General features: G+C 59.5%; 116 protein-coding genes and 3 tRNA genes (2 of these 119 running past the window's edge). 38 read left to right on the top strand and 81 right to left on the bottom strand.

The genetic code is table 11. From position 1 onward, the window contains the following. From QA648_RS05935 to QA648_RS05875, 13 genes are all read right to left on the bottom strand, one after another. Positions 1-530, bottom strand: partial view of a peptidoglycan DD-metalloendopeptidase family protein gene (locus QA648_RS05935; protein ID WP_283050193.1) — the 5' end (the start) only. It extends 1246 nt beyond the left edge of the window; only the first 530 of its 1776 coding nucleotides appear in the window; the start codon lies at positions 528-530; its stop codon lies off the left edge, out of view. 170 nt (positions 531-700) lie between these two features. Further along, positions 701-1354 carry a protein-L-isoaspartate(D-aspartate) O-methyltransferase gene (locus QA648_RS05930; RefSeq protein ID WP_104822932.1) on the bottom strand — a complete coding sequence of 218 codons (654 nt, stop codon included), beginning with the start codon at positions 1352-1354 and terminating at the stop codon, positions 701-703. Beyond that, complete coding sequence (gene surE / locus QA648_RS05925; RefSeq protein ID WP_104822931.1) at positions 1351-2124, bottom strand: 5'/3'-nucleotidase SurE; 774 nt, start codon at positions 2122-2124, stop codon at positions 1351-1353. Before surE ends, QA648_RS05930 begins: the two co-directional genes overlap by 4 nt. A 72-nt stretch (positions 2125-2196) precedes the next feature. Further along, the gene (serS, locus tag QA648_RS05920) at positions 2197-3480 is read right to left on the bottom strand and encodes a serine--tRNA ligase (protein ID WP_283050192.1); all 1284 of its coding nucleotides are present in this window, start codon (positions 3478-3480) and stop codon (positions 2197-2199) included. A 100-nt stretch (positions 3481-3580) separates the two neighbouring features. After that, complete coding sequence (gene tatC / locus QA648_RS05915; protein WP_104822929.1) at positions 3581-4408, bottom strand: twin-arginine translocase subunit TatC; 828 nt, start codon at positions 4406-4408, stop codon at positions 3581-3583. Beyond that, a complete protein-coding gene (gene tatB / locus QA648_RS05910; RefSeq protein WP_283050188.1) occupies positions 4405-5094 on the bottom strand; it encodes a Sec-independent protein translocase protein TatB in 690 nt (229 codons plus the stop codon). Before tatB ends, tatC begins: the two co-directional genes overlap by 4 nt. Before the next feature lie 55 nt (positions 5095-5149). After that, positions 5150-5353, bottom strand: a complete 204-nt coding sequence (locus tag QA648_RS05905) for a twin-arginine translocase TatA/TatE family subunit (protein ID WP_104822927.1) — start codon at positions 5351-5353, stop codon at positions 5150-5152. A 235-nt stretch (positions 5354-5588) separates the two neighbouring features. Next, positions 5589-6287 (bottom strand): SMC-Scp complex subunit ScpB, encoded by a 699-nt coding sequence (gene scpB, locus QA648_RS05900; RefSeq protein WP_104825081.1) that lies wholly within the window; start codon positions 6285-6287, stop codon positions 5589-5591. 40 nt (positions 6288-6327) lie between these two features. Continuing rightward, positions 6328-7173, bottom strand: coding sequence for a ScpA family protein (locus QA648_RS05895; protein WP_104822926.1), 846 nt, complete (start codon positions 7171-7173; stop codon positions 6328-6330). Between the two features lie 123 nt (positions 7174-7296). Then, a complete protein-coding gene (nagZ, locus tag QA648_RS05890; protein WP_283050185.1) occupies positions 7297-8310 on the bottom strand; it encodes a beta-N-acetylhexosaminidase in 1014 nt (337 codons plus the stop codon). Positions 8311-8423: 113 nt separating this feature from the next. Further along, positions 8424-11291: an SPOR domain-containing protein gene (locus QA648_RS05885; protein WP_283050183.1), complete on the bottom strand. Its 2868-nt coding sequence runs from the start codon at positions 11289-11291 to the stop codon at positions 8424-8426. 62 nt (positions 11292-11353) lie between these two features. Then, positions 11354-13114, bottom strand: a complete 1761-nt coding sequence (argS, locus tag QA648_RS05880; protein WP_104822923.1) for an arginine--tRNA ligase — start codon at positions 13112-13114, stop codon at positions 11354-11356. A gap of 54 nt (positions 13115-13168) precedes the next feature. Then, complete coding sequence (locus QA648_RS05875) at positions 13169-14386, bottom strand: deoxyguanosinetriphosphate triphosphohydrolase (protein WP_283050180.1); 1218 nt, start codon at positions 14384-14386, stop codon at positions 13169-13171. Positions 14387-14701: 315 nt separating this feature from the next. On the opposite strand from QA648_RS05875, the gene erpA reads away from it, so the two are divergent. Together erpA and xth are read left to right on the top strand one after the other, a co-directional pair. Then, positions 14702-15034, top strand: coding sequence for an iron-sulfur cluster insertion protein ErpA (erpA, locus tag QA648_RS05870; protein WP_104822921.1), 333 nt, complete (start codon positions 14702-14704; stop codon positions 15032-15034). Positions 15035-15165: 131 nt separating this feature from the next. Further along, positions 15166-15957: an exodeoxyribonuclease III gene (gene xth, locus QA648_RS05865; protein WP_104822920.1), complete on the top strand. Its 792-nt coding sequence runs from the start codon at positions 15166-15168 to the stop codon at positions 15955-15957. A gap of 9 nt (positions 15958-15966) precedes the next feature. On the opposite strand, the gene exoR is transcribed toward xth, so the two are convergent. The 6 genes from exoR to QA648_RS05835 form a co-directional block, all read right to left on the bottom strand. Beyond that, positions 15967-16770 carry an exopolysaccharide production regulator ExoR gene (gene exoR / locus QA648_RS05860; protein ID WP_283050177.1) on the bottom strand — a complete coding sequence of 268 codons (804 nt, stop codon included), beginning with the start codon at positions 16768-16770 and terminating at the stop codon, positions 15967-15969. A gap of 706 nt (positions 16771-17476) precedes the next feature. After that, positions 17477-18730 (bottom strand): OmpP1/FadL family transporter, encoded by a 1254-nt coding sequence (locus QA648_RS05855; protein ID WP_104822918.1) that lies wholly within the window; start codon positions 18728-18730, stop codon positions 17477-17479. A gap of 411 nt (positions 18731-19141) precedes the next feature. After that, a complete protein-coding gene (locus tag QA648_RS05850) occupies positions 19142-21985 on the bottom strand; it encodes a valine--tRNA ligase (RefSeq protein ID WP_283050175.1) in 2844 nt (947 codons plus the stop codon). Between the two features lie 121 nt (positions 21986-22106). Beyond that, a complete protein-coding gene (locus tag QA648_RS05845) occupies positions 22107-23036 on the bottom strand; it encodes a DUF2497 domain-containing protein (protein ID WP_283051232.1) in 930 nt (309 codons plus the stop codon). Between the two features lie 242 nt (positions 23037-23278). After that, positions 23279-23950, bottom strand: coding sequence for a protein-L-isoaspartate O-methyltransferase (locus QA648_RS05840; RefSeq protein ID WP_283050174.1), 672 nt, complete (start codon positions 23948-23950; stop codon positions 23279-23281). Between the two features lie 213 nt (positions 23951-24163). Then, positions 24164-24237, bottom strand: a tRNA-Cys gene (locus tag QA648_RS05835). Positions 24238-24631: 394 nt separating this feature from the next. On the opposite strand from QA648_RS05835, the gene QA648_RS05830 reads away from it, so the two are divergent. Together QA648_RS05830 and QA648_RS05825 are read left to right on the top strand one after the other, a co-directional pair. Next, complete coding sequence (locus QA648_RS05830) at positions 24632-25735, top strand: porin (RefSeq protein WP_104822916.1); 1104 nt, start codon at positions 24632-24634, stop codon at positions 25733-25735. Positions 25736-26179: 444 nt separating this feature from the next. Further along, positions 26180-26335, top strand: coding sequence for a hypothetical protein (locus tag QA648_RS05825; protein WP_283050171.1), 156 nt, complete (start codon positions 26180-26182; stop codon positions 26333-26335). Positions 26336-26506: 171 nt separating this feature from the next. Here QA648_RS05825 and QA648_RS05820 read toward each other — a convergent pair whose 3' ends face one another. Further along, positions 26507-26689 carry a hypothetical protein gene (locus QA648_RS05820; RefSeq protein WP_283050170.1) on the bottom strand — a complete coding sequence of 61 codons (183 nt, stop codon included), beginning with the start codon at positions 26687-26689 and terminating at the stop codon, positions 26507-26509. A 178-nt stretch (positions 26690-26867) separates the two neighbouring features. Further along, positions 26868-27071, bottom strand: coding sequence for a hypothetical protein (locus QA648_RS05815; protein ID WP_283050168.1), 204 nt, complete (start codon positions 27069-27071; stop codon positions 26868-26870). 416 nt (positions 27072-27487) lie between these two features. On the opposite strand from QA648_RS05815, the gene QA648_RS05810 reads away from it, so the two are divergent. Further along, positions 27488-28141, top strand: a complete 654-nt coding sequence (locus tag QA648_RS05810; protein WP_283050166.1) for a DUF4145 domain-containing protein — start codon at positions 27488-27490, stop codon at positions 28139-28141. Positions 28142-28441: 300 nt separating this feature from the next. On the opposite strand, the gene QA648_RS05805 is transcribed toward QA648_RS05810, so the two are convergent. Further along, positions 28442-28516 (bottom strand) — tRNA-Asn (locus QA648_RS05805). 117 nt (positions 28517-28633) lie between these two features. Here QA648_RS05805 and QA648_RS05800 point away from each other — a divergent pair. After that, entirely contained in the window at positions 28634-28948 is a 315-nt protein-coding gene (locus QA648_RS05800) for a hypothetical protein (protein WP_283050164.1), read from the top strand. Positions 28949-28958: 10 nt separating this feature from the next. On the opposite strand, the gene QA648_RS05795 is transcribed toward QA648_RS05800, so the two are convergent. Both QA648_RS05795 and QA648_RS05790 read right to left on the bottom strand, forming a co-directional pair. Then, a complete protein-coding gene (locus tag QA648_RS05795; RefSeq protein ID WP_283050162.1) occupies positions 28959-29516 on the bottom strand; it encodes a sugar O-acetyltransferase in 558 nt (185 codons plus the stop codon). A gap of 97 nt (positions 29517-29613) precedes the next feature. After that, positions 29614-29739: a hypothetical protein gene (locus tag QA648_RS05790; protein ID WP_283050160.1), complete on the bottom strand. Its 126-nt coding sequence runs from the start codon at positions 29737-29739 to the stop codon at positions 29614-29616. Positions 29740-29979: 240 nt separating this feature from the next. Between QA648_RS05790 and QA648_RS05785 the strand changes: the two genes are divergently transcribed. The 3 genes from QA648_RS05785 (at position 29980) to QA648_RS05775 (ending at position 33336) form a co-directional block, all read left to right on the top strand. Next, entirely contained in the window at positions 29980-31332 is a 1353-nt protein-coding gene (locus QA648_RS05785) for an extracellular solute-binding protein (protein WP_104822910.1), read from the top strand. A gap of 197 nt (positions 31333-31529) precedes the next feature. Further along, positions 31530-32414 carry a sugar ABC transporter permease gene (locus QA648_RS05780; RefSeq protein ID WP_104822909.1) on the top strand — a complete coding sequence of 295 codons (885 nt, stop codon included), beginning with the start codon at positions 31530-31532 and terminating at the stop codon, positions 32412-32414. Between the two features lie 7 nt (positions 32415-32421). Continuing rightward, a complete protein-coding gene (locus QA648_RS05775) occupies positions 32422-33336 on the top strand; it encodes an ABC transporter permease subunit (protein WP_283050157.1) in 915 nt (304 codons plus the stop codon). Between the two features lie 244 nt (positions 33337-33580). Here the strand turns inward: QA648_RS05775 and QA648_RS05770 are convergent, their stop codons facing one another. Continuing rightward, positions 33581-34693, bottom strand: coding sequence for a sn-glycerol-3-phosphate import ATP-binding protein UgpC (locus QA648_RS05770; RefSeq protein WP_104822907.1), 1113 nt, complete (start codon positions 34691-34693; stop codon positions 33581-33583). Between the two features lie 248 nt (positions 34694-34941). Here QA648_RS05770 and QA648_RS05765 point away from each other — a divergent pair, with 248 nt between their 5' ends. Further along, positions 34942-36399 (top strand): deoxyribodipyrimidine photo-lyase, encoded by a 1458-nt coding sequence (locus QA648_RS05765; RefSeq protein ID WP_283050154.1) that lies wholly within the window; start codon positions 34942-34944, stop codon positions 36397-36399. Between the two features lie 4 nt (positions 36400-36403). Here the strand turns inward: QA648_RS05765 and QA648_RS05760 are convergent, their stop codons facing one another. Next, positions 36404-37234 carry an SDR family NAD(P)-dependent oxidoreductase gene (locus QA648_RS05760; RefSeq protein ID WP_283050153.1) on the bottom strand — a complete coding sequence of 277 codons (831 nt, stop codon included), beginning with the start codon at positions 37232-37234 and terminating at the stop codon, positions 36404-36406. A gap of 295 nt (positions 37235-37529) precedes the next feature. Here QA648_RS05760 and QA648_RS05755 point away from each other — a divergent pair, with 295 nt between their 5' ends. From QA648_RS05755 to QA648_RS05735, 5 genes are all read left to right on the top strand, one after another. Beyond that, on the top strand, positions 37530-38570 hold the full coding sequence (locus QA648_RS05755; RefSeq protein ID WP_283050152.1) for a cysteine synthase A: 1041 nt from the start codon (positions 37530-37532) through the stop codon (positions 38568-38570). A gap of 4 nt (positions 38571-38574) precedes the next feature. Further along, positions 38575-39312: an alanyl-tRNA editing protein gene (locus QA648_RS05750; RefSeq protein WP_104822904.1), complete on the top strand. Its 738-nt coding sequence runs from the start codon at positions 38575-38577 to the stop codon at positions 39310-39312. Between the two features lie 53 nt (positions 39313-39365). After that, positions 39366-40223 (top strand): 3-mercaptopyruvate sulfurtransferase, encoded by an 858-nt coding sequence (gene sseA / locus QA648_RS05745; protein ID WP_104822903.1) that lies wholly within the window; start codon positions 39366-39368, stop codon positions 40221-40223. 59 nt (positions 40224-40282) lie between these two features. Then, positions 40283-40795: a GNAT family N-acetyltransferase gene (locus QA648_RS05740; RefSeq protein ID WP_104825077.1), complete on the top strand. Its 513-nt coding sequence runs from the start codon at positions 40283-40285 to the stop codon at positions 40793-40795. A 71-nt stretch (positions 40796-40866) separates the two neighbouring features. Further along, positions 40867-41376: a DUF1203 domain-containing protein gene (locus QA648_RS05735; protein WP_283050150.1), complete on the top strand. Its 510-nt coding sequence runs from the start codon at positions 40867-40869 to the stop codon at positions 41374-41376. Positions 41377-41393: 17 nt separating this feature from the next. Here QA648_RS05735 and ald read toward each other — a convergent pair whose 3' ends face one another. Then, on the bottom strand, positions 41394-42512 hold the full coding sequence (gene ald, locus QA648_RS05730) for an alanine dehydrogenase (protein ID WP_283050148.1): 1119 nt from the start codon (positions 42510-42512) through the stop codon (positions 41394-41396). Between the two features lie 150 nt (positions 42513-42662). Between ald and QA648_RS05725 the strand changes: the two genes are divergently transcribed. Further along, a complete protein-coding gene (locus tag QA648_RS05725; RefSeq protein WP_283050146.1) occupies positions 42663-43124 on the top strand; it encodes an Lrp/AsnC family transcriptional regulator in 462 nt (153 codons plus the stop codon). A gap of 16 nt (positions 43125-43140) precedes the next feature. On the opposite strand, the gene QA648_RS05720 is transcribed toward QA648_RS05725, so the two are convergent. Then, complete coding sequence (locus QA648_RS05720) at positions 43141-43950, bottom strand: endonuclease/exonuclease/phosphatase family protein (protein ID WP_283050145.1); 810 nt, start codon at positions 43948-43950, stop codon at positions 43141-43143. Positions 43951-44124: 174 nt separating this feature from the next. Here QA648_RS05720 and QA648_RS05715 point away from each other — a divergent pair, with 174 nt between their 5' ends. Further along, positions 44125-44484 carry a PilZ domain-containing protein gene (locus QA648_RS05715; RefSeq protein WP_104822899.1) on the top strand — a complete coding sequence of 120 codons (360 nt, stop codon included), beginning with the start codon at positions 44125-44127 and terminating at the stop codon, positions 44482-44484. Positions 44485-44621: 137 nt separating this feature from the next. Further along, entirely contained in the window at positions 44622-46610 is a 1989-nt protein-coding gene (locus tag QA648_RS05710; protein ID WP_283050142.1) for a bifunctional 2',3'-cyclic-nucleotide 2'-phosphodiesterase/3'-nucleotidase, read from the top strand. Positions 46611-46645: 35 nt separating this feature from the next. Here QA648_RS05710 and QA648_RS05705 read toward each other — a convergent pair whose 3' ends face one another. After that, entirely contained in the window at positions 46646-47614 is a 969-nt protein-coding gene (locus QA648_RS05705) for a LysR family transcriptional regulator (RefSeq protein WP_283050140.1), read from the bottom strand. Positions 47615-47750: 136 nt separating this feature from the next. On the opposite strand from QA648_RS05705, the gene QA648_RS05700 reads away from it, so the two are divergent. Next, the gene (locus QA648_RS05700) at positions 47751-48365 is read left to right on the top strand and encodes an FMN-dependent NADH-azoreductase (RefSeq protein ID WP_283050138.1); all 615 of its coding nucleotides are present in this window, start codon (positions 47751-47753) and stop codon (positions 48363-48365) included. A gap of 57 nt (positions 48366-48422) precedes the next feature. Here the strand turns inward: QA648_RS05700 and QA648_RS05695 are convergent, their stop codons facing one another. Beyond that, a complete protein-coding gene (locus QA648_RS05695; RefSeq protein WP_104822895.1) occupies positions 48423-49010 on the bottom strand; it encodes a TetR/AcrR family transcriptional regulator in 588 nt (195 codons plus the stop codon). 106 nt (positions 49011-49116) lie between these two features. On the opposite strand from QA648_RS05695, the gene QA648_RS05690 reads away from it, so the two are divergent. Continuing rightward, complete coding sequence (locus tag QA648_RS05690; protein WP_283050136.1) at positions 49117-49893, top strand: SDR family oxidoreductase; 777 nt, start codon at positions 49117-49119, stop codon at positions 49891-49893. 186 nt (positions 49894-50079) lie between these two features. Here the strand turns inward: QA648_RS05690 and QA648_RS05685 are convergent, their stop codons facing one another. The 3 genes from QA648_RS05685 to ilvA all read right to left on the bottom strand — a co-directional run bounded on the left by QA648_RS05685 (position 50080) and on the right by ilvA (position 53961). Then, on the bottom strand, positions 50080-52086 hold the full coding sequence (locus QA648_RS05685) for an ABC transporter ATP-binding protein/permease (protein WP_283050134.1): 2007 nt from the start codon (positions 52084-52086) through the stop codon (positions 50080-50082). A 248-nt stretch (positions 52087-52334) separates the two neighbouring features. Continuing rightward, positions 52335-52673 carry an HlyU family transcriptional regulator gene (locus tag QA648_RS05680; RefSeq protein ID WP_104822891.1) on the bottom strand — a complete coding sequence of 113 codons (339 nt, stop codon included), beginning with the start codon at positions 52671-52673 and terminating at the stop codon, positions 52335-52337. A gap of 37 nt (positions 52674-52710) precedes the next feature. Next, entirely contained in the window at positions 52711-53961 is a 1251-nt protein-coding gene (gene ilvA / locus QA648_RS05675) for a threonine ammonia-lyase (protein WP_283050131.1), read from the bottom strand. A gap of 448 nt (positions 53962-54409) precedes the next feature. Here ilvA and QA648_RS05670 point away from each other — a divergent pair. Then, positions 54410-54495: transfer RNA gene (locus QA648_RS05670), tRNA-Leu, on the top strand. An 81-nt stretch (positions 54496-54576) separates the two neighbouring features. Here QA648_RS05670 and wrbA read toward each other — a convergent pair. Continuing rightward, complete coding sequence (gene wrbA, locus QA648_RS05665) at positions 54577-55176, bottom strand: NAD(P)H:quinone oxidoreductase type IV (RefSeq protein ID WP_104822887.1); 600 nt, start codon at positions 55174-55176, stop codon at positions 54577-54579. 242 nt (positions 55177-55418) lie between these two features. Between wrbA and QA648_RS05660 the strand changes: the two genes are divergently transcribed. The 4 genes from QA648_RS05660 to QA648_RS05645 all read left to right on the top strand — a co-directional run bounded on the left by QA648_RS05660 (position 55419) and on the right by QA648_RS05645 (position 62501). Continuing rightward, a complete protein-coding gene (locus QA648_RS05660) occupies positions 55419-56192 on the top strand; it encodes a competence/damage-inducible protein A (protein ID WP_260303849.1) in 774 nt (257 codons plus the stop codon). A gap of 116 nt (positions 56193-56308) precedes the next feature. Continuing rightward, positions 56309-57151, top strand: a complete 843-nt coding sequence (locus tag QA648_RS05655) for a universal stress protein (RefSeq protein ID WP_104822884.1) — start codon at positions 56309-56311, stop codon at positions 57149-57151. Positions 57152-57431: 280 nt separating this feature from the next. Further along, positions 57432-57929: a xanthine phosphoribosyltransferase gene (gene gpt / locus QA648_RS05650; RefSeq protein WP_283050128.1), complete on the top strand. Its 498-nt coding sequence runs from the start codon at positions 57432-57434 to the stop codon at positions 57927-57929. A 768-nt stretch (positions 57930-58697) separates the two neighbouring features. Beyond that, positions 58698-62501, top strand: coding sequence for a vitamin B12-dependent ribonucleotide reductase (locus tag QA648_RS05645; RefSeq protein ID WP_283050126.1), 3804 nt, complete (start codon positions 58698-58700; stop codon positions 62499-62501). A gap of 124 nt (positions 62502-62625) precedes the next feature. Here QA648_RS05645 and QA648_RS05640 read toward each other — a convergent pair whose 3' ends face one another. After that, positions 62626-63564 carry an alpha/beta fold hydrolase gene (locus QA648_RS05640; RefSeq protein ID WP_283050125.1) on the bottom strand — a complete coding sequence of 313 codons (939 nt, stop codon included), beginning with the start codon at positions 63562-63564 and terminating at the stop codon, positions 62626-62628. A gap of 420 nt (positions 63565-63984) precedes the next feature. Between QA648_RS05640 and QA648_RS05635 the strand changes: the two genes are divergently transcribed. Continuing rightward, positions 63985-65607: an ABC-F family ATP-binding cassette domain-containing protein gene (locus tag QA648_RS05635; RefSeq protein ID WP_283050124.1), complete on the top strand. Its 1623-nt coding sequence runs from the start codon at positions 63985-63987 to the stop codon at positions 65605-65607. 24 nt (positions 65608-65631) lie between these two features. Here QA648_RS05635 and QA648_RS05630 read toward each other — a convergent pair whose 3' ends face one another. From QA648_RS05630 to QA648_RS05615, 4 genes are read right to left on the bottom strand one after another with little or no spacing between them, the layout of a single operon-like run. Continuing rightward, complete coding sequence (locus QA648_RS05630) at positions 65632-66645, bottom strand: OmpA family protein (protein ID WP_283050123.1); 1014 nt, start codon at positions 66643-66645, stop codon at positions 65632-65634. Further along, positions 66639-67664, bottom strand: a complete 1026-nt coding sequence (locus tag QA648_RS05625; protein ID WP_283050121.1) for a hypothetical protein — start codon at positions 67662-67664, stop codon at positions 66639-66641. The genes QA648_RS05630 and QA648_RS05625 overlap by 7 nt, the downstream gene beginning before the upstream one ends. Further along, on the bottom strand, positions 67664-68482 hold the full coding sequence (locus tag QA648_RS05620; RefSeq protein WP_283050119.1) for a hypothetical protein: 819 nt from the start codon (positions 68480-68482) through the stop codon (positions 67664-67666). Before QA648_RS05620 ends, QA648_RS05625 begins: the two co-directional genes overlap by 1 nt. Next, entirely contained in the window at positions 68460-69908 is a 1449-nt protein-coding gene (locus QA648_RS05615) for a hypothetical protein (RefSeq protein ID WP_283050118.1), read from the bottom strand. Before QA648_RS05615 ends, QA648_RS05620 begins: the two co-directional genes overlap by 23 nt. Positions 69909-70221: 313 nt before the next feature. Between QA648_RS05615 and QA648_RS05610 the strand changes: the two genes are divergently transcribed. From QA648_RS05610 to QA648_RS05585, 6 genes are all read left to right on the top strand, one after another. Continuing rightward, the gene (locus tag QA648_RS05610; RefSeq protein WP_283050116.1) at positions 70222-71238 is read left to right on the top strand and encodes a 2-dehydropantoate 2-reductase; all 1017 of its coding nucleotides are present in this window, start codon (positions 70222-70224) and stop codon (positions 71236-71238) included. A gap of 174 nt (positions 71239-71412) precedes the next feature. Further along, positions 71413-71640 carry a hypothetical protein gene (locus tag QA648_RS05605; protein WP_104822808.1) on the top strand — a complete coding sequence of 76 codons (228 nt, stop codon included), beginning with the start codon at positions 71413-71415 and terminating at the stop codon, positions 71638-71640. Positions 71641-71667: 27 nt separating this feature from the next. Beyond that, positions 71668-72573, top strand: coding sequence for a 4-hydroxy-tetrahydrodipicolinate synthase (dapA, locus tag QA648_RS05600; RefSeq protein WP_283050114.1), 906 nt, complete (start codon positions 71668-71670; stop codon positions 72571-72573). A gap of 161 nt (positions 72574-72734) precedes the next feature. Then, a complete protein-coding gene (locus tag QA648_RS05595; protein ID WP_283050112.1) occupies positions 72735-72932 on the top strand; it encodes a hypothetical protein in 198 nt (65 codons plus the stop codon). Between the two features lie 30 nt (positions 72933-72962). After that, complete coding sequence (locus QA648_RS05590) at positions 72963-73232, top strand: hypothetical protein (protein ID WP_283050110.1); 270 nt, start codon at positions 72963-72965, stop codon at positions 73230-73232. 110 nt (positions 73233-73342) lie between these two features. Next, complete coding sequence (locus tag QA648_RS05585) at positions 73343-73675, top strand: DUF1883 domain-containing protein (RefSeq protein ID WP_104822805.1); 333 nt, start codon at positions 73343-73345, stop codon at positions 73673-73675. Positions 73676-73683: 8 nt separating this feature from the next. Here QA648_RS05585 and QA648_RS05580 read toward each other — a convergent pair whose 3' ends face one another. Both QA648_RS05580 and QA648_RS05575 read right to left on the bottom strand, forming a co-directional pair. Next, a complete protein-coding gene (locus QA648_RS05580) occupies positions 73684-75000 on the bottom strand; it encodes a replication-associated recombination protein A (protein WP_283050108.1) in 1317 nt (438 codons plus the stop codon). Continuing rightward, entirely contained in the window at positions 74997-76400 is a 1404-nt protein-coding gene (locus QA648_RS05575) for a DegQ family serine endoprotease (protein ID WP_104822803.1), read from the bottom strand. Before QA648_RS05575 ends, QA648_RS05580 begins: the two co-directional genes overlap by 4 nt. Positions 76401-76575: 175 nt before the next feature. Between QA648_RS05575 and QA648_RS05570 the strand changes: the two genes are divergently transcribed. Next, on the top strand, positions 76576-76923 hold the full coding sequence (locus QA648_RS05570) for a lysozyme inhibitor LprI family protein (protein WP_283050106.1): 348 nt from the start codon (positions 76576-76578) through the stop codon (positions 76921-76923). Positions 76924-77048: 125 nt separating this feature from the next. Here the strand turns inward: QA648_RS05570 and ilvD are convergent, their stop codons facing one another. Beyond that, entirely contained in the window at positions 77049-78887 is a 1839-nt protein-coding gene (gene ilvD / locus QA648_RS05565; protein ID WP_104822802.1) for a dihydroxy-acid dehydratase, read from the bottom strand. 342 nt (positions 78888-79229) lie between these two features. Between ilvD and msrP the strand changes: the two genes are divergently transcribed. Then, positions 79230-80180 carry a protein-methionine-sulfoxide reductase catalytic subunit MsrP gene (gene msrP, locus QA648_RS05560; RefSeq protein ID WP_283050104.1) on the top strand — a complete coding sequence of 317 codons (951 nt, stop codon included), beginning with the start codon at positions 79230-79232 and terminating at the stop codon, positions 80178-80180. Beyond that, positions 80177-80833, top strand: a complete 657-nt coding sequence (gene msrQ / locus QA648_RS05555) for a protein-methionine-sulfoxide reductase heme-binding subunit MsrQ (RefSeq protein WP_283051229.1) — start codon at positions 80177-80179, stop codon at positions 80831-80833. Before msrP ends, msrQ begins: the two co-directional genes overlap by 4 nt. Before the next feature lie 52 nt (positions 80834-80885). On the opposite strand, the gene QA648_RS05550 is transcribed toward msrQ, so the two are convergent. The 5 genes from QA648_RS05550 to QA648_RS05530 all read right to left on the bottom strand — a co-directional run bounded on the left by QA648_RS05550 (position 80886) and on the right by QA648_RS05530 (position 85308). After that, positions 80886-81779, bottom strand: a complete 894-nt coding sequence (locus tag QA648_RS05550) for an HlyD family secretion protein (RefSeq protein WP_283050102.1) — start codon at positions 81777-81779, stop codon at positions 80886-80888. Further along, entirely contained in the window at positions 81776-81985 is a 210-nt protein-coding gene (locus QA648_RS05545; RefSeq protein WP_092844950.1) for a DUF1656 domain-containing protein, read from the bottom strand. The genes QA648_RS05550 and QA648_RS05545 overlap by 4 nt, the downstream gene beginning before the upstream one ends. A gap of 4 nt (positions 81986-81989) precedes the next feature. Next, positions 81990-84062 carry an FUSC family protein gene (locus tag QA648_RS05540; protein ID WP_283050097.1) on the bottom strand — a complete coding sequence of 691 codons (2073 nt, stop codon included), beginning with the start codon at positions 84060-84062 and terminating at the stop codon, positions 81990-81992. Next, entirely contained in the window at positions 84059-84535 is a 477-nt protein-coding gene (locus QA648_RS05535) for a MarR family transcriptional regulator (RefSeq protein WP_104822798.1), read from the bottom strand. Before QA648_RS05535 ends, QA648_RS05540 begins: the two co-directional genes overlap by 4 nt. 146 nt (positions 84536-84681) lie before the next feature. Continuing rightward, entirely contained in the window at positions 84682-85308 is a 627-nt protein-coding gene (locus QA648_RS05530; protein ID WP_349254301.1) for a TetR/AcrR family transcriptional regulator, read from the bottom strand. A gap of 70 nt (positions 85309-85378) precedes the next feature. On the opposite strand from QA648_RS05530, the gene QA648_RS05525 reads away from it, so the two are divergent. Continuing rightward, positions 85379-85897, top strand: a complete 519-nt coding sequence (locus tag QA648_RS05525) for a DinB family protein (protein WP_283050095.1) — start codon at positions 85379-85381, stop codon at positions 85895-85897. Positions 85898-85901: 4 nt separating this feature from the next. Here the strand turns inward: QA648_RS05525 and QA648_RS05520 are convergent, their stop codons facing one another. Continuing rightward, positions 85902-86222 (bottom strand): DUF2809 domain-containing protein, encoded by a 321-nt coding sequence (locus QA648_RS05520; protein ID WP_283051226.1) that lies wholly within the window; start codon positions 86220-86222, stop codon positions 85902-85904. Between the two features lie 297 nt (positions 86223-86519). On the opposite strand from QA648_RS05520, the gene QA648_RS05515 reads away from it, so the two are divergent. Next, positions 86520-87389, top strand: a complete 870-nt coding sequence (locus QA648_RS05515) for a DUF817 domain-containing protein (protein WP_283050093.1) — start codon at positions 86520-86522, stop codon at positions 87387-87389. Between the two features lie 94 nt (positions 87390-87483). Here QA648_RS05515 and rplQ read toward each other — a convergent pair whose 3' ends face one another. The 31 genes from rplQ to rpsL form a co-directional block, all read right to left on the bottom strand. Beyond that, positions 87484-87906: a 50S ribosomal protein L17 gene (gene rplQ, locus QA648_RS05510; protein WP_104822795.1), complete on the bottom strand. Its 423-nt coding sequence runs from the start codon at positions 87904-87906 to the stop codon at positions 87484-87486. A gap of 47 nt (positions 87907-87953) precedes the next feature. Beyond that, complete coding sequence (locus tag QA648_RS05505; protein WP_028753958.1) at positions 87954-88964, bottom strand: DNA-directed RNA polymerase subunit alpha; 1011 nt, start codon at positions 88962-88964, stop codon at positions 87954-87956. A gap of 103 nt (positions 88965-89067) precedes the next feature. Beyond that, on the bottom strand, positions 89068-89457 hold the full coding sequence (gene rpsK / locus QA648_RS05500) for a 30S ribosomal protein S11 (protein ID WP_004118426.1): 390 nt from the start codon (positions 89455-89457) through the stop codon (positions 89068-89070). A 133-nt stretch (positions 89458-89590) separates the two neighbouring features. Then, positions 89591-89959: a 30S ribosomal protein S13 gene (gene rpsM / locus QA648_RS05495; RefSeq protein ID WP_004118424.1), complete on the bottom strand. Its 369-nt coding sequence runs from the start codon at positions 89957-89959 to the stop codon at positions 89591-89593. Between the two features lie 209 nt (positions 89960-90168). Further along, a complete protein-coding gene (locus QA648_RS05490) occupies positions 90169-90828 on the bottom strand; it encodes an adenylate kinase (protein WP_104822794.1) in 660 nt (219 codons plus the stop codon). Beyond that, the gene (gene secY / locus QA648_RS05485; RefSeq protein ID WP_104822793.1) at positions 90825-92165 is read right to left on the bottom strand and encodes a preprotein translocase subunit SecY; all 1341 of its coding nucleotides are present in this window, start codon (positions 92163-92165) and stop codon (positions 90825-90827) included. Before secY ends, QA648_RS05490 begins: the two co-directional genes overlap by 4 nt. A gap of 224 nt (positions 92166-92389) precedes the next feature. Then, complete coding sequence (rplO, locus tag QA648_RS05480) at positions 92390-92860, bottom strand: 50S ribosomal protein L15 (protein ID WP_104822792.1); 471 nt, start codon at positions 92858-92860, stop codon at positions 92390-92392. Between the two features lie 16 nt (positions 92861-92876). Continuing rightward, positions 92877-93089, bottom strand: a complete 213-nt coding sequence (gene rpmD, locus QA648_RS05475) for a 50S ribosomal protein L30 (protein ID WP_007690786.1) — start codon at positions 93087-93089, stop codon at positions 92877-92879. Positions 93090-93102: 13 nt separating this feature from the next. Then, a complete protein-coding gene (rpsE, locus tag QA648_RS05470) occupies positions 93103-93672 on the bottom strand; it encodes a 30S ribosomal protein S5 (RefSeq protein WP_283050088.1) in 570 nt (189 codons plus the stop codon). A 128-nt stretch (positions 93673-93800) separates the two neighbouring features. Continuing rightward, the gene (rplR, locus tag QA648_RS05465) at positions 93801-94163 is read right to left on the bottom strand and encodes a 50S ribosomal protein L18 (protein WP_028753963.1); all 363 of its coding nucleotides are present in this window, start codon (positions 94161-94163) and stop codon (positions 93801-93803) included. A gap of 12 nt (positions 94164-94175) precedes the next feature. Next, positions 94176-94709 carry a 50S ribosomal protein L6 gene (gene rplF / locus QA648_RS05460; RefSeq protein ID WP_104822789.1) on the bottom strand — a complete coding sequence of 178 codons (534 nt, stop codon included), beginning with the start codon at positions 94707-94709 and terminating at the stop codon, positions 94176-94178. Positions 94710-94751: 42 nt separating this feature from the next. Further along, complete coding sequence (gene rpsH / locus QA648_RS05455) at positions 94752-95150, bottom strand: 30S ribosomal protein S8 (protein WP_104822788.1); 399 nt, start codon at positions 95148-95150, stop codon at positions 94752-94754. A gap of 12 nt (positions 95151-95162) precedes the next feature. Further along, positions 95163-95468 (bottom strand): 30S ribosomal protein S14, encoded by a 306-nt coding sequence (gene rpsN, locus QA648_RS05450; RefSeq protein ID WP_028753966.1) that lies wholly within the window; start codon positions 95466-95468, stop codon positions 95163-95165. A gap of 33 nt (positions 95469-95501) precedes the next feature. Next, positions 95502-96059: a 50S ribosomal protein L5 gene (gene rplE / locus QA648_RS05445; RefSeq protein ID WP_004118404.1), complete on the bottom strand. Its 558-nt coding sequence runs from the start codon at positions 96057-96059 to the stop codon at positions 95502-95504. Further along, on the bottom strand, positions 96052-96360 hold the full coding sequence (gene rplX / locus QA648_RS05440) for a 50S ribosomal protein L24 (RefSeq protein ID WP_104822787.1): 309 nt from the start codon (positions 96358-96360) through the stop codon (positions 96052-96054). The genes rplE and rplX overlap by 8 nt, the downstream gene beginning before the upstream one ends. Positions 96361-96371: 11 nt before the next feature. Continuing rightward, positions 96372-96740, bottom strand: a complete 369-nt coding sequence (gene rplN, locus QA648_RS05435; RefSeq protein WP_003573790.1) for a 50S ribosomal protein L14 — start codon at positions 96738-96740, stop codon at positions 96372-96374. A 225-nt stretch (positions 96741-96965) separates the two neighbouring features. Then, positions 96966-97205 carry a 30S ribosomal protein S17 gene (rpsQ, locus tag QA648_RS05430; RefSeq protein ID WP_028753969.1) on the bottom strand — a complete coding sequence of 80 codons (240 nt, stop codon included), beginning with the start codon at positions 97203-97205 and terminating at the stop codon, positions 96966-96968. 12 nt (positions 97206-97217) lie between these two features. Continuing rightward, positions 97218-97418, bottom strand: a complete 201-nt coding sequence (gene rpmC / locus QA648_RS05425) for a 50S ribosomal protein L29 (protein ID WP_007690763.1) — start codon at positions 97416-97418, stop codon at positions 97218-97220. Between the two features lie 11 nt (positions 97419-97429). Beyond that, entirely contained in the window at positions 97430-97843 is a 414-nt protein-coding gene (gene rplP / locus QA648_RS05420) for a 50S ribosomal protein L16 (RefSeq protein WP_004118395.1), read from the bottom strand. Between the two features lie 36 nt (positions 97844-97879). Continuing rightward, on the bottom strand, positions 97880-98605 hold the full coding sequence (rpsC, locus tag QA648_RS05415; RefSeq protein ID WP_104822786.1) for a 30S ribosomal protein S3: 726 nt from the start codon (positions 98603-98605) through the stop codon (positions 97880-97882). Next, entirely contained in the window at positions 98605-98994 is a 390-nt protein-coding gene (rplV, locus tag QA648_RS05410; protein ID WP_004118391.1) for a 50S ribosomal protein L22, read from the bottom strand. The genes rpsC and rplV overlap by 1 nt, the downstream gene beginning before the upstream one ends. A gap of 2 nt (positions 98995-98996) precedes the next feature. After that, positions 98997-99275: a 30S ribosomal protein S19 gene (rpsS, locus tag QA648_RS05405; RefSeq protein WP_004118389.1), complete on the bottom strand. Its 279-nt coding sequence runs from the start codon at positions 99273-99275 to the stop codon at positions 98997-98999. Positions 99276-99290: 15 nt separating this feature from the next. Next, entirely contained in the window at positions 99291-100127 is an 837-nt protein-coding gene (rplB, locus tag QA648_RS05400) for a 50S ribosomal protein L2 (protein WP_104822785.1), read from the bottom strand. Positions 100128-100138: 11 nt separating this feature from the next. Next, complete coding sequence (locus QA648_RS05395) at positions 100139-100432, bottom strand: 50S ribosomal protein L23 (protein ID WP_015339600.1); 294 nt, start codon at positions 100430-100432, stop codon at positions 100139-100141. Next, positions 100429-101049, bottom strand: coding sequence for a 50S ribosomal protein L4 (gene rplD, locus QA648_RS05390; protein ID WP_104822784.1), 621 nt, complete (start codon positions 101047-101049; stop codon positions 100429-100431). The genes QA648_RS05395 and rplD overlap by 4 nt, the downstream gene beginning before the upstream one ends. Before the next feature lie 14 nt (positions 101050-101063). Continuing rightward, on the bottom strand, positions 101064-101705 hold the full coding sequence (rplC, locus tag QA648_RS05385; protein WP_028753974.1) for a 50S ribosomal protein L3: 642 nt from the start codon (positions 101703-101705) through the stop codon (positions 101064-101066). Between the two features lie 39 nt (positions 101706-101744). Further along, positions 101745-102053 carry a 30S ribosomal protein S10 gene (gene rpsJ / locus QA648_RS05380; RefSeq protein ID WP_003547547.1) on the bottom strand — a complete coding sequence of 103 codons (309 nt, stop codon included), beginning with the start codon at positions 102051-102053 and terminating at the stop codon, positions 101745-101747. A gap of 311 nt (positions 102054-102364) precedes the next feature. Continuing rightward, the gene (gene tuf / locus QA648_RS05375; protein ID WP_104822771.1) at positions 102365-103540 is read right to left on the bottom strand and encodes an elongation factor Tu; all 1176 of its coding nucleotides are present in this window, start codon (positions 103538-103540) and stop codon (positions 102365-102367) included. 67 nt (positions 103541-103607) lie between these two features. Continuing rightward, positions 103608-105707, bottom strand: a complete 2100-nt coding sequence (gene fusA, locus QA648_RS05370; RefSeq protein WP_104822783.1) for an elongation factor G — start codon at positions 105705-105707, stop codon at positions 103608-103610. 30 nt (positions 105708-105737) lie between these two features. Continuing rightward, entirely contained in the window at positions 105738-106208 is a 471-nt protein-coding gene (rpsG, locus tag QA648_RS05365; RefSeq protein ID WP_028755233.1) for a 30S ribosomal protein S7, read from the bottom strand. A gap of 77 nt (positions 106209-106285) precedes the next feature. After that, positions 106286-106657 carry a 30S ribosomal protein S12 gene (gene rpsL / locus QA648_RS05360; RefSeq protein ID WP_003507760.1) on the bottom strand — a complete coding sequence of 124 codons (372 nt, stop codon included), beginning with the start codon at positions 106655-106657 and terminating at the stop codon, positions 106286-106288. Between the two features lie 505 nt (positions 106658-107162). Between rpsL and QA648_RS05355 the strand changes: the two genes are divergently transcribed. Next, positions 107163-107456 carry a transcriptional regulator gene (locus QA648_RS05355; protein ID WP_104822782.1) on the top strand — a complete coding sequence of 98 codons (294 nt, stop codon included), beginning with the start codon at positions 107163-107165 and terminating at the stop codon, positions 107454-107456. A 106-nt stretch (positions 107457-107562) separates the two neighbouring features. Here the strand turns inward: QA648_RS05355 and rpoC are convergent, their stop codons facing one another. After that, entirely contained in the window at positions 107563-111774 is a 4212-nt protein-coding gene (gene rpoC, locus QA648_RS05350; RefSeq protein ID WP_104822781.1) for a DNA-directed RNA polymerase subunit beta', read from the bottom strand. A 190-nt stretch (positions 111775-111964) separates the two neighbouring features. Beyond that, positions 111965-113363, bottom strand: the 3' end of a protein-coding gene (rpoB, locus tag QA648_RS05345; RefSeq protein ID WP_104822780.1) for a DNA-directed RNA polymerase subunit beta. Its footprint extends 2744 nt past the window's final position; only the last 1399 of its 4143 coding nucleotides appear in the window; the start codon falls outside the window, past its right edge; it ends in the stop codon at positions 111965-111967.

Genomic DNA, 113363 nt, shown 5'->3' with positions numbered 1-113363 from the left:
GTCGGCGCCTTGATCGTGCCGGTCGACATCGTATCCGGAGCCAGAGCCGGCTCTGCGCGGGACACCGCAGCTTTGCCACGCGATGCGGGGAACGGCTGGGCGAGCGCTTCGCTTTCTCCCCTGGAGGCGACATGCGAGCGAACCGGCGCTGCGGAAGCAGTCGGCGCTGCAAGCTCGGTCCGCTGGATCGCGACGGGAGCGCTTGATACGCGAGCACTCGAATAGGATGGATTATAACGGGCCGGAGAATTCGGATAGGGCCTCGTCACCGGTGCGTTCTGCTGCGAATAATCCTGCTGCTGATAACCGCCGCCCTGGGCGAGATCGGCACGCGGCACGGGATCGCCATCTGCCCCATTCAAGCCGCGACGATTGATCGAGCCGGTCGTCGTCTGATCCGGAGAGCCCGCAAAGAGCCCGCCGAAGCGCGTCGTGTCCGAACTACAAGCTGTCGCGGTACTCGCCAGGAGAACGGCCACCAAGACTTTCCCTGCCGATTTACCGAAGTTTGACGAAAGACTGAAACCCATGACTCGACCCACTTGAGACGCAACCGATTATGGGTCGATTAAAGCGCGTTAATCTTACCATGCGGTTAAAGCACTGGCGTCACATGTGTTTTTTTGAGGAATTGCTAACCATAGAAGATGAAACCCCGCGTTCGCGGGATACCCCCAAGGATTTCAATCTAAATTAGGCCTCAAAGATAAGAGGCGAGCATCGGCACGATCGGCTGATAAGGAACATCGAAGAGTTCCTCGCGCTCGAAGCGACTGCCGGTCTTGGTGAGACGCACCATGCGGCAGACATTGTCTGAAAGTATCAACGGCGCAATCATCGACCCGCCGGAAACCAATTGCTCGGCAAAGAAGCGCGGCATGGTGGTGAAGGCGGAGGTCACCAGGATGCGATCGAAAGTCCCCTCGCCCGGCAAACCGACGCTGCCGTCAGCCTGGCGGATGATGACATTGCGCAGGCCGAGCGTATCCATGCGCTGCTGCGCTGCCGTCGTCAGCGTCTTGTAGCGATCGACCGTCAGCACCCGCTCGACAATGCGGCCCATGACGGCAGCAGTGAAGCCGCTGCCGGTTCCGATTTCGAGAACGCGATGGCCTGGCTTGATCTTCAGGCTATGCAGAATGCGGACGACGAGATCGATGCCTTCCATGAAGGCACCGCATTCGATCGGGATCGTTCGGCTGGAATAGGCATCATCGGCAAATTGCAGCGGCACGAAGGGTAGGCGCGGCGTCTGTTCGACGGCCGTCATCAGATCGATGTCCAATATGCCTTCGGCCCGCAGCCGCAGCACGACGGCTGCAAAGCCTTCCTTCTCGACCAGACGAGATGTCAATCCGCTACTCCGTACCCGAGCGCCCGCGCCACGCGGTCTTGCGCCGAATAATCCGTTAAATCGAGTTTCAAAGGAGTTACCGAAATACGATTTTGTTTCAAGGCATGGATATCGGTGCCGGGGCGAAAGATGCCGCTGCGTTCGCCGAAGCGCAACCAGTAATATGGGAAACCACGACCATCGGCCCGTTCCTCGACCTGGAGATTGAAGGCGAGATTGCCCTGCGCGGTGACTTCTGTGCCCGAGACTTCGTCCGGTTGGCAGTTCGGGAAGTTCAAGTTGAGAAAGGTGCCGTCGGGCATGTCGACATCGATAAGCTTGCTGAGAAGCGCGGGCGCATGCGCCTCCACCACCTCCCAGGGAACGACGCGTGTCCCGTTCTCATGCACATAGGCTTGGCTCAGCGCGATGGAGCGAACGCCCTGCAGCGTACCCTCGATCGCGCCGGCGATCGTGCCCGAATAGGTGACATCGTCGGCAACGTTGGAGCCGGAATTGACGCCTGAGAGCACCAAGTCCGGCTTGATGTCCATGACCTGGCGGATGCCCATGATGACGCAATCGGTCGGCGTGCCGCGAAGCGCATAGTGCTTGTCAGAGACTTTGCGCAGACGCAACGGTTCGGAAAGGCTCAGCGAATGGGCAAGGCCGCTCTGATCCGTCTCCGGCGCCACGATCCAGACGTCATCGGACATGGTGCGGGCGATGCGCTCCAACACGGCCAGTCCTTCGGCATGAATGCCGTCGTCATTGGTCAGAAGTATCCGCATTGCCCCCACCGCTCAAAAACATGATCCCGAATAGCGCGAAGCGGTTTTCGGACAAAATCATGTCCTGTCAAATCAGGCTGCCCGCTCGATTCTCTTCAGACCACCCATATATGGCAGCAGTGCGTCCGGAACAGTGACTGAGCCGTCGTCATTCAGATAATTCTCGACAACGGCGATCAGGCAGCGGCCGACGGCAGTGCCGGAGCCGTTCAGCGTGTGGACGAACTTCGTCGCCTTATCGTCCTTGCCGCGATAGCGGGCATTCATGCGCCGCGCCTGGAAATCGCCACAGACCGAGCAGGAGGAGATTTCGCGATAGGTGTCCTGCCCCGGCAGCCATACTTCCAGGTCGTAGGTCTTGCGGGCGCCGAAGCCCATGTCGCCGGTCGACAGCGTCATGACACGATAATGCAGGCCAAGACGCTTCAGCACTTCCTCGGCGCAGGCGGTCATCCGCTCGTGCTCGGCAATCGAGCTTTCTGCGTCGGTGATGGAAACGAGTTCGCATTTCCAGAACTGGTGCTGGCGCAGCATGCCGCGCGTATCACGACCAGCCGAGCCCGCTTCCGACCGGAAAGACGGCGTCAGCGCCGTGAAGCGCAGCGGCAGCTTCTCCTGATCGAGGATTTCACCGGAGACGAGGTTGGTCAGCGTTACTTCGGCAGTCGGGATCAGCCAGCGGCCATCCGTGGTCTTGAACAGGTCCTCGGCGAATTTCGGCAATTGGCCGGTGCCGAACATGGCCTCGTCGCGCACCATCAGCGGAGAGCTGACTTCGGTATAGCCGTGTTCACCTGTATGAAGGTCCAGCATGAATTGGCCGAGCGCCCGTTCCAGGCGCGCAAGCTGCGAGGTCAGCACGGTAAAACGCGAGCCGGAGAGCTTGGCAGCGCGCTCGAAATCCATGTAGCCGAGTGCTTCGCCGATCTCGTAGTGCTCCTTCGGCGGATGGTTCCAAGTCGGCTTGGCGCCCCAGGCATGCTTGACGACATTGTCGTGCTCATCCTTGCCAACCGGCACGTCGTCGAGCGGAATATTGGGAATGCGCGACAGGGCGTCGTTGAGCTCGGCCGTCAGCACGCGCTCCTCTTCTTCCGCGGCCGGCAGCGACGTTTTGATCTCGGCGACTTCCGCCTTCAGCTTCTCGGCAAGCTCGGTGTTCTTCTGCGCCATGGCCGCGCCGATTTCCTTCGAAGCGGCGTTGCGGCGAGACTGCATATCCTGGACGGATTGGATGACGGAGCGGCGCTTCTCGTCGAGCGCAATGAGGCTTTGCGACAAAGGCTCGGCTCCGCGCTTAGCAAGCGCTGCATCCAAAGCCTCGGCATTCTCACGAATCCATCTGATATCAAGCATCGTCGTTCCAGGTCGTTGCACAAGATGATGACTCCGCCCGAGATTTCGGACGGAGATTAAACCGGCAGAACCTTATGGAAAGACGATGCGGACCTGCCGCTCAGACGCTATCCGTCTTGGCGACATCGGACGTCTCGTCACTCTCCTCGAGCGCTTGCCGGGCACGCTGGCGTTCCACGAGTCGCGCCGCGTAGATGGAAATCTCGTAGAGAAGGATCGTCGGCAGTGCAAGGCCGATCTGGGACATCGGATCCGGCGGCGTCAGCACGGCGGCGACGATGAAGGCGAAGACGATCGCGAACTTGCGCTTTTGCGCCAGCCAAGCCGATGTCAGCAGGCCGACGCGCGCCAGCAGCGTAGTGATGACCGGAAGCTGGAAGACGAGACCGAAGGAGAAGACCAGCGTCATGATGAGGCTGAGATATTCCGAGACCTTCGGCAGCAGCGCAATGCCCACCTGACCATCGGCCGGCGCCTGCTGCATCTTCAGGAAGAACCACATCACCATGGGCGTGAAGAAGAAGTAGACGAGTGCGGCGCCCATCAAAAACAGAATCGGCGATGCGATCAGGAACGGCAGGAAAGCAGAACGCTCGTTCTTGTAGAGCCCGGGCGCGACGAATTTATAGACCTGTGCAGCGATGATCGGGAAAGAGATCACCAGCGCACCGAACATGGCGACCTTCACCTGCGTGAAGAAAAACTCCTGCGGTGCGGTATAGATCAGCTCGGCCTTGGTAACATCGAGATGCGCCCAGACGACAGCCCATTTGTATGGGTAGACCAGATAGTTGAAGAGGTGCTTGGCAAAGGCGAAACAGCCGATGAAGGCAATGAAAAACGCCACCAGCGACCAGATCAGCCGCGTGCGCAATTCCATGAGGTGTTCGATAAGCGGCTGCGGCTTATCGTCGATGTCACCCGTCATGCCTCGTCCTTCTTCTTAGGCGTTGTTTTGCTCGCTGCAGGGCGCTTCCTGGGAGAGGCCGCGGCGGCTGGAGCATCGGCCGTGGCCGCTGCAACCTTGCGGGGCGCCCGCTTCGGCTTTTCCGCGACAACCGACGTATCGACCAGCGCAGCAGCGACCTCGTCCGTCTTGCCCGGTGCTTTTGCCCGAGGCTTGCGAATAGCTTTCGGCTTAGCAGGCGCTTCCCCAGCAACGGCGGCCGGCTGCGGCATAAGCGGCGCGGACGATACGGCCGGTGCGGCCTCGCTAGCTGCCGGAACGATTGGAGACATTTCCGGCAGCCCCATGGACGGCTCGGACACTGGTTCGGCCGGCGTCGATGTTGCCGCGACGGGCTGATCGGCGGTCGTCGAACGCTGCAAGTCGGCCTTGATCTCGTTGCCCATCTGCCGCAGCGGGTTCATTGCTTCTCGCAATGAATTGATCGGATTGAGCTTTTGCGCATCGGAGATCGTCTGGCGCACATCGTCCAGCTCCGCCTCGCGCATGGCCTCATCGAATTGCGCGCGGAACTCGCCCGCCACTTTTCGGGCCCGCGCCGTCATTTTGCCGATTGTCCGCAACGTTGCCGGCAGTTCCTTAGGGCCAATGACCACAAGCGCCACGACGGCGATAACCAGCAGCTCAGACCAGCCTACGTCGAACATGAAAAGGCTCCTGGGCCGACAGCGAGCGTCTCAACTCCCTGCGCACCCGACATGATTATTTCGATTCGTCGGCCTTGTGTTCAACCGTGCGGGACGCTGTCGTCTGAGACGGCGTCTCATCCTCGTCGCTCATGCCTTTTTTGAAGCTCTTGATGCCCTTGGCAACGTCACCCATCAGCTCCGGGATCTTTCCACGGCCGAACAACAACAGCGCGATGGCCAGGACGATAAGCCAGTGCCATATGCTTAGAGAACCCATTGCGATAACTCCCAATTTCAACGTCTTCCCGATGTAAGACGTTTACGGACGTTTTTCAAACACCAAAATGTGCTGCACCGGCACACTTGGGGATAGCGAGCGCCAAAGCCGCAGTCGAACATCTCCAAATGAGGAGAACGGCCTACATATTAGAAGCCGCTAATGGCAAAACCGAGACTTGCTGTCACTGTCTGGAAAAAAGCTTTGCGCGGCCAATCGGCCTGCAACGACCCGCTTATTCGTCCGAAGCGCCGCCTGGCGCCAGAAGGCCGAGTTCCTCCAGATCCAGTTGCGTGATCGGATCTTCGTCCTCGGTCAATTCGTCGCTCATCAGTGGCGACGGAATGTTGAAGTTGGCGGGAATACGGCCCGAAAGCAGCCCTGCCCCCTTCAATTCCTCGAGACCGGGAAGGTCTCGCAGCTCTTCCAGCCCGAAATGATCGAGAAAATCCCGCGTCGTACCCAGCGTCACCGGACGGCCGGGGGTGCGCCGGCGACCGCGAAACCGAACCCAGCCGGATTCCATCAGGACGTCCAACGTCCCCTTGGAGGTCTGCACGCCTCTGATATCTTCAATCTCGGCGCGCGTCACCGGCTGGTGATAGGCAATGATGGCCAGGACTTCGAGTGCTGCACGCGACAGTTTTCGCACCTCGTTGTCATCGCGGCGAATTACGAAGGAAAGATCGGCGGCCGTGCGAAAAGCCCAGGCGCCGTCGACCTGTATCAGATTGACGCCACGCGTCGCATAATCGGCCTTCAGACGCTGCATGATGGAGCGCACATCGATGCCGCGGGGAACGCGATCGGCGATAAAACCTTCGGACACCGGCTGAGCGGAGGCGAAGACCAAGGCCTCGGCGATGCGTTCGGCCTCGCGGATGAGGTGTTCGTCGACGGCCGGCTCTGTCGGCGCAGCCGCTTCATCGTCCATATGGTGGTCGTCGTCCGGGCCGGTCACGCTCACTCCTGCTCTATTCCGCCGCTTCGAGTTCTATATGGTTCGGCCCGCGACGCATATAGAGCGGCTGAAACGCGCCCTCCTGGCGGATTTCCAGCTTGCCCTCGCGCACGAGTTCCAGCGAGGCGGCAAAGGCGCTGGCGATGGCGGTGACACGCTCGCTCGCGCTGGTCATATAGCGCAGCAGATAGTGTTCCAGGGCCGTCCAGTCGGTGATCTCGCCGATCATACGGTTGAGAATCGTCCGGGCGTCGACCAGCGACCAAACGCGGCGACGCTCGATCGTTACCTGCGTGATCGCCTGGCGCTGACGCAGGCCGGCATAGGCAGTCAAGAGATCATAGAGGCTTGCGTCATAGGCCGATTGGCGCCGGTCGGGAATATGTTCGGGCGCGCCGCGGACGAAGACGTCGCGGCCGAGACGATTGCGGTTGACGAGGCCGGTCGCTGCGTCCCGCATGGCTTCCAGACGCTTCAGCCGGAAGGCAAGCGTTGCGGCCATTTCCTCGCCGGTCGGACCGTCTTCCTTGCTCTGCTGCGGGATGAGTAGCTTCGACTTAAGATAGGCGAGCCAGGCGGCCATGACTAGGTAATCGGCGGCAAGCTCGATACGGATCCGGCGGGCACGCTCAATGAACAACAAATATTGCTCGGCGAGCGCCAGCACGGAGATACGCGACAGATCGACTTTCTGGTTGCGGGCAAGATGCAGCAGAAGGTCGAGCGGGCCTTCGAAACCGGCGATGTCGACGACCAGGGCAGGCTCATGCATGCCGCGCTCGGCACTATTGTCTTGCCACAGTTTATCCATCGGCGCCGCCGCCTGCAGGCTGTTCTCCGTGCCGTCCACCTTGTTCACCTTTCAGATCCCTACTGCATAATTCCTTAAATCGGTACCGATTTAAGGAATTATGCAGCATTTCAAAGCGCTACAGCGTCCTTAGCGCGTCTTAAAAGACGCGCGGCGCTGTAGAGTTCGGTCTTACGCCACCGCAAATATCGCGTCGAATTCAGCGCGGATCGAAGCCTCGTCGGTACCGTCGTTGCGGCCGAAGGCTGCCTCGACCGCTTTCGCACGCACCAGAGAAGCTCCGGCCAGCACCGGAACATTACACACCACCTGCTGCATCTCATCCATGACGCCATTGCAGTGCAGCACGATATCGCATCCCCCCGCAACAATATTCGCCGCCCGCTCGCCGATTGTGCCGGCTAGAGCGTTCATCGAGGTATCGTCGGAAAGCAGCAGCCCCTGGAAGCCAATATGGCCGCGAATGATCTCGTCGATGACCTTGCGCGACGTCGTCGCCGGATTGGTGGGGTCGATGTCGGTAAAGACGACGTGGCAGGTCATTGCCATCAACTCGTCCTTGAGCGCCACGAAGGGCGGAAAATCATGCGCCTCCAGCTCCGCACGCGGAACCGTGACGACCGGCAATTCATGATGCGAATCGGCAAAGCCGCGGCCATGCCCGGGCATGTGCTTCATCACCGGCAGCACGCCGCCAGCCTTCAGACCTTCGGCGGCCGCGCGCCCCATCTCCGTCACCGTCGCGGGATCGCCGCCATAGGCGCGGTTGCCGATAACATTGCTCGAACCTTCGACGGGCACGTCGAGCACCGGCAGGCAATCGACGTTGATGCCGAACTTCAGGAGATGGAAGGCATGCAGCCGCGACATCAGCCAGGCGGCGCGGAGGCCCTGTTCGCGATCTTTGCGATAGATATCGCCCAGTGCTTGGCCGGACGGATAATGCGGCAGAATCGGCGGACGGATGCGCTGCACCCTGCCCCCCTCCTGATCGATCAATACCGGTGCATCACGGCCGACGCTATCGCGTAACGAAGCGACGAGATCGGCTATCTGCGCGGGCTCGGAAATGTTGCGTCCAAACAGGATAAAACCCCATGGCTGTTCCGACTGATAGAAGGAACGCTCTTCGGGCGTGATGGAATGGCCGCTACAGCCGAGGATCATGGATTTTGATTCGGTCATATTCGAATCATAAAGGCCACCTCGCGAAATGCGAATAACCTCAAACCGAGATACACAAAAGAAAACGGCGAGCCTCGGCCCGCCGTTTCAACAATCGTTGGGGCCTAGATCTCTTATTTAGAGATCAGGCAGGTGCCGCCTGCGGCGCGGTAACGCTGGCAGATGTCGGCAGCCTCATCCTTGGAGCCGGCGACGACGCGGACGCGATAGTAGGTGCCCTTGCCAGCGATATCGGCCTTGCGAATTTCGAGCGGGTGACCACCGATGACGCTGGCGAACTTGACCTTCAGATTGGCCTGCGACTTCTGCGCTTCCGCCTCGGAAGGCAGCGAAGCGATCTGTACGCCGTAAGCACCGCTTGCACTTGCCGACGCGGCCGGAGCAGCCTGGGCCGCAGCCGGGCTCGCCGACGCGACCTGCTGCGGTTTCGGCTGAGCGGGAGTCGGAGCCGGGTGAGAGGCAGCGGCGTTATTCGTGGCAGCGACGGCGGGGGCGGCCTTGGCCGGCTGCTGCGCCGGACGCGAGGTCGGAACCGGAGTCGTTTTCACGACACGGATCGGCGTGCTTTCGGCGCTGGCTGAGTCGCCATCGTCGGCCTGGTCAGCAGCCGGTTGCGAGGCCTGCGTCTCTGCCGTCGACGGGCGAAGATCGGCGGAGGCGACTTGGTTGCCGACCGGCGGTTTTGCAGCCGGCGTCTTCGGTGTCGAAGCCGGAGAGGCGGCCGTCGTGGTGTTGTCGACAGCCGGCTCCTCGCGGGCAACCAGCGAGCCATCTGGCTTGACGATCATCGTGCGCACCTTGCGCGGCGATACCGACGGAACCTGCGAATCATCGTTGGCGGCCGTATTGGCATTGTTGCCGTTCTGGTTCGGCAACAGCCGCGGATCCTCAGTTTCGCCGACCGGAGTCGGAGTGACCTGATCGTCGCTGCCGTCGTCAGGCGATACAGATTCGGGGATCAGCGTCTTCTGGACGACATCCACCGGCTGCTCATTGGAGGAAACCAGTTCCTTCTGCTTCGGCGCCGCGGTGCTGTCGCCGGCTACGCGGTCGTAGACTGCCTTGTCCTGGTTGGGAACAACCGTACCGCCCGGATTTTCCGGAGCGACCTTGACCGGATCGGCATCGGCCGTGATCACGCGCGGCTCTCCGGAGAAGGTCGAAATCGGCGAACCGTGACGAACCCAGCCGTAGATACCATAGGCGCCAAGACCCAGAACTGCGATGACGGCAGCGGCGGTCGCCATGCCACGGAACGAGCGTGCCGGACGACGGCTGGCCACAGCGGCCGGGTTCAGCGTCATGCGGGCGACGTTCTCGACCGGATTGGACGCTTCACGGTAGCTGCGGCGGAAATCCTCTTCCAACGCCCGTTCGAACTCGTCGAATTCCTCTGCAGGCTGTTTGGCCACAGCAGCAGGCTTTGCTGCCGCATTCTTGGACCAGGATGCGGCCATCGCGGCGCCGCCGAGGGCGGCTGCGGCAGCCGGCTTGATCGGCTCGGGGGCCGCTTCCTTGGCGGGCGTACCGAACAGGCTCGCCATCTCCGAGTCGATGTCGAAATCATATTCCGGCGGTACCACGATCGGCTCTTCCGGCTCGACCGGCGGCAGGTTTGGAACATGCGAGCCTTCGAAGTTCTCGACACGATCTTCAGTATCGGAGATTTCGGACGGATCGAATGGCAGAGCCTGATCGGCATCAAGAGCAGGCGCAGCCTTGCGGGCTATCGGTGCTGTGGCAACAGCGACGGGTTCAGTCGGACGCTGGGGAGCCGGCTCCTGACGCGGAGGCTGCATGACGCTGGGCGCAGGAGCTGCGGCTGTCATCGCTGCCGCAGTGACGACGGGAGCAGTCGGAGGCGGCGCTACCGGGGTTGCCCGAGAGACAATAGGAGCCGGATGCTGCGCAACCACCGGAGCGGGCGCAGGCTGCGGGATCGGTGCGGACTTGTTCGTTTCGGCGAAATCGAGCTCGGCAAGCTCCATCTCGATATCTGCGAGATCGAACTCGAAGTCCTGGCCGGCGAAGGGATCTTCGGCTTCCAGAGCGATCGGCTTCGGCTCTTCGCGCTGCGGAGGCACAGCAACGGGCGCAGTCACAGCAGCGACGGGGGCATCAACAGGTGCTGCCGGTGCCTTGGGCTCCAAGCCGAAAATATCGAAGCTCGGCTCGACCTTCGCCGTCGGCGCGGCACCCCTGGAGGGAACCGGATAGCGGTCAACATCGGCCAGCAGATCATCGATTTCGGCGGAAAGAGCCGCAGCGTCCATCTGGACGGGCTCCGGCACCCTGGCGACCGGCGCATCCGGTTGAGCCACGGCGGGCCGGGGCTGAGGCGTGTCCTGCATCATCGGCAGATCGAAATCGAGCGCCGTTTCGATAGGCGGCTGCGCCTGAACAACCGGCGGCGCGACCGGAGCTTGAGCCACGGGCTTTGCTTGCGTCGGAGCCGCAACGGTGAAATTGGCAAGCGGCAGCCGCACCGTGGCGGCGGCGGATTGCGGCAGTGGCGCAGGCTTCGGAGCCGAAGCTACCGCCTGCGGTGCCGGAACGGGCTGCGGAGCAGGAGCTGGCTGCAAGGCCGGCGCGATCGACATTTCCAGTTCGTCGATCAGATCGCGTGCGCCGACGGTTGGCTTGGCCGGAGCCACGGGCTGCGGCAACTCGGCAAACTGAGGTTCGCTGCGCACGGGCTCGACCGGATGCGAGAGCTGGGCCTCGCCGGCAAAAGGCTGATCTTCCGGCGAGACCGGAATGTCATCAGCAGGACTCAAACGAGGCGCATCATAACGCTCGAACTCCCGCAAAAGCTCATCTTCGAGATCGAAGGCCGGCTCTTGCCGCTGGGCTGCGGGCGCCGCCTGGGCGGCAGGCCGCGGCTCGAAACCGACGATGCGGGCGAGTTCGGCAAGCGGATCATCATCCGCAAAGAACTCGTCGTTTCCGCTTGCGCGATACGCCAACTGTTTTTCTGCCATCACCCAATCCACTCGCAAACGCTACAGATAAATGCCAGCGCAATGTGGGTAAATGGTGACGTTTATCGCATTTCATCCGGCGCTGCGGTCCCGGTTATACCAAGACCTGACTTCAAAACCGACGCGACAGCGTGCACCAGCCCAAGTCTGGCAATGCTTAATTCTCGGTTCTTATCGTTAACAAATCGTAATTCAGGTAAATCTTTACCTTTATTCCAATGTCCATGGAAGGAACTTGCCAGATCGTAAAGATAAAAAGCGATGCGGTGAGGCTCCTGCGACTGGGCTGCAGCCTCAATGATTCGCGGGAATTCCGCAATCTTTGCGATGAGCTGTAATTCGGTCGGATCGGAGATCGCGCCGCTGACCGCTTTTGCCAGATCGAGCGAGGCAATATCGAGATCGGGGAAGGCTTCCTTGGCCTGCCGGAAAACCGACATGCAGCGCGCATGCGCGTATTGCACGTAGAAGACAGGATTGTCCTTGGACTGCTCGGTCACCTTGGCGAAGTCGAAGTCCAGAGGTTCGGAATTCTTCCGGTACAGCATCATGAAGCGTACAGAATCGCGGCCGACTTCTTCGACCACGTCGCGCAGCGTGACGAAGTCGCCAGAGCGCTTCGACATCTTCACCGGCTCGCCATTACGGAACAACTTGACGAGCTGGCACAGCAGCACCGTCAGTTTCGCCTGACCGTCCGAAACACCACGCGCCACGGCTTCCAGCCGCTTGACGTAGCCGCCATGGTCGGCGCCGAGAATATAGATCATCTCGTTGAAGCCGCGGTCGAACTTGTTCTTGAAGTAGGCGACGTCGGCGGCGAAATAGGTATAGGAGCCATCCGACTTGATCAGCGGACGGTCGATGTCGTCACCCACTTCCGTCGAACGGAACAGGGTCTGCTCACGATCTTCCCAATCTTCCGGCAACTGTCCCTTCGGCGGCGGCAGCGCGCCCTTGTAGACGTATCCCTTGAAGGTCAGGTCGTTGATCGCGGTACGGATCAGGGCGGCACCATTGGCATGCAGCGTCCGCTCGGAGAAGAAGACGTCATGATGGACGTTCAACGCTTCCAGATCGGCACGGATCATCGCCATCATCGCGTCGATGGCGCGTTCCTTGATAATCGGCAGCCATTGATCTTCCGGCATGCCACGCAGCTTGGTGCCGAATTCCTTCGCCAGTGCCTCACCGACCGGAACGAGATAGTCGCCGGGATAGAGACCGGCCGGGATGTCGCCGACCTGCTCGCCAAGCGCCTCGCGGTAACGGAGGAAGACCGACCGCGCCAGCACATCGATCTGCGAGCCGGCGTCGTTGATGTAATATTCCTTGGTAACGTCATAGCCGGCAAAACCGAGCAGATTCGCCAGTGCATCGCCGACGACGGCGCCGCGGCAATGGCCGACATGCATCGGCCCCGTCGGATTGGCGGAGACATATTCGACGTTGACTTTCTGGCCTGCACCAAGGGTCGAGCGTCCGAATTTTTGGCCTTCGGAGATCATCGTCGCCAGCAGGCGCTGCCAATAGCCAACCGAAAGGCGAATATTGATGAAGCCGGGGCCAGCCACCGAAACCTCGGCAACATCGGCATCTTCCTTCAGCTTGCCGATGATGATCTCAGCGAGCGCGCGGGGATTGGTGCCGAGCGGCTTCGACAGCACCATGGCCGCATTGGTGGCGACATCGCCGTGGCTGGGATCTCGCGGCGGCTCCACGCCGATGCGTCCAAAGTCGAGTTCGGATCGCTTTTCCTTCACAATATCAATTTGTTCAAGAGCGTTCTTAATTCTGACTTCGAAATCGGTGAAAAGGTTCATCATAGTGTCCACGCATAGCTTGGGCGGGCCCTGTCGGCCCGACGCCGCCGCTGCCTATCGCAAATCGGGAGTCTGGTCAAACAAACGCCTGTGGGCGCTGATGGCGTAGGTATCGGTCATCCCCGCCAGATAGTCGCCAACATGGCGAGCCTTGGCGGCAACGGCGAGACCGGCGATATGGTCGACCCAATAATGGCTCTGCATCTCCTGGGGATTGTCCATATAGGCGCGGAACAGATCAGTGACGATCTGCGCGGCGCCGGCGCGGATGCGCATGATATCCGGATGGCGGTAGATGCGTTTGAAGAGCATCTGCTTGATCTGCTTGTCCGTCTCGGCCATTTCCGGAGAGAAGGTGGCGATGATGCGGCCAGCAGCGCGGATATCGGCAACGTTGCTCGGCCTGATCTCGCCCAGCGCTTTTTGCGCAACGGAGATCACATCCTCCACCATGCGGGTGATCTGCCGGCGCATGATCTCATGCGTGAAGCGACTCGGCTCCAGATGCGGATAAAGCGCCCTCACCTCGGCCATCAGCGCCGAAAGAAATGGAATCTCCTCCAGCATCTCGAAATTCAGATAGCCGGAGCGCAGGCCGTCATCGATGTCATGGGTATTGTAAGCGATGTCGTCGGCGATCGCCGCCACCTGCGCCTCAAGGCTCGCAAAGGTCGCAATCTCCAGATCGTGGATTTCGCAATAGTCGAGGATCGGCTGCGGCACCGGGCCGCGCGTGCCCTGCCCATCTGATGTCAGCAGCGGACCGTTGTGCTTGACCAGCCCCTCCAACGTTTCCCAGGTGAGATTCAAACCATCGAATTCGGCATAACGCCGCTCGAGCTTCGTCACGATGCGCAGCGATTGCGCGTTGTGATCGAAGCCGCCATAGGGCAGCAGCACCTCATGCAGCGCGTCTTCACCGGTGTGGCCGAAGGGGGTGTGGCCGAAATCGTGGACGAGCGCTACGCCTTCTGCAAGATCCTCGTCGAGCTTCAGAGCGCGCGCCAAGGCGCGGGCGATCTGCGCCACCTCGATCGTGTGCGTCAGGCGCGTACGATAGTGATCGCCATCCTGCGCGATAAAAACCTGCGTCTTGTGCTTCAGCCGTCGGAAAGCGGTGGTATGCACGATGCGATCGCGGTCGCGTTGGAAATCGGAGCGCGTCGGGCTCGATCCCTCTTCATAAAGCCGTCCACGCGATTCCCGGGGATCGGTCGCATAGATAGCCCGCTCACCATAACCGAAACCCAATGCATGCCTGTCGATCGTCATTATCCATCCATTCCGGCGTTAGAGCGCCCGCGCTTTCGATTGAACGCGTGAAAGTCGCCCCGTTCCTTCCAATCCAGAACATCTTCTCCGCATTTTGATGATGCCATTCAAACGCGGGATGCTCTGGCCCATTGACGCCGCTTCACGGCCTTCATACCTATATCAAAGGAAAACAGCAAAATGGCACATGGCTCAACCACGAAACCATAGCTGTCAACGGCCGCACTTTCATGATAAAGGCTATGGATATCAGCCGTTTGAAAGGCGGACGGCTCATTGGTTCTCTCCGGATCTTGACCCCGGCAGGAGGAAGGCATGACTGAGACGAGTGTAACCCTATCGGACGCAGCGGCAAAGCGAATCGCCGCCATCGTCAGCGCCGAAACCGGCAAGCGAGCGCTTCGCGTCGCCGTCGAAGGCGGCGGCTGCTCCGGCTTCTCCTACAAATTCGATCTTGCCGACGGACCGCAAGAAGATGATATCGTTGTCGAAAAGGGCAACGCTACGGTACTGATCGACCAATTGTCGCTTGTCTACATGGCCGGCTCCGAGATCGATTTCGTCGATAACCTGCTCGGTCAGTCCTTTCAGATCAAGAATCCGAATGCGGTCGCAAGCTGCGGCTGCGGCACGAGTTTTTCGATCTGACTCTCCTGATTTTTTCCACAGATTGATTGCCGGTCGGAAGCTGTTGCTTATGGCCGGTTTTCATTTGGACGGGTGGCCAAGGTCGTTTGCTGCGGATAAAAGAAAAACCGAAGCAGAGGAGCCGTCCCTTCATGAAGATCGCCACCTGGAACATCAACGGCGTCAAGGCGCGTATCGAGAACCTGTGCCAGTGGCTGAAGGACTCCGATCCCGATATCGTTTGCCTGCAGGAGATCAAGACGGTCGACGAAGGCTTTCCGCGCTTCGAGATCGAGGCGCTCGGCTATCATGCCGAGACGCATGGGCAGAAGGGTTTCAACGGCGTCGCGATCCTGTCCAAGATGAAGCCCGACGAAGTGACGCGCGGCCTGCCTGGCGATGACGCCGATGAGCAGTCCCGCTTCATCGAAGCGGTGTTCTCTGTGCCGGGGCATGGCGCGCTTCGTGTCTGCTGCCTGTACCTACCGAACGGCAATCCCATCGATACGGAAAAATATCCCTATAAGCTCGCCTGGATGGAACGCCTGCGGAAATTCGCCGTCGGTCGGCTGGAGCTTGAGGAGCCGATCATCCTCGCCGGCGACTACAACGTTATCCCGGAACCGCATGATTGTTTCGATCCGAAAGTCTGGGAAAACGATGCGCTGTTCCTGCCGCAGACCCGCCAGGCTTTCCGCCAGCTCGAGCATCTTGGCTTCACCGATGCGGTGCGCGCCACGACGGATGCGACCAAGCTTTATTCCTTCTGGGATTACCAGGCGGGCGCCTGGCCGAAGAACAACGGCATTCGCATCGATCACCTGATGCTTTCGCCGGAAGCGGCCGATCGCCTGACGTCGGCTGCAATCGAAAAGCACGTGCGTGCCTGGGAAAAGCCGTCGGACCACGTTCCCGTCATTGCGCATTTCGATTTTCAAGGCTGAGATCGGGGATTATTCGGCGCCGGCGACATCCAGTTGATGCGCCATGGAAACAGCAACGCGACGGTCGTCTTCGCTGGCTATCGAGAAGGCCTGCTCCTGCAGGTCTTGCATCCATGGACAATCCTTCGGCTTGCACTTTTCGAGCGCCGCCGTCATGAAGGCGAGGCCGCGCACTGACTGGCCTTCCTGGAAGAGAATATTGCCAAAGACGGACATTGCGCCGGGATGGCCGCTCTTACGGGCCTGGTTCAGCCACTTCTTGGCCTGCTGCACATTGGCCGAGCCGCCCTCACCTGCCAGCATCATCTGCGCGAGCTGAAACTGCGCCTCGGGAACGCCGAAGGTCGATGCGACCTGGAAATAGAGCTGGCGCGCCTGATTGAGGTCGACCTTGACCGGGCTGTTTGCAATGCCGGTCTTGTAGTAATTGGCGAGCGCAAGCAGTGCGTTGATGAAGAAGCCGGTATCTTCGGAGCCGGGCTCTACACCCTGCTGGGCGATCTCGCTATAGATCTTGAAGGCTTCGAAATCGTCCTGGGTAACGCCATCGCCGTCGGCATACATATTGGCCAGCGCCCAACGCGAGCCAGTGTGCCCCTTCTCGGCGGCGTAACGATAGGCTTCGACCGCCTCTTCCTTCTGGCCGTTCTTGTAGGCCCGGAAGCCGAATTTGAAGAGATCGAAAGGCCCCGATTCCTTCGTGACACCCGCATTGATATCAAATGCCAGGGCCTGGCCTGCGAGTGCCACCGAAGTGGCAAGCGACAGGCCGAGCATTATCATTCTCGCTGATATGAACTCGGACTTAAACATAACAGTCGATTTCTTTCGCTCCATTCGCATCCGCTACGGTGATCCCATCTGCACCGTAAGGCCTGCGAATGTATTCCCTACCGGCGCGCAAACCAGCGAGATCCCCTTTTGAGGAGGTCTGCAGGACACCAGCCCAACGCCGTTCGCCACATTTCCGAGCGTAGTCTGAAATTATGTCCAAACGAGCATCCACGCTGACGCGGTCACATGTCGCCCTTGAAACAGCCCGCCGCTTCGCTGTCCAAAGAGAGAGATTTACGATCGAACGGGTGTATGATTCCTTCGGGAAATAATGCGTTTCCGGCTGCGTCGTGAACGTCACCGTTCCGATCCCGAATTGCTCTTTTTTCCGAAGTGTAAACTGACCCATCAACCGTTTACGCACTTTCTACTAAGGCCTTCCCCTGTGCCCATATAATCGCTGCTCCCCATTTGTGGCGGGAAATGGACAAATTGGGCGCCGGATACACGCCCGTAATCTGTTGAAATAAAGTGTTGCTGATTCGTCACAAAGAGTTTGTCGATCTTGAGGTTTCGTTAACCACGAAACGCTAGGCGAGACGGTTTTGCCGGTCGGATCTGAAAACGGCTTGGCGCCAAACTTGGAATTAAAACGCCGCGAGACCAAAAAGGGCTCGCGGCGCGGGAATCGCTTGAAGCGGCGAGGACGAGACCTCGAAAGCTGCTTCAGTTCAATGATTTATGCTTAGAATCTAACCTTCATCGACGTCGACAATGCCGCGACGAGATCATTGCCGTAGCTGTAGGTCGCGTCATTGCCGTAGGTGATGCCGTTGGAGGTGATGGTGCCGGATTTGCCGCTGGTCAGCAGGCCCAGCGCGCCGGCGAAGGTGAACTCGACATGTTCGGTCGGCTTGTAGGAAAGACCAGCACCGAGCGTCCAAGTATCCGAGCTCAAGCCATAACCCTGGCTTGTGCCGCGATCCCAGCTCAAGCTGAGCGCGCCGCTCCATTGGTCATTGAACTTATGACCAATGCCGCCGGTGACCGTCCAGCCATCCTGGTAAAGCAGATCGAGCGAGGTGAGCTCGGTCGCGCCGCCCGTATGGCAGGATATGCCACGCGTGGAGGTCGGGCAAAGCGCGATGCTCTGCAGAACGCTCCAGTTGGTCCACTTGACCGAACCGAAGGCCAGCCAGTCCGGCGCGATGCCGCTCTGCACCTTCCATTCCAAGGAGTCCGGTGCATCGGCCGAACCGAAGACGGACGTGGCTTTGCCGAAGAACGCGCGGACCGGCGGCAGTTCCGTCAGATCGACGGTGCCCTTGAGGTTATCGTATTTGACCCGGCTGTTGTAAACGAGGCTGGTACGGAGGGCATATTCGGGGATCTCATAGGCAAGACCGGCGCGCCAGCCCCAGCCATGACCGTCGACATCCAGCGAGCCGACACCGTCATAGACGGCGGAAAACGGAGCGGGAACGACGGAGACCAGACGGGACTTGTAGCCGCTGACTTCCTGATAGAAACCGCCGCCGATCAGGCGTAGCTGACCCGGACCCGCATCGAACTTGTAAGAGCAGGTCGCCGCATAATTGTGCGTACGCACCTTGGTCTCGATTTCATTGTTGGCGCCGGCCCAGTTCAGACCCGGATTGGTGTGTGCGCCGAACGGCTCGGAGTAATCGGCCATGCAGTCGATGTCATCGGTAATGCCGATCTTGAAGCCGATATAAGGCACCGCAAAATTCTCGCCGGCATCGACCGAATGCGGACGGCCATTGAGGTTGCCATCGGTCGGATCGATGTCCTTTGCATTCTTCAGCTTACGGTCGGGCATCACATAGGTCACGCCGGACTCGAAAACGTAACGTCCCTTATCGAAAAGTAAGTCAATATCGTAGCCGGCGCGATCAAGCCCGCCCGCAAAAGCGGCGCTGGCGAATGACGAGCCGATAATGAATGCAAATGCGCCCCTCAGCGCAATACGAAATGCCATTGTGTCTCCCCCGATTTCGTATTCATTAATCCGATTGTTGCGACGATCACCCGAATTGGCAATGCGGCGCCGGCAATCCACAATGTTGTGAGATATTGATTGACTTACGTAAGAAAGTGATCTGCACGCCCAATCATAGCCAAGTTTAGGCATTTTTTGCTTCTCTAATCTCTATAATGGGCCCCGGTTAGATTTTCATTCCACACTGCAACAATTCTGTTACAATCTGACAACAGTCCGGCTTTTCAATAAACCCTACCAATTTAGGGGTAACCTTTCTTGCCTGTGCGAAGCTGGAGTGTCTTGAAAAGCGACACATTTTTCTGACGCTTGCCATCGAATCAGCCGCGCAAAGAAAAAGGGCACGCTGCCTTCGCTGCGTACCCTTACATTCAGATTGTTACAGCTTCTTCAGCCGGCTTCGCTGACCCGGTCAAGCGCAACCTTGAGGCTCGAAAGTTGGCCTTCGAGTTCGCCCAAGCGCTCGCGCTCGGCGGCGACGACATCCGGGTTAGCATTGGCGACGAACTTCTCGTTCGAGAGCTTGCCGACGATGCGGGCCATTTCCTGTTCGTTTTTGGCGATCCCCTTTTCGAGACGCGCCTTTTCGGCAGCGAGGTCGATGAGGTTACCGAGCGGCAGGCAGGCTGTCGCTTCGCCGACGATGATCTGCGCCGCACCCTTCGGCGCGGTGTCGGAGAGCGAAATCTTCTCGACACGCGCCAGCCGCTTGATCGCCGCGTCATGGCGGAACAGGCGTTCGCGCGTCAGGCTGTTGGCGCCGACGAGCACCAGCGGCGCGGTGGCGGCCGGCGGCACGTTCATTTCCGAGCGTACGGAGCGCAAACCTGAGACGAGATCGATCAACCAGTTGATCTCATCGGCAGCGACATCGTCGGCATAGGAGGGCGCCGGCCAGTCCGCATGGCAGATCAGGCCATGGCGTTCCCTGCCCTCGCCTGCCGTATGCGCCCACAGCTCTTCGGTCATGAAGGGCATGAAGGGATGCAGCAGCTTATAGGTCTCTTCCAGAACGTAGGCGGCGCAGGATTGCGCCTCCGCCTTGGCGTTCTCGTCGTCACCGCTGAACACGGGCTTCAAGAGTTCGAGATACCAGTCGCAGAACTGGTTCCAGATGAAGCGATAGAGCGAGCCGGCGGCATCATTGAAACGATAGGCCTCCAACGCTTCGGTAACATCACGCTCAGTGCGGGCAAGCTCCGTCAGGATCCAGCGGTTGACGGTGAGTTCGGCTGCTTCCGGGACAAAATGCGGATCACTCTTCGCGCCGTTCATCTCGGCAAAGCGCGTAGCGTTCCAAAGCTTGGTGCCGAAATTACGGTAGCCGGCGATGCGGGCCGGATCGAGCTTCACGTCGCGACCCTGCGCCGCCATGATCGCCAGCGTAAAGCGCAGGGAATCGGCACCGTACTGGTCGATCAGTTCGAGCGGATCGATGACGTTGCCCTTGGACTTCGACATCTTCTGCCCGTTCTTGTCGCGCACCAGGGCGTGAACATAGACCGTGTGGAAAGGCTCGACGGGCTCGCCGTTTTCGTCCTGCATGAAATGCAGGCCCATCATCATCATGCGGGCAACCCAGAAGAAGATGATGTCGAAGCCGGTAACGAGCACATTGGTTGGATAGTAGCGCTCCAACTCCGGCGTCTGATCCGGCCACCCAAGCGTCGAGAACGGCCAGAGCGCCGAGGAGAACCAGGTATCGAGCACGTCTTCGTCGCGCGTCAGGATTTCGCCCGGCCTGAAGTTTTCCAGCAAGTCCTCGACATAGGCCTTCATGGGCCCTTCATGCGAAAGATAATGCTGGATGGCGGCCTGCAGCGCCTCTTCTTCCGTCTTCTCGACGAAGACCTGACCGTCCGGACCATACCATGCCGGGATCTGGTGGCCCCACCAGAGCTGTCGGGAAATACACCAGGGCTGAATGTTCTCCATCCAGTCGTAATAGGTCTTGTCCCAGCTCTTCGGGACGAGCTTGGTGCGGCCTTCGCGAACGGAGGCGATTGCCGGTTCGGCAAGCGTCTTGGCATCGACATACCATTGTTCAGTCAAGCGCGGTTCGATCGGTACACCACCACGGTCACCATGCGGGATGGTATGCTTGTGCGGCTCGATCTTATCGAGCAGACCAGCCTCTTCGAAGATGCGGACGATGATCTTGCGGGCTTCGAAACGATCCTTACCCTCAAGCTCATCCCAGGCGCCATGCAACGCCGCCGGATTGTCGACACCTTCGAGGAAATCCTCGTTATCCTTGATGGTGATATGGGCATCGGCTGTCAGGATATTGACGACGCGCAGGCCGCGACGCCGGCCGACGTCGAAGTCGTTAAAATCATGCGCCGGCGTCATCTTGACGGCGCCGGTACCCGCGGTCGGATCCGGATATTCGTCGGCAACGATCGGAATGCGCCGGCCGACGATCGGCAGGATAACATGCTTGCCGACGATCGCCTTGTAGCGTTCGTCACTCGGATGAACGGCGACGCCGGTATCGCCGAGCATGGTCTCCGGGCGGGTGGTGGCGACAACGAGATAGTCGCGCGTTTCCCATTCCGTCGGCTTGCCACTTTCATCGAAAGCGATCGGATGCTGATAGGTGACGCCTTCTTCGAGCGGATAGCGCAGATGCCAGAGATGGCCATTGACCTCATGCTGCTCGACTTCGATATCCGAAATCGCCGTCAGCATTTTTGGATCCCAGTTGACCAGCCGCTTGTCGCGATAGATCAGGCCTTCCTTGTAGAGCGTGACGAAGACTTCGAGAACAGCCTTGGACAAGCCCTCGTCCATGGTGAAGCGTTCGCGCGACCAATCGCAGGAAGCGCCCAGGCGCTTCAACTGGTTGAAGATCAGGCCGCCCGATTCCGCCTTCCATTCCCAGACTTTTTCGATGAAGGCGTCACGACCCATGTCGCGGCGGCCGGGCTGCTGCCTCTCCATCAACTGGCGTTCGACAACCATCTGCGTGGCAATGCCGGCATGGTCCATGCCCGGCTGCCAGAGCACATCCTTGCCGCGCATGCGCTCGAACCGCACCATGATGTCCTGCAGCGTGTTGTTCAGCGCATGGCCCATATGCAGCGAACCGGTGACGTTCGGCGGCGGGATGACGATGGTGAAGCTTTCCGCGCCGGGCTTGGCGTTCGCACCAGCGCGAAAGGCGTCGGCCTCATCCCATTTCTGGGCGATCTTCGGTTCGACGGCGGCGGAATCATAGGTCTTGTCGAGCATTGGGGGACCGGATCTGGAGGGTTCGGTGATGCGGGTTGTAAATAGGATGGTCGCGGGCAAGTCAATAAAAAAGCCGCCCCGGAAGCCGGAGCGGCGGATCGTCTACCCGGGGCTCAGGCTGTCAGCGACGCGGGCCGCGAGCCACTCGTTCGATTTCCTCGCGCACGAGACGCTCGACCAGAGTCGGCAGATTATCGTCCAGCCATTCCTGCAGCATCGGCCGCAGCATCTCCTGGGCGATTTCGTCAAGCGACCGGCGCTCGCTGCCATCAATGGCAGCCGCGAGCTCGCCGAAGGAACGGGCAACCTGCGCACCGGCCGCTTCCGACATCAACGAGGATGTAAGCTCAGCCTGCACTTGCGGCAGGTAGCGATCCGCGGCTGTCGTAGATGGCGGCTGATTGAAAACCGGCATCTCAACTGAAGCGGCCGCAGTAGGAGCAATGGCAGCAGCCTTGCGCTCTTCGATCGACTCAGGCTGTGGTTCGATCTTGGCTGGTGCAACCACAGCTTCGGCGAGAAGGGCAGCGGCGGGCGGGGCCACGACCGGCGAGGTTACTGCCGGTGCAGGCGCTTCGGCGATCGCGCGACGCAAGGGCACATCGGCGACCGGATCGACACGCGGCTCGGCAAGACGCGCGGCCATGGCCGGCGGCAATTCGCGCGGTTGCGGCGTTTCGCGCGCCGAATTCAGTTGTGCGGCATTGCGCTCGGAAGCGGCACGAACGCGCGCGGCGACATCGGCGAGCGACATGGTACGGGCGGGCGCTTCCGGCTCGCGCATCGGAATCTGCGAATTGGCGGCGACAAAACGCGGCTCGGGGACAGCGGCTGCGGCCGACGGCACGTCATCCATTTCGGCAGCAGCAAATTGATCATCGACCGTCAGGTGGATATCGTCATCCTGCTCATCATCGGCAAGGGTATAAACAGCAGGCAGAGACGGCGAAATGGATTTGCCGGCGCCGGGCTCGTTGTTCTCGATGATCCGGCGGATCGACGCCAGAATCTCTTCCATGGACGGTTCACGCACTACACTTGGCTGAGCCATATTCATCCCCGTTTTCCCAGACAACGACCGGATTCCCGCCAAAGCAGCGCCCGAATCAGCGCCAGCGTAGAATACTACCCTTGGGAAAAAAATCACCGCGATAGCACTAAGCCACCTGATGCACAGTTTTGTTACGGTGGCTGCGAATCACCTGATATTGTGGACTTCTCTCTCCAAATGCCCAACGAAAAACGGGCGCCCGAAGCGCCCGTCTCAAAAGGATGGTTCAACCGCTTAAGCGGTCAGAATACGAATGCCTTGGCCTTGGCAAAGCCCGGCAGCGGTTTGACCGAAGCGTTGAAGAAGACGTTTTCGGAAAGGGCGCCACGCTCGCGTATGAAGACGGTGGCGCGCGCGGCGTGGCCATAGCCGAGGACGACGATCAACCGGCCACCTTCGCCAAGCTGGTCAAGAAGCACCTGCGGCACTTCTTCGACCGAACCATCGACGAAAATCACGTCATAGGGACCGCTGCCGGCATGGCCTTTTTCCAACTCGCCGGTGATGACGGTCACGTTTGCCTGACCGAGCGCGGCGAGATTGGCCTTGGCTTCTGCCGCCAGCGCCTCATCGGATTCGAGCGCGACAACGCTGCCTGCAAGGATCGACAGGAGTGCCGAGACGTAACCCGTGCCGCAGCCGACATCGATAACCTTGTCTTCCTTGGTGATTTCACCGAGCTGCAGCAGCTTTGCCAGCGGCGAGGCTTCCATCAGGAAACGCGCCGGCTTGCCGGAAGCTGCGGGGCTGACCTCAATGTCATTGTCGATATAGGCCAGGAGCTTCGACTTCTCCGGCACGAAATTCTCGCGCGGTACCGTCAAAAACGCGTTCAACACGGAATGGGAGGTGACATCCGTCGTGCGGATCTGGTTCTCGACCATTTTCACGCGTGCTGCTTCGAAATCCATCATATCCTCTCGCGCCCAAAGGCAAAGCCGGGGTTGCTGTATGCTCAGCGTGTCTTAATCGCGTGCGGCTACGCTTTCAAGGCATCGCAGCGTCGGGCGCAGAGATTCATGGCGATGCGTCGCGGCGCGACAACAGGCGTTCCCTTTTCGGCGGCATCCGAAGACTCGGCGCCATCGGCACCGGTTGCCATGCATCAAGCTCAATAAGAGGGAGTTTGGAGGCCTCGCCCGGAATCGAACCGGGATTCAAGGATTTGCAGTCCTCTGCGTAACCACTCCGCCACGAGGCCATCCGATTTGTAAAGGCGAGTGATGGCGGGCGTTTAGAACGAATCTTATTGGAGCGCAAGACCTATCGCGGCTGATGATCAAATAACTTGATTTCCACTCTATAAACTCCGGCAAGGCGTGGCAAAGCTTAACGATTTATTAAGCGCCACCTAAGCCTCGAACGCCGCCATTTGGCGGATTGCGTCATTTTTGCAACAAGATTCTTTTTCGAGTAGCGTGCGAATAGTTCGTCAGTCTTAGTATCTTGTCAAATCATTGAGACGGGTCCAGGAAATAGTTCGCGAAGCTTATTACTTCGCACCTACTGATAGGGAACATGAACGGGATGGGGTTGGGCACGTCGTCTTTTCGGCGCGATATCTCATGCCCAATCAGGAAAAGATTGGAGTTATTATGAACATCAAGAGCCTTCTTCTCGGCTCCGCTGCCGCGCTTGCAGCAGCATCCGGCGCTCACGCGGCCGACGCCATTGTCGCCGCCGAGCCGGAGCCCCTCGAATACGTACGTATCTGCGACGCATACGGTGCAGGCTACTTCTTCATTCCGGGCACCGAAACCTGCCTCAAGGTTGGCGGCAAGGTTCGTACGGAAGGTGAGTGGTACAACGCATACAACCGCGACAGCCACCAGGGCACGCTCTGGCACACCCGCGCCGAGCTGAACGTCGATACCGCGACCGACACCGAATACGGTCCATTGAAGACAGAAACCATCGTTCGCTGGGACTGGAACGACGGCAACTCCACCAGCACCAACCTGCTGTGGTCCTACATCAGCCTCGGTGGCTTCACCGTCGGTAAGAAGGACTCGGCCTACAACCTCTACATCGGTTACGCCGGCGACGTCATCAACGACGACGTGATCTATGACGGTCCGTACGAACTCAACCAGTTGACCTACAACTACGACGCCGGCAACGGCTTCACGGCGGTCATCTCGCTCGAAGATTCCAACTCCAGCGGCTCCGGCGCTTCTTACGGCGCAAGCTGGTGGACGGATGACAAGGCCGATCACTACGCGCCGGACGTCGTGGCCGGCGCTGGTTACAAGGCCGGTGCATGGTCCTTCAAGGTTGTCGGCGGTTATGACTCGATCGTCGAAGAAGGTGCTGTCAAGGCCCGCGTCGATGCGGACTTCGGTGCATTTTCGGCTTTCTTGATGGGCGGCTGGAACACCGACGGCGACAAGCTCAACAAGTATGCCGGTACCAACCAGGATATCTCCGCTTGCACGGCGCCGAACGGCACTGTGAACGAATCCAAATGCGGTTGGGGTGATTGGGCTGTTTGGGGTGGCGTTGGCGTTCCGATCAACGACAAGCTGAAGTGGAACGTGCAGCTTGCCTACACTGACTCGAAAATCTTCGAAGCGACCTCGAACCTCAAGTTCAATCCGGTCAAGGATCTGCTGATCGAGCCGGAAGTGACTTACGTTCACTATGATTATGCCAAGGACGATACCGTCTCCGGCATCCTCCGCTTCGAGCGCAACTTCTGACCTGATCTGAATTGACCTCCGATCAGAGAAGAGAGGGGCCTAGCTTTCCCTGCTAGGCCCCTTTTCTATGCCGATCGCCTCCCGAGCATATAGCCTCGGCCGCACCTGATCCCCCACCGGGACAGCGGAAGACGCTACTTTCGGCAGGCGGCATTCTTATTGCCACCACTATACCACACGTTGCAATTGACACTCAGGTAACTTAAAGGGGAACTTTGCGGCCATCGCAGCGTTAAGTCCTGAAGGGACGTTGGTCCAAACAAGGAGTCGATGCTTTGAGACACTTCGCTTCGATAGCCCTGGCAGCCTCACTTACCATGGGAACAGTGCTGGCCGCCGCGGTTCCGGCAACGGCAATGCCGTTGACAAGCTCGCCCTCGCCTAGCCTTTCCAGCGTCATTCTGGTTCAGGAGCGCGGATCCCGACGAAACCAAGATTGGTACGATGGGCGATATTGGCGTGATCGCCACTACCATCACCGCTACTGGCGCGATAGCCGCTGGGATCGTCGCCGTTACTATGATGATGATGACTGGCGATATCGCCGCTACCATCACCGGCACCACGGAGGCATCTACTTCGAATTCCGGTAATCCATAGCGACAAGTGCCGAATTCGTTACGCGTCAAAGCGGCGGATGCGATTGCCGCAAAGAGCGGATGCTTGTGCCCATATCCCAAAAACATTCCGGCCGTTGCCGACGATATATGCGGCAACGGCCGGGCCTATTTTTCTGGCGCTAACGGCCGGCAGTTCGAAGCAGCGACAGGATCAACGGCAGACGCGTTCCTTGCGGACAACCCAGTGGCCATGAACATGGTGCCGTACGGTCTTCACAACGCAATGATGGTGATGATGATCGTCGACATGCACGATCGTGGCCGCCTCAGACTGCGTGCTGATGCCGACGAAGGAAGCCAGGGCAACGACGGAAGCAAGAATCAGGTTTTTCATTTCGAACCTCTAAAGCATTTGGGGGAATATGCTGCGCGATAGGCGCACGACGTTTTTGCGCCCGTTCAGATTAACGCTACATGAATGTATCCTCACATTTTCGAGAGCAGCCGAACCTGCGGGAAGAGTGCGTGAGAACGCCACGCTGGGCGCGAAGAGAAAGCCGCGACAGCCCGTTTCAGCCCAGGCTATCACCAGCCACGCGCCGCATGATTTCTTCTGATCGATGATCCTGTTCCGTCGCCTGCTTCATGGCTTCGCTACGCTGGTGATCAAGCGGTTTGGCGACAGATTGGGCGGTCGAACCCGAGAGGCCGCGCTCCGTCAAAACAGAAAGGCCGAGCGATGCCTCGCGCCGGCCTTTCATGCTCCAGTTCGACACTGCCGGTACCTCCGCGGTCAGCGATCGAAATGGTCCATGAACTAGAATATGGCGCGGCTGCAAAATTCTGCAATAGGTAAATCGGAGTAGGACAACCGTCCGACCGCTCGGCCAATACGCCTAGATCGAAAGCGATCCAGCTAAACCAGGCCGGACCTCGCTCCGCTCGCTCGTGGCATATTCGCGTGCAGGCGCCGCAAAGCAGCGCCGCGATTTTTATTCGCCAATGTGTAGCAGGCGAATGGCCGCCTCCGTTACCTCGGATGTCCGGCATATCTGTGAAGCCAACGCTTTGCCCGATAGCTCCGCTCGCCAACGTCAACGTGCGGGATAACACCGCTTGGTGATCCCAGCCGAATAATAGACAACCTCTGCGCCTTATGGCACATCTAGCACCACAAGCTCAGGAGGAAAAAATGAAGTGTCCGCATTGCGGTGTAGAGTTTCACGATCAGTGGACTGTCGCGCAAATCAACTGGGGAAGATTTTATACACATCGCCGCGTTCAAGCGACACGGTGCCCCTCAGAAGAATGCGGCAAATACATAGTTAGCTTCGGTATTATCGATTCTGACGACGGATCCGAAGAATGGCGAATAATTGACCCCACGACTGCGACCAGGGGACCTGTTCCGAAAGAGGTGCCGGGTACAATCGCCAATGACTACATCGAAGCGTGCAACGTCCTCCCAATCAGCCCCAAGGCATCAGCCGCACTTTCGCGCCGCTGCCTGCAAGCCATGTTGCGCGCCCATGGTTACATGGCAAAGGATCTAGCGAAAGAAATAGATCTTTTGTTGAATGAAACAGACACTACCAAGGCGATTCCCTCATCCTTGCGCACGATGATTGACGCGATTCGGAATTTCGGAAACTTCTCCGCACATCCCATCACAGACGTTACGACGCTCCAGATCATCGATGTTGAGCCCGAAGAGGCGGAATGGTGCCTCGAGGTTTTGGAGGAGTGCTTCGAGCACTTCTATGTGCGACCTGCACAGGCAGCAGCCCGAAAGGCTGTGCTGGACGCCAAATTAGCTCAAGCAGGTAAGCCAGCGTCGAAAGGGTGAACGAGCCTGATCAATTGCAGAGACACACGGGACTCCAGAATACATAAGAATACCACCTGCTAGAGCAGCAGATTCCTGACGGTTATATGCCGCGATGGCTTGCGCCTGTCGAACCTAAGAACTTCATGAGTTCGCGCTTGCCGACAGCAGCCCGGGCTTGGCGTCGGTATCCGCAGGTTCCTGCGCTGGTCGTGGTGACGTACTTCAATACACTTAGGGCCCCTTCAAGTACCTTGCTTAGTACCTGAAGGAGCCCCAAAATCTGGAAATGCAGGCGTTTCCGCGCATCTCGTAATAAACTGGCTCCCCGGGCCGGATTCGAACCGGCGACCTGTCGATTAACAGTCGAATGCTCTACCGCTGAGCTACCAGGGAATACCGCTTGGCGCGGTGTGAGCGGGGTAATACAAATGCTTTCCCGATTTGCCAAGCGGTTTTTTCAAAAAAATCCATTTCCCTTGTATTATTTCGTCGCCTTACCATTTCCTGTGGATGACCGATCAAGCCAGAACTAAAGAAAAGACCGATCGCAACGGCAACGGAAAGGCGCGGCGTTTCGGAATAGATCATACCACACATGAGCTCGTCCTTGGCTCAATTCGTATTCCGCTTCCGCAATCGAGGCTTGCTCGTCTTGGCATCGGCCTTGCGTTGATCCTCGGCGGTCTTCTCGGCTTCCTACCCATCCTTGGCTTCTGGATGCTGCCGCTTGGCTTCATCCTGTTGTCACATGATCTGCCGCTCGTACGGCGCTGGCGACGACGCCTTGCCGTGTGGTGGACAAAACGGCGGCGCCCGACGGAGTGATGTCCGTCGCCTATTTGGCGAGCAAAGCCCTGGCGGGATTGCCTATCGCGGTCGTACCCGCCACGACATCCTTGGTAACGACCGCGCCTGCTCCGACGATCGCTCCATCGCCGATGGTTACCCCGCCGAGGATGATGGCGCCGCCGCCGATCCAGACATCCCGGCCGATCTCAACCGGCCGCGTGATTTCCAGCCCCGCGCGCCGCTGCACCGGATCCTTGTGGTGCTCGGCGCAATATATGTGAACACCCGGCCCCAGCATACTGCCGCCGCCGATGCGCACCGGGGCATTATCGAGAATGGTGCATCCGGCATTGAAATAGACGCGCGGGCCGAGCGAGATGTTCATGCCATAGGAGCAATGAAACGGCGCTTCGATGAATACGCCCTCGCCCACATCGGCAAACAGCATGGACAGCGCGGGACCAATACCGCCGCGCTCACCCGGCGGCATCGTGTTATGCTGATGCACAGCCTCCCGGGCAAGTGCGCGCAGGGCATCAAGTTCCGGATCGAGGCAGCGATACCATTCTCCCGCCGCCATCTTCTGTCGCTCGCTTCTGCCCATTGATCCGCTCCCCCGACGCCTCCGTCACCATATCGGGGTGATCATGCACACGATCCGGGCGGGCGGCGAGGAGAGCTCACGGCTCAGTCTGCGCCCCTCAATACCCTGCAATCAGCAGCGTCAAAGGGCCGAGCGCCATCAGGGTGAGCGCCGCCATGATCAGAAGCAGCTCCCTCATTATATATCGTTCCATTCTGATGAGGCGCGGGGATCTGCGACCCATGCGCGACTCCTCTCCATATCAAAATATTAGATGCACCTTATGCGATACATAAGACGCCGTCTTCCCCTCCTAAAGGATTAATCCGCGATAGCCCTTTAAAAGCGTTCGCAAAGGCGCAAAACTGCCGGCGGACGAGAGGTTTCCGCCCACAACAAACTGTCACACAGCTTGTCTATAACGCCGCTGCCGCGAACTTGCGCAAGGCCCACCGGTTCCGCGCTTTCAAAAGGAAATAGGGATATGTCCAAATTTTATAACTGCATTTCGGCGGCTGCCGCCGGCGTCATGAGCTTAGCGCTGGCCCTGCCGGCTGCTGCTGCTCCGATCAAGTTCGATTTCTGGTTCGGCCTGTCCGGCGACCTGGAGCGTGTTGTTCAGACCCTGTGCACGAACTTCAACAATTCGCAGACCGATTATCAGGTCGTCTGCACCGGCCAGGGCAACTACGACGCCGCTCTGCAAAACACCATTGCCGCCTTCCGTGCTGGCAAGCAGCCGGCCATCGTGCAGGTTTATGACGTCGGCACCGCAACCATGATGCTTTCCGGCGCCTATTATCCGGTCGGCAAGCTGATGTCGGAAAACGGCTACAAGGTTAAGTGGGACGACTATTTCCCCGGCATCGCTCGCTACTACGCCACCTCGAAGGGCGAGCTGCTTTCCTTCCCGTTCAACTCTTCGACCGCCCTGCTCTACTGGAACAAGGACGCCTTCGCAAAGATCGGCAAGACCGCCGCTCCGAAGACCTGGGAAGAAGCCGCCGACGACATGAAGGCGCTGAAGGGCGCTGGCTATGATTGCCCGATGGCCATCAACATCTCCGGCAACGAGAGCTGGCAGTTGATGGAACAGTTCTCGGCCATCCACAACGAGCCGGTCGCTACCCAGAACAACGGCTATGACGGCCTCGACGCCCGCCTGACCGTCAACAAGACAAAGTTCGTCAAGTACGTCACCGACCTCAAGAGCTGGTACGACGCCGGCCTCATCAAGATCAAGTCGAAGGATCTCGGCCAGGATATGGTCCAGGCCTTTGCAGCGGGCGATTGCCAGATGATCATGACCTCGGTCGGCGACCATGGCACGGTCGGCAAGACGCAGAAGGCCGGCATGAACTGGGATGTTGCCGAGCTTCCGGTTTACGCCGGTACTGAGCGCAAGAATTCGCTCGTCGGCGGCGCTTCGCTCTGGGTTCTCTCCGGCAAGTCGTCTGACGAATACAAGGGCGCTGCAGCGTTCCTCGACTTCATCGGCAAGCCCGAAACCGCTCTGTTCTGGTCCACCAACACCGGCTACATCCCGGTCAAGAAGTCTGGCTTCGACTTCATGAAGTCCTCCGGCTTCTACGACAAGGCTCCCTATAAGGGCCGCGAAGTCGCCATCGCCAGCTTGACCGCTTCCGAGCCGACCCCGATCACCCGCGGCGTCCGCCTCGGCAACTTCACGCAGATCCGTGCTGAATTCGGCAACCAGATGCAGGCCATCTTCGCCAACAAGGTCAGCGTCCAGGAAGGCATCGACAATCTCGTCAAGAACGGCAATGCTGTTCTCGATCGCTTCGAAGCCACCTACAAGGGCAAGCAACTGCCGTAAGCAGTTCGCCCGTGAATAGACGACGTCCGCCGGGCTTTCCCGGCGGACGTTCGTTATGACCGCGAATGGCATTAGAATATCCCGCTTTCAGTTGGAATCATCTGAAACGGACGAGGTATTCTCGATTCAAACGGTAGAGCGTCCTGTGTGCGTTCAGACGACCGCACGGCGCTCGGGGGTTCAAGCCGGAAGAAGCAATGGAAAAGCGTACGACTTTCAGCAAGTGGAGCGTCGGCATCCTGTTCGCAGTGCCGCAACTCCTCCTCATCTTCACCTTCTTCTATTGGCCCGCTGGCCAGGCGATCTTCTGGTCGCTGACGCTGCAGCAGCCCTGGGGCGGCGGCAATATCTGGGTCGGGCTCGACAACTTCAAATCCATTCTTGCCAATGCCGATTACTGGAATTCGGTGACGATCAGCATCATCTTCGCGGCGATCAGCACCAGCATTTCCATGGGGGTCGCGCTGATACTGGCCGCTCTCACGGATCGGCAGCTCAAAGGTTCGAAATTCTACCGCGTCGTACTTATCTGGCCCTATGGCATCGCGGCTCCCGCTTCGGCGATGGCCTTTCGCTTCATCTTGGCGCCCGAAGCCGGCTTCATGTCCGTTGTCAACCATTATTGGCCGGGCTTTTGGGACCCGGGCCTCGACGGCACTGCCGCCATGGCCTCTATCATTGCCGCCTTCTCGTGGAAATATACCGGCTACAGCTTCATCTTCTTCCTTGCCGCCTTCCAGGCCATTCCGCGCTCATTGATCGAGGCAGCGGCAATGGACGGCTCGGGCGTGATCCGGCGCTTCTGGGACATTCAGTTCCCCATGATCACGCCGACGATCTTCTTCCTGCTGGTGATCAACATCACCGAAAGTTTCCAGGACTCCTACGGCATCGTCGACATCATGACATCCGGCGGCCCGCACAATTCCACGAACCTCATGGTCTACAAAATCGTCTTCGACGGCTTCAGAGGTCTCGACTATTCCGGCGCGGCGGCGCAGAGCATCATCCTGATGCTGCTGATCATCGTGCTCACCATCTTCCAATTCCGCTTCATCGAGCGGCGCGTGCATTACCGTTGAGGCTGACATGGTCGAGCGCACCCCAATTCTCAATTTCTTCACCCATGTGATCCTGTTCATCGGCTTCATAGTGGCTGTGGGACCGCTGGCTATCGTAGCGATTGCCGCATCTCACAACCTTTCCGAGGTTAACCAGGTGCCGATGTCGTTGGTCCCCGGCACCGATTTCTGGATCAATATCAAGACGGCGTGGACCACAGCCAATCTCGGCCCCAAGCTGCTGAACAGCCTGATCTTCGCGGGCGGCGTCGCGGCGGGCAAGGTGATCGTTTCGGCGCTGACAGCTTTTTCGCTTGTCTATTTCCGGTATCCTGGTCGCGGCTTCATCTTCTGGTTGATTTTCGTCACGCTGATGCTGCCGCTCGAAGTGCGTATCGTACCGACGTATGCGGTCGCCGCCAACGTATTGTCGCCCTACCAGGCGATCCTCGACGTTACCGGCATCACGTGGCTCATCGAAAGGATTTCTGGCATTCAGGTCTCGCTGGATCTGGGGCTGCTCAATTCCTACCCCGGCTTGATCCTGCCGCTGGTCGCGACGGCGACCGGTACTTTCCTCTACCGTCAGTTCTTCCTGACGATACCTGACGAGCTGACCGAGGCCGCGCGCATGGACGGCGCCGGATCGCTACGCTTCTTCATCGACATCCTGCTGCCACTGTCGCGCACCAACATGGCCGCGCTCGGCACCATCATGTTCCTCTGGGCCTGGAACCAATACCTGTGGCCGCTGCTCGTCACCACAGATCCGTCGCATGCGACCGCGGTGACGGAACTCAAGCAGCTCATCCCGAACGTAGGCGGTCTTCCCGAGTGGCACATCGCCATGGCCGGCACGCTGATCGTCATGGTGCCGCCTCTCGCCGTCGTCGTGCTGATGCAGCGCTGGGTCGTTCGCGGAGTGATCGCCACCGAGAAGTGATTGGATTTCCTGCCGCGTTTCCTCGGGGAATGCGGCAGGCTTTCGAGGCCGGATCATTGCGGCGATAGTGGCGCATGACAGAACCGAACGTCGTCGCGATATTGCGACGTCGATGGAATGTGCTCCCGCCGATCAGGACAGAGCCAGCTTCGGGCCACAGCAACTGCCTTTGGACCAGGCAATAAAAAGCCCGGAAATCGGTAGGGATTTCCGGGCGTCCTTGCTGAAAATTGATGTCTGAAAATTAGTTTGCGGCAACCTTGAGGGGTGTGACGGAGGCAATGGTATCGAGCCGCAGGCCGGTGTCCTGGGCAAAGAGATGCGTATGCTGCTGAGGAAGCTCCAGGCCGACGCTGTCGCCCGTCTGTCCCGTGGTGTGGTCCGCAACGGCAACGGCGAAGTTGGAGCCGTTGATGTCGCAATGGATGACGCGGCCGGCGCCGAGTTCTTCGACGAAATCCACCGTGGCGGGAACGGCGCCCGGCGTGCCGGCCGGCACGAGACGCGCATGTTCCGGGCGGATGCCGAGCGTGACCGGCTGGCCGGCATGACGCTTGCCTATATTGGCGTCGACAGCGATCGGCAGGCCATCAAAGATAAATTGCTCGCCATTTGCCGCGAAGGAGCCCTCAAGGAAATTCATTGCCGGCGAACCGATGAAGGAACCGACGAAACGGGTGCGCGGCGTATTGTAGACCTCGAGCGGCGTGCCGACCTGCTCGACATTGCCCTTGTACATGACCACCAGCTTGTCAGCGAGCGTCATGGCCTCAACCTGATCGTGGGTGACGAAAACCGAGGTGGCCGCCAGGCGCTTGTGCAGGCGGCGAATTTCGACACGCATCTGCACGCGCAGCTTGGCATCGAGATTGGAGAGCGGTTCGTCGAAGAGGAAGACTTTCGGTTCGCGGATGATGGCGCGGCCCATGGCGACGCGCTGGCGCTGGCCGCCTGAAAGCTCTGATGGTTTGCGGGCGAGGAAATCTTCGAGACCGACGATGCGGGCCGTTTCCTTGATGCGACGGTCACGTTCCTCGCGCGGTACACCGGCCACCTTGAGCGCGTAGCCCATGTTGGCGGCGACATCCATGTGCGGATAAAGCGCGTAGTTCTGGAAGACCATGGCGCAGCCGCGCTCGCGGGGCTCGAGCTGATTGACGACCTTGCCGTCGATGATGATTTCGCCCGAGGTGATATCCTCAAGGCCGGCGATCATGCGCAGCAGGGTGGATTTGCCGCAGCCGGAAGGGCCGAGAATGACGACGAATTCGCCGGAGCGGAAGTTCAGATCGACGCCATGCACGACCTGATTGCGTCCATAGGCCTTGCGAACTTGCTCGATCCGGATCTCTGCCATCTTGCGCTTTCCTGCCTGTCAATTCTGGGGCCTTAAGTTCGCTGGACTGCTAACGAACTTGCATTACAAAAAGGTGACAAGGGCCCCGTTATATCACAGGCGGCATCGAGATTCCCTCACAAGAGTTATGTGCGCTATTCACCATGAAATGTGCGGGTGGCGGAACTATTGTGCTGACGGCTTCGTATATTGGTTCCGGCAGCGAAGAAGCATGTAAGGAAGAGGAAGCCTGGTCAAAGGCAAGGACGATGACGACCACGAAAAATGAGCCCAATCCCGTGCTGCTGTGGTTTCGCAAGGATCTCCGCCTCGACGACAATCACGCCCTGCAAGCCGCCGCAACATCCGACCGTCCGGTCATTCCGGTCTACATTCGTGAGCGCGGAGAAAAGGCTAGCGGGCCGCTGGGCGCAGCGCAGGAGTGGTGGCTGCATCATTCGCTGGTCGCACTACAGAAAGCTCTGCATGCCCTTGGCAGCAAGCTCATCCTCCGACAAGGCGATGCGCAGACAGTACTTGAAAAACTTCTTGCGGAGACCGGGGCTGAAGCCGTCGTCTGGAACCGGCGGTATGATCCCGCCGGCATAGCGGTCGACACGCAAGTTAAACGGGCGCTGCGAGACAACGGCATCGAGGCCAATAGTTTTGCGGGCCAGTTGCTCCATGAGCCAACGCGCCTGCGCTCGGGCACCGGCAATCACTACAAGAGCTATACGCCGTTCTGGCGCGCACTGGAGCAGTCCGGCGAGCAGCCGTTTCCTATCGTGGCTCCCGAACAGCTCCCGGCTCCCGGCCATTGGCCTCATTCGAATTCGCTCGACTCCTGGTCGCTACTTCCCAGCAAGCCGAACTGGGCGTCGGATTTTCCCGACATATGGACACCGGGCGAAGCTGCCGCGCATGAGAAGCTGGAGAATTTCGTGGAGACCGCGCTCGACGGCTACGCGGTCGATCGCGATTTCCCGGACAAGCCGGCAACTTCCCTGCTTTCGCCACATCTGGCAGTCGGAGAAATCTCGCCTGCCCGCATTTGGCATGCGACGCGAGCGCTGGCCGGTAAGGTGCGCACGGACGACATCGTTCGCTTTCGAAAGGAGCTTGTCTGGCGAGAATTCTGCTATCACCAGCTCTTCCACTTTCCGAAGCTGAACTCAGTCAACTGGAACGAGCGTTACGACGATTTTCCCTGGCATGCGGATGTCAAGCTTTTCGATAGCTGGCGTCGCGGCCAAACAGGATATCCGATCGTCGATGCCGGTATGCGGCAGCTTTGGCGTCACGGCTGGATGCACAATCGCGTCCGCATGATCACGGCCTCGTTCCTGATCAAGGATCTGTTGATCGACTGGCGGGAGGGCGAAGCCTGGTTTCGCGATACGCTCGTCGACGCCGATCCAGCGGCCAATGCTGCGAACTGGCAATGGGTCGCGGGCTCCGGCGCCGATGCCTCACCTTTCTTCCGCATCTTCAACCCGGTGTTACAGGGCGAGAAATTCGATCCGGATGGCGGCTATATCAGGGCGTTCGTACCCGAGCTGGCCGATCTCGACAGCCAATATACCCATCGCCCATTCGAAGCGCCGGCCGACGTGCTAAAACGTGCAGGCATACAACTCGGCAAGGACTATCCTCTCCCGATCGTCGATCATGCCGCCGCGCGGCAACGCGCGCTCGACGCGCACGCATCGCTGAAAAATGATGGATAAGACCTTATTCGGCAGGGTGCGGAGTCGCACGCGTCCCCATCGACCGGCCGTTGCGGCCGCTTCCGAGAAAATATCTGAGAACGCGGAAATAGAGGCTGTAGGGCAAAAACTTCAAAAGCTTTGCCCGGAAGACCAGGCGCTTCGGGAAGCTGATCTCGAAAGCCGATGATTTCAATCCGGCTGATATCGCGTCAGCCGCCTGCTGTGCCGACACCATATCCGGCATCTCGAATTTGTTTTGCGCAGTCATTGGCGTATCGACATAACCGGGGGTGACGAGCTGGATGTGAATTCCCATGCGCTCGAGCTCGAAGTTCAGGCTTTCGGCCATGTTGATAAGGGCAGCCTTGCTCGCGCCATATGCGGCGCCACCAGGCAGGCCGCCATAGCCAGCAACGGACGACACGAAGGCAACCTGGCCATATCCCCGGGCGCGCATATGCCGGACCGCCGGCACGAGGCAGTTGACGACGCCATGGAGATTGACGGCAAAACTGCGCTCGAACACCTCATGATTGAGATCTTCGCCTCGCGCCGGCAAATAGATGCCGGCGTTCAGAACCGCCAAGGCGACGGGGCCGTGTTGATATTCGATTGCAGCAACCGTGTGCTCCATATCCTCGGCATCGGTCACGTCGCCGTCCAGCACCACGATGCTGCCGGCAAGAGCGCCTGCCTCGGCCTGTAGAGCCAAGAGTTTTTCGTGGCTGCGCGCCGTAACGGCCACCTTGTATCCTTCTTCCGCCAGTTTCAGCGCGAGAGCGCGGCCGACGCCGGAACTGGCGCCGGTGATCCAGACGACTCCATGTTCAGGACGTGCGATGAACGGGCTCATGGTTCTTCTCCTTGGCTGGCGGTCGTCTACATCAAACGCTTAGCCGCGACCGACCGTGGCATTTTAGCAATAGCGTATCATTGTGGCCGCTTTCGGCCGGTTTAGCGGCTCCGCGCGGAAAACAATGTCACCAATTGGAGACTAGGCACCCCATGAAAGACTTAGGCAAACGAATGCTGCCAAGTCGAATTTTGCGGCTTGAACAAGCAGCAAGGAACAGAATTTCTTGCCTATGCCGCCTTGTGAAGGGAAAAGACCGTTCTTACAGTAGTCCTGAACAGAAGGCAGAGATTCCATGACCGTCCATCCCTCCGTCCTAGAAGCGATCGGCAACACGCCACTGATCAAACTCAAGGGTGCCTCCGAGGCGACGGGCTCGACCATCCTCGGCAAGGCGGAGTTCCTGAACCCCGGCCAGTCGGTCAAGGATCGCGCCGCGCTCTACATCATCCGCGATGCCGAAAAGAAAGGCCTGCTGAAGCCCGGCGGCGTCATCGTCGAGGGGACTGCGGGCAATACCGGCATCGGCCTGACGGTGGTCGCCAAAGCGCTCGGCTACCGCACCGTCATCGTCATTCCCGAAACGCAGAGCCAGGAAAAGAAGGATGCCCTGAGGCTGCTCGGCGCCGAGCTCGTGGAAGTGCCGGCCGTCCCCTACAAAAATCCCAACAACTACGTGAAGGTTTCCGGCCGGCTTGCTGCGGAGTTGGCGAAGACCGATCCGAACGGAGCGATCTGGGCCAACCAGTTCGACAACGTCGCCAACCGTCAGGCGCATATTGAAACCACCGCCAAGGAAATCTGGGCCGATACCAACGGCAAGATCGACGGTTTTATCTGCTCCGTTGGTTCCGGAGGCACGCTGGCGGGTGTCGCCATGGGCCTGCATGCCTTCAACAAGGACATCAAGATCGGCATCGCTGATCCGGAAGGGGCGGCACTTTACGAATTCTACAAGAACGGCGAACTGAAATCCTCTGGCTCTTCGATCACCGAAGGTATCGGCCAGGGCCGCGTGACGGCGAACCTGGAAGGGTTTACGCCCGATTTTGCCTATCAGATCAGCGATGCCGAAGCCCTGCCCTATGTCTTCGATCTGGTCGAACACGAAGGTCTCTGCCTCGGCGGCTCGACGGCCATCAACATTGCGGGCGCCGTGCGCCTTGCTAGGGATCTCGGCCCCGGCCATACGATCGTGACCATCCTCGCCGACTATGGCAACCGCTATCAATCAAAGCTTTTCAATCCGGATTTCCTGAAGTCGAAGGGTCTGCCGCTGCCGGCATATCTGACGACGAATTCCGATATTCCTATTCCTTACGAAAACCTCGCGTGATCTTATGTCGGTGAATGCCCTTTATCGTGACGATTTCTATCTCTCGACCGCCGAGGCTGTCGTAACCGCAATTCACGAGGACGGGGGCATCGAGCTCAATCAAACCTGCTTCTACGCGACCTCCGGCGGGCAGCCGGGGGATACCGGTTTCTTCGAGCGCGCGGACGGTTCGAAAATCACGCTTGGCCAAACCAAGCATGGAGCGACGAAGGACATCATCGTCCATGTGCCGCTTGAGGCAGAAGCAAAGCCTGCCGTCGGTGAAAAACTGGTGCTGCATGTCGACTGGCCGCGCCGCTACAGGCTGATGCGCATGCACACGGCCTGTCATCTGCTCTCGGTCGTCTGCCAATATCCGATCACGGGTGCGGCAGTCGGCGAGGATGAAAGCCGCGTCGATTTCGACATGGGCGAGACGATTGACAAGGACGAGGTGACGGCGAAAATGATGGCGCTCGTCAATGAGAACCATCCCGTTTTCGTCCAGTGGATTACGGATGAGGAGCTTGCAGCCAATCCGGGTATCGTCAAATCGAAGAACGTGCGTCCGCCGATCGGACTCGGCCGCGTCAGCCTTGTCTGCATCGGCGAAAACTCCGCCATTGACAGCCAACCCTGCGGCGGCACACATGTGTCGGAAACGCAGGAAGTCGGGGCAATCTACATCGCCAAGATCGAGAAGAAGGGCAAGGAGAACCGCCGCTTCCGCATCCGTTTCGGCACGCCCGCCGACGAAGTTTGACCCGGCGGTTCCTGGATTAAACAAGGCCCGATATAAATCAGGGAGAGATCATCATGACAGCGGAGAAGAGCCGTTTCGTCGTATCCGCCGACTGGCTGCAGAACGAATTGGGCGCCAAGGACCTGCGTATCCTCGACGCATCCTTCTACCTGCCGGCGCAGAAGCGCGATGCTGATGCCGAATATGCCAGCGGCCACATTCCCGGCGCCATCCGCTTCGATCAGGACAAGATCGCCGATCACTCCACCGACTTGCCGCATATGGTGCCTTCGCCGGAATTCTTCGCGGCCGAGGTCGGCAAGCTCGGGATCAGCGAGACCGATCGCATCGTGGTCTATGATGGTCCCGGCGTCTTCGCATCGCCGCGGGTCTGGTGGCTGTTTCATGTCGTCATGGGCGCCGCGAATGTCTTCGTGCTCGACGGCGGCCTGGATGGCTGGAAGGCCGAAGGACGGCCGCTGGAAACCGCCCTGCCCGCATTTGCACCGGCCACCTTCAAGCCGAATTTCAACGCAGCCCGTGTTGTCCCCTTCGAAGAGATGCGCGAGATCGTCGACAGCGGCTCGCTGCAGATCGCCGATGCCCGCAGTGCCGGTCGTTTCGCCGCCACCGAACCGGAGCCGCGCGAAGGCATGCGCTCCGGCCATATGCCGGGCGCAAAAAGCCTTCCGTCCGGCAGCTTCGCGGTGAACGGCAAGTTCAAGTCCCTGCCGGAACTGCGCGAAACGATCGAGAAGGCCGGCATCGATCTTGAAAAGCCTGTGGTGACCACCTGCGGCTCCGGGATCACTGCCGCCATTATCACGCTGGCGCTGGAATCGCTCGGCCATGGCGCTAATCGTCTCTATGACGGCTCCTGGTCGGAATGGGGCAGCCGGCCGGATACGCGCATCGTCACCGGTAAAGATTGAGCGGCGCAGACCCCGTGAAAACGCCATCGTCTCTCAAAGTCCATATCACCCGGTTGGAAATGACCGCGCCTCCCAAGGCGAGCCTGCCCGTGCCTGTCAATATCCAGACGGCAATCATGCGCTCGCCCGGCATTCCCCTGCCGTTTTACCGCTATCTCTATCGCCAGGTCGGTGCCCGCTGGCATTGGGTCGACCGGCTTCGCTTGCGTGACGAGGAACTGACGGCCGTCCTGCACGACCAGCGCAACGACATCAGCGTGCTCTATGTCAACGGCGCGCCGGCCGGCTTCTTCGAATATTTCCGCGAGGATGAGGAGACGATCGAGCTAAGCCATTTCGGCCTGATCGAGCACGCTCTCGGGCTCGGCATCGGCAAATGGTTCCTGTTGCAGGCGCTCTACGCCATGTGGACGCTGAGCCCGCAACGCATCACCACGACCACCAACAATCTCGACCATCCGCGGGCGCTTCAGCTCTACCAGATGTTCGGCTTCTCCCCCGTTTCAACCGGCGAAGGCATCGTCAGGCCGCTGAGCGACAAGGAACTGCTGGAGCTGGCGAAGAAAAGCTAGCCGCAGGAATCGGGTGGCTTCTCCCTCTATCGGGGCGCATCACATGACAAACCCTAAAAAGGAGATTTGCCATGTCTGCGATTGCTTTTGCCGCCATGCCCACGTCCGATGCCGAAGCTCTCTGGAACGGCGGCGTGGACGCCTATAGTCACCGGCCGGAGACAATGATCTCGGATGGTCCCGGCCATCCCTGTCGCCACTGCCTGCGGAATATCGATGCGGGCGAAGAGCTCTATGTCTTCGCCTATCGGCCGTTTCCGGATCTGCAGCCCTACGCCGAGACCGGGCCGGTTTTCCTGCATAAGGTGCCTTGCCGGCGTTACGAAGCCGAGGAAGTCCTGCCGCCCGTGCTGACCACCAGTCCGGATTTCATCGTGCGCGGCTATGGCGAAAACAACCGCATCGTCTACGGCACCGGTGCCGTGACACCGATCGGCGACATCGAGGCCTATGCTGGCGAACTCCTGAGCCGCGAAGGCATCGCCTATGTGCATGTCCGCTCGGCGCGCAATAATTGCTATCAGTGCCGGATCAATAAAAAAGAAGCGCCGGCATACGGTGACGCCGGCGCTTCCGTCTGACGTGAGCGCGATGGGATTTACGCCACGTTCAAGACGCTTTCCGGGGCGAAGGCCTCGTAGCCGAGCGCTTCGGCGACGGGTCTGTTGGTGACACGGCCCTTGTGGATGTTGAGGCCGTTGCGCAGGTGCTTGTCCTCGGCAATGGCGCGCAGGCCGCGATCTGCGAGCGCGAGGCCGTGATAGATGGTGGCATTGTTCAACGCTTGCGCCGAGGTGACCGGAACCGCCCCCGGCATATTGGCGACGCAATAGTGCACGATTCCGTCGACCTCATAGGTCGGTTCGGAATGGGTGGTTGCATGGGAGGTTTCGAAGCAACCGCCCTGGTCGATGGCGACATCGACGATAACGGCGCCCTTCTTCATGCCAGACAGCATTTCGCGGGTAACAAGCTTTGGCGCTGCTGCGCCGGGGATCAGCACCGCGCCAATCACGAGATCAGCAACGAAGACCTCGTCCTCCAGCGCCTGGATGCTGGAATAGCGCGTGTGGACACGGCCGTTGAAGATATCGTCCAACTGGCGCAGACGCGGCAGCGAACGATCGAGAATGCTGACATCGGCACCGAGGCCGGCCGCCATCTTGGCGGCATGCAGGCCGACGACGCCGCCACCGATGATGGCAACCTTGGCCGGCAGAACGCCGGGCACACCGCCAAGCAGGATGCCAAGACCACCATTGGCCTTCTGCAGCGCGGTGGCGCCCGCCTGGATCGAGAGGCGTCCCGCAACTTCCGACATCGGCGCGAGCAGCGGCAGGCCGCCACGCTCATCGGTGACGGTTTCATAAGCGATGGCGGTGACGCCGGAGGCGATCAAGCCCTTGGTCTGCTCCGGATCGGGCGCGAGATGCAGATAGGTATAGAGAAGCTGGCCATCGCGCAGTTGCGACCATTCGGAAGGCTGCGGCTCCTTGACCTTTACGATCATGTCGCACTTTTCGAAAATGTCCTTCGCAGTGGCGGCGATCTTGGCGCCGGCGGCGATATAGGCGTGATCATCGGCCCCGATACCGGCGCCCGCTTTGGTCTCAACCCAGACCTCATGACCATGGGCCACATATTCGCGAACGGATGCAGGCGTCAGACCGACGCGATATTCATGATTCTTGATCTCTTTCGGACAACCTACGCGCATTTGCTCCTCCTGAATGCTTTTCCGGTTTGCAACTGTTCCGGTACGGATGAGACCACTTTCGCCCTGAAATGTCCTTGCAAAGACAATTTGCCGAACAAGCATTTTTCGTGGATTATTGCGTTTAAGCCAATTTTTTCGAAAGATCTTCGAATGCCGGATATAGACACCATCGATCGTGCGATTTTGGGAGTACTGCAACAGAACGCCAGGATCACCAATGCCGAACTTGCGGAAAAGGTCGGCCTGTCACCCTCCGCCTGCTCGCGCCGGCTCGACATTCTGGAGAAAGATGGCGTTATCGGCGGTTATCATGCCCGGCTGTCGCACAAGGCGCTGGACTACAAGATGATCGCCATCGTCCATATCTCGCTGTCCGGCCAGTTCGCCAAGACGCTGTCGGAGTTCGAAACGGCGGTGAAACGCTGCCCGAACGTGCTCGTCTGCTACCTTATGTCCGGCGAATACGACTATATCCTGCGCGTCGCGGCGCGCGATCTCGAAGATTACGAACGCATCCACCGCGACTGGCTCTCCGCTTTGCCCCATGTGGTGAAGATCAATTCCAGCTTCGCGCTGCGCGAGATCATCGACCGGCCGAATGTCGGGCTCTGAGCTGCGGCTGGTCGAACTATCGTAGATTCAGCAGCAAGGCGCGGTGATCGGAGACTTCCGGTTCGGCGACGGGGTCGAATTCGATCACCTCCACCGCGGATGTCACCAGCATATAGTCGGCGAAACGCGGCTCCTTGCGGTAATAGGAAGTCCGTGTATCGCGATGACCGCGCGAGGTGACGAGGTCGGAAAGCCCCAATGCGCCGAGGGAATCGAAGGTTACGCTTCCCGGCAGGACGTTGAAGTCACCGCAGACGACCAGCTTCTCATTGCCCTGGCGAACGTGCCGGATGAGCTCCACCAATGCGTCCGCCTGATGACGGCGAGCCGGTGTGTCGCCCTTGCCGTCCATATCGCGCAGGCCATGCATATGGGCGATGGTGACGGGGAAACCGCCCTCGTAATCGAAGATGCGGATGCAATGGGCGTTGCGCGACCGCGGGTGCGGACCCCAGCCGTCGGCCGAAAATTCCCCATGTACGAAGCCCGACGCCTGGCCGATGACCGGATAGGACTTACGGACAAAGGTTGCCAGGCCGAATTCGGAGGCTATCCGCCGATCACCGTCAAAGACATCGCCTCGCGCTGTCGGACTGAAGAAGGCGTCGTGCATGGGCAGGGCGGCGGCGATCTCCTCAAAAAGATTGGCTCGTTGCGGAAGTTCGACGCCGTGGTCGCGATAGACCAGCCATTCGGAGGGTGCATCCTTGGTGCGCGTGACCTCCTGCAGGCACAGAACATCCGCGTCGACATCGACTAGGTACTGCATGAGCGGTTCATGCAATAGGCCACCCCACACATTCAGCGAAACGATGCGCAACGCCATTTCTTCTTTCTCCAAAACTCCCGCTCGACCTCCATAAGAAAGTCCGGAGTTGAAACATTAAAAGCAACAGGTCCCGATTCGGAACGGATCCTGTCAATTTTACCGATCGTCCTAAGCACCTTTCAACGCCTACCTGCTATCCGGAATTGTCAGACACAGGCATCGAGGTCAGTTATGCAGCCGATTTCAAAACCGCTTACTGAAAACAACCTGAAAATCAAAGCAAGGCGTTCGCCGCGCAAGTATGCCCGTCTGATGGGTCGGGTTCGATATTTCGCCAAGGCGGTTACCGGCCGTGTGGTCAATATTTCCACCGGCGGCATCGCGCTCGACCTGCAATCGCCGATCCATGCCGCCGCCGGCAGCAAGGTCCGGGTCGAATGCGACGACATCGGCGTATTGGACGGCATCGTGCGCTGGACCCATAGCGGCCGGATCGGTATCGAGTTCGACCCCTCCTCCAATGCGTCGGCGCAGGTTGCTTCCTATTTCCGCTTTTTCCACAAGGACATACAGCCGGTTCTCAAACGCTGACGGCTTCTTCGCTCCTTGGCGCCGAAGCCACAATAAGTCTGTCATATTACTAGTGCACACCTTCAAAAATCGTCTTAATCTCCCTCGCCCCGAAAGGTGATCGAGGGATCATGGATTCATTGTTGAAGGAGTGTTTCATGTCTTCCATTCTGGAATTGCCCAGCATGTCGCGCCGTTCTTTGCTGCAGGGCCTCAGCGCCACCGCCGCGCTGATCGTGCTGCATCCATTTGCCGCCCGCGCCGCCGGCAATCAGGCGCACCTGCGTCTCATGGAAACGACGGACATTCACGTCAACGTCTTCCCCTACGACTATTACGCCGACAAGCCGAACGACACGATGGGTCTGTCGCGCACGGCAACGATCATCGACAACATCCGTGCCGAGGCCACCAATTCGCTGCTGATCGACAATGGTGACGTGCTTCAGGGCAATCCGATGGGCGACTACATGGCCTATCAGCACGGCATGAAGGACGGCGACGTCCATCCCGTCATCAAGGCAATGAACACGCTCGGCTATGAGGTCGGCACGCTCGGAAATCACGAGTTCAACTATGGCCTCGACTTCATGTTCAAGGTTCTGGGCGGAGCGAATTTCCCCTTCGTCTGCGCCAATCTGACCAAGGGCCAGCTTGCCTCCGACCCGAAGAAGGACGACCTGTTCTTCAAGCCCTATCTGATCCTCGACAAGAAGATCAAAGATGGCGCCGGCAATGAGAACACGATCAAGATCGGCTTCATCGGCTTCGTGCCGCCGCAGATCATGCTCTGGGACATCAAGAACCTTGAAGGCAAGGCACAGACGCGCGACATCGTCGAGGCTGCCAAGGCCTGGGTACCCGTCATGAAGGAAGAAGGCGCCGACATCATCATCGCCCTCTCGCATTCCGGCATCGACGGCAGCGGCCCGAGCGACAAGATGGAAAACGCCTCGCTCTACGTTGCGGCAGTTGACGGCATCGATGCCGTCTTCACCGGCCACCAGCATCTCGTCTTCCCTGGCCCGAAGACCTGGGACGGTATCAAGGGCGCCGATCCGGTGAAGGGCACGCTGCACGGCAAGCCCGCCGTCATGGCCGGCTTCTGGGGCTCGCATCTCGGTCTGATCGACCTGCTGCTCGAAAAGGACGGCAAGAGCTGGAAGATCGTCGATTTCACCTCCGAGGCACGGCCGATCTATCACCGCGACGACAAGAAGAAAGTCATCGCCGATGTCGCCGACAAGAAGGAAGTGGTGGAAGCGGCAAAGGCCGAGCATGAGGCGACGCTGACCTATGTCCGCACGCCCGTCGGCAAGACCTCTGCGCCGCTCTATTCGTATTTTGCTCTCGTCGCCGACGATCCGTCGGTGCAGATCGTGAGCCAGGCGCAGGTCTGGTACATCAAGAACATGCTGAAGGAGACGCAGTATAAGGATCTCCCGGTGCTTTCGGCGGCTGCGCCCTTCAAATGCGGCGGCCGCAACGGCGCCGACTATTATACCGACGTCCCCGCCGGCAATATCGCCATCAAAAACGTCGCCGACCTCTATCTCTATCCGAATACGGTGCAGGCGGTCGTCATCAACGGCGCGCAGGTCAAGAACTGGCTGGAAATGTCCGCAGCGATGTTCAATCAGGTCCAACCGGGCGCCAAGGATGCGGATCTGATCAACAACAGTTTCCCGTCCTATAACTTCGACGTCATCGACGGTGTCACCTATCAGATCGACCTCTCGCAGCCGCGCCGCTTCGGCGATGACGGCAAGGTCTTGAATGCCGACGCAAATCGCATCCAGAACCTGCAGTTCGACGGAAAACCGATCGATCCGGCTCAGAAATTCCTGGTCGTCAGCAACAACTACCGCGCCGGCGGTGGTGGCAACTTCCCGGAAATCGCTTCGGATAAGGTCGTCTATCAGGCTCCGGATACTAACCGCGACGTTATCGTCCGCTATGTCCATGACCAGGGCACGATCAATCCGACCGCTGACGGCAACTGGACCTTCAAGCCGCTGCCGGGCACGACCGTTCTGTTCCAAAGCTCACCGAAGGCCAAGGATTTCCTCGCTGATGTGAAGAGCGTGAAGATCGAGGACGCCGGCGAAGGTGTCGACGGCTTCCGCAATTACCGGCTGATACTCTGATTCCGTTGACCCTCCCCCCGCGCGGGGGAGGGTTTTCATTCCGCCGCCAACGGCTTCTCGTTCGGATGAAACATTTCGACGGCCGCCTTGAAATCCGCCTGGTTCGGGCATCGCGAAAGGCGCGAGCTGAAGGCTTCGATCATCCAGGCAGCGGCGGGACCGGGAGGACTGGCAAGCTTGTGGACGGCGTAGATCGGATATTCGCTCTGGTCGTACGCATCGAGGGCCAGAGGCACCAACCGTCCCTTCTGTAGGTCTTCCATAATGAGCGAAGCCGGCAGCCCGCCCCAGCCGAGGCCGCCACGCATCAATTGATGCTTGGTCGCGATATCGCTGACATGCCAGATCTTGTAGGAGAGGACGTTGAAATCTTTGCCACTCGTGAGACCGGAGGCATCGGTAACGACCAATTGCACCTCCTCCCGCACATCGGCAAGCGTCAACGGCCTCCCAATCTGAGCGAGTGGATGATGGGGCGACGCGACCGGAAGCATGAAGGAGTGGCCGATACGCTCGACGACCAGCGAATCATCCTTCTTGAACACCGCGCCACCAATACCGATCGTAGACTTACCGCTGGCGACGAGTTCCATCATCGTGCCGAGTTCGCCGGTGTCGAGCCGAAGCGAGACGAGCGGGAAGCGCTCGCGAAACTCGCTCAACACGTCGACGGTGGCATGTATCGGCACCATGACGCTGATGGCCACCGCCACTTCCGATTCAAGTCCCGCCTTCAAACCTTTGACGCGCGCACGCATCACTTCGAGATCGCCGAGAATACGACGCGCATCTTCCAGCATAGCTTTGCCCGCGTCCGTCAATGTTGGCTGACGGGAGCCGGAACGCTCGAATAGCGGTACCTCGAGCTGGGCCTCGAGATTGGCAATCGTGTAGCTGATGACCGATTGCGCACGGTTTAAGGTTCGCGATGCGGCGGAAAAGCTGCCGGATTCGGCAACGGTGAGAAAGACCTGCAACTGGTCGAGGGTCGGATTGGGAAGCATGGGCCATCCATTCTATCGATAATTCCAATCCATATTATCACAGTTTTTTCGATGGCACTGCAGACTTATTTCTTTTCTCGAACGATGGCTGGCCTCCCTGCCTGGCTCTCGCAACTCATTGAAAAGGAACATGACCATGTCCTCTATTCTGCTTTTGACGTCCAGCCCGCGCAGCGACTCGCTTTCCACCAAGATCGCCAGCGAGCTTGCCGACAAGATCAAGGCCCAGAACCCGGGCAAGACGATCGTCCATCGCAATCTGGCCGCTGCGCCGCTGCCGCATATCGATGAACTCTTCACCGCCGCCATCCGCACCCCGGCCGAGGCTCGCACGCCCGAGCAAGCCGAAGCCGTCAAGGTTTCCGACCAACTGGTGGACGAGCTGCTTGCCGCCGATACCGTCGTCATCGGCACCGGCCTCATCAACTTCAACATCTATTCGTCGCTGAAGGCCTGGATCGACAACATCGCCCGCGCCGGCCGCACCTTCACCTACACCGAAACCGGCCCGAAGGGTCTGGTGACCGGCAAGAAGGCTTATATTGTGCTCGCTTCCGGCGGCGTCTATTCCGAAGGTCCGGCTGCCCCGCTCAATCACGCCGTTCCCTACCTGAAGTCGGTTCTCGGCTTCATCGGCATTACCGAAGTCGAGACGGTCTATGTCGAAGGCCTTGCCTTCGGTCCGGAAGCCGCTGAAAAGGCGATCGGCGCTGCCCAAGCCCGCGCAACCGAACTGGCACTTGCCGCCTAAGCTTTCAAAACAATCGCAATTCCCTGCGAGCGGCCGGTCCCCCACCGGCCGCATTTTTTATTTCCGGCCGTCTGTCGCCAGTTCCTTCAAGAAGCTCTTCGCAGCCTCCAGAATTTCACGGGAGAGCTCTTCGTCGTTTGCGATGCGCGCAAGGCCGACCGCGCCGCTCATCAAGCATGAGGCGACAATGGCATTGCGCCGCATCTCCGTGGCATCCTGGTGCGGCAGGCGCGCGGCCATCGTTTCGAAGTTTTTCCGTATCCCTTCCGTTGCAATGGTTCGCACGGCATCGCCGCTGCGCGCGATATCGGCCGTCAACGCTGCATAGGCACAGCCTTCGCCGCGGTGGTCGCGATGTAGCGTGCTGAGATAATCGTCGGCATAGTCCTCCAGAGAAATATCCGCCGGATCGATCCCCTTCCCCTCCAATTGCCGCCGCCACGATTCCACCGCCACCTGGACGGCTTCAGCGACGAGTTCGTCACGGGAGGCGAAATGCTTGTAGAATCCGCCGACCGTCAGGCCGGCTTCCTTCATCAGATCGGCAACGCCAATACCCTCCAGCCCCTCCTCCCGCAGGCGCTTGGCGGCAAGTGTCACGATGCGCTCATGCGTCTTCTGCTTCTCCAACTGAGAATGACCCATCGAAAAATCTCCTCGATCTACCTTGACGAATGTAGATTATGATCATAATCCTTATAGAGAACGATCATAATCCAGATCGTGATCAAAGCCAATAGGAGCTACGAACATGCGTCTCAAGAACAAGGTTGCCATCATCACAGGTGGGAACAGCGGCATCGGGCTGGCCACCGCCCGCCTCTTCCTCGCCGAAGGCGCCAAGGTCGCCATCACCGGCCGCAATCCACAGACCCTTGCCGCCGCCGTTGAAGAGCTTGGCGGCGATGTGCTGGCACTGCAGGTCGATGTCACCGACGTTGCAGCCACCGAGAAAGCTTTCGCCGACGCGGCTCAGAAGCTCGGCAATTTCGACATCGTCTTCGCCAATGCGGGGATTGCCGGCGAAACCGCCGTTGGAAGGACCACGCTTGAGCAGTTCGAGACGGTGGTGCGCACCAACTTCACCGCCGTCTTCTTTACGGTGCAGGCTGCGTTGCCGCATCTGAACGACGGCGCCTCGGTGATCCTGAACGGTTCCGTGCACGCTGTTCTCGGCATCCCCGGCTACTCCGCCTATGCCGGCACCAAGAGTGCCGTCCGCGCCATGACCCGCAACCTGGCATCCGAACTCGCCCCGCGCGGCATCCGCGTCAACCAGGTCACGCCCGGCGCCACCAAGACGCCGATCTGGAACACACGGGCGATGACGGAAGATGCCAAGGATGCCCTCGAAGCCCGTTTCGGTAGCCTGAGCCCGCTTGGCCGCATGAGCGAAGCCGACGAGATCGCCAACGCTGCCCTCTATTTCGCATCGGACGATTCCCGGAACGTCACGGCGATCGAAATCACCGTCGACGGCGGCGCGACCAGCGCTCCCTCGGGTGCCAAGCTTTTCCGCACGGCGTAAACGGATCGGAGAAAGCAAGGCCTATATTCGGCCACTGGTAATTGCTGTCGCAGAAAATCGGTCGCGGAACTCAAAGTTATGCGACCGACTTTTTTGACAAAAGCCCTTCCGTGCTTCGAGCGTGCGACAGGCACTTCCTCCAACTGAGCCTCGCCCAAGCCTTTGGAACCCCCAACCGGGCGGACTTCAATTTTTATTCGAAGACGGCGCCGTTTTGCTTGAAGTCGCTTTGCCTTTCGGGAGGGAGCGCGGGTTCTCCAAAAGGCGCAAAAGCACATTCGGTCTTCTTGCCCGCTGGACAAGATCGATATCACTCACAAGCTTTGCGCCGCCCTCGCGCCGCTCCAACGTGATCTTGCGGCTATGGAAGACTTCCAGCTCGGCGCGGTGCGCCACGCTGATGATGGTGACCTTCGGCAATTCCTCGATCACCGTCTCCATCATCTTGTCCTGACTCTTCTCATCGAGTGCTGACGTTGCTTCATCCAGCACGATGATATCGGGATTGTGCAGCAGGAGACGCGCAAAGGCGAGCCGCTGCTTTTCGCCGCCCGACAACGTCTGGTCCCATGGCGCTTCTTCCTCGATCTTCTCGTTCAGATAATCGAGTCCCACCTTGTCGAGGGCCGCCTTGATCTCATCCAGCGTCCAGCTATCGGCGGCGCTGGGATAGGCAACTGCGCGGCGAAGTGTCCCGGAAGGGATGTAAGGCCGCTGCGGCAACATGAACAGCCGCCTGTCGGCGTGGAAATCGACGCTGCCGTCACCCCACGGCCAGAGACCTGCGATGGCCCGCACCAGCGTGCTCTTGCCTGAGCCGGATTCTCCGGCCACCAGCACCCGCTCGCCCGGTTCGATCACGACCTGTGTTTCCTTGACCACGGCGGTGCCGTCGTCAAGCGACACGGAGAGATCGTTCAGGCTGACCATCGCATCGCCCTCAGTTTCGCCGTGCTTGATGCGTCCCAAAGCGTCGCTCTGCTCCGCGCGCTCGAGCCCGTCAAGCGACACCATCAGCGAAGCGACGCGCCGTGCGCAGGCGTTCCAATCGGCGAGACGGGGGTAGTTGTCGACCAGCCATCCGAACGCGCTCTGAACAATGGCGAAGGCAGAGGCAGCCTGCATGACCTGCCCAAGGGTCATGCTGCCTTCAAGAAACTTTGGAGCGCAAAGCAAAATCGGCACGACGGGCGCAAACAGGCTCGACCCCTGCGACACAAGCGTCGTACGCATGTGCTGGCGGGCAAGGAGCGCCCATTGCCCGAGCACATTGGCGAAGGTCTTGTCGAGGTCGCTACGCTCCTCCTCCTCACCGCCGAGTAATGCGATGCTCTCGCCGTTTTCCCGCACATGTGTCAGCGTGTAGCGAAATTCGGCTTCCGCCTGATTTTTGACCTCGGAAACGTGGACGAAATGGCGGCCGATGATCGCCATAGAGCTGGACGTGATCGCGGCGTAGAGGACCGCGGTGACGACGAGAAAGCCGGGAATAGTGACCGTCGTAGCGGCGATCGTCAGGGTCAGGGCACCGCCGATCGTCCAAAGCACCACAATGAAGGTCGAGGCCGACAGAAATGCGGAAATGACGCCGGCAATGAAATCGACGGGGGATTCGGTAGCAATCCGCAAGTCCTCCGAAATGCGCGCTTCGGGGTTCTTGTGGTCGCCGCCGATGAGGTTCAACTGATAGTAGCGGCCGTTTGCGAGCCAGCGCGCGATGACTGCGGTCGTCAGCCAGGAACGCCAGCGGCGCTGAATCGCCATCCGAAGGAAGACTTGCGTAACGACGAGGGTCATGCTTCCCAACGCGAGTGGCAGGAATACGGCGCTCAAAAAATAGACGGTGCTGGCATTGCGTTGCTCTATGGCGTCGAAAATTGCGCGATTCCAGATATTAATTCCATACTGGAAGCCGACATTCATGCCGATCAGGGCCAATAGCACGATCGTGCACGGCCAAGAGAGCCGGTCGCCGCCGCGACCCCAGTAGCCACGCGCGCTGATCCAGAAGCGCCTCAGCAAATACCGCTTGCGCGCCTGCTCGGCCTCCTCAGGCGTGAGCTCTGGATCTGGTTCGATCACATCTGGCGGCGGCGCGACCTCGACGGTCGATCCCTCCCCTTGGCGCGACTTCTCGGCACCGTGCGGTTGAGTGCCGTCGACCGATTTCGGATTGATTTTGGCGTCGGTCATAGCGCAACAACGGCTTAAAAATCGAAAGGTTTCATGGTGCCGGTGTCGAAGACGAATGGCGGTCGCGGGGGGCTTGTCGAGAAAATCAGTCCGTCGCCACTCGAACGCTTGAGAATGCCGTCAGTCGAATGGAAAAACCGCCCGCAGTGTCTGTGCTGCAAGCGGTTCGACATCAATATCTGCTTTAGTTCCGCATTTCCGAGAGGCTAGGCCACCCGGCCTTTGTCGTTCGAGCCAGTTCCCCGAACTCAGACCTGGCGAACCTTTTCGCCGTCGCCGAACAGAGAGGGGCCGTTCTGGTCGATGATCTGCTGCGCCTTGCGGAAGGTCGATTCAAGCGCATCGTCCGACGAGGTGAAAACATCGGCGCGGATGAAATTGCGCACCAGCACCTCGCCGTTCACTTCCTTCTCGATCCGGCCCATCAGGCGGAACTGATTGCCTTCGCGCTGCGGCGTCGCATAGATCGTGCAGCCGTTGTGCTCCTGCGGCTCCGCGGTGACGGAGGGACCGCCGGTCTTTTCGGCGCTCGTCGTCGAAGCGCCGCCGGTGAAGATCGAGAAAATATTCGACAAGATCGAAGCCATGAATCGCCTTTAGCATGAAGGACGTGGGGTGGCAAAGTTAAATAATCAGGTTCGCCAGAATGTCGTTCTCGGTGATGTCCTGATAGCCCATGCCGGCACGCTCGAAATTCTCGACCAGTTGCTTGAAATTGTCGGGATGCTTGGTTTCGATACCGATCAGGATGGAACCGAAATTGCGGGCGCTCTTCTTCAAATATTCGAAGCGGGCGATATCGTCGTCCGGACCGAGCAAATTGAGGAAATCGCGTAGCGCACCGGGGCGTTGAGCCAGCCGCAGGATGAAGTATTTCTTCAGCCCCGCATGGCGCATGGCGCGCTCCTTGACATCGGGCAGGCGCTCGAAATCGAAATTGCCGCCGGAGACGACCGCAACGATCGTCTTGCCGCGGATGCTCTCACGATCCATTTGCTCAAGCGCGGTGATCGCCAGCGCGCCAGCCGGCTCCAGCACGACGCCTTCGACATTCAGCATATCGGTGATCGTCACGCAGATGGCATTTTCCGCAATCAGCATGACCTGCTCCGGCGCAAAACTTCTCAGGGCCGCGAAATTCAGGTCGCCGATACGACCGACCGCTGCGCCGTCGACGAAATTGTCGACCTTCGCCAGCGTCACCACCTGCCCCGCCTCCATGCTGCGCCTGAGGCTCGGCGCTCCCGCCGGCTCGGCAAAGACGAATGCCTCCTTGGCGAGGCGATCGGCAAAAAAGCCGGTGATACCAGCCGCCAATCCACCGCCGCCGACGGGCAGCACGATGCGGTCGGGCAAGACGCCCTCCGGCAATTGCTCGGCGATTTCGGCACCAACCGTCGCCTGCCCCTCGATGATATCGGCATGATCGAACGGCGGCACCATGACGCCGTCAATTTGCTGCACATGCTCGCGCGCCGCCTGGTAGCACTGGTCGAAGAAATCGCCGAACAGCTTGATGGTGATGAATTCACCGCCGAACATACGGGTCTTGTCGATCTTCTGCTGCGGCGTCGTCACCGGCATGTAGACCACGCCCGGCACTCCGAAATGGCGGCAAACGAAGGCAAAACCCTGCGCATGATTGCCGGCCGAAGCGCAGACGAATGTCTTGCCGGTACCACCTTCGGCAATCACCTTGCGGAAGAAATTGAAGGCGCCGCGGATCTTGTAGGAGCGCACCGGCGTCAGATCCTCGCGCTTTAGCCAGATCTCCGCACCGTAGCGAGCGGAAAGATGCTCGTTCAGTTGCAGCGGCGTTGCGGAAAAAAGGCCACGCATGGCCTCGGTGGCGTCGAGAACATCCTGCTTGTCCACGGTCTTGGTCCGTTCCTGTTCAATCCACCTTCGCTATGACACAGGAAAGATGAGTAAAGAAAGCCTCTTTGTTGCGCTTTCCGACCTGCCCAGGCGACATTGCGACACCACAAATCGACGGCTACGACCATCCAACGCGCAACTGCTACATTTCGCGCCACCGTGTTACATCCGGTCGCAACGCAAAATCTTCGAATTGACAGGAAGCAAAGGCCCGCCTCCAATGCAAGCCAGCCATCATGATGATGGTCAGAGGCCCGCTCCAATCCGGTTTCCCCGGTGCCGGCGGGCTTCGCTTGTGAGCCACACTCTCAGATATAGGGCGGATGCTGACGCCAGTCCTCATCAAGGTATTCGGCTGATGGGATGCGTTCGCGCTCAGAATTCAAAAATCTGTGTTCCGAAGCTTCCCAAATCAGACCTTGCAAGATATTGAAATCGCGAAAACGCGGACGTGGCGAAATTGGTAGACGCAAGGGACTTAAAATCCCTCGGCCTTAGGCTATACGGGTTCGACCCCCGTCGTCCGCACCAAAGGCCAAATTCCAATAGGCCCCGACGAAAAAAGGCGCAGCTCTCGCCGCGCCTCGATTCCATGCAATGTCGAAGATCAAATTAGGCGACGAGCTTGGCCGCGATCCTGGCGACGTGGGCGCCCTGGTATTTTGCGGCTTCCAGTTCGATTTCCGAAGGCTGGCGGGAGCCGTCGCCGTTGGTGATCGTGGAAGCGCCGTAGGGCGAGCCGCCCTTGACTTCTTCCGTGCCCATCTGGCCCTGGAAAGCATAGGGAAGGCCGACGACGGCCATGCCGTGGTGCAGCAGGGTCGGGATGAAGCCGAGGATGGTGGATTCCTGGCCGCCGTGCTGGGTCGCGGAGGAGGTGAACACCGAGCCGACCTTTCCGACGAGCTTGCCGCCGAACCACAGGCTGCCGGTCTGGTCCCAGAAATTGCGCATTTGCGATGTCACCGTGCCGAAGCGGGTGCCGGAGCCGACGATGATGGCGTCGTAGTTGGCCAGTTCTTCCGGCGATGCGATGGGAGCTTCCTGATTGAGCTTGAAGTAGGAAGCCCTGGCCACCTCTTCCGGCACCAGTTCCGGTACGCGCTTGACGGTTACGTCGGCGCCGGCGGACTTTGCGCCTTCGGCGACGGCATAGGCCATCTTCTCGATATGACCATAGGAGGAATAATAGAGAACCAGCACCTTAGCCATGAACGTCTCCTAGTTGTTGGACGCGTTGATTTTCGGGCTGATTTCTATCAGCGCTAAAACGAAGGCGCAGCCCCAGCAACTAGAACGCACTGTTCACCCGATGAAGACGAAATTTCACTTGCAGTTGCTTTTTCGACCGTCGCCAAGCAAACGAAAACGTCAGTTTGCATTCGCCGCAAACGGCGCTACCTATTTCAAACGTTTTTTCGAACGCGTTACTGCGCAATTCCACGGATATTTCCATGACCAATGAAACCATTGTCACCGCCGCCATGCTGGCTATCGGCGACGAACTGCTCTCGGGCCGGACGAAAGACAAGAATATCGGCCATCTCGCCGATGTCATGCTGCTGTCCGGCATCGATCTGAAGGAAGTCCGTATTGTCGCCGACGACGAAGACGCCATCGTCTCCGCACTGAACGCGTTGCGCGGGCAATATGATTACGTCTTCACCTCCGGCGGGATCGGCCCGACGCATGACGACATCACCGCCGATGCCATCGCCAAGGCTTTCGGCGTGGCCTGCGAACATGAGGCCGAAGCGATGCGGCTGATGGCGGAGATGTATGCACGGCGCGAGATGGAATTCACCGAGGCCCGCCAGCGGATGGCGCGCATGCCGGTCGGCTCCAAACATATTGCCAATCCGGTTTCGACCGCGCCGGGCTTCAACATCGGCAATGTCTACGTCATGGCCGGCGTGCCGCAGGTCTTTCAGGCGATGCTCGACAACGTCGTCCCGACGCTGCGCACCGGCACCCGCATGCTTTCGACGGCGATTTCCTGCCCTTACGGCGAAGGCGAGATCGGCACGCCGCTCGGCGCCATCCAGAAAGCTCATCCTGATACCAGCATCGGATCCTACCCGCGCTATGTCGGCCAATCCTTCTCGACTGAGATCGTCGTGCGGGGCCGCTCGGCCGAATTGGTTGAAACTGTCGCGGCCGAGGTGCGCGCCATGATCGAAATGATCAGACAGGCAAAAGCAAAGGAAAATCAGTCTGCTGAGGCATGACGTTCAGCAAATGCTTTTAACCCGTTGGGGAACCGCGGTCATATCAGCGCATTATTATCGGACGGAACACTGATATAATGCAGCGATAAGGACCTTTCCTCATGGGAGATCACGTCATGCCCTATAAAACCATCCTGGTCATACTCGATACCCCCGACAATACGCGGGTGGCGGTCGATTTCGCCGCCGCGTTCGCTCAGGAGCATGGCGCGCATATCGTGGGTCTGCATGCGGAAATCGTCTCGGCCGTACCGCTGGTGGCGCCGATGGAGATCCCCGATCCGGTCGCCGTGCAGGCTCTGCAGGACATGGCGCACAGCCAAGCCGTGGAGATCGAGCGGCTGTTCCGCGCGAAAATGGAGCGCGAAGGACTTGCCTATGAATGGCGCAACTTTGCAAGCACCGTCGGCTATGGTTCGGAGCCGCTGATGGAAAGTGCGCGCAGCGCCGATCTGCTGATCGCCGTGCAGCCCGATCCGGCCAAATCTTCGGACTCGCATGTCGATGTCGAAAGCTTCCTGTTCGAAAGCGGCCGTCCCGTGCTGCTCATTCCCTACATCTTTACCGAGCCGAAGCCGATCCATCGCGTACTGATTGCCTGGAACGGATCGAAGGAAGCCGCCCGTGCGACCTTCGACGCCCTGCCGTTCCTGCGGACTGCCGATTCCGTCGAGGTTTTTTCCGTCGACACCTCTGACAGCTCGACGCATTCGCCGAAGGAGACCGGCGTGGAGATTACGGCCACGCTTGTCCGCCATGGCATTCGCGCCAGATTGGAAACGGCGACTTGCGGCGGCAAGACGCCATCGCAGGTCATCGAAAATCGCCTCGCCGACGATAGCATCGATCTGCTCGTCATGGGTGCCTATACACATTCCTGGCTCTGGCAGTTGATTTTCGGCGGCACGACGCGGACGCTGCTGCAATCGATGACAGCGATGACGCTGCTTGCGCGCTGATGCCGGATGTGCGGCGCAGCGGCAGCTCTTGCCTTTTGAGCGCAAATCCAGCAGAAAGCAGCGACCGATGAGAGAATTCCCGCCAGGGAACCCATTCGCGTGGTCCACGGAGCGTGATCCCTAAAGTCCAAAATGGATTGGGTGGGATCATCTTCGATCGGAGAGCCGGCGAATCGCGTTTCAGGATTTGGTCCGTGGTCCGCGCCCGTCGCGGGGTCTGCTCAGGGTCGCCGGCAGCGCCGGTGCGTTGTCATCCTCTGCCTCCCGGAGCCTTAGAGCCATGTCCCTGCCCGATAAAGCCTTTCCCGTATCCTGGGATCAGTTCCATCGCGATGCCCGCGCCCTTGCCTGGCGACTTGCCGGACTCAATCGCGAGTTCAAGGCGATCGTCTGCATCACCCGCGGCGGCCTCGTGCCGGCCGCGATCATTTCGCGGGAACTCAATATCCGCCTGATCGATACCGTCTGCGTCGCCTCTTACCACGACTATGCCAACCAGGGCGAAATGAACCTGCTCAAAGGCATCACGCCGGAGTTGACGGCCGATGGCGGCGAAGGTGTGCTTGTCGTCGACGATCTGACGGATACTGGCAAGACTGCCGCTGAAGTGCGCACCCTGCTGCCGAAGGCACATTTCGCTTGTCTCTATGCCAAGCCGAAGGGCGTGCCGACCATCGACACCTTCATCACCGAAGTTAGCCAGGACACCTGGATCTATTTCCCCTGGGATATGGGTTTCACCTATCAGGAGCCGATCGCCAAGGGTCATCGCGGCTGACCGTTAGGAGACTCACCCGAATCAGTTGTGATTCTGTGCGGTGTGCCAAAATCGGACATAGGCATCAGCAATAGATGTGGGCGCGTTAGCGCCCACTATATTTAGTGGTTATCGAGATACCAGGATTACGTGGGATTCAAGGGCTTCGGCGCGAATCATAAGGGGTTGCTGCATGCTTTTGCCCCTCTGCCAATGGTTTCAAGGCCACGGTCACAATATTGTCGCTTTTAATTCCGCCGTCGGTGGTATTCGGCTCATAAGCGGTCGCGCGGAGAACGAACAATTTCCGCCAAGCGCTTGAATCTTTGGGACTCCTGGCGTTTCCCCAATTTCCACAGGCAAGCCCACAAGATATTGTGGTTAAAAATCCGTCGCAAACCACCCCTTGACGGAATCGGGTCTTTCAAAGTTAATGAATGACGTTGCGGCGGCGACTGGACCGGACGGAATAACGGGGGCTGGTCCTTAACTCGAAATCGGATTTGGATTCACGGCGATCATCATGATCGATGGCGCCAGGGAGGCCTTTTGTGCCGAGATCGGTGCTGCCAAAAAAAGACATGCGGGGACTGGCGGCAATAAGCTGTTAATACTATATTTAGTGTTTGCAGCCACCATCACCACAAGATACGGGAAAGACATCTCCGGATGACACCTCCTGTCAGGAAGCGGATTGAACACTGGCTGCGCGCTGAAACCGCGAAGCCGGATCAGGAATTTTGCGCCTTCGTTTCGAGGACGGGCGCCAACGAATTGAGGTAAGGGATCATGCGCATCGAACGTCGATTTACGAAGGCCGGCCAGTCACCTTATGCGGAGATCGAATTCCGCAAGGCGACGAGCGAGATCAAGAACCCTGACGGTTCGATCGTGTTCCGCCTCGAAAACATCGACGTGCCGGCGCAGTTCTCGCAGGTCGCCGCCGACATTCTGGCGCAGAAATATTTCCGCAAGGCCGGCGTGCCCGCCAAACTGAAGAAGGTTGAGGAAAACGACGTTCCTTCCTTCCTGTGGCGCTCCGTGGCCGATGATGCGGCGCTGAAGGATCTGCCGAAGGAAAGCCAGACCGGCTCCGAAACCGATGCGCGCCAGGTCTTCGACCGCCTCGCCGGCACCTGGACCTATTGGGGCTGGAAGGGCGGCTATTTCTCCTCCGAAGAGGATGCATCGGCATTCCGCGACGAACTCGCCTATATGCTCGCCACCCAGCGCGTCGCACCGAATTCGCCGCAATGGTTCAACACGGGCATGCACTGGGCCTATGGCATCGACGGCCCCGGCCAGGGCCATTTCTATGTCGACCCTTTCACCGGCAAGATCACCAAGTCCAAGTCAGCCTACGAACATCCGCAGCCGCATGCCTGCTTCATCCAGTCGGTCGAGGACGATCTCGTCAACGAAGGCGGCATCATGGACCTCTGGGTTCGTGAAGCGCGTCTCTTCAAGTATGGCTCCGGCACGGGCTCCAACTTCTCGCTGCTGCGCGGCGAAGGCGAAAAGCTCTCCGGCGGCGGCCGCTCCTCCGGCCTGATGAGCTTCCTGAAGATCGGCGACCGCGCTGCCGGCGCCATCAAGTCGGGCGGCACGACCCGCCGCGCCGCCAAGATGGTCGTCGTCGACATCGACCATCCGGATATCGAGGAATACATCAACTGGAAGGTCAAGGAAGAGCAGAAGGTTGCTGCCCTCGTCACCGGCTCCAAGATCGTCGCCAAGCACCTGAAGGCGATCATGAAGGCTGCCGTCAATTGCGAAGGCGACAATGACGATTGCTTCGATCCGGCCAAGAACCCTGCCTTGAAGCGCGAAATCCGCGCCGCCAAGAAGGATCAGGTTCCGGAAAACTACGTTCAGCGCGTCATCCAGTTCGCTCGCCAGGGCTACAAGGATCTCGAGTTCAAGACCTATGACACGGACTGGGATTCGGAAGCCTATCTCACCGTTTCCGGCCAGAACTCCAACAATTCCGTGTCGATCAAGGACGACTTCCTGCGCGCCGTCGAGAACGACGCCGATTGGCATCTGACCGCCCGCAAGGACGGCAAGGTCGTCAAGACGGTGAAGGCGCGCGAGCTCTGGGAATCCATCTCCTATGCCGCCTGGGCATCGGCCGATCCGGGCCTGCACTTCAACACGACGATGAACGACTGGCACACCAGCCCGGCCGCTGGCCCGATCCGTGCGTCCAATCCGTGCTCGGAGTACATGTTCCTCGACGACACGGCCTGCAACCTCGCTTCGCTGAACCTGATGACCTTCAAGGATGCGGCGACGAAGCGCATCAACATCGGCGACTACGAGCATGCCGTTCGCCTCTGGACCGTCGTCCTCGAAATCTCCGTCATGATGGCGCAGTTCCCCTCGCGCCGCATTGCCGAACTCTCCTACGAATACCGTACCCTCGGCCTCGGCTATGCCAATATCGGCGGTCTGCTGATGTCATCCGGCATTCCCTATGACTCGGATGAAGCCCGTGCGATCGCCGGCTCGCTGACCGCAATCATGACCGGTATCGCCTATGCGACCTCGGCCGAAATGGCTTCCGAACTCGGGACCTTCCCGATGTTCAAGCCGAACCGCGAGCATATGCTGCGCGTCATCCGCAACCACCGCCGCGCCGCTTATGGCGAGACCTCGGGCTATGAGGGCCTGTCGGTCAATCCGGTGGCGCTGATCCACGCCGAAAATCCGGACCAGGATCTCGTTGCCCATGCGAAGGCTGCCTGGGACAAAGCCCTGAGCCTCGGTGAACAGCATGGCTACCGCAATGCCCAGGCCACCGTCATCGCGCCGACCGGCACGATCGGCCTCGTCATGGATTGCGACACGACCGGCATCGAGCCTGATTTCGCGCTGGTGAAGTTCAAGAAGCTCGCCGGCGGCGGTTACTTCAAGATCATCAACCGCGCCGTTCCGGAAGCGCTGCGTGCGCTCGGCTACTCCGAAAGCCAGATCGCCGAGATCGAGGCCTATGCCGTCGGCCACGGCAACCTGAACCAGGCGCCGGCCATCAATCCTTCGACGCTGAAGGCCAAGGGCTTCACCAACGAGAAGGTGGAGGCCGTCAACGCCGCGCTGAAGAGCGCCTTCGACATCAAGTTCGTCTTCAACCAGTGGACGCTCGGTGCCGACTTCCTCAAGGGCACGCTGAAGGTTTCCGACGAGCAACTGACCGACATCAGCTTCAACCTGCTCGACCATCTCGGCTTCTCCAAGAAGGACATTGAAGCTGCCAACATCCATGTCTGCGGCGCGATGACGCTGGAAGGCGCACCGTTCCTGAAGAACGAGCACCTCGCCGTCTTCGATTGCGCCAACCCCTGCGGCAAGATCGGCAAGCGCTACCTTTCGGTCGAAAGCCACATCCGCATGATGGCCGCCGCCCAGCCCTTCATCTCGGGTGCCATTTCCAAGACGATCAACATGGCGAACGAAGCAACCGTCGAGGATTGCAAGAACGCCTACATGCTCTCCTGGAAGCTCGGCCTGAAGGCGAATGCTCTTTATCGCGACGGCTCCAAGCTCAGCCAACCGCTGAACGCCTCGCTGATCGACGACGAGGGCGATGAGGATGCAGTGGAAGAACTGCTGCAGGCCCCGGCTGCCGCCCAGGCAGTCACCGTCACCGAAAAGATCATCGAACGCGTCATCGAAAAGGTTGTCCGCAGCCAGGAAAAGCTTCCCGGTCGCCGCAAGGGCTACACCCAGAAGGCCAAGATCGGCGGACACACCATCTTCCTGCGCACCGGCGAATACGACGACGGTCGTCTCGGCGAAATCTTCCTCGATATGAACAAGGAAGGTTCGGCGCTGCGCGCCTTCATCAACAACTTCGCCATCTCCGTCTCGCTCGGCCTGCAATATGGCGTGCCGCTCGAAGAGTATGTCGATGCCTTCACCTTCACCAAGTTCGAGCCGGCCGGCATCGTCACCGGCAACGACGCGATCAAGAACGCCACGTCGATCCTCGACTATGTGTTCCGTGAACTCGCCATCTCCTATCTCGGCCGTCACGATCTCGCCCACGTCGATACGTCGGACTTCAACAACACGGCGCTCGGACGCGGCGTGTCGGAAGGCAAGGCCGATGTCGTCTCCAAGGGCCTGACCCGCGGCTACAAGCCGACGCTGGTGCCGACATCGGGTGAGCGCCAGGCAGCCGAGGTCAAGGGTTCGTCGACGGCAGCCCCTGCCCGCGCCTCTTCGGGTGCGACGATCACCTCCATCGCTGGCAATACCGCGCGCAAGCTCGAACCGACCAGCGCCGTCTCGACCTCGGAAGTCGTCGCCTTCAAGCGCGATTACGAGGAACGCGCCAAGGAACTGGCTGAAGAGATCGTAGAGGAACTGGCAAACGAAGAAGCCTCCACTGCCCTCTTCACCGACAAGGCAGCGGATGAGGCGGCAACGGCGAAGTCGGAAGCCAAGAAACTGGAATCCGAACGCCGCGCCCGCTCCATCATGCAGGGCTACACCGGCAACATGTGCACGGAATGCCAAAACTTCACGATGGTTCGGAATGGCACTTGCGAGAAGTGCGACACGTGCGGCGCGACGAGCGGGTGCAGCTAAGCATTCGCCTGACCGCGATTGAAACTGTAGACATTGGAAAGCCCCGAAGCTCTCGCTTTCGGGGCTTTTAATTCGACTGAATTAGATCCATTCCGAGGGGAAATCGATAATCCAAGAAGAGGAGTTACGGTAACGCTCCCGATCCTTTTGCCGTCCCGTCGATGACCGGGCAAGATGGCGGCATCGGTCGATCAAACAATACCGCGATGCCGCAATCCGATGTGAACATCGCTTCCTCGTCATGTCCGACGCCGGGCACCTCTACGACCTTCTGGTTTAGGTCGGACGGATGCCGCTTTTCCATATAGTCGAAATAGGTCAGCCCGCGTGCAAGCCGGTAAGGGCCTTGCGCCATCGCGGCGCAGGAGCGGTCGATGAAATGGGTGTACGGGTTGGTGTCGGCCTCACCCAGCAGGTAGATAACGTTCCGCGCGGCATATGCGGCCTCCATATCCCTGGGATTTTGCGAGGACACATATTGCGGTGCGGACGTCAGCCCGTATCGCCATTGCGTCGCCTTCGGGCATGAAGCCAAACCGTCGGATTGATCCGGTGCGGCCGGCCGCTCGTTGTCGAAATACAAATAGCTCGATGGATTGGCGACCAGGTAGCGAACGGAGACGCCGTCGCTCGCCAAGGTTTCCGCCTCCCGTCCGACCACCGCATAGCGCTGTACCAGTTGAGCTCCGGCCGAATGCCCCATCACGACGACAGTCTTCAGTGAAGGGTACAGGCGGCGATCCGCAAAATGCTGAAGCAGGCCGTCGAGCGCAGCAAAGGAGCTAATCGGCGCGGCTTGGCGTGCCGGCTCACCGCTCTTCCAGCCGCTCTGCGTCCAGGCCAGGGTCTGGGCGGACAGCGAGAAAGCTTTGGCATCGGATCTTATCAGGAACTGAGGTGCGACAACCATGGTTCCCTTCGCCAAATCACCTGCTTTTGCGAGCAGCCTCTGGCCGGCGGCATAGTAGGCATCGGCGTTTCGAAGCGTGCCGTGGATCACGATCAGCACTTTCGTCACGTCGGGTGCTGCCGCATCAATCGCATGATCCGCGTAGAGGGGCATTTCCCCTTTCCCCTCCGCTGTATCGATCAGCAGGCGTTGATCCGCGACCTGCTTGACCGGTTCATGGAGCCGCGCATGTTGAGAGGCTGCGTTGGCAGGCCATGCCTCACTCGATATGCCGGTTGCAAACAATGCTGCCATTGACAGTAGGATACAGGCCCTAGCGCGGGTGCTTCCCAGAATGTCCATTTGCAAAAACTCGGCTGAGGAAATTGCACGATCGACTATCTCGACTTTTCGTCGGCCTGAAGACGGTCGGCCCTTCAATCAAGCACCTGTGAATGGCTGCTCCGGACCTCAGAAATCGCCAGCCATGAACACCGATCTGCAACGGATATCATTCTCCTTCCCAAAAAGCTGCGACAGAGCGCACGACCCGTGGCATAAGGCGCCAAAACTTTCTTCGGGCCTCGCGTAGACATGATTCGTATCGAAAACATCAGCAAGCAGAACAGCCATCGCATCCTCTTCATCGAGGCGTCCGCGGCGCTCAACAGGGGTGAAAGCGTCGGGCTCGTCGGTCCCAACGGGGCCGGCAAGACGACGCTTTTCCGGATGATCACGGGACAGGAGCTGCCCGATGAGGGGCAGGTTTCCGTCGATAAGGGCGTCACCATCGGCTACTTCAATCAGGACGTTGGCGAAATGGCGGGCCGCAGCGCCGTCTCCGAAGTGATGGAAGGCGCCGGACCCGTCAGTGCGGTTGCTGCCGAGCTACGCGAGCTGGAAGCGGCCATGGTCGATCCGGACCAGGCCGACAAGATGGACGAAATCATCGAGCGCTATGGCGAAGTGCAGGCTCGCTACGAGGAGCTGGACGGCTATGCGCTCGAAGGACGCGCTCGCGAAGTCCTGGCGGGCCTCAGCTTCAGCCAGGAGATGATGGACGGCGACGTCGGCGCGCTGTCGGGCGGCTGGAAGATGCGCGTGGCGCTCGCCCGCATTCTCCTGATGCGCCCCGATGTCATGCTTCTCGACGAGCCAAGCAACCATCTGGATCTGGAAAGCCTCATCTGGCTGGAAGAATTCCTGAAGGGCTATGAGGGCGCTTTGCTGATGACCTCGCACGATCGCGAGTTCATGAACCGCATCGTCACCAAGATCATCGAGATCGACGCCGGCTCATTGAGCAGCTATTCGGGCGACTACGCATTCTACGAACAGCAGCGGGCGCAAAACGAAAAGCAGCAGCAGGCGCAATTCGAGCGCCAGCAGGCGATGCTTGCCAAGGAAATCAAATTCATCGAACGCTTCAAGGCACGCGCCTCGCATGCCTCGCAGGTTCAGAGCCGCGTGAAAAAGCTGGAGAAGATCGATCGTGTCGAGCCGCCGAAACGGCGTCAGACCGTCGCCTTCGAATTCCAGCCGGCACCGCGCTCTGGCGAAGACGTGGTCAACCTGAAGAGCGTTCACAAGAAGTACGGCGGTCGCGTCATCTATGAAGGACTGGACTTCATGGTGCGGCGCAGGGAGCGCTGGTGCATCATGGGCATCAACGGCGCGGGTAAATCTACCCTACTGAAGCTGGTGGCCGGCTCGACGCAGCCGGACGAAGGCAGCGTCGCTTTGGGCGCCAGTGTGAAGATGGGATATTTTGCCCAGCACGCCATGGACTTGCTGGACGGCGAACGCACCGTCTTCCAGCAGCTCGAACACGAGTTCCCGCAGGCGGGACAGGGCTCCTTGCGCGCGCTGGCGGGATGCTTCGGTTTCTCCGGCGATGATGTCGAGAAGAAGTGCCGGGTATTGTCAGGCGGCGAGAAGGCGCGGCTTGTCATGGCCATGATGCTCTTCGACCCGCCGAATTTCCTCGTGCTGGACGAGCCCACGAACCATCTGGACCTCGATACGAAGGAAATGCTGATCCAGGCCCTGTCGCAATATGAAGGCACCATGCTGTTCGTCTCGCACGACCGGCATTTCCTGGCCGCTTTGTCCAACCGCGTGCTGGAATTGACGCCCGAGGGCATTCACCAATATGGCGGCGGCTACACCGAATATGTGGCGCGCACGGGCCATGAGGCTCCGGGCCTGCGGAGTTAAGCCGCGTCTGGCTGGGAAACGTAGCTAGCGTATGCTGATGGGGACCGCCGTTGCGTCATTGATCACGGCAACGGGCGTGGTCCTGCCGCGCACCCGGATTTCGATGCGCCGGCGGGATTCCACGGAACCCGCCTGCCCTGCCGTGATCGTATCGCCGGGCAGGATCAGTTGCGCGGCCGACATCGGCAGGATGGTGACGTTCTTCAGCTTCGGATTGGCCTTGAGGACATTGACCACAGCGATGGCGCGCGCAAGTCCCAGCCCGGCATTATCAGCCGGCTCGACCGCCGATATCGGCAATTTGCCATCCATCGCCCCGATCAGCGTATCGTCGAGATTCGAGCTTCCCCGCGATACCCGCTGCTCGTCCGTGTGGCCGATCACCTCGACAATGTCGGCGTCATAGAGGCTCAAGTTGCTGGCAATCTCATTCGAGATCGTGGTGTCGAGCATCCGTTCAAAAGTCTTGGTCAATTCGGCGCTGCCCGACTGGAAATAATTCTTCTTAGCGTCGTCGAGATTGATGATCGGCGGCCAGTCATGGGCGCCCTTTCCAGAACGCTCGCCTGCCAAAAGCTTGGCTACCGCGTCGGGCGCCTTGGAAAGATCGACGCCATGCTGCTTCAGCACTTCCGCGAGTTTGGCAAGCTCCTGCAGATCCTCCGGCTTCGTGCCATCAGCGCCCATGCTGTCCAGCGTGTCGCGCGCGACCACCAATTCACGCCATTCCTTTTCCAGCGTTGCGCGGTCCGCCGCCGAGAGATCGCCGGAAATCAGCTTCGATTGCAATTGCACGATGCGCGCCGCCTGTTCGGACTGCCTCTTTTCCAGAAGCACGAGCCGTTGCTCGGCGTCTTTCAGTTTCCGCTCGGTCTCGTAGCGATGATTCCTCTCCGCCGAAATCATCGCCGCTGCCACCAGAAGCAGGCAGAAGACCAGCAGCAGCATGGATTCGGCCATGGTCAGGCCGAGGATGAGGCCACGATTATAGCCCTTATGTTCCAGCTTCGGCGTGGTGTCCGAGACGCGCATCACCATAGATACCACCGGCGTTTGCGTCGCACCTTATCGGCCGGCGGTTCGTTTTCATTGGCCGAGAGGACCGTGACAGGCTCGGAGAGCACTTCATGGCCCACGGATGCAACCGGGTGATCTGACGGTTTTTCCGCCTGCAGATCGAGCGGTTCGGGCTCAGGCGGCAGCGATCGGCCCGGCATATCCGCCATGCGGCTCAGCGTCTGTTCGATATTCTTCAGTGGCTGCAGTTGCGCCTCGGCCATCTCCTTGATGGCAGCGATCGCCGGCGCCAACTGGGCGCGGACGACATCCTCAGGCGAGTGGATTTCCTCAAGTTTCTTGCCGACGGTTTCGACCGCCGTGCCGAATTTGTCGATGATCTCGGAGAGTTGCGACGTCGTTTCCGTCAGTTGCGCCGCCGCCTCGTTGATGGGTTTGACCGCCTGCTTCGCCAGGACCTCCAGGATCTTCTGAATTTCCTCGCCGTTGCGTTCCGCCTGGCGCGCGATCTCTTCGAAACCTTCCGACAGCATCTGATTGCTGACACGCCGGTAGTGAGAAAATTCACGCGACGACGAGTCCAGTTCCGTGCGCACGCGCCGCGTCATTTCGGCCAGTTCGTGGCGGACGCTGCGCTCGATGTCGATCGGATCGCGCCGCATCTGGTTGAAGAGAATACGCAGCGTCACGCCGGCGATGGTCGAGGTGACGGCGATGCCAAAATTGCGGACGATCGTCTCGATCGAGGTCTCGCCGGCAAAGAGGTAGAGCGATACGCCGAGGCTCGACAGGGTGAACAGAAATCCCATGTAGTAGAGATTGTCGCCCGCCTGCTCGTTGTGCAGGCGAAATCCGGCGAAAGCCAGCGAGACCACGAAATAGACCGCCATCAACAGCAGCGGCACGCCGGTGACGATCGGCAGCGGCCAGCCCAGAAGCTTGGACGTCCAGATGAAGATCATGCCGCCGACGGTGACCAGCGCGAAGAGGACCATCGGCCCGTAGTCGCGCATGGCTAGCCTCGCCTCAACATCGGCCATCAGCGTATCCCCTCCAATCGGACGAAGCCGTCGAAATCGCCATTATTGCCCTTGATCCACTGCGCCCAGAAATTTGCCAGATCCTCCATACTGAACTTCATGTTCGGCCTTTGAAAGGCGAGGATCCTGATCATGACACCATCCAGTGACGTCCGGAATTTATTCCGCGCCGGGCTCTGCTGGAATTTCTGATAGGAGGCGCCGTCGCGGTAGTTCGAGAACGTGTCGGTATGCTCGATCATGTCGGAGGCGATGTAGAGATGCTTCGGAATGCCTCCGGCAGCGCTCGCAAAGACCTCCAGATTGATCTTCTGAATGCCGGCCATGATCGGCGATTGCTTGCCGGCCTCGCCGACGCTCAACTTGCCGGCGATATCGGCAAGCGGCTTTGCGAAGCCTTTTTCCCAACGCGCCTGCGCCAGGCGCGGATTGCTGGTCCACTCGTCGACATTGGCGCCGCTTCCAGGGTTGCAGCCATGGAAGGTCTGGATAAGCTCGCCCTCCTTCTCCGTCAGCGCATAAATGTCGATTGCGCCGCCGACGGGCACATCGGCCACGATCTTCTGGAACTGATTGCGCAGGTCGAGCGCCGTCGTGTCCGAGATCGGATCGGTGACATCGAGCAGGATCGCCGTTTCCGCCTTCGGTCCATCCACCGGGCAGAGCGAAGCCTGGTCGACCGCTACATTGCCGCTCGCCTTATAGCGCAGCCAGCCATAGGCGCCGACAATACCGAGGGACAAAACGGCGAGGCAAACCGTCGCGATGATAAGTCCGGCCGAGCTGCCACCTCGGCTACGCCGCTTGCGTCGTGCCAATGATGCTCTCCGGGAAAAGATTATCGAGCTTGTGATATTTCTCGATGGCGCTTTCGAATTCGTCGCCGATCCGCTTGATCTGCTGGGTCAGCTCGGCCTGCGCGCTCTGAATGCGCTCGCCCAGCACCTTGTCGTCCCATTCCTCTCCGGTCTGCAGAACGGGCATCAGGCGCTCAAGCTGATAACCGGATGAAAAATAGGCCGGCTCCGGCTCCGCGCGCGTGCCTCGGTTGGCCTCGCGATAGACGGTCAGAAGCGTGTTGGCGGTGCGCTCGAGATGATTTTGATGTTCGATGAAGAGGCCGGCCGTTCGGGCGCGATGGGCGATGATGGCGGCGGTCTCCTGCCGGCGCATGCTGAGATCGCGGATGATCTCTTCGATCTTGCCATTGTGTTCGTCGCGGATATCCCGAAGATCGTCGATCAGATCGAGCTTGCGGTCGATGTAATTGCTTCTCGCCGCATCGAGGCGTTTCTGCACGCCGGCAAAGCCTGGATAGGGATCTGTCAGGTAACAGCCGTCTATGAAGGCGAAGAGCGAGAACATCAGGCCGACGGCAAACAGCATCCAGGAATTCAGCTCCTGCAGACCCAGCGGCGCGGCCTTCAGCCGTTGCATTACCTCGGCTCCGGCACCGGTCAGAATGGTTGCCGACACTTCGCGGTAATGCGCCAGTGCGATGTTGATCGCGAGCGCTACGGCGACATAGGCGACCAGGCCGAACAGACCGAGCAGCTTCAGGAAAAACGAGCGGTGCACGAGGAAGCGAACGCAGAAGAAGGAAAACATCAATGCCGAGCCGATGTTCAGAAAGGCGAAGGCCGCCGCTTCCGTAACGCCGCCGACAATCCCCTGCTCGCTTCCCTTGGCAAGGAAGCTGCCGTTCATCACCATCTCGATGAGAATGAGGAAGACGATCAGCGCAACCTTGAAGCCCCAAGCCGCCTTGCTGGAGACCTTCGCCGCGCGCTGCAGCCTGTGCCGGGACTTGAAGTCCACCATCTCGTCCTCGGCAGTCTTCAAATTGCGGCGCAGGCCATGCAGCTCGTCGACGCCGCTTGCGACCTCCGCCTTGAAATCTGAAACGCTGGACGCATTCGCCTGCCGGATCAGTCCGAATTGGCCTTCGAAATCGAGATTGCGCAAGCGGCTGTCGAAGGTCTGGAACTGATCTTCGAGGACCTGATAGGAGCTCTTCTTCTCCGCCTCGACCCAAGCGATGATACGCTGCTCGGTTTCATCGAGGGACTGAGCGCTTTGCCCCGGCCGGTTGAGACTGCCGTTGGCCGCGCCCTGCTCCTTCAGGCTAAGCGTCGTGCCCAGCTTCTCGACATCGACAACGGGAAACACATCGGTAGAGGCCCGAAAATCATGGCTGGTCTCCCGAGCAGTCTCCCAGATGCGGTTTAAGGCTTCGAAACGCAATGATCTTCCTCGGCGACATGATCAACTTTAAAAGGACCACCGACAAACCGATACCGCACTGGTTGTTTCTGGTCCAGCATTCCCGCCGACGTTAAAATGCGATTGTGGTAAAGAATAGCCCGAACAGACAATGCCGGGCTTGAAGACGATATTGGTTTCATCAGGATATGGTATTGGGCTGATCCAGGTTGGCTCTTTGCCGGCTGAGCTGCGGTGCAAGGCCGCAGAATTGCGATTACCTCAATAGACCGCTCGCCAAATCATGGCGGTGACCTAACTTGCTCCGATCGGTATAGCCCCGGAGATCAAGGCCATGGCATCCCCTTCCCTCAAAACTATCTGCGTCTATGGCGCAGGCGCGCTCGGCGGTGCAATTGCGGCGAAACTGGCTTTAGGATTGAGGGGGCAGGCAACTGTTTCGGTCGTGGCGCGCGGCGGGCATTTGGAAGGCATTCGTGCGGACGGCTTGCGGGTCTGGGAGGCCCAGGCAGAGAGCCCGCTCGTGGCACAGGTGACCGCAACCGACGATCCGGCGGAACTGCCGCCACAGGACCTGGTGATAACGGGGCTGAAGGGCCACCAGCTCGGCGCGGCAGCCCCCGGTCTTGCCAGGCTCCTGCATGCCGGGACGCGCGTCGTAATGGTCCTGAACGGCATACCCTGGTGGTATTTTCATCGGGATCGGCTAAGCGGTCATGCCGAGCGGCAGATGGAGGAGCTCGATCCGAATGGCGATCTCTGGCGGTTGATCGGGCCTGAGCGCGTTATCGGCTGCGTCGCCTATCAAGGCGCCGAGGTCATCAATCCCGGCGAGATCAAGCTCAGCAACAACGGCCATTTTGTTCTCGGAGAGCCCTCTGGCGAGGCGACTGGCGACATCGAAGCGATCGCAGCTCTCTTGAAGCAAGGCGGGATCAATGCATCGGTCTCGCCGCGCATTCGCGACGAGATCTGGAGCAAGCTGATGGGCAATGCCGCCTTCAATCCGATCAGCGCCCTGACACGGGCGCTGATGTCCGACATCATGGGCAATCCGGCTCTGTCGGTCATGGTCGGCCAGGTGATGAACGAGGTGCAGGCGGTTGCGGAAGCCCTGGGTGCGCATCTGGCGATTTCCGTCGAAGAACGTCTCGAACGCTCCCGCCAGATCGGCCCGGTACGCACGTCTATGTTGCAGGATCTACTGGCCGGCAAGGCGCTGGAAATCACGCCGCTGGTCGGCATGGTCGTCTCGCTTGGCAAGCTCACCGGTGTCGCGACGCCGACCTCGGCGACAATCCTGGCGCTGGTGACGGAGTTGGAGCGGCAGAACTTGCGGGCGGCGGGATAAGCCTGCCACTCCCTCCGCGCGGTTCGGTGCATTGCTCCCGCCATTTAGAACGGTGGCGCGGTTCGCACCCACGTCAGCGTCTTTATATCTCGCCTATATCTTCGCCTTCTGCCTCGAATGGATTTCCTATGCCGCTCGGCGCTACCCTCGGGATCGAATGCAGAGGTAGACGCTATGCTCGATACACATTCCCCCAATCTCACCGAGGCCATCCGTTCTCTTGTGCGCGACAGCCGCGAAAGACGCCATCCCATCACTGCTTCTGCCCCCGTCGGCAAAGCCCAACCGAAGCGGCGGCTTCGCAACCGGCAGGTTCGCGAAAGGCGCACTTTCTATGCGATGTTCGCCTTCGGGCTATTGCTAAGCGGCCTCGAGCTTTTCATCGTGCTGCATGCTCTCTGAGCGGCCAAAGAGATGATGAGACCGGCCTTGCAAAGGCGCATCGGCGGCGCGATCACAGCACTCGTCACGCCATTTCGCGGCGGTGCGATCGATACCGTCAGCCTGATGGCGCATGTGGAATGGCAATTGCTGAGCGGCATCGACGGTTTGCTTGCCTGCTCTTTGACCGGTGAAGGACCTGCGCTAACCGAAGCAGAGCGGGTGCGGATCATCGAGATCTGCGTCGAGCTGGCGGAGGGCAAGGTCCCCGTCATCGTCGCCACCGGTACCAATGACACAGCAACGACAATCAAGGAGACGCGGCAAGCCCAGAAACTCGGCGCCGATGCCGCCTTCGTTACTCTTCCCTATTATTCCAAGCCAAGCCAGAAAGGCGTAGTCCATCACTTCGAGCAGTTGGCGGGTAGCACCGATCTGCCGCTGATCATCCATAACCTGCCTACCCATACCGCCATCGACCTGATGCCGGCGACGATCGCTCGGTTGGCGGAAATCCCGACCATCATCGGCATTGCCGACGGCAGCGGCGACGTCGCCCGCATCGGCGCTTGGCGTCCTTTGCTGCCGGAAAGGATCGCGCTCTATTCGGCCCATGATGCGAGCGCCCTCGCCTTCACCATGGCCGGCGGACGCGGTGCGTTTTCGAGCGCCGCCAACATCGCGCCGCAGCTTTTCCATTCCATGCAGCTATCGGCCGGATGCGACCATATGGCGGCGGCACGGCTGCTCGACGATCGGATTCGGCTGTTGTTCAAGGCGCTTGCGCGCGAACCCGAACCGGCGACGGTAAAGCATGCCCTTTCTCTGATGCGGCACATGAGCCCGGACGTGCGCCTGCCGCTAACCGGCGTCGAGACTGAGACGGATACGGTGATCCAGGCGACGATGGCGTTGCTTCAAGCTGCTGCCATAGACACGCGCCCTCGCCGCTGACTTTCCGCCTGGCATTATAAAAACGCTCTATCCCTATGAGATTTTTATATTTTAGCCTTTCCTGCAAAATGGAAATCATACCCGATCACTCATAGTTTATTTGCATGGCGCTTGCGTCGCTCAAAACCGACCCTAGCGCCGGTGACACTTGGAAAGGAACTATGATGTCACGCTACATGCAATACGGCGCTGCTGCCGACCCGCTCCAACGCCCTCGTACCGCTGCCTTCGGAGGCGCCAAGCGTCCGACCCCTTCGCATGCGCTGCTAAACGGCCTGCGCGCCATCGCGCCGCGCCTCGCGTTCGTCTTCTTCGCCGCTGCCATCATCCAGATGCTGGTGCACTGGGCCGGCAATTGAGCACACGAAGCCATCTACGAGGGAAAACACATGGCAGACACACAGCATATTCAACGCCGCACGGCTCACATCGCAGCCTCGCCGGCCCCCGCCCGCTTCACAGTCGGCCGCGACCGGCGCGGCACCTGGATCGTCCAGGACCGGCAAGGTCTCGTCGGCGGGCTTTTCACCAACGAAGCGGCGGCACTGCACTTCGCAGCCGAGGAGTGCAATCATAATCCCGCCGATATCTGCCTCGCGCCCGAAGGCTCGGTGCTCGATCTCGACGGCTTCGCAACGCCATTTCCAAACCTGCATTAAGGCGTAGCAATTCGAACAGCCTTCGACCGCCCCCGCTGCACCCGGCCCAACGCTTCCTTAACCCACGCTTGGGTAGAATATCGGCCGGGTGTCACCAGAGTAAAAGAGCAATGTCGAAGCCTGCCTTCCGTTACAGCCACTATGATCTCAACGAGCAGCGCGCCGGAACCGTGATCGAAATCACGCTGTCGGCCATCGCCAATGTCCGGTTGATGAACAGCTCGAATTTCGAGCGCTTTACGGAAACTCTGAAGCACCAGTTCCTTGGCGGCGTCGCCAAGAAATCGCCCATCCGGCTGTCCATTCCCGAGTCGGGCCATTGGCATCTGGTGGTCGATATGGAAGGCCATAACGGCATGGCGGAATCGAGCGTCAAGATGATCGACAAGGCCCCCGCGCCGCGCATACAGAAGGCCGCCTCGGAAAACATCACCGCTCGGTGATATCGGATCTACTCTTCACCACGCTCCTTGCGCAGCTTTGCCCACCAATCCAGCCGCTTGCGGATTTCGCGCTCGAAACCACGCTCGGGCGGATCATAGAAGGTCTGACGGCCCATTTTCTCCGGAAAATAATTCTGGCCTGAAAAGGCATCGGGCTCGTCGTGATCATAGCGATAACCGTCGCCGTAACCCTCCGTGCGCATCAGCTTCGTCGGCGCATTGAGGATATGCTTGGGCGGCAGCAGCGAGCCGTTCTGCTTGGCAGCCTGTGTGGCAGCCTTGAAGGCGGTATAGACGGCGTTCGACTTCGGGGCGGTGGCGAGATAGACGCAGGCTTCCGCCAGCGCCAATTCACCTTCCGGCGACCCCAGATAATCATAGGCGTCCTTGGCGGCGTTGCAGATGACCAGCGCCTGCGGATCGGCAAGGCCGATATCCTCCACCGCCATGCGCACCAGCCGCCTTCCAAGATAAAGCGGGTCTTCGCCGGCATCGAACATGCGAGCGAGATAGTAGAGCGCCGCGTCGGGGTCAGAGCCGCGCACCGACTTATGCAGAGCCGAAATCAGATTGTAGTGGCCGTCCTGCGCCTTGTCGTAGACCGGCGCACGGCGTTGCACGATTTTGACCAGCGCATCGGGATCGAAGAGCTCGTCCTTGCGCGCGGCGCGCCAGACTTCTTCGGCAAGCGTCAGCACCGAGCGGCCATCGCCATCGGCCATGCGGATGAGGCTGGCGCGAGCATCCTCGGTCAAGGGCAGCGGCCGGCCCTCCGCCGTCTCGGCGCGGCGTAGCAACTCCTCCAGGCTTTCCTCGTCATGCGGGCGAAATGTCAGGACGCGCGCGCGGGACAGGAGAGCGGCATTGAGCTCGAAAGACGGGTTCTCGGTGGTGGCGCCGACCAGAATGACGGTACCGTCCTCCATGACGGGCAGGAAGCTATCCTGCTGGGCGCGGTTGAAGCGATGGATCTCATCGACGAAGAGCAGCGTCTGGCGGCCATCCATGCGGCGCAGACGCGCGGTTTCGAACACCTTCTTCAGATCGGCAACGCCGGAGAAGATTGCCGAGATCTGCTCGAAGGCAAGGCCCGCCTCGCCCGATAGCAGCCGCGCCACTGTCGTCTTGCCGGTGCCGGGCGGCCCCCAGAAGATCATCGAGCCGAGCGAGCCGGAGTCGATCATCCGCCGCAGCGCGCCGTCCTCGCTGGTCAGATGTGGCTGGCCGGTGACATCGGCCAAGGTTTGCGGCCGCAGACGATCGGCAAGAGGCCGCCTCTTGGCGACCTCCTCCGGTATCCTTGGTGCAAACAGATCGTCACTCATCGGAAGAACTGCCGGATGCGTTGGCCGTCACGCTCGATTTCGACGCGCCAGAAGCTCGGACTGCCAGTAACGGCCTGCTGCAGCACGTCCGTCGAGGTGATCGCGACACCATTGACGGATACGACGATATCCTTCGGTGCAAAGCCAAGGCGCTCGGCCGGCGAATCCGCCTTCAGGTTCTCGACGACGACACCGTTCGTATCCGCCGGCAGGTGCAGTTCATCGGCGACGCGCGGCGAGAGGTTGGCGACGGTCGCACCCGAGAAAGGATTGTTGCCCTGGATCAGCTTCTCGTTCCGCGGCGTGGATTCCGGTGCAGCCGCAAGCGTCATGCTCTCCTGATGTTCTTTGCCATTGTCGAGAACGGTCAAAGCAACGGTGGCGCCGAGGCCGGCCGTCGTCAGGCGATAGCCAAGCGCGTCCGGATGCTCGACCGGGATATTGTTGATAGCCGTGACGACCTCGCCGGCCTTCAGGCCAGCCTTCGCTGCAGGCCCACCATCGACCACCTTGGTCACCAGCGCGCCGCGCACCTTGTCGAGGCCGAGCGCTTCGGCAACGTCTGACGTCACCGGTTCGAAGGAAGCGCCGATATAGGGGCGATCGAAGGTCTTGTCGCCACGATCGGCGGCTGCGAGGAAAACCTTGACCAGATTGGCGGGGATGGCAAAGCCGATGCCATTCGAGCCCCCGCCCTGGGAAAAGATTGCGGTGTTGAGGCCGATCAGCTCGCCCGTCATGTTCGTCAAAGCGCCGCCGGAATTGCCGGGATTGATCGAAGCGTCAGTCTGGATGAAGAAACCGACTTGGTTCTTCACTTGGTTGCGGGCAAGCGCCGACACGATGCCGCTCGTCACCGTCTGGCCGACGCCGAAGGGATTGCCGATCGCCAGCACGAGATCGCCCACTTCGACGGCATCGGAATTGCCGATCGGCAGGACGGGGAAGTTCTGGTTCTTGGATTTGATCTTCAGAACGGCGAGATCGACCCGATCATCCTTCAGCACGACGTCGCAGGGAAATTCGCGGCCGTCCGACAGCGCGATCTTGATATCGTCAGCGCCGTCGACGACGTGATTGTTGGTGATGACCGTGCCATTCGCCTCGACGATCACGCCGGACCCGAGCGAAGACTGCTTCTCGGTGCGATTCGGCATGCGTTGGCCGAAGAACTGTTCGAAGAAGGGATCGCCAGCAAAGGGCGACTGCCGCTGCACCATCCGCTCGGCATAGACATTGACCACGGCGCCGGCCGTCTGCTTGACAAGCGGCGCAAACGAAAGCTGCATTTGCATCTGGCTCTGCGGCACAGACTTCGCAGTCTGCGCCTCGGCGGAAAGCGGCATCGTCATGATGAGGGCGATCATCGAAACGGCGGTGCGCTTCAGCAGGACCTGCATGGAATTTTCCTTCTTTAATGCTCTTGAAACAACGTTGTAGCGTCCGACGCTAGAAAGGAAAGAGGGCGGAAGCATGAAGTATAATTGGTCGCTTGCGCGCATGAAGAACAGGCGTTGTGAACAAAAACGCGTGATCGCGCATTTCGTTTCGGAAACCGGCAGATGGAGCAAAAGCATGCGATCAACCAGCCTTGCGGCAATCTTTCTCGTTACCTCTCTCACCGCGGCCAACACATCCCAGGCCGCGAGCTTCAATTGCGAGTCGCAGAACCTTCAGCCGGACGAGAAGACGATCTGCGATAACAGGGCGCTCAACGATGCCGACGTGAAGATGGTGACGACCTTCGACCTGCTCTCCGGCCTGCTTGCCATGGGCTCGCGCGGCACATTGCAGGACGAGCAGACAGCCTGGCTGAAGAAGCGGCAGGCCTGTGGCGCGGATGCCGCCTGCATCAAGGGCGCTTATGACGAGCGGCTGAAAGCGCTGGAGGAGACGTATAAGCGGATCAATCGGCCGCTATAAAGCATATGCCGATGAGCGTGGCGATGCAGGATCTATCTCGCCCGCCAAGGGCGAGATAGATCCTGCGCTACAGCCACCTTCTCCCCATCCCTTCGACAAGCTCATGACGGGGCGAAGGGGTTTGATTACTTCCCGCCGAGATCTCTAACAGCACCCCGGTCAGCGCTGGTCGCGAAAGCAGCATAGGCCTTCAGCGCCGTGGTGACATTGCGCTTGCGTGCTTCGACCGGATGCCAACCGCTGGCGTTCTGCGCTTCGCGGCGAGCGGCAAGTTCCTTGTCGTCGACGCGCAGGCTGATGGTACGGCTCGGGATGTCGATATCGATCATGTCGCCTTCGCGCACCAGGCCGATCATGCCGCCGTTTGCCGCTTCAGGCGAAACATGGCCGATGGAGAGGCCAGAGGTGCCGCCGGAGAAGCGGCCGTCGGTGATCAACGCGCAGGCTTTGCCCAGGCCCTTCGACTTCAGATAGCTCGTCGGATAAAGCATTTCCTGCATGCCGGGGCCGCCCTTCGGACCTTCATAGCGGATGACGACAACGTCGCCGGCCTTGATCTCGTTGCTGAGGATGGCCTTGACGGATGCGTCCTGGCTTTCGAAGACCCTGGCCGGGCCGGAAAATTTCAGGATCGATTCATCGACGCCGGCCGTCTTCACGATGCAGCCGTCCAGCGCCAAATTGCCCTTGAGAACGGCGAGACCGCCATCCTTGGAGAAGGGATGCTCAACGGAGCGGATAACACCGTTCTGACGATCGGTGTCGAGTTCTTCCCAACGGGCGTTTTGGCTGAAGGCAACCTGGGTCGGAATGCCGCCCGGTGCGGCGCGGAAGAATTCACGCACGCTTTCGCTGTTGGTGCGGGTGATGTCCCAGCGGTCGATGGCGTCCCCGAGAGTTTCGGCGTGAACGGTCGGGCAATCGCGGTTGATGAGGCCGCCCTTGTCGAGTTCGCCGAGGATCGACATGATGCCGCCGGCTCGGTGCACATCTTCCATGTGAACGTCGCTCTTGGCCGGTGCGACCTTCGACAGGCAGGGCACGCGGCGCGACAGCGCATCGATGTCGGCCATGGTGAAATCGACTTCGCCTTCATGCGCAGCCGCGAGAATATGCAGAACCGTGTTGGTGGAGCCGCCCATGGCAATATCGAGCGCCATGGCGTTCTCGAAGGCCTGCTTCGAAGCGACGGTGCGCGGCAGAACGGAAGCATCCTCCTGCTCGTAATAGCGCCGGGCGAGATCGACGATCAGATGGCCGGCCTCGACGAAGAGACGCTTGCGGTCGGCATGGGTGGCGAGCGTCGAGCCGTTGCCGGGCAGAGACAGACCGAGAGCCTCGGTCAGGCAGTTCATCGAATTGGCGGTAAACATGCCGGAGCAGGAGCCGCAGGTCGGACAGGCCGAGCGTTCGATAACCTGCACATCTTCGTCGCTGATCTTGTCATCGGCAGCGGCAACCATGGCATCGACCAGATCAAGCGCATGCTTCTTGCCGTGCAGGACGACCTTACCGGCTTCCATCGGGCCGCCGGAGACGAACACGGTCGGGATGTTGAGGCGCAGCGAGGCCATCAGCATGCCGGGGGTGATCTTATCGCAATTGGAGATGCAGACCATGGCGTCGGCGCAATGGGCATTGACCATATATTCGACGCTGTCGGCGATCAGCTCGCGCGAGGGCAGCGAATAGAGCATGCCGTCATGGCCCATGGCGATACCGTCATCGACGGCGATCGTGTTGAATTCCTTGGCGACACCGCCGGCAGCTTCGATTTCGCGCGCGACGAGCTGGCCGAGATCCTTGAGGTGAACGTGGCCCGGCACGAACTGGGTGAAGGAGTTCACCACCGCAATGATGGGCTTGCCGAAATCGCTGTCCTTCATACCCGTCGCGCGCCAAAGGCCGCGCGCACCCGCCATATTGCGGCCATGGGTCGTGGTTCTGGAACGATAAGCTGGCATGGTGTCTTCCTCGTCGTCTTGGAAATGTGAGGCGTCGGCCGGCCTGGGCTTTGCGCCGAAGGGAGCGCCGACATTCCTGCTTTTTGGAATTGTCCTAATCCAATCGCACTGGACTGTCACTATCAACTCGATCGAATCCGGTACGCCGGAGGGCGAACATAGCCTCGAGCTCAATCATCAGCCAGATGATACGGACAACGCAGAAGGCCGTTTATTCCATCACGAACCAACACAAAAAGTTGGTTTCCGTTCAAAAGAAATAACGTCGTAAGACGGTAACAAACCGTGCTTCTCCCGCGTAGAGATCGTATCATCTCTACGATCGTAGAAAGGAATATCGTAATGCCTTCCTATCGCCCGCCGAAGATCGCCTCTTCCGAGATCACGCCGCGCTCGGTGTATCTCAAGCGCCGCGAATTCCTGACGGCAGCGGCCGCCGGTATCGGCATGGCGGCCATCGGCAGCAAGACCGCAATGGCCGAGGCGCTGACAGCGACCAAAAGCAACTATACGGTCGACGAGAAGCTGACTCCAATCAAGGATGTCACCACCTACAACAATTTTTACGAATTCGGCCTCGACAAGTCCGACCCGGCCAACCTCTCCGGCAAGTTCAAGCCACGGCCCTGGACCGTCAAGGTCGATGGCATGGTCGGCAAGCCCGGCACCTTCGATATCGACGCGCTGATCAAGGAATTTCCGCCGGAAGAACGTGTCTACCGCATGCGCTGCGTCGAGGCATGGTCGATGGTCATTCCCTGGGACGGCTTTCCTCTTTCCGCACTGCTCGACAAAGTCGAGCCGCTCGGCAGCGCCAAATTCGTCGCCTTCGAGACGGTTGTGCGGCCGGAAGAGATGCCGGGGCAGTCAGGCGTTTTCCAGTCTCTCAACTGGCCCTATGTCGAAGGCCTGCGGCTCGATGAAGCACGCAATCCGCTGACGCTGCTCGCCGTCGGTCTCTATGGCGAGACACTGCCGAACCAGAACGGAGCTCCGATCCGGTTGGTCGTGCCATGGAAATACGGCTTCAAGGGCATTAAGTCGATCGTCCGCATCACGCTCACCGACAAGCAGCCGCTGAACACCTGGCAGGCGACCAACAGCCAGGAATATGGCTTCTATGCCAACGTCAATCCGGCGGTTGATCATCCGCGTTGGAGCCAGGCAACCGAACGCCGCATCGGCGAAGGCGGCTTCTTCGGCGCCAACCGTCACCCCACCCTGCCCTTCAACGGCTATGCCGATCAGGTCGCAAGCCTTTATGCCGGCATGGACTTAAGGGCGAATTTCTGATGGCTCTTTCCCTCGCCTTGCCCAAACGCTGGCAACCTGCTTCCGTCTGGGCGCTTTACGCCGTTGGCCTGATACCGGCCGCATGGGAATTCTATCTCGGCGCAACCGACCAGCTCGGCGCCGATGCGGTCAAGACCTTCGAGCTCTTCCTCGGGCTCTGGGCGATCCGCTTCCTGCTCCTGACGCTCGCCGTCACTCCGGCGCGCGATCTGTTCGGCTGGAACTACCTGCGCTACCGCCGGGCGCTCGGCCTGCTCTGTTTCTACTACGTGCTGATGCATCTGGCGGTCTACATGGTCCTCGACCAGGCGCTCGACGTGCAGGCCGTCATCGACGACGTGCTGAAGCGGCCTTTCATCATGTTCGGCATGGCCGGGCTGGTGATGCTGCTGGCGCTGGCCGTGACTTCCAACAATTTTTCCATCAAGCGTTTGGGCAAAAAATGGATCTGGCTGCACCGGCTGGTCTATATCATCGCCGCCTGCGGCGCCCTGCATTTCGCGCTGTCGACCAAGGTGCTGTCGCTGGAGCAATACATCTATATCGGCCTGCTGATGGCGATGATCCTCTATCGGTCGTATCGCCCGATCATGATGGAGAAGCGCAGAGCGGCGCGGACACCGGCCGCGCTTTCCCGCTCCAAAGCAGCTTAAGATTGGAGTTGAAGCCGGATGGTGAGCGGCAGCCATCCGGGGCATCCATTCGTTATTCGATGGCCGACCCGAGGGCGACCTTGCTTTGCTGCTGCGAAACCTCCACCGTCGCCGTCAGGCCAGCGATCAGCTTCGTGCCGTCAGGCACCTTGTCGAGAGCGATGCGCACTGGCACGCGCTGCGCCAGGCGAACCCAACTGAAGGTCGGGGTAATATTGGCAAGAAGACTGCCGGAAGTGCGTTCGCGATCCTCGATGCCATAAGCGATGCTATCGACATGGCCTGTCAGCTTCTCGACCTGTCCCATCAGATGAATGGAAACTTCGTCGCCGACATGGATGCGCGGCAGCTTGGTTTCTTCGAAATAGCCTTCGACGCGCAGGGAATCGGTGTCGATCAACGCTACCTTGGCGGTGCCGGCAGAGACATAGTCACCCGGGCGCAGGGTGAGGTTCGAGATCGTACCATTGACGGTGGCGCGGACCTCGGAGCGGTCGAGATTCAACTGAGCGAGTTCGCGATTGGCGGTTGCCTCACGGAGAGAGGCTTCGGCCTGCTGCTCCGAGGTCTGCGCCTGCTCCTTCTGCTGCAGGGAAGCGGCTTCGCCGAGGCGTTCTTGGCGCTGACTTTCGCGGCGAGCCTGATCGAGAGCCGCTTTGCTGCTGGCGAGCGCGGCATCCGCCTGCTCGAGAGCGATAGCGAAACGATCGCGATCGACACGGAAAAGGACATCGCCCTTCTTGACGGTCTGGTTGTCCTTGACGAGCACATCGCTCACCAAGCCGGAAACATCGGGCGCAATACCGACGACATCAGCCCTCAGGCGCGCATCGCGCGTCCAGGGTTCGTCCATGTAATGGCCCCAGAGCTGGCGGCCGACATAGACGGCGGCAACGACGAAGATGAGAGTGACGGCCACACGGCCGATGAGTTTGAACGCGTTCATGTAAAATACCAACGAGAGACAGAGGAGACGGCGCCGAGCAGCAAGACGTAAAGCGCGAGATCGAAAAGACCGCGATGCCAGACCAGGGTGTAGGCTCCGATCCATGCGAGCAGGCGCCTAAGAATGATGACGGCAAACAGCGTCACGAGCATGAGAACGAGAAGGCGTGGGATGTAGACGCCATAGAGATCGAATTCTGCGGGCATGATATTACTCGGCGGCAATGGGAAGAGGTTGAGTTGTATCCGATAGGGGCGGCCGCCAGCTCGCCGGCGGCTCGGCATGGGGGAAAAGCGCCCTGCGAAGGCCGACGAGCGCATCGAGGCTCGCCCGGCCGGAATGCCGCTTTTCCTGCGCGACCGCTTCGAGACTATGGTCGATCGACACGCGCAATTCGTTGGAGGGATCCACCGCACGCTTGGCCTTTAGCCTCGAGCGATAGAAATCCGAAACGCCGATCAGGACTTCACTGACGGATGCGGCGGCAGCAGCGCTCAGTTGCCCACGCTCCTTCTGCAGCATCAGCACGTTGAAGCCGAGGCGGACATCGGCGTAACCGTCGACCTTCTTCAATTCGCGATCTTCGATGCCTGCAAGGCGGGGCACAAGTTGACCGAGGCGATCCAGAATGCGGCCGGAAAGCCGCTCGTGATCCGCGCGGCGGATGCCAGCCGCGGTTTCGGCGAGATCCGTCCAGCCGGCCCTAACCAACCGCCAAGCGGCCAGTTCGGCGCCGAATGGACGGGTGAGCAAGGTCCAGACCAGGGCAAAGCCGACACCCGCCAGAGCCGCGATCGCGCTGTTGGCGAAGCTGGCGAATTCGGCCGTATAGCGGTCCTGCAGTGCGATGAAGGTCGCGCCATTCACCGCCAGCAGCATGGCGAGCATGTTGGTTTGCGGGCGCGGGATCAACAGGCCCATCACTAGGAAAGGCGGCGCGAAGACCAGCACCAACATTTCGAAACCGGAGATCGACGGCAAGATGCCGAAGATATAGACGCAGGCGATGAGCAGGCTCATGGCGCACCAGATGAACATCGAGGTGATGAAGGGTGCAGGCCGATCAAGCGAGGCGAAAAACGAACAGGCGACGGCCGCCATGGTGACGAAGCCGGCGCCGTCTTGCCATCCGGAATAGATCCAGAAGAAGCAGGCGACGGCGATACCGACGACGACTGCACCGGCCGAGAAAGCAAGCAAGGCATAGTCATAGTGCCGGCTGCGCCCAACGACATTGCGGTGACGAAAGGCGGGCCGCCATGTGCCCACCTGCCGGCCGGACACGATCTGGTCGCGCAGCGTCAGGCAATCCTGCCAGAGATCGACGATTTCTTTGAGGCGATCGAGCGCACTCGACCGGACGAGATCGTCCCAACCGAGATTCAGATCGTCCTGTTGCAAGTCGCCAATCTTTTTGAGCAAGCTATCGGCGGTATCGTCGGCCTTGCCGCGACCGCCCTGCCCTAGCCAATCGGCCACTTCATTGAGCACCGTGACCAGTTCCTGCGGCAGCGGCTTTCCACCGGCTTTCAGCGCATGCAGGCGATCGGCAAGAGACGAGAAGAGCGGCAACAGCATCAACAGACGGCCGCGCAGCTCGCGCGAATGCCTGATAATATCGCGGCTGCCCGCGTCATAGCGCAACTGGCTGATGACGAGATCAAGGCCGGAGACGTCGGCGGCGAGCTTCTGCCGCTTCAGGGGCGTTGCGGGAGAAGCCCCCTCGCCGCGCAGTATCTCATCCGCCCAGATGCCGGCATCATCCAGCCAGGAGCTGATGCGCTGGCCGAGTACGGTGCCAACGCTGCTCGGGAAGACGATAGCGCTGACAACGCTCGCGCAGACGATGCCGATGATGATCTCCTCTGAGCGGGCAAGCGCCACATCGAAGACGGTTTCGGGCGCGCCGACGGTCGGCAGCGCGATCAGCGGCAGCGAATAGCCGGCCAGCATGAAGACATAGCTGCGCGAGGTGCGGTCGAGCATGGAAATGAACAGCAAGGTGCCGGTCCAGAGCGCGACGACGACGGACAGCAATTCCGGCGCATTGACGAAGAGCGGGACAAGGATCACCGACGCGGTGGCGCCGAGGAGCGTACCCAAGGCACGATAGAGCCCCTTGGAGCTGGTTGCCCCGGCAAGGGGATTGGCGACGACATAAACGGCGGCCATCGCCCAATAGGGGCGCGGCAAATCCAGCGACAGCGCTATGAACAGCGCCATGATTGCCGCAATGAAGGCTTTGACCGAAAACAGCCAGTCGCGCCAGGAGGGAATGCTCATAAGACCTTCTCCCGTTCCTGCTCGGCGTCAGCCGCCTTCGGCGGCTCGAATTCCTCAAAAGCCTTCAGGACGCGAATGGCAGCTTCGATATCGGCCGGGTCCACATTGGCCAGAATGTTGCCGCGCAGCTCGTCGAGCGCATCTTCCATACGGGAAGCCAGCTTTTCGCCCTCCGGCGTCAGCCACAGACTTTTAGCACGCCGATCTGTCGGATCATCCTTGCGGATGACGAGATCCATGCTTTCGAGCTGATCGAGCAACCGGACGAGAGACGGGCCTTCGATGCCGACATAGGTAGCGAGAGCCACCTGCCGCACGCCTCCCCCCAGACGGCCGATCCAAAGCAGCGGCGCGGCCGCGGCCTCCGATATGCCATAGGAGCTCAGCGCAAGATCGACGACCCGGCGCCATTGGCGGCCGGTCGTCAGCAGATTGGCGGTGAATATGCGTTGCAGAGCGTTTAGCGATTTCATGAAATTCCATTAGCACTAAACTAATTAGAATTCAAATTATTATGATCCGAAGTGGTATTTGAAATGCGAAATGCAGCCATGCGAATAGCGAGGAGAGACTGTATTCCCGCTAGGTAGCGGGGCCGCCTCGTCGCTCGAATCACTTCCTATCGATCGACGCCGCCAAGATAAGTGCAGATCATCTTGATTAGTTCCTGCTTCAACTCCGGCGAATCCAATGTGCCCTTTCTGGCTCCATTATGGATCACGCCTTCGACGACGCCGGATAGAAGCTGTGCAAGGACATCGTTGGAAGGCCCGGCATCGGCACTTCGATGTGCTGCAACAAAAGCCCTGTAATGATTTTGATAATCTGCCAGGAAGGCATCATGGGCCGACCTCGACCCCTCAAGCCCCGGCACCTCATCCAGCAACACCCTATGAAGGTCGGGATTGACGCTGTGCGCAGCGATCATCCCCTGGACAAGAGCTTCGACACTCTGCCGCAGCGGCAAATCGCTGGCGACCGCCTGGCGCAGGACGGCGAGGACCTCGTCGAAATGGCGGCGCCTTATGGCTTCGACCAAAGAGAGCTTGTCCGGAAAATACTGATAGAGCGAACCGATGCTGATGCCGGCGACGGCCGCGACGGTATTCGTCGTGAACCCGGCCCATCCGCGATCACCCAAAATGCGAGCACCCGACTCGATAATCGCATCGACCGTTGCCCGCGAACGCGCCTGGCTCGGCTCTTTGCGCATCGGTAAACGCGACTTTTGAATGCGAGTAGACACGCGCTCCCCACTCCATAAAATGTGAACATTCTACTCGCATTTTTCCGCCGACGAAAAGGGCAACGTCATTATGAGCGAATCGTCATTACTGCAGACTCTTTTCCGCTATCAGGCCTGGGCGAATGAGGAACTGCTCGACAGCATCGGTCATCTCGATCCCGTAGAGCTTGGCAAGGAGCGCCATGTCTCCATACGCCTGATGAATCATTCGCTGGTCGTCGCGCGGATATTTGCGGCGCATCTCACCGGACAGGAGCATGGCTATGCGGACGACAATACGCCCGAGACACCTTCCCTTGCGGATCTTCATGCGGCGCTGACGGCCTCAGATCAATGGTATCTGCAATATCTCGAAACCATCAGCCCGGAACTTCTGTCCGAAGCTTTGCCATTTGTCTTCACCGACGGAGACAGAGGCTGCATGACGCGCCAGGAGATGCTGCTCCACGTCGTCACGCATGGAGGCTATCACAGGGGCGAGATTGGCCGCATTCTGGCGCAACTTTCCATCAGGCCGCCCTGGGACACGCTTGCGGTCTATCTTCACCGCAGCGAACCCTCGCGCCGGCTGGCCGCAGCCGCCGAATAAGACGCTAGGATTCAAACCGAGGCTGTGGCCTCGACAGCGCGCAATCAAGCACCAGTGCCGCCGCGATACCGGCGGCATAGGCCAGGATATTCCAGAGCGAAAAGACTCGTCCCAGCAACAGGGCTCCAGCGGTGGTCAGCCGAAATGCATCTAGCGTCGGCGTGTGCCAAAGCCTGAAAAGCTCGACAAGGACAGCGACGATCAGCGCCGCCGCGGCGATCCTGAAACGCCCTATCGCAACGAAGAGGGTAGCCAAAAGCCAGTAGACCATCGCTCCCCACAATAATGAGCCACCATATTTGACTGCGACGAAAGGCAGATGCATCGCATAGCCATAGCGCCGGAGCGCGAGGCCGCTGGCTATCGTCAGCAACAAGGCTGAGCACAGCAGGATTCTTTTCCCTCCATATGGTGTCAAAGCTTTCAATGCGGCTCCATCCCGCGAAGACGGATATGAGTTTCAGCGCACGTTTGCCGCGGCAGCCGGGAAAAGCAATGCCCTTCGCCGATTTTCAACGGAAGAGATAGATCGCGCCAATACAAGGTTAAGCTGTAATTTTGCCATGCTCCTCGTGTCAGCAATCAATCCGGCGATTTCACCGGCGCCGCGGGGGAGCATTTGATGGCCAAAATCGTTTCATGGGAAAATCGCACGCCGGACGGCGATAGCTGCCTTGATCCAAATCCGCGCCCTTCCGACCTGACAGGCCTTCATCGCTTTGCAATCGAATTCCTTTTCTTCGGGCTGAAAGAGGCCCGCGCCTGTCTCTTCGCCGGATTGTTCTTTCTGGCGGTCTTTACCGTTCCACGCGCTGGGCTTCTTCATATCCCGCGCTACGATGTGTTGCTGATCATTGCGCTGGCCATCCAGATTTGGATGGTTTGGGCAAAGCTTGAAAGCTTTGACGAACTGAAAGCCGTTTGTCTCTTTCATGTCGTTGGCTTTGCACTCGAAGTCTTCAAAACCTCCGGCAACATACAATCCTGGGCCTATCCGGATCATGCCTACACGAAGCTGCTTGGTGTTCCGTTGTTCTCGGGCTTCATGTACGCCGCGGTTGGCAGCTACATCATTCAAGCTTGGCGGCTCTTCGATCTTCGCATCAAACATCACCCGCCCTATTGGATGGCCGGCGCGTCGGCCTTGGTGATCTACGCAAATTTCTTCACGCATCACTATATTGGTGACTATCGCTGGTATATTGCCGCTTGCCTCATGGGCCTTTACGCGCGATCGACGGTGATATTCCGCCCTTATGATCGTGACCGGCGGATGCCGCTCTTACTGTCATTCGTCCTGATCGGCTTCTTCATCTGGCTGGCGGAAAATATCAGCACCTTTCTCGGCATATGGAAATATCCAAACCAGCTCGGTGCTTGGTCGATGGTACACATCGGCAAGTGGAGTTCATGGTGCCTTCTCGTCATCATGACCTTCACCATTGTCGCCAATCTGAAGCACATCAAACGGCACGTCCATATTCCGGAGTAAGGGCGCGCATCAAAGCTGGCATTTCAAAGTCGTAAACGACAAAAGGCCGGATGATCGCTCATCCGGCCTTTTAATCTTGTATGCGAAGCTGGCCTTAAGCGGCGGCAGCTTCTTCTTCAGCAGCAACGCGAGCCTTGTCGGCTGCGCCCTTGGCATTGATATCGCGATCAACGAATTCGACAACTGCGAGGGCGGCATTGTCGCCTTGGCGGAAGCCTGCCTTCATGATGCGCAGGTAGCCGCCGTTGCGGGTGGCATAACGCGTTGCAATCGCATCGAAGAGCTTCGAGACGACAGCGGCGTCGCGGATCTGCGAGATGGCCTGACGACGAGCGTGCAGGTCGCCGCGCTTGCCGAGGGTAACCAGCTTCTCGACGATCGGACGAATTTCCTTCGCCTTCGGGAGCGTGGTGACGATCTGCTCATGGGTGATGAGCGAAGCCGCCATGTTGGCGAACATCGCCTTACGGTGGCTAGCGGTTCTATTCAGCTTGCGGCCGGCTTTACCGTGGCGCATGGCTATTCTCCTTCACTTGCAGGCATCGCTCGCCTGCAGTTTGTTGGTTAGTATTGGTCTTCGTAACGCTTAGCGAGATCTTCGATGTTCTCGGGCGGCCATGCCGGCACTTCCATGCCGAGGTGCAGGCCCATGGAAGCGAGAACTTCCTTGATTTCGTTCAGCGACTTGCGACCAAAATTCGGCGTGCGGAGCATTTCTGCTTCGGTCTTCTGAATGAGGTCGCCGATATAGACGATGTTGTCGTTCTTCAGGCAGTTTGCCGAGCGAACAGACAGTTCCAGTTCGTCCACCTTCTTGAGGAGCGCCGGGTTGAAAGCAAGTTCGGTGACTGCTTCTTCTTCGGCTTCCTTCTGCGGCTCGTCGAAGTTGACGAAGACGCCAAGCTGATCCTGGAGGATACGAGCCGCGAAAGCGACGGCATCTTCGCCGGTGATCGAGCCATCGGTTTCGATCGACATGCTCAGCTTGTCGTAGTCGAGAACCTGTCCTTCGCGGGTGTTTTCAACCTTGTAGGACACCTTCTTGACCGGCGAATAGAGGCTGTCGACCGGGATGAGGCCGATCGGAGCATCTTCCGCACGATTGCGCTCGGCCGGGACGTAGCCCTTGCCGTTGTTGACGGTGAATTCCATGCGGATTTCGGCGCCCTCGTCGAGCGTGCAGATGACATGCTCGGGATTGAGGATTTCGATGTCGCCGACCGTCTGGATGTCGCCAGCCGTTACTACGCCTGGGCCCTGCTTGCGGACGACCATGCGCTTGCTGTCATCGCCATCCATCTTGATGGCGATTTCCTTGATGTTCAGCACGATGTCCGTCACGTCTTCCCGAACACCCGGGATAGAGGAGAACTCATGCAGCACGCCGTCGATCTGCACGGCCGTCACAGCGGCGCCGCGCAGAGAGGACAGCAGAACGCGGCGCAGCGCGTTGCCGAGGGTGAGACCGAAGCCACGCTCCAGCGGTTCTGCCACGAGCGTAGCCTTGGTGCGGCCGCTCGAGGAAAACTCGACCTTGTTTGGCTTGATCAGTTCCTGCCAGTTTTTCTGAATCATGTTCTTGCCTTCCGTTCGTTGCCACCATCCAATCGTGACAACCGAGCTTGAGAAGCACCAAGCCGGACACATATGCGCCGGCCGGTGTCGTGAGTGGCGATGATCAGACGCGGCGCTTCTTGCGCGGGCGGCAACCATTGTGCGGGATCGGGGTCACGTCGCGGATGGACGTGATCATGAAACCGGCAGCCTGGAGCGCGCGCAGAGCGGATTCACGGCCGGAGCCCGGGCCGCAAACTTCGACTTCCAGCGACTTCATGCCATGTTCCTGGGCCTTCTTGGCGCAGTCTTCAGCAGCGATCTGAGCAGCGAACGGGGTCGACTTGCGCGAACCCTTGAAGCCCTTGGCACCAGCGGACGACCAGGCAATCGCGTTGCCCTGTGCGTCAGTGATGGTGATCATCGTGTTGTTGAAGGTCGAATTGACGTGCGCAACGCCCGACGTGATATTCTTGCGCTCGCGACGGCGAACGCGGACGGCTTCCTTGGCCATGGTAGTCCTTTCTTGGATCTCTTCACCGCCGTAATGCCAGCGGCTACACCGGAACGGCACCTACATGGTCCCGCTCCAAACTCAAAAGAGGCCGGCGCAGACCGCCAGCCTCCCAAATCCGGTTTCCCGGAAATTACTTCTTCTTACCAGCAATAGCCTTTGCCGGACCCTTGCGGGTGCGGGCATTGGTATGGGTGCGCTGGCCGCGAACCGGGAGGCCGCGACGATGACGCAGGCCGCGGTAGCTGCCAAGGTCCATCAGACGCTTGATGTTCATCGCGGTTTCGCGACGAAGGTCGCCTTCGACCTGATAGTCGCGGTCGATGGTTTCGCGGATCTGCAGAACTTCAGCATCCGTCAACTGGTTGACGCGACGCTCGGCCGGGATACCGACCTTCTCGCAGATTTCCTGTGCAAACTTAGGTCCGATCCCGTGAATGTAGCGAAGCGCAATTACAACGCGCTTTGCAGTCGGGATGTTGACGCCAGCGATACGAGCCACGCCTGTTCTCCTTGCATTCCCTCTGCCTGAGCAAAAGGTTTTGTTATGCAGCCCTGGAGCTGCTTGTTCAAACTTGGGTCCGTAACACGTCAAAACGACCGTACCCGGACCTCCCTACGGAAATCCGCGCCGATCGCATGGCATGTCGCGAGTTGGCGCGGTGTTTAGCGGAATCAGCGCAAAAAAGCAACCGCCCCGGCAAGTTTATTTTAGGCCATCCAAAGCTTGGACAGGATGGCATCGATATCGGTGGTCACATGCTCGATATCGGCCATTCCGTCGACCGACTGAAGCTTGCCCTTGGCGTAGTAGTAACCGATGAGCGGCGAGGTTTCCTTGTAGTAGACCTGCAGGCGCTCGACCACCGTTTCCCTGTTGTCGTCGGCACGGCGCTTGAAGTGCGTGGAACCGCAACGGTCACATACGCCTTCCACCTTCGGCTTCAGGTTTTCGTCGTGATAGCCGGCGCCGCAGTTGGCGCAGGTATAACGGCCCGAAATACGATCGGCGAGCACGGCGTCATCAACCTTGATCTCGATCACGACGGACAAGTTGAGGCCTTTCGCCTTCAACATTTCCTCGGTCGCGTCGGCCTGAATGAGCGTGCGCGGATAACCGTCAAGAATGAAGCCCTTGGCGCAATCCGGTTGATCGATGCGCTCGGACACGATGGCATTGACGATTTCGTCTGAAACAAGCTTGCCGGCATCCATGACGGCCTTGGCGCGCTTGCCCACTTCAGTCCCGGCCGCCACCGCAGCCCTCAGCATATCGCCCGTGGAAAGCTGCGGAATGCCGTACTTTTCCACGATACGCTGGGCCTGGGTCCCCTTACCTGCGCCCGGCGGCCCCAAAAGTATTAATCTCATCGCCCCCTCTTTCCTCCACGCAGCTTCGATTTCTTGATCAGGCCTTCATATTGCTGTGCAATCAGGTGACCCTGAATCTGCGCCACCGTATCCAGCGTTACGCTAACCACGATCAGAAGCGAAGTGCCACCCAGAGACAGCGGAATACCGGTCTGGGACACGAGAATTTCGGGCAGAATGCAGACGAAGACAAGATAGATCGCGCCAATCACCGTGATTCGGGTCAGCACATAATCGATATATTCGGCAGTGCGCTCACCCGGGCGGATGCCCGGAATGAAGCCGCCATGCTTCTTCAGATTGTCGGCCGTATCTTTCGGATTGAAGACCAGCGCCGTGTAGAAGAAAGCGAAGAAGGCGATCAAGGCACCGTAGAGCACCATGTAGATCGGCTGACCATGGCCAAGGGCCGCGACGATGGAGGTAACCCAGGTCGGCAGGGCCGTGTTGTTGCCGAGACCGGCGACGGTCGCAGGCAGCAGCAGCAGCGAAGATGCGAAGATCGCCGGAATAACGCCTGATGTGTTGAGCTTCAGCGGCAGGTGCGAGGTATCGCCCTGGAACATGCGGGTGCCAACCTGGCGCTTCGGATACTGGATCAAGAGGCGGCGCTGGGCGCGCTCAACGAAGACGATAAGCCCGATGACCAGGACAGCAACGACAAGCACAGCCAGAATGAGGCCGGTCGACAGAGCGCCCGTGCGGCCGAGTTCCAGCGTACCGGCAAGCGCGGTCGGCAGACCGGCTGCGATGCCTGCGAAGATGATCAGCGAAATACCGTTGCCGATGCCGCGCGAGGTAACCTGTTCACCAAGCCACATCAGGAACATCGTGCCGCCGAGCAGCGTGACGACCGTCGAAAGGCGGAAAAACCAGCCTGGGTCGAGAACCACGCCATTACCGTGCTCAAGGCCGATCGCAATGCCATAGGCCTGCAAGGCGCCGAGCAACACCGTGCCGTAACGGGTGTACTGGTTGATGATCTTGCGCCCCTGCTCGCCTTCCTTCTTCAGGTTTTCGAGCGCCGGCACGACCGAGGTCATGAGCTGCACGATGATCGAAGCGGAAATATAGGGCATGATGCCGAGCGCGAAAATCGCCATGCGCTGCACGGCGCCGCCGGAAAACATATTGAAAAGGCCGAGGATGCCGCCGGACTGATTCTGAAAGGCCTGGGCATAGGCCGCCGGATTGAGGCCCGGAAGCGGGATGTGGGTACCCAGACGGTAGACGAGGAGAGCGCCGAGCGTGAACCACAGTCGCTTCTTGAGATCCTCGGCTTTGGCAAAGGTCGAAAAATTGAGATTGGATGCCAATTGTTCCGCTGCAGAAGCCATGCAAATCTCCGCATTACCAATTCCGGCATAATCGGCCGGGTCCGGAATCAGTCTTTAATTGTTTAAAAGCCGGGTTTTGGACGGATTGCACTGCAATCGGATGCCTCACCCTTGGTTCCCGTTATTCCCTGAAAAGACGCTACTGCATCGCTCAGGTTCGTGAGGCTCACATATGGGAGCAAAATCGCCCGGTGTGAAGCACCCCGGGCGATTTATTGATAAGATTATTCTGCGACAGAAGCGAGCAGCTTGATGGAACCGCCAGCCTTTTCGATCTTTTCGACCGCCGGCTTGGAGGCGCCTGCAACTTCCAGCGAAAGCTTCGCCTTCAGTTCGCCGTCCGAGAGAACACGAACGCCGTCCTTGACGCGGCGAATCACGCCCGCAGCCTTCAGGGCTGCTGCATCGACGGTTGCCTTGGCATCGAGCTTGCCGGCATCGACGGCAGCCTGGATGCGAGCCAGCGACACAACGACGTAGTCGGCAGCGAAGATGTTGGTGAAGCCGCGCTTCGGCAGGCGACGGTAGATGGGCATCTGACCGCCTTCGAAGCCGTTGATGGCAACGCCCGAACGGGACTTCTGACCCTTCACACCACGGCCGCCGGTCTTGCCGGAGCCGGAGCCGATGCCGCGGCCGAGGCGCTTGCGGCTATGGGTCGAGCCTTCGTTATCCTTGATCTCATTCAGTTTCATAGCGAATACCTCCGGCTCACTTCTCGTCGACAACGCGAACGAGATGCTGGACAGCACGGATCATGCCACGAACAGCCGGAGTGTCTTCCAGCGTGCGGCGACGGTGCATCTTGTTCAGTCCGAGACCGATCAGCGTCTTCTGCTGAACATCCGGACGGCGGATCGGGCTGCCAATCTGCTCGACCGTAACGGTCGCCTTGGCTTCAGCCTTCTTGGTCGTCTTGGCCATAGGTCAAACTCCCTTATTCTTCGGAGGCGTTGCCCGAGGACGCGCGGCGAGCCTGCAGGGTGGCATACTTGATGCCGCGCTGAGCTGCGATGTCCTTCGGGTGAATCTGGTGCTTCAGGGCGTCGAACGTGGCGCGAACCATGTTGTACGGGTTCGACGAACCGGTCGACTTGGCAACGACGTCATGAACGCCGAGCGTTTCGAAAACGGCGCGCATCGGGCCACCTGCGATGATACCGGTACCGACCTTGGCCGAGCGCAGCAGAACCTTGCCAGCGCCATGGCGGCCATGAACGTCGTGATGCAGCGTACGGCCGTCACGCAGCGGTACGAAGATCATGTCGCGCTTGGCGCTTTCGGTTGCCTTGCGGATCGCTTCCGGCACTTCGCGTGCCTTGCCGTGACCGAAGCCTACGCGGCCCTTCTGGTCACCGACGACGACGAGAGCGGCGAAACCGAAACGGCGGCCACCCTTTACAACCTTGGCGACGCGGTTGATCGCGACCAGCTTGTCGACGAATTCGCTATCGCGCTCTTCACGGCTCTGGCGGTCTTCCCGCGGAGCCCTCTTTTCCTGTGCCATTGTCCTCTTCCTTTTTCTTTTCCGGGTGCAATCGGCAAACAAAACGAAGACCGCATCGACCTCCCGAAGGAGATCAGCGGTCCGGTGATATCCGGCCGGCGCTCGAAAGCTGCCGGCCGGAAACTTGATCAGAAGGTCAGGCCGCCTTCGCGGGCTGCATCGGCCAGGGCCTTGATGCGGCCGTGGTAGATGAAGGCGCCGCGGTCGAACACGACTTCCTTGACGCCGGCCTTGGAGGCACGCTCGGCGACGAGCTTACCTACGAGAGCAGCGGCTGCGGTGTCGGCACCGGTCTTCAGAGAACCGCGAAGATCCTTGTCGAGGGTGGAGGCAGACGCAAGCGTCTTACCAGCCACATCATCGATGACCTGGGCGTAGATGTTCTTCGACGAGCGATGAACCGACAGGCGCGGACGGCCATTGGCCACCGACTTGAGTTGACGGCGCACGCGGTTGGCACGACGTGCAAGTGCTTCTTTCCTGCTAGCCATTTCGCGTGATCCTTACTTCTTCTTGCCTTCTTTGCGGACGATCCGCTCGTCGGCATACTTCACACCCTTGCCCTTGTAGGGCTCAGGACCGCGATATTCGCGGATTTCAGCGGCAACCTGGCCGACCTGCTGCTTATTGATACCGGAGACGACGATTTCCGTCGGCTTCGGAACAGCGATCGTGATGCCGACCGGCGGCTCATAAACGACGTCGTGGCTGAAGCCGAGCGCGAGCTGCAGGTTCTTGCCCTGCATGGAGGCACGGTAGCCGACGCCGTTGATTTCGAGCTTGCGCTCGTAGCCGTCCTTAACACCCTTCAGGATGTTCTCGATCATCGTGCGGGACATGCCCCACTTTGCGCGAGCATCCTTGGAGTCGTTGAGCGGCGTCACGACAATTGCATTATCTTCCAGCTTGAGACCGATTTCGTCGTTAGCGACGAAAACCAGTTCGCCCTTGGGGCCCTTAGCAGTCACCTTCTGGCCATCAACCGAGGCCGTGATTCCTGCAGGCACCTGAACGGGCTTCTTACCGATACGAGACATTTTTTCAAACCTGTCTGTTTCGAGGGAGATCTCTGTTCGATCTTAGAAGACCGAGCAGAGAACCTCGCCACCAACATTCTGTTCGCGAGCCTGGTGATCGGCCATCACACCCTTCGGAGTCGAAAGGATGGTGATGCCGAGGCCGTTCGCGACCTGCGGAATGGACTTGACCGAGACATAAACTCGGCGGCCCGGCTTGGACACACGGCCGATCTCACGGATCACCGAAGAGCCTTCATAGTACTTGAGCTCGATGTTGAGCTCAGACTTGCCGTTGCCGAAATCGACGACGGAGTAGCCACGGATGTAGCCTTCAGCCTGCAGAACATCGAGAACACGCGCACGAAGCTTGGACGCAGGCGTCGAAACCGACGACTTGCGGCGGGAAGCGCCGTTGCGGATGCGGGTGAGCATATCACCCAAAGGATCAGTCATAGTCATCTAATCTGCTCCTTACCAGCTCGACTTGACAATACCCGGCACCTTGCCGAGATTGCCGAGTTCACGCAGCGCGATACGCGACATGCGCAGTTTGCGGTAATAGGCGCGCGGACGGCCCGATACTTCGCAACGATTGCGAATGCGGGTCTTCGATCCATCGCGCGGGAGCGATGCCAGCTTCAGAGTGGCCTTGAACCGGTCTTCGATCGGAAGAGACTGGTTCATGATGATTGCCTTCAGAGCAGCCCGCTTCGCGGACTGGTTGGCAACCGTATTGCGGCGGCGCTTGTTCTTTTCGACTGCGCTTGTCTTCGCCATATCAGGGTTCCTTTTCTACGCTCGTCGTTACGGTTATTGACGGAACGGGAAGTTGAACTCTTTCAGAAGAGCCCGTGCTTCGTCGTCGGTCGTCGCCGTCGTGCAAACGATGATGTCCATGCCCCACATCTGATCAACCTTGTCGTAGTTGATCTCAGGGAACACAATGTGCTCCTTGATGCCCATGGCGAAGTTGCCACGACCGTCAAAGCTTTTCGGGTTCAGGCCGCGGAAGTCGCGAACGCGCGGGAGCGCGATGTTGACCAGACGATCCAGGAACTCATACATGCGGGCGCCGCGCAGCGTCACCTTGGCGCCGATCGGCATGTTTTCGCGGACCTTGAAGCCAGCGATGGAGTTGCGCGCGCGGGTGATAACCGGCTTCTGGCCGGCGATCGCTGCGAGGTCGGCAGCAGCAACGGTCGGCTTCTTCGAATCAGCCGTTGCTTCACCAACGCCCATGTTGATCACGATCTTGTCCAGCTTCGGGATCTGCATCTCGTTGGCGTAGGAGAACTTCTCCTGCATCGCTGCGCGAATGCGGGCGACATATTCCTTCTTGAGCCGCGGCTCGTACTTTGCCTCAGCCATCGATCACTTCTCCCGAGGTCTTGGCCACACGGACCTTCTTGCCATCTACAACCTTGAAACCGACGCGGGTCGGCTTGCCGTCCTTGTCGACGATCGCAATGTTGGACAGGTGAAGCGGGGCTTCCTTGCTGATGATGCCGGCTTCCTGGGTCTGCGTCTGGCGCTGGTGGCGCTTGATGACGTTGACGCCACGGACGACCGCGCGGTCTTCCTTCGGCAGCACTTGAATGACTTCGCCGGTACGGCCCTTGTCCTTGCCGGCCAATACGACAACCTTGTCGCCTTTACGGATCTTTTGCATCGCTCCGCTCCTTACAGTACTTCTGGAGCCAGCGAGATGATCTTCATGTGGTTCTTGGCGCGAAGTTCGCGCGGAACCGGTCCGAAGATACGGGTGCCGATCGGCTCTTTCTTGTTGTCGATGAGGACTGCTGCGTTGGTATCGAAGCGGATGACGCTGCCATCCGGACGACGGATGTCCTTGGCGGTGCGAACGACAACCGCCTTCATCACGTCACCCTTCTTCACGCGGCCGCGCGGAATGGCTTCCTTGATCGAAACGACGATGACGTCGCCGATCGAGGCATACTTGCGCTTCGAGCCGCCCAGCACCTTGATGCACATGACACGACGTGCGCCGGAATTATCCGCCACGTCGAGGTTTGTTTGCATCTGAATCATGTCAGGTCGCCTTCTTGTTGTTACCGGAATGGTTGGGCTAAACAGCCCCCTACCCCGGCTTATGGACTAGTGTCTTGTCTGATTTCTCCGGCAGTCAGGACCACCTGGGTCACCTTCGCCGGCCATCAATAAAGCAAAAGAACGCCCGTTCTCGAGCGTCCTGCTTCCAAGCTCGTGCTTCATACAGATATTTCGCCCAAGCGCAAGGGCCTGAGCGAAATTCTGTTACTTGGCCTGGGCGGAAACGACCGTCCAGGTCTTGTCCTTGGAAATCGGCGCGCATTCCTCGATGGAAACGACGTCGCCGACCTTGTACTGATTGTTTTCGTCGTGAGCCTTGTACTTCTTGGAACGACGAACGGTCTTCTGAAGCAGCGGGTGAGCGAAACGACGCTCCACGCGGACAACTACCGTCTTCTCGTTCTTGTCGCTGACCACGACGCCCTGCAGAATGCGCTTCGGCATGTTATTCTTCCTTTAGGCCTTTGCTTCTGCCGCCTTCTGGCGGGCAATGGTTTTCACGCGGGCGATGTCCTTGCGGACTTCGTTGATGCGCGAGGACTTCTCAAGCTGGCCGGTCGCCTTCTGAAAGCGCAGGTTGAACTGCTCCTTCTTCAGCTTGGCAAGCTCGTCCTTGAGTTGGTCGGCGCTCAGGGCGCGAACATCTGCGGCTTTCATGAGCTTCTTCCTTACTCTGCAATGCGCTGCACGAAGCGCGTCTTGACCGAGAGCTTGGCGGCGCCGAGGCGCAGAGCCTCACGAGCGATTTCCTCGCTCACACCATCGATCTCGAACATCATACGGCCGGGCTTGACCTTGCATGCCCAGTATTCGACAGAGCCTTTACCTTTACCCATGCGGACTTCGGTCGGCTTTGCGGTTACCGGAACATCCGGGAACACGCGGATCCATACACGGCCGGCACGCTTCATATAACGCGTGATCGCGCGGCGAGCCGCTTCGATCTCACGAGCGTTGACGCGGTTGGGCTCCTGCGACTTCAGACCGAATTCGCCGAATGCGAGGTCAGAACCACCCTTGGCAACGCCCTTGATGCGGCCCTTAAATTGCTTGCGGTACTTCGTACGCTTTGGCTGCAACATTTTCTTATTCTCCGAACTTATCTGCCACGAACGCTATCAAGCGTTTTCGCGGCGGCGGTCTCTATCGCGATCGCGGCTAGCCGGACCCTGGGCGTCGCCTTCCAGCGCGCGGCGTTCGGAGGCCATCGGATCGTGCTCAAGGATTTCGCCCTTGAAGATCCAGACCTTGATGCCGCAGATACCGAAAGCGGTTTCTGCTTCAGCCGTACCGTAGTCGATGTCGGCGCGCAGCGTATGCAGCGGCACGCGACCTTCACGGTACCATTCCGTACGAGCGATTTCTGCACCGCCGAGACGGCCGGCGCAGGTGATCTTGATGCCTTCGGCGCCAAGACGCATCGCGGACTGAACGGCGCGCTTCATGGCGCGACGGAAAGCTACACGGCGCTCGAGCTGCTGAGCGATCGACTGGGCAACCAGCGTCGCGTCGATTTCCGGCTTGCGAACTTCAACAATGTTGAGGTGCGTTTCGGAATTCGTCATGTCCGACAGCTTCTTGCGGAGCTTGTCGATATCAGCGCCCTTCTTGCCGATGATCAGGCCCGGACGAGCCGAGTGGATCGTGACGCGGCACTTCTTGTGCGGGCGCTCGATGACCACCTTGGAGATACCGGCTTGCTTCAGTTCGTTCATGACGAACTTGCGCATCTTCAGGTCTTCGTGGAGGAGCTGGCCATACTCGGCATTGTCCGCAAACCAGCGGCTATCCCAAGTACGGTTGATGCCAAGACGAAAACCGATTGGATTGATTTTCTGACCCATTATGCGGCCTCCCCTTGAGCTTCCACTTCACGAACGACGATCGTCAGGTGCGCAAACGGGCGCTCGATACGAGACGCGCGTCCACGGCCACGAGCGTGGAAACGCTTCATGACGATCGACTTGCCGACGTAGGCTTCCGCCACAACCAGCGAGTCAACGTCGAGATCATGGTTGTTCTCAGCGTTGGCGATCGCAGATTCGAGCGTCTTCTTCACGGCGCCAGCAATACGCTTGCGCGAGAATTCCAGCTCTGCGAGCGCGCGGTCAACCTTCTTGCCGCGGATCGAAGCCGCGACTAGGTTGAGCTTCTGCGGGCTGACACGGAGCGTGCGCGCAACTGCCTGCGCCTCATTGTCCTTCAGCCGGCGTTCGGTTTTTGCCTTGCCCATTGTTACTTCCTCTTCGCCTTCTTGTCCGCACCGTGACCATAATAGGTACGGGTCGGGGCGAACTCGCCGAACTTGTGACCGACCATGTCTTCGTTGACGCTGACCGGAATGTGCTTGCTGCCGTTGTAGACGCCGAAGGTGAGACCAACGAACTGCGGCATGATCGTGGAGCGACGGCTCCACATCTTGATTACTTCGCTACGTCCGCCTTCGCGCACCTTCTCAGCCTTCTTGAGAAGATAGCCGTCAACAAACGGACCTTTCCATACTGAACGAGCCACTTGAGACTTCCTCTCTTACTTCTTGCGCTGATGGCGCGAGCGCATGATCATCTTGTCGGTCGACTTGTTCGACCGCGTACGCTTGCCCTTGGTCGGCTTACCCCATGGGGTCACCGGATGGCGACCACCGGAGGTGCGGCCTTCACCACCGCCGTGCGGATGGTCAACCGGGTTCATGACAACGCCGCGGTTATGCGGCTTCTTGCCACGCCAACGCGAACGACCGGCCTTACCGTCGTTGATGTTGGCATGATCCGGGTTCGAAACCGCACCGATCGTAGCAAGGCAATTGCCATGTACGAGGCGCTGTTCGCCCGAATTCAGGCGAAGGATCGCCATGCCCTGGTCACGACCGACGAGCTGAGCGTAGGAGCCAGCCGAACGAGCGATCTGACCGCCCTTGCCCGGCTTCATTTCCACGTTATGGATGATGGAGCCGACCGGGATGAACTGAAGCGGCATGGTGTTGCCCGGCTTCACGTCCACTGCCTTTTCCGAAGCGACGACCTTGTCGCCGGCAGCGAGGCGCTGCGGAGCGAGGATGTAGGCCAGTTCGCCGTCCGTGTACTTCACCAGAGCGATGTAAGCGGTACGGTTCGGGTCGTATTCGATGCGCTCGACCGATGCTTCGACGTCGAACTTGCGACGCTTGAAGTCGACCAGACGATAGCTGCGCTTGTGACCGCCACCCTGGAAACGCACGGTGATGCGGCCGGTGTTGTTGCGGCCACCCTTGGAGGTCAGGCCTTCCGTCAGCGTCTTGACCGGCTTGCCCTTGTAGAGCGAGGAGCGATCGACGATGACCAGCTGACGCTGGCTCGGGGTCGTCGGATTGAATGTTTTCAATGCCATTTTCTTATTCCTCAGAGACCGGTGGAGACGTCGATCGACTGGCCTTCGGCGAGCGTCACAACAGCCTTCTTCACGTCCTTCTGCTTGCCGACGAGACCCTTGAACCGCTTGGTCTTGCCGAGGCGCAGCAGAGTGTTAACGGCCGTCACCTTGACGCCGAAGAGCGCTTCGACGGCAGCCTTGATTTCAGGCTTCGTCGCGGTCTTGGCAACGTTGAAAACAACCTGGTTATTGTCCGAAAGCAGCGTGGACTTTTCGGTGATCGCAGGAGACACGATCACATCATAATGGCGAAGATCCGTCACTTGAATCGCTCCTCTAGAGCTTCAACTGCAGCCTTGGACAGCACGAGCTTGCCGCGGCGCAGGATGTCGTAAACGTTGATGCCCTGGATCGGCAGAACATCGATGTTCGGGATGTTCTGAGCCGCGAGCTTGAAGTTGCTGTCGAGCTCAGCGCCACCGATGAAGAGTGCATTGGTCAGGCCGAGCGTCTCGAAAGTGCTGGCCAGAGCCTTGGTCTTTGCATCGGCTGCAACCAGGCTGTCGATGACGATGACGTCTTCGGACTTCAGCTTGGCGGACAGAGCATGACGCAGGCCGAGGGCGCGAACCTTCTTCGGCAGATCGTGCTCATGGCTGCGAGCGACCGGGCCGTGAGCCTTACCACCGCCGCGGAACTGCGGAGCGCGAGCCGAATGGTGACGAGCGCGGCCCGTACCCTTCTGCTTGTACATCTTGGCACCGGTGCGCGCTACGTCTGCGCGGCCCTTTGCCTGATGCGTGCCCTGCTGCTTCTTGGCGAGCTGCCAGCGAATGACGCGTGCGAGGATGTCCTCACGCGGCTCGAGGCCGAAAATCGCATCAGAAAGGGAAACCTTCCCAGCGTCTTTTCCCTCGAGGGTCTTGACGTTCAATTCCATTGGTTTGGCTCCCCTTACTTCGCAGCCGACTTGACGGCATCGCGTACGATGATCCAGGCACCCTTGGAGCCGGGAACCGCACCCTTGACGAGGATCAGACCGCGATCTTCATCGGTCGATACCACTTCGAGGTTCTGCGTCGTGACGCGGGTCTGGCCCATGTGACCAGCCATCTTCTTGTTCTTGAACACCTTGCCCGGATCCTGGCGCGAGCCGGTCGAACCGTGCGAGCGGTGCGAAACCGACACACCATGCGTGGCGCGCAGACCGCCGAAGCCGTGGCGCTTAATGGCGCCGGCAAAGCCCTTACCGATCGTCGTGCCGGTCACGTCGACGAGCTGGCCCGCCGTGAAGTGAGCGGCCTTGAGCTCAGTACCAACTTCGAGCAGGTTGTCGTCCGTAACACGGAATTCAACAAGCTTGGCCTTCGGCTCAACGCTGGCAACGGCGAAATGACCGCGCAGGGCCTTCGTCGTGTTCTTAACTTTTGCCTGGCCAGCACCGAGCTGAACTGCGGTGTAGCCATTCTTTTCTACTGTGCGCTGGGCCACGACCTGGCAGCCATCCAAACGCAATACGGTTACCGGGACGTGCTCGCCGGCGTCGTTATAGACGCGGGTCATTCCCACCTTCTGTGCAATCACACCTGAACGCATCGGTTCAATCCTTCTCACTCAGCTCGAGGACCAGAGGTCTCAGAGCTTGATCTCAACATCGACACCGGCGGCGAGATCGAGCTTCATCAGCGCGTCTACCGTCTGCGGGGTCGGGTCAACGATGTCGAGAAGGCGCTTATGCGTGCGCATCTCGAACTGCTCGCGGCTCTTCTTGTCGATGTGCGGGGACCGGTTTACCGTGAACTTCTCGATACGAGTCGGAAGCGGAACGGGGCCCCGGACGCTAGCGCCGGTGCGCTTCGCCGTCGACACGATCTCGCGCGTGGAAGCATCGAGAATCCGGTGATCGAACGCCTTCAGGCGAATGCGGATATTTTGGCCGTTCATTCGACGTTATCCTTGTGTTTTGTTATCTCGCGTGCCGCTCAAAAAGGGCACGGATTTTTCTTTTTCCTAAGGCGGACCACCGGTTTCAAAGATCGAGAGGGACGCCGGCGACGGCATCCCCATCCACTTTTTTAGACCTTTCGGCCCACCTTATCGTTAATCTCATTGGCCGCTTCGTTATCCGAAGCAGGGCGCAAATCGCGCTCGCGCGCCATTTGCAACATTTCCATGTCATAAGCAAGCGGCTACTGCCGCTTGCATCATATTATTGTCATCGAATCGGCCACTCGGATGGAGTGGCCGACTTCGAATTACTCGACGATGGAGGCGACGATGCCGGCGCCGACGGTACGGCCGCCTTCGCGGATAGCGAAGCGCAGCTTTTCTTCCATCGCGATCGGAACGATCAGCTCAACGGCAACCGTGACGTTGTCGCCTGGCATAACCATTTCCGTGCCTTCCGGAAGCGTCACGATGCCCGTCACGTCCGTCGTGCGGAAGTAGAACTGCGGACGGTAGTTCGTGAAGAACGGCGTATGACGGCCGCCCTCTTCCTTCGTCAGGATGTAGGCTTCGGCCATGAACTTCTTGTGCGGCTTCACAGAACCCGGCTTGCACAGGATCTGACCACGCTCGACGCCGTCACGGTTCACACCGCGGACCAGCGCGCCGATGTTGTCGCCGGCCTGGCCCTGGTCGAGCAGCTTGCGGAACATTTCAACGCCGGTAACCGTCGTCTTCGACGTCGGACGAATGCCGACGATTTCGACTTCTTCACCAACCTTGACGATACCACGCTCGACGCGGCCCGTCACAACCGTACCACGGCCGGAGATCGAGAACACGTCTTCGATCGGCATCAGGAACGGCTGGTCGATCGGACGCTCTGGCGTCGGGATGTAGGCGTCAACCTGGGCCATCAGCTCGCGGATCGCGTTTTCGCCGATTTCCTTGTTGCTGTCTTCCAGGGCAGCAAGCGCCGAACCCTTGACAACCGGAATGTCGTCGCCCGGGAAGTCGTAGGACGACAGCAGTTCGCGAACTTCAAGCTCAACAAGCTCTAGAAGCTCGGCGTCGTCAACCTGGTCGACCTTGTTCAGGAACACTACGATCGCCGGAACGCCAACCTGGCGGGCGAGCAGGATGTGCTCGCGCGTCTGCGGCATCGGGCCGTCGGCAGCCGAGCAAACCAGGATCGCGCCGTCCATCTGCGCAGCACCCGTGATCATGTTCTTCACATAGTCAGCGTGGCCGGGGCAGTCGACGTGCGCATAGTGACGAGCAGCCGTTTCATATTCAACGTGTGCCGTCGAGATCGTGATACCACGCGCCTTTTCTTCCGGTGCCGCGTCGATCTGGTCATACGCCTTGAACTCACCGAAGAACTTCGTGATCGCTGCCGTCAGAGACGTCTTGCCGTGGTCAACGTGGCCGATCGTGCCGATGTTAACGTGCGGCTTATTGCGCTCAAACTTACTCTTTGCCATTTTCGGCTCTCCGTTTTTCCTGTCCCCGAGGGGATCAATTCTTGTTATCGGTCAATTGGTATTCCAGTCACTTCTGACCGGAATACTTTGCCTGGATTTCCTGTGCGACGTTCGACGGGACCGGCGAATAATGATCGAAGGTCATGGTGTACTGCGCACGGCCCTGAGACATCGAGCGCAGGTTGTCGACGTACTTGAACATGTTTGCCAGCGGGACGTTCGCGTTGATGACAACGGCGATACCGCGGCTTTCCTGGCCCTGGATCTGGCCACGACGCGAGTTCAGGTCGCCGATGACGTCGCCGACGTAATCTTCCGGCGTCACGACTTCGACCTTCATCATCGGCTCGAGGAGCTGGGCGCCAGCTTCGCGAGCTGCTTCACGGAAGCAGGCACGTGCAGCGATTTCGAAGGCTAGAACCGACGAGTCGACGTCGTGGAAGGCACCGTCGATGAGCGTCGCCTTGACGCCTAGCATCGGGAAGCCAGCCAGCGGACCCGAAGACAGGACGCTTTCGATGCCCTTCTGGACGCCCGGGATGTATTCCTTCGGAACAGCACCACCGACGATCTTGGACTCGAACTTGAAATCGTCGCCTTCCGGGTTCGGTTCGAACACGATCTTCACGCGAGCGAACTGACCGGTACCACCCGACTGCTTCTTGTGGGTGTAGTCTTTTTCGGTCTGACGCGTGATGGTTTCGCGGTAAGCAACCTGCGGCGCGCCGACGGTGGCTTCAACCTTGAATTCACGACGCATGCGGTCGACGATGATGTCGAGGTGAAGTTCACCCATGCCGGCAATGATCGTCTGGCCCGATTCCTGGTCGGTCTTCACGCGGAAGGACGGATCTTCGGCAGCCAGGCGGTTGAGCGCGAGGCCCATCTTTTCCTGGTCGCCCTTGGTCTTCGGCTCGATCGCGATCTGGATGACGGGCTCCGGGAATTCCATGCGCTCGAGGATAACCGGCTTCAGCGGATCGCAGAGCGTATCGCCAGTGGTGGTTTCCTTGAGGCCGGCCAGAGCAACGATGTCGCCAGCGAAGGCTTCTTCGATGTCTTCACGCGAGTTGGAGTGCATCTGCAGCATGCGGCCGACGCGCTCGCGCTTATCCTTGACCGTGTTCATGACCGACGCGCCCTTTTCGAGCTTGCCGGAGTAGATGCGGGCGAAGGTCAGCGAACCGACGAAGGGGTCGTTCATGATCTTGAACGCCAGCATGGACAGCGGCTCAGCGTCGTCAGCATGACGGTGGATTTCAGCTTCCGTCTTGACATCAATGCCCTTGATCGCCGGAATGTCGATCGGAGACGGCAGGTAATCGACGACGGCGTCGAGCAACGGCTGAACGCCCTTGTTCTTGAAGGCGGTGCCGCAGAACATCGGATGGAACTTGACGTCGATCGTGCCGCGACGGACGAGCGCACGGATCTGGTCGTTGTCCGGCAGATTGCCTTCGAGGTAGGCTTCGGTCGCAGCTTCGTCGATCTCGACAACCGTCTCGATCAGCTTTTCGCGATATTCTTCAGCCTTGGCCTTCATGTCTTCCGGGATTTCGACAACGTCCCACTGTGCGCCGAGCGACTCGTCGCGCCAGATGAGGGCGTTCATCTCGATCAGGTCGATAACGCCCTTGAAGTCGCTTTCAGCGCCGATCGGGAGCTGCATGACGACAGCGGTCGCGCCGAGGCGGGACTTGATCATCTCGACCGAGCGATAGAAGTCAGCACCGGTCTTGTCCATCTTGTTGCAGAAGATCATGCGCGGAACATGATACTTCTCAGCCTGACGCCAGACGGTTTCCGTCTGCGGCTCAACACCTGCGTTAGCGTCGAGCAGCGCGATGGCGCCGTCGAGAACGCGCAGCGAACGCTCGACTTCGATGGTGAAGTCGACGTGGCCAGGGGTGTCGATGATGTTGAAGCGGCGCATCTTGCCGTCACGGCCCTTCCAGAAGGTCGTGGTGGCAGCAGAGGTGATCGTGATGCCACGCTCCTGCTCCTGCTCCATCCAGTCCATGGTGGCTGCGCCGTCGTGAACTTCGCCGATCTTGTGCGACTTGCCGGTGTAGTAAAGAATACGCTCGGTGGTCGTGGTCTTGCCGGCGTCGATGTGCGCCATGATACCGAAATTGCGGTAGTCTTCGATTTTATATTCGCGAGCCATAGTGGACTGCCTTTCGGAAACCGTTCGGGATTACCAGCGATAATGCGAGAACGCACGGTTGGCATCAGCCATCTTGTGCGTGTCTTCGCGCTTCTTGACGGCAGAGCCGCGGTTGTTGGAGGCATCAAGAAGTTCGCCGCAGAGACGGTCGACCATGGTGGTTTCGTTGCGCTTGCGGGCAGCAGCGATCAGCCAGCGAATAGCAAGAGCCTGACGACGCTCGGGACGAACATCGACCGGAACCTGATACGTAGCACCACCAACGCGGCGCGAACGGACTTCAACGTGCGGAGCGATGTTATCCAAAGCCTGATGGAACACGCCGAGCGGCTCCTGCTTTGCCTTGCCCTGCACGGCGTCGAATGCGCCGTATACGATGTTTTCAGCTACGGACTTCTTGCCGTCCAGCATGATGGCATTCATGAACTTCGTGACGACCAGATCGCCGAACTTCGGGTCCGGATTGATCTCGCGCTTTTCTGCTCTGTGACGTCGGGACATACTTCTCGTCTCTCAACTGTTAGCGGCGCTTTACAACGCGGAGAACCTCGCGCAGCGCCGGATTATCTGAAATCGAATTACTTCGGACGCTTTGCACCGTACTTGGAACGGCGCTGCTTGCGGTTCTTGACACCCTGGGTATCGAGAACGCCGCGGATGATGTGGTAGCGAACACCCGGAAGGTCCTTCACGCGGCCGCCACGGATCATGACGACAGAGTGCTCCTGAAGGTTGTGACCTTCACCCGGGATGTAACCAATGACTTCGAAGCCGTTGGTCAGGCGGATCTTTGCGACCTTACGCAGAGCCGAGTTCGGCTTCTTCGGCGTCGTCGTGTAGACGCGGGTGCAAACACCACGCTTCTGCGGGTTCTCCTGAAGAGCGGGAACCTTATTACGCTTTACCTGCGCCTGGCGAGGCTTGCGGATTAGCTGGTTTACGGTAGGCATTCAACCATCCCTTGTAAATCTGTCTCGACACCCTTGCGGGCTTAACTCTCGCCGTCTCCGGCAACGACACACGTTCGCCTCAATGCGCAAAACGTGGCCCGATCCGCTTTCGCAGATGGACCACAAAAAAGCAGAGGACGCATTGAATTGCGTCTTGCGTGCAGCATTCGTGTCTTCAACGTGCGTTTAGAACCTTGTTTGAGGTGAACTCCAGAGCGCGTCGCTCCGAACAGCCATGCCTCACATGGGTCCTGATGGCGGCGGTACTACTGGTTTCCCGCAGGTTCGTCAAGGCCGGTTAAGAATTATCTTTGTCACAAACCCCGAAAAGACGGGCCAAACCAGCCGTTTGGCGCCCCAGATGACGAAATGGCATCGCTTCAGCAAGATGGACTTGGGTATTTCGTTAAAATCCCTATAAGGAATCACAGAAAGCCAATTTCACCGGACGGCAAAGAGCCTCAGAGAATCGCTCGGCCGAATCGATACCACCGAAGGAAGACTTATGATCACTGCGCCAGACAACGACAACAATTTCGACGGCCCCATGGTCTTCATCATCATCGGCAAGGGATATGAAACCGACGGCGGCGAAGGCGTCGACCTGCATGTCATGCTAAAGGCGCCGGATGACGACACCGCCGTGCGCGAAGCGCTGAACGCCCTTGCGGAGGAAGGCTTCATCGAGGCTGATCTCGATCAGATCGGCATGCTGACCGACGTGCCGGATGAGGAGCCTCATGCCTCGGCCTATCAGGGAGCACTGGAAGGCGAAGTGGCGATCATCCGCTTCCGCTAGACGGGACCCTGCTGTCCCGCCCTCGCCGGCTCTTCACAACATAGATGCAAAAAGAAACCGCCCGGATCGCTCCGGGCGGTTTTGATTTTGTTCGAACTCCAGCCGCTTATTCAGCGGCCGGGGCGTTCTCGTTGGCCATGTCCTGCAGCATCGGCGTGGCGACGGCGGCACCTGTGCCCTTGCGGCGCTCTTCCAGGATCAGCTCGTCGCGAGCCGTCGCGATGCGGCGGATCTGCGTCATGGTGCCACCGGTACCGGCCGGGATGAGACGGCCGACGATGACGTTTTCCTTCAGGCCCTGCAGACCATCGGTCTTGCCAGCGATCGCAGCTTCCGTCAGCACCTTCGTCGTTTCCTGGAAGGATGCGGCGGAGATGAAGGACGGCGTCTGCAGCGACGCCTTGGTGATGCCGAGCAGAACCGGATCGCCGTAAGCGGGCTTCTTGCCTTCTTCGATCAGGCGGTCGTTGGCGTCTTCCAGTTCGATACGGTCGACATTGTCGCCGACGATGTACTGGCTGTCGCCTGCGTCGGTGATTTCCACCTTCTGCAGCATCTGACGGACAATCACTTCGATGTGCTTGTCGTTAATGACAACGCCCTGGAGGCGGTAGACTTCCTGGATTTCGTTGACGAGGTAGGAAGCCAGAGCCTCCACGCCCTTGATCGCCAGGATATCGTGCGGAGCCGGGTTACCGTCGAGGATGTAGTCACCCTTTTCGATATAGTCGCCTTCCTGAAGGTGGAAGGGCTTGCCCTTCGGGATCAGGTATTCGACCGGCTCGACACCGTCTTCTGCCGGCTCGATGATGACGCGACGCTTGTTCTTGTAGTCGCGGCCGAGGCGGATCGTACCATCGATCTCTGCGATGATGGCGTGGTCCTTCGGACGACGGGCTTCGAACAGTTCGGCAACGCGCGGCAGACCACCGGTGATGTCCTTGGTCTTTGCGCTTTCCAGCGGCGAACGAGCAAGAACGTCGCCCTGCGACACCTTCGTGCCCGGCTCGACGGACAGGATCGCGTCAACCGAGAGCAGGAAGCGGGCTTCACCGCCACGCGACAGCTTGGCGACATTGCCGCTGGCGTCCTTGACGACGATCGCCGGCTTCAGATCCGAACCGCGCGGTGTCGAACGCCAGTCGATAACCTGACGCTTGGTGATGCCGGTCGACTCGTCGGTCGCTTCGAGAACCGAGAGGCCGTCGACGACATCTTCGAAGTGAACCGTACCGGCCACTTCCGTCATCATCGGACGGGTATACGGATCCCATTCTGCGAGACGCTGACCGCGCTTCACCTTGTCGCCGTCGTCGACATAGAGCTTGGAGCCGTAGGCAACGCGCTGCGAAGAGCGTTCAACGCCGCGTTCATCCAAGATCTGAACCGTCATGTTGCGGCCCATGGCAACCAGGTTGCCTTCGGAGTTGCGCAGCATGTTGCGGTTCTTGATCTGAACCGTGCCTTCATACGAGGCTTCCAGGAACGACTGGTCGACCACGGTCGCCGTGCCGCCCAAGTGGAAGGTACGCATGGTGAGCTGCGTGCCCGGCTCACCGATCGACTGAGCGGCGATAACGCCGACAGCTTCACCGATGTTGACCGGCGTACCGCGAGCAAGGTCGCGGCCGTAGCAGACAGAGCAGACCCCCGTCTGGATTTCGCAGGTCAGCGCCGAACGGATGCGGATCGACTGGATACCAGCCTTTTCGATCTCGATGACATCCGGCTCGAGGATCATCTTGCCGGCGTCGACAATGCGCTCACCCGTGACCGGATGATCGATATCATCCAGCGCCGTACGGCCGAGGATGCGGGCGCCGAGCGAGGCAACGACCTGACCGGCATCGACGATGGCAGTCATGGTGAGGCCAGTTTCGGTGCCGCAATCGACGTGCGTCACGATGCAATCCTGCGCGACGTCGACGAGACGGCGGGTCAGGTAGCCGGAGTTCGCGGTCTTCAAGGCGGTGTCTGCCAGACCCTTACGGGCACCGTGCGTCGAGTTGAAGTACTCGTTCACGGTCAGGCCTTCCTTGAAGTTCGAGATGATCGGCGTCTCGATGATTTCGCCCGACGGCTTGGCCATGAGGCCGCGCATGCCGCCCAACTGACGCATCTGGTTCGGAGAACCGCGGGCGCCCGAATGGCTCATCATATAGATCGAGTTCATCGGCTTCTGGCGACCGGTCTTCTCGTCGAATTCGACGGCCTTAATGCGGGCCATCATTTCTTCGGCGACCTTTTCCGTGGCCTTGCCCCAGGCGTCGACGACCTTGTTGTACTTTTCGCCCTGGGTGATCAGACCGTCATTGTACTGCTGCTCGTATTCCTTCACGAGCGCTTCGGTATCGCCGACGATCTTCGCCTTGGTGTTCGGGATGACCATGTCGTCCTTGCCGAACGAAATGCCAGCGCGGCAGGCATGGGCGAAGCCGAGCTGCATGATGCGGTCGCAGAAAATGACCGTGTCCTTCTGGCCGCAGTGACGGTAGACCGTGTCGATCATCTTGGAGATGTTCTTCTTGGTCATTTCCTGGTTGCAGATGTCGAAGGTCACCTTGCCGTGCTTCGGCAGCAGTTCGCCGATCAGCAGGCGGCCAGGGGTCGTTTCATAGATCTTCGAATAGGGCTTACCCTCTTCGTCGATCGACTTGAAGCGGCCGCGGATCTTCGAGTGCAGCGTCACGACCTTGTTTTCCAGAGCGTGATGCAGCTCGCCGAGATCGGAGAAGGCCATGCCTTCGCCCGGCTCGTTCTGGTTCAGGATCGAGAGATAATAGAGACCGAGAACCATGTCCTGCGACGGAACGATGATCGGCGCGCCGTTTGCCGGATGAAGGATGTTGTTGGTCGACATCATCAGCACGCGGGCTTCGAGCTGGGCTTCGAGAGACAGCGGCACGTGAACGGCCATCTGGTCACCGTCGAAGTCGGCGTTGAAGGCCGTGCAGACGAGCGGGTGCAACTGGATCGCCTTGCCTTCAACCAGCATGGGTTCGAAGGCCTGGATGCCCAGGCGGTGCAGCGTCGGCGCGCGGTTCAGGAGAACCGGATGCTCGCGGATGACCTCGTCGAGGATATCCCAAACTTCCGGCTTTTCCTTTTCAACCAGCTTCTTGGCCTGCTTGACGGTCGAGGAATAACCCTTCGCGTCGAGACGGGCGTAGATGAACGGCTTGAACAGTTCGAGCGCCATCTTCTTCGGCAGGCCGCACTGATGCAGCTTCAGCTCCGGACCGGTCACAATGACCGAACGGCCGGAATAGTCGACGCGCTTGCCGAGGAGGTTCTGACGGAAGCGGCCCTGCTTGCCCTTGAGCATGTCGGACAGCGACTTCAGCGGACGCTTGTTGGCGCCGGTGATGACGCGGCCGCGACGGCCGTTGTCAAACAGCGCATCGACAGATTCCTGCAGCATGCGCTTTTCGTTGCGGATGATGATGCCCGGAGCGCGCAGTTCGATCAGGCGCTTCAGACGATTGTTACGGTTGATGACGCGGCGGTACAGATCGTTCAGATCCGACGTTGCGAAACGGCCGCCGTCGAGCGGCACCAGCGGGCGCAGGTCCGGCGGGATGACCGGGACGACCTTCATGATCATCCATTCCGGACGGTTGCCGGATTCCATGAAGTTCTCGACGATCTTCAGGCGCTTCATCAGCTTCTTCTGCTTGAGATCCGACGTGGTGTCGGCAAGCTCGGAGCGCAGGTCGCCGGCGATCTTTTCGAGATTCATGCTGGCCAGCATCTCGTAGATCGCTTCAGCGCCGATCATGGCGGTGAACTGGTCTTCGCCATATTCGTCGACGGCGAGCATGTACTCTTCTTCCGTCAGGAGCTGATGCTCCTTGAGCGCGGTCAGGCCCGGCTCGGTGACGATGTAGTTTTCGAAATAGAGAACGCGCTCGACATCCTTCAGCGTCATGTCGAGCAGCGTGGAAATGCGGCTCGGCAGCGACTTCAGGAACCAGATGTGGGCAACGGGAGCGGCGAGCTCGATATGGCCCATGCGCTCACGGCGAACGCGCGACAGCGTTACTTCGACGCCGCACTTTTCGCAGATGATGCCCTTGTACTTCATGCGCTTGTACTTGCCGCACAGGCACTCGTAATCCTTGATCGGCCCGAAGATTCGCGCGCAGAAGAGACCATCGCGTTCCGGCTTGAACGTACGATAGTTGATCGTCTCCGGCTTCTTGATCTCACCATAAGACCAGGAAAGAATCTTCTCCGGCGATGCGATCGAAATCCGGATGGAATCGAAATTCTGTGCAGGCACCTGCGGATTGAAAAGATTCATGACCTCTTGGTTCATGCCTGTCTCCTTTAGGGGCGAAACGCCCTCGAATTGCAATCAGTGCCGGCAAATTCCCGGGAACCGGACTGACGCCTTAAAACGACAATAACCGCAGAATGCGGCGAAATCGTCCCTGCCTAGAGCCACACGAATTCGGGCGCCGGCGGGAACGGTGCGCGCTGACGGACAGCGCGCACCCTATCGGCTATTACTCGGCTGCGTCCGGAAGCTGGCCCGCTGCCTGCAGATCGTCGACCTTGGAGTTTTCCAATTCGACGCTGAGGCCCAGCGACCGCATTTCCTTGACGAGAACGTTGAAGCTCTCCGGAATGCCCGCTTCGAAGGTGTCGTCGCCACGGACGATGGCTTCGTAGACCTTGGTGCGGCCGGCCACGTCGTCCGACTTGACCGTGAGCATTTCCTGCAGCGTGTAAGCTGCACCGTAAGCTTCGAGCGCCCAGACTTCCATTTCGCCGAAGCGCTGACCGCCGAACTGCGCCTTACCGCCCAGCGGCTGCTGGGTGACGAGCGAGTACGGGCCGATCGAGCGGGCGTGGATCTTGTCGTCGACCAAGTGGTTCAGCTTCAGCATGTAGATGTAGCCAACCGTGACCTGGCGGTCGAACTGTTCGCCGGTACGACCATCATAGAGCGTCGACTGACCGGTCTGCTTCAGACCTGCCATTGCGAGCATCTCGTTGACATCGACTTCGCCGGCGCCGTCGAAGACCGGGGTCGCGATGGACACGCCACGCTTCCACTGATCGGCCAGACGCAGAACCGACGCGTCGTCATACTCGTGAACGTCGTCGCTCTTCGGACCGTCGCCGACGACCATGTCGATCGTCTGGCGCAGAGGCTCGATGTTGCCGCTTGCCTTATAGGCTTCGATCAGCTCGCCGATCTGACGACCCATACCGGCGCACGCCCAGCCGAGGTGCGTCTCAAGGATCTGACCGACGTTCATGCGCGACGGCACGCCGAGCGGATTGAGCACGATGTCGACATGCGTGCCGTCTTCGAGGAACGGCATGTCTTCGACCGGCACGATACGCGATACGACACCCTTGTTGCCATGACGGCCGGCCATCTTGTCGCCCGGCTGAATCTTGCGCTTCACAGCGACGAAGACCTTGACCATCTTCATGACGCCCGGAGGCATTTCATCGCCGCGCTGGACCTTTTCGACCTTGTCCATGAAGCGCTGTTCGAGGCGCGACTTGGATTCGTCGTACTGGCCACGCAGAGCTTCGAGCTCGCCCTGAACCTTTTCGTCCTCGACGGCGAACATCCACCACTGCGAGCGCGGATATTCGGAGACGACGGCGTTGGACAGTTCCGTGCCCTTCTTGAAGCTCTTCGGACCGGCAAGCGCTACCTGGCCACGGAGCATTTCGATCAGGCGGCCGTAGACGTTACGGTCGAGGATCGCCTGCTCGTCGTCGCGGTCCTTCGCGAGACGTTCGATCTCTTCGCGCTCGATCGCCATGGCGCGTTCGTCCTTCTCGACGCCGTGGCGGTTGAAGACGCGAACTTCGACGACCGTACCGTAGGTGCCGGGCGGCATGCGCATGGAGGTGTCGCGAACGTCGGACGCCTTTTCACCG

The organism is Rhizobium sp. CB3171 (genome assembly GCF_029714265.1).
Classification (GTDB): Bacteria; Pseudomonadota; Alphaproteobacteria; order Rhizobiales; family Rhizobiaceae; genus Rhizobium.
This window is presented reverse-complemented; position numbering and strand designations above follow the sequence as displayed.

Coding starts and splice junctions, on each gene's coding strand:
- surE (WP_104822931.1), bottom strand. CDS start 2,124: ATGCGGATACTTCTGACCAATGACGACGGCATTCATGCCGAAGGACTG.
- serS (WP_283050192.1), bottom strand. CDS start 3,480: ATGCTTGATATCAGATGGATTCGTGAGAATGCCGAGGCTTTGGATGCA.
- tatC (WP_104822929.1), bottom strand. CDS start 4,408: ATGACGGGTGACATCGACGATAAGCCGCAGCCGCTTATCGAACACCTC.
- tatB (WP_283050188.1), bottom strand. CDS start 5,094: ATGTTCGACGTAGGCTGGTCTGAGCTGCTGGTTATCGCCGTCGTGGCG.
- QA648_RS05905 (WP_104822927.1), bottom strand. CDS start 5,353: ATGGGTTCTCTAAGCATATGGCACTGGCTTATCGTCCTGGCCATCGCG.
- scpB (WP_104825081.1), bottom strand. CDS start 6,287: ATGGACGATGAAGCGGCTGCGCCGACAGAGCCGGCCGTCGACGAACAC.
- nagZ (WP_283050185.1), bottom strand. CDS start 8,310: ATGACCGAATCAAAATCCATGATCCTCGGCTGTAGCGGCCATTCCATC.
- QA648_RS05885 (WP_283050183.1), bottom strand. CDS start 11,291: ATGGCAGAAAAACAGTTGGCGTATCGCGCAAGCGGAAACGACGAGTTC.
- argS (WP_104822923.1), bottom strand. CDS start 13,114: ATGAACCTTTTCACCGATTTCGAAGTCAGAATTAAGAACGCTCTTGAA.
- QA648_RS05875 (WP_283050180.1), bottom strand. CDS start 14,386: ATGACGATCGACAGGCATGCATTGGGTTTCGGTTATGGTGAGCGGGCT.
- erpA (WP_104822921.1), top strand. CDS start 14,702: ATGACTGAGACGAGTGTAACCCTATCGGACGCAGCGGCAAAGCGAATC.
- xth (WP_104822920.1), top strand. CDS start 15,166: ATGAAGATCGCCACCTGGAACATCAACGGCGTCAAGGCGCGTATCGAG.
- exoR (WP_283050177.1), bottom strand. CDS start 16,770: ATGTTTAAGTCCGAGTTCATATCAGCGAGAATGATAATGCTCGGCCTG.
- QA648_RS05855 (WP_104822918.1), bottom strand. CDS start 18,730: ATGGCATTTCGTATTGCGCTGAGGGGCGCATTTGCATTCATTATCGGC.
- QA648_RS05850 (WP_283050175.1), bottom strand. CDS start 21,985: ATGCTCGACAAGACCTATGATTCCGCCGCCGTCGAACCGAAGATCGCC.
- QA648_RS05845 (WP_283051232.1), bottom strand. CDS start 23,036: ATGGCTCAGCCAAGTGTAGTGCGTGAACCGTCCATGGAAGAGATTCTG.
- QA648_RS05840 (WP_283050174.1), bottom strand. CDS start 23,950: ATGATGGATTTCGAAGCAGCACGCGTGAAAATGGTCGAGAACCAGATC.
- QA648_RS05830 (WP_104822916.1), top strand. CDS start 24,632: ATGAACATCAAGAGCCTTCTTCTCGGCTCCGCTGCCGCGCTTGCAGCA.
- QA648_RS05825 (WP_283050171.1), top strand. CDS start 26,180: ATGGGCGATATTGGCGTGATCGCCACTACCATCACCGCTACTGGCGCG.
- QA648_RS05820 (WP_283050170.1), bottom strand. CDS start 26,689: ATGAAAAACCTGATTCTTGCTTCCGTCGTTGCCCTGGCTTCCTTCGTC.
- QA648_RS05810 (WP_283050166.1), top strand. CDS start 27,488: ATGAAGTGTCCGCATTGCGGTGTAGAGTTTCACGATCAGTGGACTGTC.
- QA648_RS05800 (WP_283050164.1), top strand. CDS start 28,634: ATGACCGATCAAGCCAGAACTAAAGAAAAGACCGATCGCAACGGCAAC.
- QA648_RS05795 (WP_283050162.1), bottom strand. CDS start 29,516: ATGGGCAGAAGCGAGCGACAGAAGATGGCGGCGGGAGAATGGTATCGC.
- QA648_RS05790 (WP_283050160.1), bottom strand. CDS start 29,739: ATGGGTCGCAGATCCCCGCGCCTCATCAGAATGGAACGATATATAATG.
- QA648_RS05785 (WP_104822910.1), top strand. CDS start 29,980: ATGTCCAAATTTTATAACTGCATTTCGGCGGCTGCCGCCGGCGTCATG.
- QA648_RS05780 (WP_104822909.1), top strand. CDS start 31,530: ATGGAAAAGCGTACGACTTTCAGCAAGTGGAGCGTCGGCATCCTGTTC.
- QA648_RS05775 (WP_283050157.1), top strand. CDS start 32,422: ATGGTCGAGCGCACCCCAATTCTCAATTTCTTCACCCATGTGATCCTG.
- QA648_RS05770 (WP_104822907.1), bottom strand. CDS start 34,693: ATGGCAGAGATCCGGATCGAGCAAGTTCGCAAGGCCTATGGACGCAAT.
- QA648_RS05765 (WP_283050154.1), top strand. CDS start 34,942: ATGACGACCACGAAAAATGAGCCCAATCCCGTGCTGCTGTGGTTTCGC.
- QA648_RS05760 (WP_283050153.1), bottom strand. CDS start 37,234: ATGAGCCCGTTCATCGCACGTCCTGAACATGGAGTCGTCTGGATCACC.
- QA648_RS05755 (WP_283050152.1), top strand. CDS start 37,530: ATGACCGTCCATCCCTCCGTCCTAGAAGCGATCGGCAACACGCCACTG.
- QA648_RS05750 (WP_104822904.1), top strand. CDS start 38,575: ATGTCGGTGAATGCCCTTTATCGTGACGATTTCTATCTCTCGACCGCC.
- sseA (WP_104822903.1), top strand. CDS start 39,366: ATGACAGCGGAGAAGAGCCGTTTCGTCGTATCCGCCGACTGGCTGCAG.
- QA648_RS05740 (WP_104825077.1), top strand. CDS start 40,283: ATGACCGCGCCTCCCAAGGCGAGCCTGCCCGTGCCTGTCAATATCCAG.
- QA648_RS05735 (WP_283050150.1), top strand. CDS start 40,867: ATGTCTGCGATTGCTTTTGCCGCCATGCCCACGTCCGATGCCGAAGCT.
- ald (WP_283050148.1), bottom strand. CDS start 42,512: ATGCGCGTAGGTTGTCCGAAAGAGATCAAGAATCATGAATATCGCGTC.
- QA648_RS05725 (WP_283050146.1), top strand. CDS start 42,663: ATGCCGGATATAGACACCATCGATCGTGCGATTTTGGGAGTACTGCAA.
- QA648_RS05720 (WP_283050145.1), bottom strand. CDS start 43,950: ATGGCGTTGCGCATCGTTTCGCTGAATGTGTGGGGTGGCCTATTGCAT.
- QA648_RS05715 (WP_104822899.1), top strand. CDS start 44,125: ATGCAGCCGATTTCAAAACCGCTTACTGAAAACAACCTGAAAATCAAA.
- QA648_RS05710 (WP_283050142.1), top strand. CDS start 44,622: ATGTCTTCCATTCTGGAATTGCCCAGCATGTCGCGCCGTTCTTTGCTG.
- QA648_RS05705 (WP_283050140.1), bottom strand. CDS start 47,614: ATGCTTCCCAATCCGACCCTCGACCAGTTGCAGGTCTTTCTCACCGTT.
- QA648_RS05700 (WP_283050138.1), top strand. CDS start 47,751: ATGTCCTCTATTCTGCTTTTGACGTCCAGCCCGCGCAGCGACTCGCTT.
- QA648_RS05695 (WP_104822895.1), bottom strand. CDS start 49,010: ATGGGTCATTCTCAGTTGGAGAAGCAGAAGACGCATGAGCGCATCGTG.
- QA648_RS05690 (WP_283050136.1), top strand. CDS start 49,117: ATGCGTCTCAAGAACAAGGTTGCCATCATCACAGGTGGGAACAGCGGC.
- QA648_RS05685 (WP_283050134.1), bottom strand. CDS start 52,086: ATGACCGACGCCAAAATCAATCCGAAATCGGTCGACGGCACTCAACCG.
- QA648_RS05680 (WP_104822891.1), bottom strand. CDS start 52,673: ATGGCTTCGATCTTGTCGAATATTTTCTCGATCTTCACCGGCGGCGCT.
- wrbA (WP_104822887.1), bottom strand. CDS start 55,176: ATGGCTAAGGTGCTGGTTCTCTATTATTCCTCCTATGGTCATATCGAG.
- QA648_RS05660 (WP_260303849.1), top strand. CDS start 55,419: ATGACCAATGAAACCATTGTCACCGCCGCCATGCTGGCTATCGGCGAC.
- QA648_RS05655 (WP_104822884.1), top strand. CDS start 56,309: ATGCCCTATAAAACCATCCTGGTCATACTCGATACCCCCGACAATACG.
- gpt (WP_283050128.1), top strand. CDS start 57,432: ATGTCCCTGCCCGATAAAGCCTTTCCCGTATCCTGGGATCAGTTCCAT.
- QA648_RS05645 (WP_283050126.1), top strand. CDS start 58,698: ATGCGCATCGAACGTCGATTTACGAAGGCCGGCCAGTCACCTTATGCG.
- QA648_RS05640 (WP_283050125.1), bottom strand. CDS start 63,564: ATGCCCCTCTACGCGGATCATGCGATTGATGCGGCAGCACCCGACGTG.
- QA648_RS05635 (WP_283050124.1), top strand. CDS start 63,985: ATGATTCGTATCGAAAACATCAGCAAGCAGAACAGCCATCGCATCCTC.
- QA648_RS05630 (WP_283050123.1), bottom strand. CDS start 66,645: ATGGTGATGCGCGTCTCGGACACCACGCCGAAGCTGGAACATAAGGGC.
- QA648_RS05625 (WP_283050121.1), bottom strand. CDS start 67,664: ATGGCCGATGTTGAGGCGAGGCTAGCCATGCGCGACTACGGGCCGATG.
- QA648_RS05610 (WP_283050116.1), top strand. CDS start 70,222: ATGGCATCCCCTTCCCTCAAAACTATCTGCGTCTATGGCGCAGGCGCG.
- QA648_RS05605 (WP_104822808.1), top strand. CDS start 71,413: ATGCTCGATACACATTCCCCCAATCTCACCGAGGCCATCCGTTCTCTT.
- QA648_RS05595 (WP_283050112.1), top strand. CDS start 72,735: ATGATGTCACGCTACATGCAATACGGCGCTGCTGCCGACCCGCTCCAA.
- QA648_RS05590 (WP_283050110.1), top strand. CDS start 72,963: ATGGCAGACACACAGCATATTCAACGCCGCACGGCTCACATCGCAGCC.
- QA648_RS05585 (WP_104822805.1), top strand. CDS start 73,343: ATGTCGAAGCCTGCCTTCCGTTACAGCCACTATGATCTCAACGAGCAG.
- QA648_RS05580 (WP_283050108.1), bottom strand. CDS start 75,000: ATGAGTGACGATCTGTTTGCACCAAGGATACCGGAGGAGGTCGCCAAG.
- QA648_RS05575 (WP_104822803.1), bottom strand. CDS start 76,400: ATGCAGGTCCTGCTGAAGCGCACCGCCGTTTCGATGATCGCCCTCATC.
- QA648_RS05570 (WP_283050106.1), top strand. CDS start 76,576: ATGCGATCAACCAGCCTTGCGGCAATCTTTCTCGTTACCTCTCTCACC.
- ilvD (WP_104822802.1), bottom strand. CDS start 78,887: ATGCCAGCTTATCGTTCCAGAACCACGACCCATGGCCGCAATATGGCG.
- msrP (WP_283050104.1), top strand. CDS start 79,230: ATGCCTTCCTATCGCCCGCCGAAGATCGCCTCTTCCGAGATCACGCCG.
- QA648_RS05550 (WP_283050102.1), bottom strand. CDS start 81,779: ATGAACGCGTTCAAACTCATCGGCCGTGTGGCCGTCACTCTCATCTTC.
- QA648_RS05545 (WP_092844950.1), bottom strand. CDS start 81,985: ATGCCCGCAGAATTCGATCTCTATGGCGTCTACATCCCACGCCTTCTC.
- QA648_RS05540 (WP_283050097.1), bottom strand. CDS start 84,062: ATGAGCATTCCCTCCTGGCGCGACTGGCTGTTTTCGGTCAAAGCCTTC.
- QA648_RS05535 (WP_104822798.1), bottom strand. CDS start 84,535: ATGAAATCGCTAAACGCTCTGCAACGCATATTCACCGCCAATCTGCTG.
- QA648_RS05525 (WP_283050095.1), top strand. CDS start 85,379: ATGAGCGAATCGTCATTACTGCAGACTCTTTTCCGCTATCAGGCCTGG.
- QA648_RS05520 (WP_283051226.1), bottom strand. CDS start 86,222: ATGCATCTGCCTTTCGTCGCAGTCAAATATGGTGGCTCATTATTGTGG.
- QA648_RS05515 (WP_283050093.1), top strand. CDS start 86,520: ATGGCCAAAATCGTTTCATGGGAAAATCGCACGCCGGACGGCGATAGC.
- rplQ (WP_104822795.1), bottom strand. CDS start 87,906: ATGCGCCACGGTAAAGCCGGCCGCAAGCTGAATAGAACCGCTAGCCAC.
- QA648_RS05505 (WP_028753958.1), bottom strand. CDS start 88,964: ATGATTCAGAAAAACTGGCAGGAACTGATCAAGCCAAACAAGGTCGAG.
- rpsK (WP_004118426.1), bottom strand. CDS start 89,457: ATGGCCAAGGAAGCCGTCCGCGTTCGCCGTCGCGAGCGCAAGAATATC.
- QA648_RS05490 (WP_104822794.1), bottom strand. CDS start 90,828: ATGAGATTAATACTTTTGGGGCCGCCGGGCGCAGGTAAGGGGACCCAG.
- secY (WP_104822793.1), bottom strand. CDS start 92,165: ATGGCTTCTGCAGCGGAACAATTGGCATCCAATCTCAATTTTTCGACC.
- rplO (WP_104822792.1), bottom strand. CDS start 92,860: ATGAAACTGAATGAGATCAAGGATAACGAAGGCTCGACCCATAGCCGC.
- rpmD (WP_007690786.1), bottom strand. CDS start 93,089: ATGGCCAAGACGACCAAGAAGGCTGAAGCCAAGGCGACCGTTACGGTC.
- rpsE (WP_283050088.1), bottom strand. CDS start 93,672: ATGGCACAGGAAAAGAGGGCTCCGCGGGAAGACCGCCAGAGCCGTGAA.
- rplR (WP_028753963.1), bottom strand. CDS start 94,163: ATGGCTAGCAGGAAAGAAGCACTTGCACGTCGTGCCAACCGCGTGCGC.
- rplF (WP_104822789.1), bottom strand. CDS start 94,709: ATGTCTCGTATCGGTAAGAAGCCCGTTCAGGTGCCTGCAGGAATCACG.
- rpsH (WP_104822788.1), bottom strand. CDS start 95,150: ATGACTATGACTGATCCTTTGGGTGATATGCTCACCCGCATCCGCAAC.
- rpsN (WP_028753966.1), bottom strand. CDS start 95,468: ATGGCGAAGACAAGCGCAGTCGAAAAGAACAAGCGCCGCCGCAATACG.
- rplE (WP_004118404.1), bottom strand. CDS start 96,059: ATGGCTGAGGCAAAGTACGAGCCGCGGCTCAAGAAGGAATATGTCGCC.
- rplX (WP_104822787.1), bottom strand. CDS start 96,360: ATGCAAAAGATCCGTAAAGGCGACAAGGTTGTCGTATTGGCCGGCAAG.
- rplN (WP_003573790.1), bottom strand. CDS start 96,740: ATGATTCAGATGCAAACAAACCTCGACGTGGCGGATAATTCCGGCGCA.
- rpsQ (WP_028753969.1), bottom strand. CDS start 97,205: ATGCCGAAGCGCATTCTGCAGGGCGTCGTGGTCAGCGACAAGAACGAG.
- rpmC (WP_007690763.1), bottom strand. CDS start 97,418: ATGAAAGCCGCAGATGTTCGCGCCCTGAGCGCCGACCAACTCAAGGAC.
- rplP (WP_004118395.1), bottom strand. CDS start 97,843: ATGTTGCAGCCAAAGCGTACGAAGTACCGCAAGCAATTTAAGGGCCGC.
- rpsC (WP_104822786.1), bottom strand. CDS start 98,605: ATGGGTCAGAAAATCAATCCAATCGGTTTTCGTCTTGGCATCAACCGT.
- rplV (WP_004118391.1), bottom strand. CDS start 98,994: ATGGGCAAGGCAAAAACCGAACGCCGGCTGAAGGACAATGAGGCGCAG.
- rplB (WP_104822785.1), bottom strand. CDS start 100,127: ATGGCATTGAAAACATTCAATCCGACGACCCCGAGCCAGCGTCAGCTG.
- rplD (WP_104822784.1), bottom strand. CDS start 101,049: ATGGAATTGAACGTCAAGACCCTCGAGGGAAAAGACGCTGGGAAGGTT.
- rplC (WP_028753974.1), bottom strand. CDS start 101,705: ATGCGTTCAGGTGTGATTGCACAGAAGGTGGGAATGACCCGCGTCTAT.
- rpsJ (WP_003547547.1), bottom strand. CDS start 102,053: ATGAACGGCCAAAATATCCGCATTCGCCTGAAGGCGTTCGATCACCGG.
- tuf (WP_104822771.1), bottom strand. CDS start 103,540: ATGGCAAAGAGTAAGTTTGAGCGCAATAAGCCGCACGTTAACATCGGC.
- fusA (WP_104822783.1), bottom strand. CDS start 105,707: ATGGCTCGCGAATATAAAATCGAAGACTACCGCAATTTCGGTATCATG.
- rpsG (WP_028755233.1), bottom strand. CDS start 106,208: ATGTCCCGACGTCACAGAGCAGAAAAGCGCGAGATCAATCCGGACCCG.
- rpsL (WP_003507760.1), bottom strand. CDS start 106,657: ATGCCTACCGTAAACCAGCTAATCCGCAAGCCTCGCCAGGCGCAGGTA.
- QA648_RS05355 (WP_104822782.1), top strand. CDS start 107,163: ATGATCACTGCGCCAGACAACGACAACAATTTCGACGGCCCCATGGTC.
- rpoC (WP_104822781.1), bottom strand. CDS start 111,774: ATGAACCAAGAGGTCATGAATCTTTTCAATCCGCAGGTGCCTGCACAG.